Below are 115343 nucleotides of genomic sequence, written 5' to 3'. Positions count from 1 at the left end.
ACCGATCCAGGCACCCGGCTGGGTCCGTCGGCCTCGGCGGCGCAGCAACAGACCGTACTCGGCTTCATCGAGCGCGCGTCCGGCGAGGGTGCCCGACTGCTGACCGGCGGCGCGCAGAAGATCCGCGACGTGGGCTACTACGTGGCGCCGACGGTGTTCGCCGATGTCGACCCGAACTCCGAGTTGGGCCAGGAGGAGGTGTTCGGCCCGGTGCTGGCGGTCATCCCGTTCAGCGACACCGATGAGGCTCTCGAGATCGCCAACGGGACGCCCTACGGGCTGTCCGGCGCCGTCTGGGCCGCCGATGACGACACCGCGGTGGCGTTCGCCCGGCAGGTGCAGACCGGCCAGCTGGACATCAACGGCGGCAAGTACAACCCGGCCGCACCGTTCGGCGGCTACAAGAAGTCGGGCATCGGCCGCGAACTCGGCCGGATCGGGTTCGAGGAGTACCTGCAGATCAAGTCGCTGCAGCTGCCGTGAACCTGCCCCATCGAGAGCCTGGAGACCTGTCATGTCGGTAACCACCGAGCCGCTCCGCATCACCACCAACGGGTCGGTGCAGACCTGGACCATCAACCGCCCCGAGCAGGGCAACGCGATCACCGGCAAGGACGTCATCGCGGCGTTCGAGGCGGCGGCCGAACAGGCCAACGCCGACACCGCGCTGCGTGCGGTCATCCTCACCGCCGAGGGCAAGATCTTCTCCGCGGGCGGCAACGTCAAGGAGATGGCCGACGGCCAGGGCATGTTCGGCCTCGCGCCGATCGAACAGCGGTACGCCTATGTCGACGGCATCCAGCGGATTCCGCGCGCACTGGGCCGGCTCGAGGTCCCGTTGATCGCCGCCGTCAACGGTGCCGCCATCGGGGCGGGCTGCGACCTGGCCATGATGTGCGATATCCGGATCGCCTCCGAACGCGCGTCGTTCGCCGAGAGTTTCGTGCAGCTGGGCCTGATCCCAGGTGACGGCGGCAGCTGGTTCCTGCAGCGCGCCGTCGGTTACGAGCGGGCCGCCGAGATGACCTTCACCGGTGACCGCATCGACGCCGTGACCGCGCTGGATTGGGGTCTGGTGAGTCGCGTCGTCCCGCACGACGATCTGCTGACCGTCGCCAACGAGCTCGCCGACCGGATCGCCAAGAATCCGTCGCACTCGCTGCGGATGGCCAAGCGGCTGCTCCAGGAATCCCGCACCGGCTCACTGGAATCCACGTTGGCGATGGCCGCCGCCATGCAGCCGTTGGCGCACGCCGACACCGAGCATCGGCAGCGCATCGCACGTTGGCGGAGCGCCTGATGGCACGGTCCCGACTGGTTCCGCCGGCGAGCACCGACCTCGCCGGCACCGCGGCGTTGCGCGCCGAGGTCCGCGACTTCCTGGCCGAGCAGTTGGCCGCCGGGTCCTTCGTCCCGTCGGTCGACGCCTGGCTGTGCGCATGGGATGAGGCGTTCACCACGGCGCTGGCCGCCCACGGCTACCTGGGTATGACGGTCCCCGAAGAGTACGGCGGCCATGGCCGTTCGCACATCGAACGGTTCGTCGTCACCGAGGAACTGCTGGCCGCCGGCGCCCCGGTGGCCGCGCACTGGATCGCCGACCGCCAGATCGTGCCTGCACTGCTCAAGAACGGCACCGAAACCCAGAAACGGGAGTTCCTGCCGAAGATCGCCGCAGGCGAGTGCTTCTTCGGTATCGGGATGAGCGAACCGGACTCGGGATCCGACCTGGCCAGCGTGCGCACCAAGGCCACCCCGGTCGACGGCGGCTGGTCCCTGTCGGGCACCAAGGTGTGGACCTCGGGTGCCCATCGCGGCCACGCCTTCATCGTGTTGGCCCGCACCGCCCCCGTCGACCCCGCCCACCGGCACGCCGGGTTGAGCCAGTTCATCGTCCGCTTCGACGGGCCCGGCGTACAGGTGCGCCCCATCATCTCGATGAACGGTGGGCACCACTTCAACGAGGTGATCCTCGATGGGGCGTTCGTCGCCGAGGACATGGTGTTCGGTGAGATCGGCGACGGGTGGCGACAGGTCACCTCGGAGCTGGCCTTCGAACGCAGCGGACCCGAACGTGTGTTGTCCACCTTCCCGGTGCTGAGCGCTGTCGCTGAAAGCATGGCGCAGCACCAGCTCTCGCCGGACGCGGAACTGGGCCGGTTGGTGGCCCGGGTGGCGGGGCTGCATCAGATGTCGACCGCGGTGGCCGGGGCGCTGGAACGTCACGAGCCCGCCGATGTGCCCGCCGCGGTGGCCAAGCTGCTGGGCACCTGCACCGAGGGGGACATCGCCGATTTCGCCGATCTGTGCGTCGGCGACGACACGGCCGTCGATCCGCAATTGCGTCAATTGGTCGCCATGGCGGTCGATCAGCGGCCCGGCTTCACCCTGCGTGGCGGAACGACCGAGGTACTGCGCGGTGTGATCGCGCGTGGATTGGGGATGCGATGACGATCTCGGAGACCGGCTACCAGGCCAACCGCGTGGCCACCGCCGTCGACCCCGATCTGATCGAGATGATGGATGCGGTGTTTGCGGCCCACCGCAAGGGCCATGAGGCCACCGCCACGGTGGGTCATGACACCGAATTATGGTCCAGCCTGGACGAATTGGGGCTGGTGCGGCTGACCGGGTCGGCGGACCGCGGCGGCAGCGGTGCGGGCTGGGCGGAGGCCGCCGAGCTGGTCTCCGCGGCCGCCCGCCATGGTGTGCGCGTCCCCCTCGCCGAACACGACCTGCTGGCCTGCTGGCTGCTCGAGGCGGCCGGACTGCCTTCCGACGATGCGCTTCGCACGGTCTGCGTGCTCGACGCGGCCGGCATTGCCACCAGGGTGCCGTGGGCGCAGGCCGCCGGGCGCATCGTCGTGGTCTTCGGTGACGGAGACGGGCACCGGGTCGCCGATGTCGACGCGGCGACGCTGACCATCACCGCCGCGACCAACATGATCGGCGAACCGCGCGACACCGTCGCCGCCGATATCGCGGTGCTGGAGGCCGGCAGCCGTGCCATCGACGATGCGCTGGTCGAGCAACTGCGGTTGAAATCGGCTCTGGTGCGCTCGATTCAAGTCTGCGCCGCGCTGGACACCGCGCTGGATCTCACCATCGAACACACCTCCGCACGGGTGCAGTTCGGGCGTTCACTGTCGAAGTTCCAGGCGATCCAGCACATGGTCGCCGATATCGCCGCCGAGGCGGCGCTGGCGCGGGCGGCCACCGAGGCCGCCCTCAACGTCGCGATCACCAGTGACTGGACGGCCGCCAATCTCGCATTCCTGGTGGCGGTGGCACGGTCGTGCGCCGGGCACGCCGCGTCGGTGGTGGTGCGCAACGCCCATCAGGCGCACGGTGCCATCGGCACCACCGTCGAGCACCGGCTGCACGAATACACCAGGGCCGCCCTGGCATGGCGCTCGGAGTACGGCTCGGTGACGCACTGGGACGAGGCGGTGACCAGGGCCGCCGTGTCGGCCGGTGCCGCGGGACTGTGGCCGCTGATCGCTGACTGAGCCGGGAGTGTTTGGTGTTCCACTGACCGGTCACGGCCGTGTCGGCGGTCACCCGACAACGGTTGACTCGATGGCATGACCACCCAGATCACGCTGCCGGAAGTCCAAGAGTTCATCGCCAGTTTCTGGTACCACTACGACCAGGGCCAGTTCGATGTGCTCGCCACCTACATCGCCGACGATATGCAGTATCTGAGCCGGTCCGATTCCGGGCAGTGCCCGTTCGAGGAGTTGTTGGCCGCCGAACTGAAGGGCGGCACCGAGGTGCTCGCGTGGCTGACCCAGCACCGCGACGAGAACCCCTACCCGCTGCGGCATCACGCCACCAACATCTTCCGCACCGGCACCGACGGCGAGTCCACCCTGGTGCGCTTCTACCTCTACGTCAACCAGGTCACCAACAACGTGCCGTTCGACGTGTCCTCCGGCGTGGTGGATGTCGCCATTCGCCGGGCGGGTGACGCGCTGGTGCTCAGCTCGATGACGGTCGTACTCGATGCCGAGGATTCCATCCCGTTCGCCGAGCACCGGGCCAAGCTCGCCGCGACGAACGCCTGACCGTGGGTGCTGCTGACGCACGCGAAATCTTCGGTGGCGGGGTAGCCGTCATCACCGGGGCCGGCGCCGGTATCGGTGCCGGCCTGGCCCGGCACGCCCACCGCCTCGGCATGACCGTTGTGTTGGTCGACGTCGACGAGCGCTCGGCTACAGTGCTGTGCGACGAGTTGGTCGCCGACGGCGGGACGGCACACGTCAAGGTGTGCGATGTGCGCGACGCCGAGGCGATGGTCGAGTTGGCCGAACAGGTCTACCGCGATATCGGGCCGGTACGGCTACTGGTGAACAACGCGGGCGTCGAACAGTTCGGTTACCTGTGGGACACCCCGGTGGCCAACTGGAACCGGGTGATGGACATCAACGTCAGTGGCGTGTTCTACGGTGTGCGGGCGTTCCTGCCCAAGATGATCGCCGCCGCCACCCCCGCCTGGGTGTGGAACCTGTCGTCCATCGGCGGGGTCGCCAGCGTGCCGTTGCAGGCGCCCTACATCGTGAGCAAGCATGCGGTGCTGGCGATGACGGAGTGCCTGCGGCTGGAGGTCGAGTTGGCCGGGCACAGCGATGTCATCCGCGTGCAGGCGGTGCTGCCGGGCGCGGTGAAGTCGAACATCTTCGAAGCCGCCGGTGGGGTGGACTCCGCCGCGGCGGGCACCGCGGTGGCGGCGGCCGAGTCCCAGCGCGCGGCGATGCTGGACATCAAAGCCGCCGCAATGGATCCCGACGAGGCGGCCGAGGTGGTGTTCGATCAGTCCGCACAGGATGCGTTCTATCTGCTGACCCAGCCGGAATACGTCGGTTCGGCGATGGCCGAGCGCGCCAACACCTTGACCACTCTGGCCGCCCCGAAGCTGCGCACCACGCAACGCTTCGATCCGGCCCAGCACTGAAACGGCGCCGGATGCCCAGCTCGTACCGACCCACGCTCGACTCCGACGCCGCCGCCCGTGTGGCGGCGTTCGGACCACCGACGCCGATCCGGGAGCGCGGACTACAGGCGGTCCGCGACTCCCTGGAATCGGCGCCGCCACCGGCGGATATGCCGAAGATGGCCGACATCGCCGATACCGAGGTGACCGGACCGGGCGGCCCGATCCCGGTGCGGATCTACCGCCCCACCGCCGCCGATGACCCGCAGCCGGTGATCATTCATCTGCACGGCGGCGGCCTGGTGATGGGTTCGAACCACTCGTTCGAGCCAATGGCGCGGGCGTTGGCGGCGGCCAGCGGGGCCGTCGTCGTCGCCGTCGACTACCGGCTGGCACCCGAGAACCCCCCGCCCGCCCAGTTCGAGGACGCGCTGTCGGTTACCAATTGGGTTGCCGCCGAATCTGATTCGTTGGGGCTCGATCACGACAGGATCGTCGTGTGCGGCGACAGCGCCGGTGGCGGGGTCGCCGCGGCGGTGGCGCTGGCGGTGCGCGGCGACGGCGGACCCCAGTTGTTCGCCCAGGTGTTGCTGTATCCGGGAGTGGACCGCGACATGGCCGCTCCGTCGGTGGTGGGAAACCACGATGCGCCCATGCTGGTGCACGACGACATCGTCTTCCTGCACGAGCTCGCAGATCTCGGCGCGGGGTCGCCGCACGATATCCGTCGGGTGCCTGCCTACGCGGCCGACCTCACCGGTCTGCCGCAGGCGATCGTGGTCACCGCCGAACTCGATCCCATCTACGACTGGGGTGAACGCTATGCCGCGCGGCTGCGCGATGCCGGCGTGCAGACCACGCTCACCCGGTATCCGGGCATCTACCACGGTTTCCTGATGCGGTCGGAGGCCACCGCCCGCGGTCGGTTGGCGATGGCCGAGACCGGCGCACTGTTGCGCGCGAAGTTCGCCAACCCGTTGCCCAACACCGCGGCTACCCGGCGAACACAAGGGTGACCAACGTCCCGATGGCCGGACACTGTGGGTTCGAACATCGCTGACGCCACCCACAATTGGACTCAGCAACGGCGTGCAGTTCGCCGGATCTATCAAGAAGGAGTGCCTGTGATGCTCACCGATGAGCGGCGGATGGAGCTGTCCGACATCCTGCGGCCCGCATCGCCGCCCCGTGAGGTCGACAATGTGTACACCGACGATCAGCGGGACCGCCTGTTGAACGTCGTCCGCGAGAACGCGCCGTGGAATCTGATCATCGCGCAGCACTTCGCGTCGCCCGAGGAACTCATCGCGACGATGAGCGGCAAGTTCCCCGAGGGGGTCACCCCGACGCTTGACCTGTTCCTCACTCCCACCTTCCGCGGTTTCCTGGCCAACTACGGCACGGTGCTCTACCCGGAGCTGCACGACTGCTTCTACAACGCTGACTTCCTCGCGCAGGCCAAGTCGTATTGGGGTGCCGAGTACGCCAAACCGCAGATGATGCTGTTCAACATCAACGGGCCGTGCGCCAACCGCGATCCAGGCCACCTGGACTCCCCCAGCTTCCGCGGCGTCCGGTATGAGAACGCGCCGACCTGGCTGGTCAGCGTGATGGGCAAGTCCGGTCTGTTCGCCGACTACCTGATTAAGATGGCGCAGGTCATCACCTGGTTCTCGCATGACGAGACCAGCGGCTTCACCTACTGGCCCGACGGCCCACTCAAGCAGCCCGCCCGCATTCTCCCGCCGGTCTACAACCGTGGCGTCGTGGTGCAGAACGAGATGCTCGTACACCGCGGCGAGGCGAACGGCCCGCTGGATCAGCAGGTTCCGGCCGGTCTGGACTTCCACACCGTCTTCGCCGGTGACCCGGATTCCAACGAGCACTGGGTGCTGCGCACCGACGACAAGGTGATCGCCCGGCACCACACCGACGAGCTGCGCTTCCTGGTGCATTGGTCGGCCGAGGTGTTCGAGGATTACGACGAGCTCAAGAAGAACATGGACCATTCCGATGACCTGACGATCGACAAGGCCATCGACATGATGGTCGACGATCTGGGCAAGAAGGGGATCAAGCTCGACATCCCGAGCGCCCCTCTGCACGACGCCGCCTTCATCGGTGCGCTGAACGCCGCTTACGATCTCGGCGGCCCGGCGATCTACCCGGAAGAGGCGCTGCCCAGCGCGTTCCAGCTCAGCTGACATCGCGTCGAACACACTGGCCCCGGGATCCGCACGGAACCGGGGCCAGTCGCATCTTTCGAACCTGCGTGGTCAGATCCGCCGATCGGACGGCTCACCGACCGGAGGTGCCGTGTCACCTCCGATGATCGATTCAGCACGCCGAGCGAACTCGCATACTTGGTCGCCGACGGCACGTACCTCTTCTGGAGACAGCTCCCTATATGGTTGCGCCGACACCGTGAGCACGACCTTGCCGCTGTGGTCAAAAATGGGTGCCGAGATCGTGGCGAGCGGAACCTGCTCGATGCCTGCAAACTCGCCGGGAAGCACGTCGACGATCGTCAGGTCGCCGACAGCACCCGCCAGTCTGACGGCTACCGGGCCGGGCTCACCGCCGTCCTCCAGCGCGAGTAACGCCGTATAAACCTTGAGCAGCGGATCGCTGAGCCGCTCGATGCCATACCCCCGGTCCTGAATCTCATTGAGGACCTTCGGCATTCGCGCACGGTACACATCGTTGACGGGTCCGGCCGCTTCCATCCAGTCTGTGGTGGCGGCCGGCGGCGCCCATGCCACGAATTCACGTCCGAACGGTGCGACAAAGGGCAGCCGCTGGCCGGCTTGGACGTGCGGGCGTATCTCGCCGGGACTCGCCGCATCGATGACGGCGATGTGGCGGCCTCGCACCTCAGAAATACACGCGGCCATATTCAGTTCCGAGCACAACTCACGCAGTGGGCCGCGAAGCTTGGAAGTGATTGGTGTGGAGGAGAGTTGAAGCCTCGGAAAGCCGTTGCCAATCAGGAATGTCCCATTCAGTGGGTCACGCGTCGCCCAATCGCAGGCGCACAACGTGGCCATGATGGCGTGCCCTGTCGACCGACTGATCCGCAGTTGACGGCATATTTCGGCCAGGGACAACGGGGTGCCGACATGCTCGGCCAATAGCTCCACGACATCGACTACGCGTCGGGTCGGCGGAGACGGCTCTTGACCACGCGGCGCGTCCGGATCTACGTTGGTGTTCATATATTCGGAGCCTATAACGAATATTCGCCAATTCCTAAACCCGGGAGGGATCCATGCCGGCAAGCGCGCTGCTCATCGATGATCTGGTGAACCCGAAGCTGACAGTGGAACAACAGAACATCCTCAATCAGTTGGACAGCGTCACGGTCGATCTGGATCCCGAACTGCTGATGCGCGAAGCAGCGGGCAACACCGGCCTCACCGATTTCGGAGACGAAGGATTCCGGGAGCGCCTGAGTGCATATACCAGCGCCGCCGATTCGGACAGCGGGAACACCAACCTGAATCGCCTTATCCTGCGCAATCGCATCGTGCGACTGCTCTCACAGCGGTTGCTGCTCACCGACCTTCTTCGCCGGTACCCCGAGATCCACGACATCGAAATCGACAAACCCATTATCGTTGTCGGATTGCCACGTTCGGGCACAACCCATCTGGTGAACCTGATCGCAGCCGACACCAGGCGACGAGCATTGCCGTACTGGGAGAGTCAAGAACCCTTCCCACACCGAGGCGAAGGCCCGGACATCAACGGCATCGACCCCCGGTTCGCCCGCAGCGTCGCCGAACACGAAGCCGCGATGATGATGACACCGCTCGTCCAGGCCATGCATGACCGCTTCCCCCAGGCCATCGAAGAAGAAGTGGAACTCCTCGACCTGGACTTCGCCAGCTACGTCGTGGAATGGCACGCGCGGGTGCCGCGGTGGCGGGACTTCTACCTCACGCTCGACCAGCGTGCCCACTACGCCTACCTGAAGACGGTTCTAAAGGCGCTGACATTCCTTAGAGGCCCCCGGCAATGGGTACTGAAGTCCCCGCAACATTGTGAACAACTCGGGCCGCTGATGCATACCTTCCCGGATGCCACCGTCGCGTTCACGCATCGCGATCCGGTCGCCGTCATCCAGTCTGCAGTCACCATGCTGGCCTATGGAGATCGCATCCGCCGCAAAGAAATCGACCCGGACGGACTCGTCGACTACTGGATCGACCGCATTGAGCAGCTACTGCGGGCGTGCGTGCGCGACCGGGACTCTGTTCCGGCCGACCAGAGCATGGACATCTCGTTTCATCACCTCAACGGCAGTGAGATGGACATCCTGAGCAAGCTATATGCGATGAACGGCACCGAGCTGACCGCAGATGCGAAGGCTGCCTTTCACTCCTACCTCGACGACAACCCGCGAGGCAAGCACGGCAGTCTGCGCTACGACCTTCAGGGACATTTTCAACGATCTCCGGCGCAGGTTCGCGAGCGATTCGGCTTCTACTTCGACCGCTTCGATGTACGGGAGGAGGTGTGAGCGCCTACCAGCCCGTGTATCTCAGCCGCCCCGGCGCCGAGGACATCGTCGGCGCCGGCGCACCCGCGCAAGAGGTCAGCCCCGGCATCTGGATGTCACCGGGGTTGTCCAACTCGTTCATGCTGACCACCGACGCCGGACGGATCGTGCTGAACACCGGTATGGGCTTCGAAGGTCCGGTGCACCGCGCCAACTACGACGCCGTCGACCCCGCACCGATTCGCTACGTCATCCTGACGCAGGGACACGTCGACCACGTCGGGGGCCTCGATTCCGTGACCGACCCGGACAGTGAGATCGTCGCTCAAGCGAATTGGAAGACCTGGCGTCGCGACAATGACCTGCTGGCGGCGTTTCGCGCGCAGAACTCGTCCTTCGCCTGGCTCGACAAGGTGATGGCCACGGTCGAGCTCACGTCGTCGCGATTCGGAACAGTGCCGCCACAGAGTGTCCCGACCCCGACGATCACCTTTGACGACAACTTCGTCATCGAGTTGGGTGGCCGCGTCATCGAGCTGTACGCCACCCCCGGCGGCGAGACCACCGACAGCCTGGTGGTTTGGCTCCCCGACGAGGGTGTCTGCTTGTGCGGCAACGTTTTCGGGGCGCTCTTCGGCCACATTCCGAATCTCGTCACGATGCGGGGCGATCGCTACCGCGATGCGCTCACCGTCATCGAATCCATCGACCGGGTACGCGCGCTCGGTGCCGAAACGCTGCTCACCGGACACTTCGGCCCGATCACCGGCAAAGACCGCATCGAATGGGAGTTGACCCGGCTCCGGGATGCCGTGAGCTTCATCCATGATCGCACCGTCGAAGGCATGAACGCCGGCAAGGACGTCCACACCCTCATGCGTGAGGTGGTGCTCCCGCCGGATCTGCAGGTGGGCGAGGGCTACGGCATGGTCCGCTGGAACATCCGGGCAATCTGGGAGAACTATGCGGGCTGGTTCCACCATCAGTCCACCGCGGAACTGTATGCCGAGACTCCCCGCCGCACCGAATCTGACCTGCTGGAGATCGCCGGAACACCGGCCATTCTCGAGCGCGCCCGATCGCTGGTGAACGCGGGCGAACCCGTGCGAGCGATTCGGCTCGCCGACATCGTGCATCACGCCGAACCCGACAATGCGGAGGCCAGACGGGTGTTGATCACCGCACACGAGACACTGCTGCGCGATAGCGCCAACTTCTGGGAAACCGCATGGCTGCGCAAACGAATCGAGGAACTGACATGACCAACCGCATAAGTTTCGACTTCACCGGCGCCACAGCACTGGTCACCGGCGGCACGAGCGGCATCGGTCATGCGACGGCGTCGCTGCTCCGGGACAGCGGCGCGCACGTCACGATCACGGGAACCAGAGCCAAGCCCGAGGACTACGACGACGTCGACTTGTCGGGGCTGCAGTACCGCCGATTGTCATTGACGGACCCGGCCGGCATCGATGCACTCGCCGATTCATTTACCGAACTGGACGTCTTGGTCAACAACGCAGGCGCCAACTTTCCCGGCGGCCTCGACGAATCCACCGCGGAAGGGTTCACCGCATCGGTCGAAGTCAATCTGTTGGCGCCGTTCCGGTTGACCGAACGTTTGCACGGTGCGCTCGCGGCGTCGAACGCCGACGGTGGCGCGAGCGTGGTCATGTTCGCCTCGATGGCCGCGATTCGGGCCGTCCCCGTGGTTCCGGGATACGGGTCGGCGAAGGCCGGGATGCTGTCGCTCACCCGTAATCTGGCGGCGAAATGGGCGACCGACGGTATCCGGGTCAACGCCGTCGTTCCCGGACTCGTCGCCACCCGCATGACCGCGCCGATGGATTACGTGCCCGAGATCAAGCAGGAGCAGATCGAGCACATCCCGCTCGGCCGGTTCGCCACGCCGGCGGAGGTCGCCAGTCCGATCCTGTACCTGTGCAGTGCCAATGCGTCCTACACCACCGGATCGGCGCTTGTCGTCGACGGCGGTTACAGCGTGTTGTGAGTTCCCCTGGTAGTAGCTCCTGATCAGGCCATCGACGAGAAAGGAAGTATCACCGTGAGAGCCGCCATCATCACTGCACCCGAGAAGACCGAAATCTTGGAAATGCCCGACCCGACAGCAGGTCCCGACGACGTGCTGGTCAAGATCCGCGCTTGCGGCATCTGCGGATCGGACAGCCTCTACATCTCCATCGGCGGATTGCCGCCGCATCAGGGCAGCATGCCGATCGGTCACGAACCGGCGGGCGAGGTGGTCGAAGTCGGCGAGAATGTCCGCGACATCGTTGTCGGCGACCGCGTGGTCATCAATCCCATGGCCGTCCCTGACGACATCATCGGCAACGGCGGATCTACCGGTGCGCTTGCGGAGTTCTTGTTGATCAGGAACGCTGTCCGCGGGCACAGCCTCGAAGTCATTCCCGAGCACATCCCGTACGAGGTCGCCGCGCTCAACGAGCCGATGGCGGTGGCCCGGCACGCGGTGAATCAGGTGGCACCGCGACCCACCGACCGGGTGCTGGTCTTCGGCGCGGGCCCGATCGGTCTGGGCATTGTGATCTCGTTGAAATCGGCCGGCATCAAGCATGTCGTGGTCGCCGACATTCTGTCCGAGCGGCTGGACAAGGCGTTGCAAGTCGGTGCCGACGCCGTCATCAATTCCGCCGTCGAAGATCTGCCGGCGCGACTGATCGAGTTGCACGGGGCAGGTGATTCCATGTGGCCCGACCGGGCGGGAACGGACATCTACCTCGACGCCGCTGGTGTGCCGGCGGCGATCAACTCTGCCTTCGGTCTCTCTCAACGTGGCGCCAGGATCGGTGTGGTCGCGGTGCACAAGGAACCCGTCACCCTCGACCTGATGAACGTGATGAGCAACGAGCTGACTGTCGTCGGGTCGATGGGTTACCCCACCGAGATCTTCGAAGTGACCAAGGACATCGTCGAGAACTGGGAGACCTACCAGCTGATCATCAGCCACACCTTCGACTTCGACGATCTCGATGAGGCGTTGCGCTGTGTCTCCACTCCGGGCGCAGCCGACAAGGTCATCATCACGCTCGCTTGATCAGGCGGTCACCACAGGAAGGTCAAAGCACGTGTCGACACACGCGAACAACACGGCAGCCGACACCATCAAGAGGTACGTCGCGCTGCTTCAGTCGGGCAGCGCGGATGACCTCGTCGCGCTGTTCGCCGAGGATGCCACGGTGGAGGATCCCGTCGGAAGTGCCGTCCGCGCCGGCCGGAAGGCCATCCGTGAGTTTTTCACCACGTTGGAGAACCTCGAGCGGCGAACGGAACTGACCCACCTACGGGTCATCGGCGATGAAGCGGCCTTCGTTTTCACGATCACGTTCACGGTCGGAGACACTCCGATGTCTCTGCAACCGATCGACACCGTGGTGTTCGACGACAACGGCGCAATCGTCTCCCTGCGTAGCTATTTCGCGGCTTCGGATGTGATCACCGGCTGACCGGTGACGCTACCGGATCAGCATGCTCCCGGGCGCCTACGCGCGCCCGGGAGTCCGCCGGCGATCTGGATCGGTACCAGTTGTCCGCGCGGCGTCCGCTCCGGCACGCCGACCGCTGAACACGCAATCCGATATCGACAGGCCGCTGACGTAACTGTTGGAACAGACGCCGACGGCATTTCGGCCCGCGGCATACAGACCTGCCACGGTCCCGCCGTCACGGTGCACAACCGCGCCCGTGGTCTCGTCCACGACCAGCCCGCCGAGGGCCAGCCCGGGGATGGGGTAGAACATCGACGAGTCGGCCGAGATGTTGATCGAGTAGAACGGTCCTCGCTCCATCGGCGGGCACAGGGATACGTCCTTGTGCCCGGGATCCCCTGCCCCGCTATGGATCCCGCGATTATAAGCATCGACGGTGCGGCGCAGTCCGACGGCGTCGATACCGTTCTTGGTGGCGAGAGCCTCGACGGTGGCCGCCTTCTTGTGCCCGATCGTCAGCAGATACCACAACTGAAGTCGTTGGAATATCTGGGTTTGGTCCTTGATCTGCGTCCTGATCTTCCGCCAGGTGGCGGCATCGTAGATCGCCCACCCGGTACCGCCGAAGTCACGCATCAGCGCGTTGCCGTGCGTGGCGCCGTAGAGGTCCTCATTGGCGATGCGCCGCCCGTCCGCACCGACGGTGATGCCTTCCAGGAAGGCGCTGGGTGGGGACAGGAATCGCCATGCTGTGACGTTGCCCATCTTGTCGGTCACGCCACCGGCATCCAGCCCGAGTTGGATTCCGGTGCCGTCGTCGCCGACGGTGCCCAGCGGTGAGATCTTCAGGAAGTCCGGCGCATACGTGGACATCCACTGACGGTTGTGGACGAACCCGCCCGCCGCCAGGACCACGGCACCAGCACGAGCGTGCATGTCGACGCTGCACCGCTCGCGCAACCGTTCGGCGCGGTTGACGGCACCCTCGACCAGGCCCGGCATCCAGGTGCCCAGTTTCCCAGTGGCCTTGACGATCATCCGGTGTTGTCGCGCGCTGCGGTGGGCGGGGTCCAGCACCCGGTAACGGACTCCGGTGATCCGTCCGTCATCGGCCTGGACCAGGCTGTGCACCTGCGCGAGCGGGATGAAGTCCACGCCCTTCGCCAACGCCGAATCCCGCAAGCGCTCGAACAGAACTCGCCCAGAACTCATACCCGGAGCGAGCACCCGGTGACCGCGCGGGGCGGGTTGCGCCTGCGCTGCGTACGGAAAGGCCTTCTCGTTGCCCGAGTAGTACAGGTAGTGGCTGTCGGTTGGATACGAGGTCTTGTACGAGGGCACCTGACCGCCCCGGAACTCGACACCCTGCGCCTTGAGCCAATCGATCATCGCCGGGCTCTGTTCGCAGAACCGGGTCAGCGTTTCGGCTGAGACGGCACCGGCCACTTCCTGCGTGAGATAAGCCTGCATGTTCTCGGCGCTGTCCGGGTACCCGCCCGCCTGTTGTTCGGCGGTGCCGGCACCGGCATAGATGATCCCGCCCGAGTACGCCGTCGCTCCGCCCCCGTAGCCGCGGTCCAGTACCAGCACCCGTGCACCACGATCGGCGGCCTCGATCGCCGCCGCAGCGCCCGCGGCCCCGAAGCCGACCACGATGACGTCATACTCACGATCTGACGGCATCTGCTCTCCCACGGTTTGGAACTTGATGTACGCCGAAACTCACAACACGGATTCGTCGTCGAGAACCGGTAGTGTGCCCTGGCGAACTCCCGCCTCGATGGACTCGCGCAGGTCCGGACACAGCGCAAAGGGTGCGTCCCGCGCGATCACCGGCGTACCACGATCCCGTGGTGCATCGCGGCGCCGGGCACAGCGCGCCACGGACTCCGCATCCCATTGCACACTGGTTTGTTCCCAGCTGCTCTTGCGGGCCAGCACCCGCGCGCCGCATGACCCGCAAGTGACCGGGGTCATCGGTGCCTCGCGCAGCCGGTTGTCCGGCCGGACACTCACTTCGTGATACCCACCAACCTGGGCAGCCGGTTGGCGGCCAGGTTCTCCTCCACCTCTTTCATCCACGCCTCGCGCGGACGCGTCGTGTCGATCTCGAACTCGAAGCGGTCCACCATGTCCGGGGTGACATCGGCGACGTCCACGTAGAACTGCTCGTACCAACGTCGCAACTGGTAAACCGGACCGTCCTCCTCGCACAGCAGCGGATTATCGATGCGGGCCTTGCGACGCCAGATGTGCACGTCCTGTTCGAAGCCCATCTTGACGAAATCGCCTAGTGCGACTGCCATTTGGGTGGCAACGTCGTCCGGCACAGATTCTGACTTCTCAACCGTGATTCCGTACTGCAAGACGAACGAGTTCTCGTCGATCGGATAATGGCAGTTGAGCAAGACCGTCCGTTGATCGCCGTGCTCGTAGTGATAAGTCAGATCGTCGATCATGAAGGACGGTCCATGATACGAAGCGACGGAGGTCGTTCCGAGAATCTTGGCTCCCTCCCCCGACCCCAGGTCAGGCCTGCCGACACTTTCGTAGTACTGCGTCGCGGTATGGCCCTCAAAGATGTTCTTGAACCCGGTCGGCAGGCCACCGTGGATGTAGAAGAAGTGAGCCATATCGACGACGTTGTCGATGATCTCGCGGCAGTTGGTGTCGACAACTGTCGTGTACCAGTGCCAGTCGGTCCAGTTGTCGCTGCCTACACCCTCGATGCGGGGGATCGTCACATCGGCCGGCGGGGCCTTCTTCTCCGGATCGTTCCACACGAAGAGCATGCCGTCCTGCTCCATGGTCGGCCACGCCGCGGTGCGCGCCAGCTTCGGCACCCGGCGGCTGTACGGGATCTGCTTGCAGCGGCCGTCCCCGCCCCAGCGCCAGTCGTGAAACGGACACGCGATCTCGTTGCCCTTCACTTCGCCGTCGGACAGGTCGCCGCCCATGTGCCGGCAGTACGCGTCCAGGACGTTGATCTTGCCGTCCTCGCTGCGGAAGACGACGAGCTTGGTGCCGAAAGCGTTGATGGAGTGCGGGGTGCCGTCGCCGAGTTCACGGATGAGACCCAGGCAGTGCCACCCACGAGCGAACCTGGTGGGAGCCGCCTGCGCCTCGATCTGACGAACTTCTCCGGCACCGTCGGGCTGCAACGATGTCATTGCCGACCATCCTGTTCGTTGATTGCGTGGATGAATCCGTTGTAGCACCGGCACTCTCGGCCTGGCTGCATCGTGTTCCACTGACCGGTCACCGATGCGGCGGGGATGGCCGAGTAACCCCCAGAATCGAACGGTGACCGATCCCCAGAACATCACCGTCGATCTGCTCGTCATCGGCTCAGGTACCGGCATGGCCGCGGCGTTGGCCGCCCACGAGCTGGGCCTCTCGACACTCATCGTGGAGAAGACCCCGTACGTCGGCGGTTCGACGGCGCGATCGGGGGGCGCCTTCTGGCTGCCCGGCAGCTCCATCCTCACCGACGCCGGCTCCGCCGACACTCCCGCCAAAGCACGCACCTACCTCGAGACGCTGGTGGGTGAGGACGCTCCGGCCGAACGGACCCACGCGTTCGTGGACCACATCCCGGCCACCATCGACATGCTGCGCCGCACCACGCCGATGAAGTTCATGTGGGCCAAGGGGTATTCGGACTACCACCCGGAGAAGGCCGGCGGCAGCGCCGTGGGCCGCACCTGCGAGTGCCGACCGTTCGACACCGCGGTGCTGGGATCCGAACTCGCCCGGCTTCGTCCCGGGGTGATGAAGTCGTCGTTCCCGATGCCGGTCACCGGCGCCGACTACCGCTGGTTGAACCTGATGGTGCGCACACCGCGCAAGTCGTGGCCGCGCATATTGCGGCGCGCGGCCCAGGGCATCGGCGGGCTGGCGCTGCGGCGGCGTTATGCCGCCGGTGGGCAGGCGCTGGCGGCCGGGATGTTCGCCGGCGTGCTGCGAGCCGGGATCCCGGTGTGGACCGACTCAACGGTGACAGAACTGATCACCGACGGCCGACGGGTGACCGGCGCGCTGGTGCAACGCAATGGCGCGCCGGTGACCGTGACGGCCAGTCGCGGCGTCGTGCTGGCCACCGGTGGTTTCGACCACCAAATGAGCTGGCGACACAAGTTTCAGTCCGAGCGCCTCGGCGAACACCACAGCCTCGGATCGGAGGGCAACACCGGGGACGGAATCCGGTTGGCACAGGAGCTGGGTGCCAGTACCGGGTTGCTGGACCAGGCGTGGTGGTTTCCCGCTTTTGCGCCGTTGCCCGGCGGTGACCCGACGGTGATGCTGGCCGAGCGCTCGCTGCCGGGATGTCTGCTGGTCGACCAGAACGGTGAACGGTTCATCAACGAGGCCACCGACTACATGTCTTTCGGCCAGCAGCTGCTGGCGCGCGAGCAGGCGGGCAACCCGGTCGAAGCCATGTGGATGATTTTCGATCAGAAGTACCGCAACAGCTATCTGCTTGCCGCTGAACTGTTCCCGCGGATGCCCATCCCGCCGAGCTGGTACGAGTCCGGAATCGCCCATCGCGGTGCCGACTTCGAGACGCTGGCCGGACACCTCGGCTTCGAGCCCGCGACTTTCGTCGCGACAATGGAGCGTTTCAACGGACATGCCGACGCTGGTGTGGACGCCGATTTTCAGCGCGGTGCCAGCGCCTACGACCGCTACTACGGCGACCCGACCATCGTGCCCAACCCGAATCTGCGACCACTGGAGGCCGGGCCGTTCTACGCCGTCAAGGTGGTGCTCAGCGACTTGGGTACCTGCGGTGGCGTGCGCGCCGACGTCCGCGGACAGGTGCTTCGCGAGGATGGATCTGTGATCGACGGCCTCTACGCGATCGGCAACACGGCGGCCAACACCTTCGGCAAGACCTATCCGGGTGCAGGTGCCACCATCGCTCAGGGCCTCGTCTACGGTTACATCGCGGCGCAGCACGCCGCCGGCCGACTGTCCTGAGCCGACGTCGGCTCAGTCCTGCGGGTGTCCGCCGTCGGGGGCGCCACCGGCGTCTTCGGCGGCGATTCGGCGTTCGACCTCGTACCAGTACTCACGCACCGGGAACTGAACACCCTCAGGACCGTTCTCTCCGAACGTCTCCTCGACGTCATCGAGATCCTTGATCATCTGAAGTGCCAGTTCGCGCTCAGCCGCGTAGTACTGCTCGGACCACTTCAGCGCCAACCGGGCATACGCCCACGCCGGTTGCTCGCTGGTCCAACGGACCTCGGTCGCGGCAGCCTGCTGGAGTTGCTCCGCGTAGGCCGCGTGCTCGCTGAGGATCTCACGGAGCCGCCCCGGCTTCAGCAAGTGCCCGAGCATCACCCGCAGCATCGGGTTGTGCTTGAGGCTAGGCGGTTCGACCGGTTCGTCGTTGATCCAGCGGCCGACGGCGGCCTGGCCCGCGTCGGTGATCTTGTACATTCGCCGGCTTCGGATTCCGGCGTCGACCCGTGAACTCACCAGACCCAGCCGCTCCAGCCGCTTGAGTTCGGAGTAGATCTGGCTGTACGCAGGACTTGAATAGAAAAACCGAATCGCCCAGTTGATCCATTTCTTGATGTCATAACCCGACAGTTCCTCGCCGCTGGTCAACAACCCCAGCAAGGCCCACCCGGTGGGCGACACATTCAGCCCGTCAGGTGCACCCTCGGTGTGTTCTGTCACCGGCCAAGGCTAGCAATGTGAGCAGCTCATGACCCGTCCATCACCGCTCACCGGGAGGACGCGTTGCGTCAATGTGCACTCGGAGCGGAACGTATGAATCGACCCACGTTCAGCGCGAACGGCATAGGAGAGGCATGACCGCCCAATCCGGTGGCGACCTGATCACCCCCGCGGCCCCAGAAATGCGGCGCGTGCTGGGCCATTTCTGTACCGGTATTGCCGTCATCACCGCACACGACGGCGAACGTCCGATCGGCTTCACCTGCCAATCGGTCACCTCGGTGTCGCTGGATCCGCCCTACATCTCGTTCTGCCCGTCAAGGACATCGACGAGCTGGCCGATGATCCGTGAGGTCGGCACGCTGTGCGTCAACATCCTCGCGGCCGAGCAAAAAAGCGTCTGCGCACAGTTCGCCACCCGAGGCAACGACAAGTTCGCCGGCATCGGATGGAATCCCGGCGCGAACGGAGCGCCGACTCTCGATGGCGCCCTGGCCTCGGTGGAGGCCGATATCCAGTTCGAGTACGCGGCCGGCGATCACACTATTGTGGTGGCGCGCGTGACCGGACTGTGGGCGCACGAGGAGCGCCTTCCCCTGTTGTTCTATCGCGGTGGGTACGGTGCGTTCGAAGGGGCGTCTCATGTCTGAGTTCGAGTTCGATGTCGTTGTCGCGGGGTCCGGTGGCGGTATCGCCGGCGCGTATACCGCTGCCCGCGAGGGACTTTCGGTGCTGCTGGTGGAGGCGACCGACATGTTCGGCGGCACCACCGCCTACTCGGGCGGCGGGGGTGTGTGGTATCCCTGCAACCCGGTCCTCCGGCGCGCAGGCACCGACGACACCCTGGACAAAGCGCTCACCTATTTCCACGCAGTCGTCGGCGACCGCACTCCGCGCGAGTTGCAGGAAACCTACGTCCGCGGCGGCGCCGAGCTCATCGAGTATCTGGAGCAGGATCCGGCGTTCGAGTTCACAGTGCTGCCGTGGCCGGACTACTACGGCTCGGCGCCGGAATCCCGCAACGACGGGTACCGGCACATCATCCCGCTGCCGGTCCCCGACTCCGCCCTTGGCCGTTACGCCGGTCTGGTTCGCGGGCCACTGGACACCGACCGCCTCGGCGCCGAAGCGCCCGAGCTGCTGGTCGGCGGGCGCGCCCTGGTCGGCCGGTTCCTGTCCGCACTCGACAAGCTGCCGAACGTCACCTGCTGGCGCAACGCGCCGTTGGTGGACCTCATCACCGAGGACGGTGCGGTCGTGGGAGCGGTCATCGAGCACGACGGCACGACGGTCCGGGTCGGGACACGTCGCGGCGTCGTGCTGGCCAGTGGCGGATTCGAACAGAACGCGGCGATGCGCGGCGAGTATGGCGTACCTGGCAGCGCGACCGACACGATGGGCGGGCCGGGCAGCACCGGACATGCGCACCGCGCCGCTATCGCCGCCGGTGCCGATGTCGATCTGATGGACCAGGCCTGGTGGTCGCCCGGGATGACCCATCCCGACGGCCGCTCAGCGTTCGCGCTGTGGTTCACGGGTGGCATCTTCGTCAACCAGCAGGGCCGGCGGTTCGTCAACGAATCGGCCCCCTATGACCGCATCGGCCGCGACATCATCCGGCAGATGCAGGACGGCTCCACCACATTGCCGTTCTGGATGGTCTACGACGACAGGGACGGCGAGGTGCCCCCGGTCAAGGCCACCAACGTGTCGATGGTCGAGCCTGCCCGGTACCGGGAGGCCGGCCTGTGGCACAGCGCCGACACCCTGGCCGAACTCGCCGAGACCATCGGTGTGCCGGCTTCCGAGCTGGAGGCCACCGTCGAGCGGTACAACAAGCTGGTCGCCACCGGCGTCGACGACGACTTCGGCCGCGGCGGTGAAGCCTATGACCGGGCATTCAGCGGGGGTGAGTCCCCGATGGTTCCCATCGATACCCCGCCCTATCACGCGGCCGCGTTCGGGCTCTCCGATCTCGGCACCAAGGGCGGGCTGCGGACCGACACCCACGCACGGGTGCTGCACGTCGACGGTACGTCCATCCCGGGGCTATACGCGGCAGGTAACACGATGGCGGCGGTGTCGGGCACCACCTACCCCGGCGGCGGTAATCCGATCGGCGCCTCGATGCTGTTCAGCCACCTCGCCGCGCTGGACATAGCCGCGTCGGGCACCGTGCAGTGAGTGAGCCCATCATTGCCAAGGACGCCCGTCGGATCGAAGAACTCTACGGCCCGCTGACGCAGTCTCTGCGCAAGCTCATCGACGTCGTGATACGCAGCCAGGCCGATGACGACGACGTGAAGCAGGCACACAGTTTGATCGATCAAGCTGCGGCACTGCTGAGTTCACGGTTGGATCGCGAGCCGTTCGGGGTGCGAGCCACCACCGACGGCGGGGTCCTCACCTGGGGCAACGTCGCGATGGGTGTACGTAACGCGATCGCTTTCCCGCTGCAGATCGAACACGACGAAAACGGCAGGGCGAGTGCGGATCTGCTACTCGAAGCGCCATACGAGGGCCCGCCCGGACATGTGCATGGCGGAGTCTGCGCGCTCATCCTCGATCACCTGCTGAGTGCCACCGCGCACCGGCCGGGTAAGCCGGCCTACACCGGCACCCTGAACCTGCGCTACGTGGCGCCCACCCCGCTGGGGCCGTTGCGCGCCGAGGCCTGGATCGACAGCGAGACCGAGTCGAAAACCATTGCGCGAGGCCACATCATCGATGCCGATGGCGTTGTGACAGTGCAGGCCGAAGGCATCTTCATCAGACCGAAAGCGAGACCATGACAGTCGACACCAACACAGAACCCGCCGTTGAGGGGTGGTTCGCCACCGACGACGCCGGTGACACTCACCTCATCGGCGGCAAGTGCACCGTGTGCGCGACCTATGTCTTCCCGCCCCGGGAAAACAACTGCCCCAACCCCGGCTGCGACAGCGACGAACTGGCCCTGGTGCCACTGTCGCGGCGCGGCACGGTGTGGAGCTACACCGAAAACCACTACGCACCACCGCCGCCGTATCCCTCCCCGGACCCGTTCGAGCCGTTCGCCGTGGCCGCCGTCGAACTCGCCGACGAAGGCCTGATCGTGCTCGGCAAAGTCGTCGAAGGCACCCTGGCCGCCGACCTGAAGATCGGCATGCAGGTCGAACTGACCACCATGGCCCTGTATGTCGACGACGAGGGCGTCACCCGCACCACCCACGCCTGGAGGATCGCCGACTCATGAGTGAACCCGTCTACATCCTCGGCGCCGGCATGCACCCCTGGGGCAAATGGGGCCGCGACTTCACCGAATACGGCGTCGTCGCAGCACGAGCCGCCCTCGCCGAAGCAGGCCTGGACTGGAAACAAATCCAACTCGTCGCCGGCGCAGACACCATCCGCAACGGCTACCCCGGCTTCGTCGCCGGCGCCACCTTCGCCCAAAAACTCGGCTGGAACGGCATCCCCGTCACCAGCAGCTACGCCGCCTGCGCCAGCGGTTCACAAGCCCTGCAGTCCGCGCGCGCCCAAATCCTGGCCGGCTTCTGCGACGTCGCCCTGGTCATCGGCGCCGACACCACCCCCAAAGGCTTCTTCGCCCCCGTCGGCGGCGAACGCCGCAACGACCCCGACTGGCAACGCTTCCACCTCATCGGCGCCACCAACACCGTCTACTTCGCCCTGCTCGCCCGCCGGCGCATGGACCTCTACGGCGCCACCCTGCAAGACTTCGCGCAGGTGAAAGTCAAAAACGCCCGCCACGGCCTCAACAACCCGTACGCCCGCTACCGCAAAGAAGCCACCGTCGACGACGTCCTGGCCTCCCCCGTCGTCTCCGACCCCCTGCGCCTACTCGACATCTGCGCCACCTCCGACGGCGCGGCCGCGGTCATCGTCGCCTCCAAGGCCTTCACCGAAAAACACCTCGGATCCGTCGCCGGAGTCCCCAGCGTGCGCGCGGTCAGCCTGCAATCCCCCCAATACCCCCAACACCTACCCGAACTGCCCGATATCGCCACCGACTCCACCGCCGTCATCCCCGGCCCCGACCGAGTCTTCAAAGACCAGATCCTCGACGCCGCCTACACCGAAGCCGGCATCGGCCCCGAAGACCTGTCCCTGGCCGAGGTCTACGACCTGTCCACCGCCCTGGAACTCGACTGGTATGAACACCTCGGCCTCTGCCCCAAGGGCGAAGCCGAACACCTCCTGCGCTCCGGGGCCACCAGCATCGGCGGCCGCATCCCGGTCAACGCCTCCGGCGGGCTGGCCTCCTTCGGCGAAGCCATCCCCGCCCAAGCCATCGCCCAAGTCTGCGAACTCACCTGGCAACTCAAAGGCCAAGCCACCGGCCGCCAAGTCGAAGGCGCCACAGTCGGCGTCACCGCCAACCAAGGACTCTTCGGCCACGGCTCAAGCGTCATCGTCGCCCGGTAACCAATCCACGATGCCCCGGACCCGTCCCCGCCGCAGCAGGCACTGATCAGCGTTCGGCGGCTCGGGTGTGATCCGGACGCACGCTCGCTACGGTGACCAGACCCACGATCGCCAGGGCGATGACGAAAAATGCCGGGGCCAGGATGTTCCCGGTGCGCTCGACGAGCCACACCGCCGCGTAGGGGGCCGTACCGCCGGCAACGATCACCCCGAGGTTCCACCCCATGGCGACTCCGGTGTACCGAGCCTCCTGGTCGAACAGTTGGGGCAGCAGCGTGTACGCGCCCACCTGCGCGGCCACCGAGTTCATCATGATGACGATGTAGGCGAGCGTCGCGACGAACAGGCTCACGTGCATGGTGGCCATCAGCGGGTAGGTGAGCACGATAAAGCCGGTGAAACCCAGTGCGAGCAACCGGATCAGACCGATCCGGTCACCGAGCATGCCGGCCAGCGGCATCGCCAGTGCGGATAATCCCAGCGCGAGCGTGGTCACCCACAGCACCGACGACGCCTCGTACCCGAGCTGCTTACCGAGATGGATGGCCATATACGTCAAACCGATATAGGCCGTTCCGTTGACCGCCGCGCTGAAGCCCGACGCCTGCAACAACGCGCGCGGATGCTTGCGGAACAACAATCCCACGGGGAGGTGCTCCTTGACGTCGGCGCGCGGCGCCTCGTGGGTCTCCTCGACCCGCGTACGTGCCCACAGGCAGAACAGCGTCAACGGCAACGCCAGCAAGAACGGAATCCGCCAGCCCCACGATTCCAGTTGCGCGTCCGTGGTCAGCGCGGTCACCGCGCCGGCAACACCGGCGGCCAGGGCGAACCCTCCCGTGGAGCCCAGCGGGGTGAAAGCACCGTAGGTGGCCTTTCGGTGCGCAGGAGCCGACTCGGCGATGAACGTGGCCGATCCCCCTACCTCGCCGCCGGCCGAAAAGCCCTGCAGCAGACGGACGATCACCAGAAGCACGGTGGCCCAGACACCCACCTGCGCCGGCGTGGGCAACAGGCCCATTGCCGTGCTGCCGACCCCCATACAGATCAGGGTCGCCATCAGGGCTTTCTTGCGGCCATACCGGTCGCCGATGTGACCGAACACGATGCCGCCGAGCGGTCGGATCAGATACGCGGTACCGAAGACCGCCAGCGCCGACAGCAGCGAGGTCACTGGGTCGTCACTGGGGAAGAACATCGGTGCGATGACGACCGCCATGAACCCGTACAGGCTGAAGTCGTAGTACTCGATCAATGTCCCGACACCGCCGGCAAGGGCCGCCTTGCGCGCCCTCGCACGATCACCTGCCGGGTCGGCGGACGGCCGTGCATCGATCTCGGGCGTTGCCATGTGCTACTCCGAACTGTCGGGCCGATGATGTGACCCAGGTCTCGCAAGCGGGCCGCGCCCATCTTCTGAGCCGAACGAACGTTTGTCAAGGCTCCTTGCGGTCGACATTTGCTTTACCGGCTCTGCAAGGGTTTTAGAGATACCATCAGGTGGTTGACAAACGATCGTTCGGTTGCCAGCATGGCTCACACCCAGCCCATCACCGCGCTGGACGCGGCCGAACGAAGGGATCCGCAGTGCGTTCAGTAGCCGAAACTCCGTGGTCGGCGTACTACCCCGCCGGCGTGACTGCGCAGCCCGCGGCCCACTTCGCCACGATGATCGAGGCCTGGAACACGCACGTCGCCATCCGGCCGTTGTCGCCGGCCGTGCATTACTTCCATGCCACCCTGAATTTCGCCGAGATCGACGCGGCAGCCAGTGCGTTGGCAGCCACCTTGCAGCACCGCGGATTACAGACCGGCGACCGGGTGGCCATCTATCTACAGAACGATCCGCAATGGTTGGTCACGCTGCTTGCCGCCTGGAAGATCGGTGCGGTGCCGGTGGCCGTCAACCCGATGCTGCGCGCCGAAGAACTTCGGCACATCCTCGATGACTCCGGCGCACGAGCCATGGTCTGCCTGGATCATCTGTACCCGCAGGTTCAACAAGCACTGCACGACACCGCGCTCGACACCGTCATAACCACACATCCGCTGGATATGACGCCACAGAACACGCTTCCCGACTACATCGGCGAGTATGTCCCTGCGCGACAGTCATTCTCGACTGCACTCGATTGGCTGACGGTACTGGCCGAGCACGGGCAAACCACCCTTGCCACGGTGAAGGCGGCAGATGCCGATGACATCGGGGCGCTGGTCTACACATCCGGAACCACCGGACGGCAAAAGGGTGCGATGAATCTGCAACGCGCCATGGTGCACAACTCAGCGGTGTACTGCACGTGGTGGGACCTACGTGCCGACCGCGACGTCATCATCGGTCTTGCCCCGGTCTTCCACATCACCGGGCTCATCGCCGGATTGGGCGCCCACATCATCAGTGGCGCCCCGCTGGTGCTGATGCACCGATTCGACGCGGAACACACCTTGCGTGACATCGAGCGCCGAAAGGGCACCTTCATGATCGGTGCCAGCACCGCCTTCATCGCCCTGATCAACCATCCCGCTCTTCCCGAGGTCGACGTCTCCTCACTGCGCAAGACACCGTCGGGCGGCGCCCCCGTCAGCCCGGCGCTCATCGACCGTGTTCGAAGTGCCACAGGATGGACGCTGCGCGGTGCATACGGCCTGACCGAGACCACGTCACCGACGCACCTCGGTCCCCCGGCCATGGACCCGCCAACCGATCCCGAGACGGGTGCGACATCGGTCGGTGTCCCGGTCCCGGGGGCGCGGGTGCGCATCGTCGACGTGGACAGCGGTCATGATCTCGCGCCCGGCGGGACCGGCGAGATCGTGGTGTCCGGCCCCATGGTCGTGCCAGGTTACTGGCGACTGCCGGATGAGTCCGCGCACGCGATACGGGACGGCTGGCTGCACACCGGTGACATCGGCCGGATGACCTCGGACGGGTGGTTGTTCGTCATCGACCGGCTCAAGGACTTGATCAACGCCGGCGGCTACAAGGTGGTGCCCCGTGACGTCGAAGACGTTCTTTACGGACACCCTGCGGTGCTTGAGGCTGCAGTGATCGGAGTTCCCGACGAATACCGCGGCGAGACCGTGAAGGCATTCGTGTCGCTGATCGACGGCGCCGTCGCCTCGCCGGAGGAACTGATCGCCTATTGCCGGGATCGCATGGCGGCGTACAAGTACCCGCGGTCCCTGGTCATTCTCGACCAACTGCCGAAGAACCCGGCGGGTAAACTACTGAAACGGGAGTTGCGCAGTGTCTGACGCCGGAGTCGCCGAAACACGCACTGCGCCGGTGCGAGCCGTCCGTAACGCGAAGCAGACGAACGGCAACGGCAGCCAAACCATCATCGCCGCGGCGGTCGAGAACTTCCAGGCACGGGGATACCACGGCACATCGATGCGTGACATCGCCGCCACCGCCGGTATCACCCCGGCATCCATCTATCACCATTTCCCGTCCAAACAGCACATCCTGCAACACATCATGGAGTCGGTGATGAAGGACGTGCTGACGCTGACCAACGCCGCCCTCATCCGCGCCGGCAACTCACCGGCCGACCAACTCACGGCGTTGATGCGAGCCTGGGCGTTGTTCCACACCCGGCATCGCGCTGAGGCTCTCATCGGTGCGACGGAAATCCGCAGCCTCGACGAGACCGGCCACCGCATCGTCGTCGCGCTGCGCGATCAGCAGGAGCGGATGTTCCGCGAGATCATCGAACGCGGGGTTGCCGAACGTGTCTTCACGACCCAGTTTCCGCGCGAGGCCGCCCGAGCCATCATCAACATGGGCTCGACCCTGGCGAGCTGGTACCGCGAGGATGGCCCACTGACCCCGGAGCAGATGGCCGACCGCTATGCGGCGTTGGCGTTGGGCACCGTCGGCGCGGCTGGTGACGCCGGATGAGCCTGGCCCCGAAGCCACCGACACCACAGGCCTTCGACCCCCGTACCGCCGCGTCGATCCGTAACTGGCTGGCCGGCGCCGAGACACAGCCGATCGGAACGGAACTGAGCTCGCGCTTGATCGCGGGCGGCCGCTCCAATCCCACCTACGAGCTGACCGACGGGCATCGACACTGGATCCTGCGCCGGCCGCCCGTCGGGCATGTCCTGCCCACCGCACACGATATGGGCCGTGAATTCCGGGCGCTCACGGCACTGTACGGCAGTGCGGTGCCCGTGCCCCGGACGGTGGGACTGTGCGAGGACGCCTCGATACTCGGCGCACCGTTCTATGTGATGGACAAGCTCGAAGGGACGACACTGCGTACCGCGCAGGACACCGCCCGCCTGACTCCAGATCAGCGAAGCCTGCTTGCCGCCAACGCGGTTCGCGTCCTCGCCGCGCTTCACGCGATCGAACCCGACGCAGTCGGACTCGGCGACTGGGGCAGGCCCGACGGCTATCTGGACAGGCAGCTGCGTCGATGGCGCAGACAATGGGAATCGTCGGCGACGCAACCGCGCGCCGAGGTCGACGAGCTCCATTCGAGGCTGTCGGCCTCGGTGCCCGCTACCCATTACCCCGGGATCGTGCACGGTGACTTCAAGATCGACAACCTGATGGTGAGCGCCGATGACCCGACGCGCATAGTCGGTGTCCTGGACTGGGAGATGTCAACGCTCGGAGACACTTTGACCGATGTCGGGATTCTGTGTTCGTTCTGGGACCATCCCGGCGAGTTCCACAACCCGATCACGGCCGGGGCGACCGCACTACCGGGATTTCCCTCTCGCGACGAGTTGGTGCGGTCCTACCTGCAGGCACGCGGCATCGATGTCGCCGACATGGACTGGTATCTGGTGTTCGCGGACTTCAAGATCGCGATCATCCTGGAAGGTATCCACGCCCGGCATCTGGAAGGGCATACCGAAGGCGCCGACTTCGACAGCGTCGGGGGCATGGTGGGCCCCTTGCTGGAGCGTGCCATGGAGCGCGCCACACGATCGCGCGTCGCGGCGCTCGCGCGCTGATGAACCGGGAAGGAATCTGATGAACAACCTGACCATTCCCCTCGAAACCGATTGGGAAGGCCTGGACCTGCGCCCGTCGCGGCGGGCGCGCGCCCTTCGCAACGAGCTCGTGGACTTCATGCACACCCAGGTCTTTCCGGCCGAGCACGAATACGAACGGTACCGACGCGATGCAGGGCCACAGGACCATCGGGTGCCTCCGGTGGTCGAGGTCCTCAAAAAGGAAGCTCGAGCACGTGGCCTGTGGAATCTGTTCCTGCCGGCCGAGTCCGGGATAAGTCAGCTCGACTACGCCGGCCTGGCCGAGATCACCGGCTGGAGCCTGCATCTGGCACCGGAGGCTACCAACGGGCAGGCTCCCGACACCGGCAACATGGAGTTGCTGCACTTGTTCGGCACGCCGGACCAGAAGCAAAGATGGCTGCAGCCGCTACTGGACGGCGAGATCCGGTCGGCGTTCTCGATGACCGAACCGGCCGTCGCCAGCTCGGACGCCACCAACATCGAGACCCGTATCGAGCGCGACGGTGACCAGTACGTGATCAACGGACGCAAATGGTGGACCAGCGGGGCCGCGGACCCGCGGTGCAGCCTGCTGATCGTGATGGGCAAGACCGACCCCACCGCCGCGACGCACCAGCAGCAGTCCATGGTGCTCGTCCCCATCGACACACCGGGTGTCACCGTGGTGCGCGATGTCCCCGTTTTCGGCAGGCATGACCAACACGGTCACTGCGAAGTCAGCTACCAGGACGTCCGGGTCCCGGTAGCCAACATCCTCGGCGAGGAGGGCGCGGGCTTCGCCGTCGCGCAAGCTCGGCTCGGTCCGGGGCGTATCCACCACTGTATGCGCGCACTCGGCGCTGCCGAGCGCGCACTGACGCTGCTGACCACCCGGGCCCAGTCCCGGGTGGCGTTCGGCAAGCCGTTGTCCGACCAGGGCAGCGTGCAGCAGCAGATTGCCGAATCCCGGATAGCGATCGATCAGGCCCGCCTGCTCTGTCAATTCGCGGCGAAGACCATCGATCGGCATGGCAATCGCGCAGCGGCGCAGTATATTTCCGCGGCCAAGGTCTCGGTACCCCGCGTCGCCCTGGATATCATCGACCGGGCCATCCAGGTATACGGCGGCGCCGGCGTCAGCGACGACGTGCCGCTGGCGGCAATGTATGGCTGGCACCGCTCGATGCGAATCTTCGACGGACCAGATGAGGTGCACCTGCGTTCCATCGCCAAGGCCGAACTGCGCAAGCACGCCCCGAGCAAAGACTGACGATGACCGCACTGCACACCACCGTCGCCGAACTCGGGCGAGCCGGTCCCCGCGAACTCGGGTCCGGCGAATGGATGACCATCGAGCAGTCCCGCGTGAATCTCTTCGCCGATGCCACCGACGACCATCAGTGGATTCACGTCGACCCCCAACGCGCGGCCTCCGGCCCGTTCGGCACCACCATCGCCCACGGGTACCTGACGCTGTCGCTGGTGCCGCGGATGCTCGACGAACTGCTGGTGGTAACCGATCAGGTCCGGGGCACCAACTACGGCATCGATCGGCTCCGGTTCACCGATCCCGTTCCCGTCGGTTCCCGCATCCGGCTGGAGGCCAGGATCGCCGAGGCCAAGCCACGCGACGACGGCGGGGTTCAGTACAAGATCGCCTTCCAGGTGCAGGTGCAGGGACGGGACCGGCCCGCCGTTGTCGGCGAATCGATCTACCTGGCGTACTCCGATCCCGGATCCTGAGTCGCCCGAGGCCTTCCGAGGAGATGCATGCGTGCCTTCCAGCTCACCGAGTACAGCGGGCCCAGCGGCCTGGTTCTGACCGACATCGATGCGCCCGTCCCGGTGGGCGGTGAAATCCTGCTGCAGGTGCGCGCACTCGGGGTGAACTTCCCCGACTTGTTGATGACCAAGGGCCAATACCAGAACAAGCCGGATCTACCCGCCACCCCCGGATGCGAGGTCGCCGGCCTTGTGGTCAGCGCCCCGCCAGGCTCCCCCTGGCAGCCCGGAGACCGCGCCGCGGCCTTCGTCTGGGACGGCGGTTTCGCCGAATACGTGGCAGTTGGCCCGAACTCGATTGTGCCCTTGCCGGACTCGGTGGACTTCGAATTCGCCGCGGCAATGGTCGTCAACTATCACACCGTCCACTTCGCGCTTGCCCGCCGGGGCGCCGTGCAGCCAGGTGAAACGGTCCTGGTACTGGGCGCCGCCGGCGGGATCGGCACCGCAGCGGTTCAGGTCGCCACCGGGTTGGGCGCGAAGGTGATTGCCGGTGTCGCCGATTCGCGCCAGGCCCAGACTGCCACGGCCGCCGGTGCGGCCCAGACGGTGATGCTGGACCGGGGCTTCGCACCGATGGTCCGCCAACTGAATGGGGGCGTCGGAGTGGACGTGATACTCGACCCGTTGGGCGACTGGCTTTTCGATGAAGCGATCCGGGCACTGGCACCCGAAGGGCGCCTGCTGGTCGTCGGATTCGCCGCCGGGAGAATCCCACAGCTCGGGGTGAACCGCTTGTTGCTTCGCAATGTCGGCGTCCTCGGTGTGGCATTCGGCGCGTTCCTGGATCTCGATCACAACCTGATGGCACAACAGGGGGCGTCGCTGGACCGGATGGTCGTCGACGGGATCGTCCGACCCCAGATCGGCGCGCGGTTCGGCTTCGATCAGATTCCTGAGGCGTTGTTCCGACTGGACAAGGGAGAGATTCGCGGTAAGGGCGTCGTCGTCGTGGATTGATCCCAGCGCGAACACGGACTCTCGGCCGCCGACGCTCAGCGCGCCGGCGGCCATTTCGTCAAGACTGCCTTTCGCTGCTCACACCGGGTCCAGCGCCGAGATCAACCAGGTGCCATCCGATTTGGTCAAACTGACCACCACACTGCTGGCGGTCAGAGCCGGCTCCGGACGGTCGCGGCTGGTGGTTTCCTGGTTCAGGAAGAGCAACACCTTGGCCGAATCCGGGTGCATCTCCATCAAGGCGGCATCGAGCACGTGCGCGCTGGCCTTGATGCCGCGCTCCCGCACGGCGGGCGCGACCACCTCGTTGCTGAACTTGCCGTAGTAGGTGAGGAATTCACCGGCCATCAACGCCTGCGCCCGCTGCAGGTCGCGATCCAGCGTGTCCGGCGCGTACGACAGCAGGGTCACCGTCGCCGTCGACGCCGAGTCGATGGCGACCTGTTCGGCCGCCGCATCGGTCTGCTGGCTCGGCCGGAAACTGGTGAAGTACAGCACCGAAGCGAACGCCGCGGCGGCCAGCAGCAACGCCGTGAGCGTGAGGCCCTTCCACCGGGTAGCCACAAACGATCGGGCCCGCACGGCCACCCCGGGCGATCCGGGTGCCGGTGCGACCTCCGATTCCTCGACCGCTGTGTGCTCGCTCATCTCATCAACACTCACGGGACGAACTCCACCTTCGCCATCTTGATCCGGTCACCGTCGCGCTTGAGGTCCACCATCAGGCGCCAGTTCCGCGGCGCCTCCTCGGCGCCTCCGGCGTTGGTGACCGTCGACGATGCTGCGACCAGCACGGAGGCCGTATCGGCCGTCATCGACTCCACCGCCGCGGCGTTCACCGTCGCCTTCGTGGTGACCTTGGCGTCCTGGGAGACCTTGATGAAATCCTCGGCGGCGCCCTGGAACTCCTGCCGGAACGGATCCACCGAGTTGTCGACGATGCGCTGCACGCTGTCCTGCGGGTTCTTGAAGTCGATCGACATCAGGGTGACCACCACCTGCCGGGCGGCCGCCGCGAACTCGGCCCGGGCACGGTCGTGGGCCCGCACATCCTGCTGGTGCATGATCATCAACCCGCCCGCTGCCAGCAGGACGATGGTGGCGATCAGTGCCGCGACGGCGGCCAGGCGCGTCCAGCGCGGCCTGCGGAGTCGCTTGCCCTCCGGCGCGGCATCGCGTTCGGCGCTCAGGCGGTCGGCGAGCGCCCTGGCCTCGACCGCCTTCTGCTCGGCCGCCGCCGCATCGGCCGCGGCCTGATCGAACAGCTCGGCCATTTCCTCCGGTGAGAGCTCGGCGCCGTGGTCCGGTTCGGCACGTTCCGCCTCGATATCGGGCGGGGCGTCAGTTCTCGACATACCGGCACGCTACGGCCGTCGACCGACGCTGCGAGGACACGTTCCCATCCAGTGGGCCCCGTCACACGATGCGGTTGCTCACCAATGCCGTAGCGAGCACAGCGCGCCCTTGGGCCCGTCACCGGTGGCAACGACGACACCGTCGACCGCCAGTTGGCAGTGGAACACGGGTTCACCGGGGGTACGGCCACTGGTGGCCGACACCATCGCCCAGCGATTGGGGTCGACCAGCGTGGCGTGCAGCACCCAGGGCCGGTCCGCGCCCACCTCGACCTGGACCTTGGGGCTGAAGACATACGGATTGTGGCTGTAATCGGCCCAATTCGGCGGATCCACCTCACGGAAGTAGATATCCGCGGTCACCGGGGACTCCGCGGTCACCGTATACGTGACGTGATGCCCGCCCGGCGGATCGGCGTGGGCAGGACCCGTCGTCACTGTCGCGGCGAAACCGGTGAGGGCCGTGCACACGACCACCGGAAGACGTCCCCTAGACATCATCGCCTCGACTCCACAGCGGACCGCCGTCCTTGGACTGGCACGCCAGGAACAGACCGTCGGGGGCCTGTGCCACCCAATTCTCGTAGCCGGCACAACTGGTACCGAACTCCTTCACGCCGGCCATCGACGGCGAGCGGAAGTACCGGGGTTCATACCGGCGCGGAGAGCCGCAGAAGACCATGCGCCCCCAGGACGTGGTGCCGAAAACGTAGTAGGCGGTGTTCGAACACGGCGCGCCGAGCACGACACCCGGCTTGATGCCCGGTGCGCAGTCCGGACCGTCGCAGAAGGCCGGTTCCGCGTGCGCAGGAGGCGCCGTCAGCAGCGCAGCGGCCAGCGTTGCCGCCGCTATCACCACACTCATCTTCATGCTCGGCACTTTGTCAGCCCGTGGACCTTGTTGGTTGTTTCCGGTCCACTCAGTGGACACGATGGTGGCGGACGGCAGCCACGAGGTATTAACTGCTCTCGCCGCTGATTTCCGTGCAGCCGGCCAGTCCGAGGAGCAGGCAATGCTGCGTGTACCCGCGTTCGTCACCTTCACCGCCGTCACCTGCACGGCACTGACGGCCCCCGTCGTGCACGCCGAGAACCCCGAGTGGGGCATCAACGGCACCTACGCCGCGACGTCCAACGGCGAGTGGGCGCGCAAGAACGAGGTCTTCTACGACCAGGCGAGCCTGCGCAGCACCTGGACGGTCAGCACTCAATGCAGCTACCCCGGTGAGTGCACCGGCACAGTGCAGAGCGACTTCGGCTGGACGGCCCCCATCTATCAGCGCAGCGGAGTCTGGTACGTCAAGCACACGGTCGAGAACTGGATCCCGTGCCCCGACGGCAGCACCGCACCGGGCCTGCAGACCTTCCGGTTCAAGCCGATGACCCCCGACGGCGCCAATTTCGACATCACGTCGGACACGCTGGTGGGCGAGGACGTCACGGTCGGTCCCAGCGGCGCCTGCGGCGTCAACAAGCCGGTGTTCATCAACATGCCGTTCAAGCTCGTCAAGGTCGGCTGAGTTCCAAGCCGGTCCCTCCGGGGGTGCTGCCGACAACGATCCGCAGCGCCCCGCCAGATCACTTCGGCATCAGGTCTTCCCAACTGTGCGCCGGCGCGACCAGGTTCGTCTGGCTGTACACATTGCCGTCGGGTGCGGCGTACTGCCCGGTCTGCGGATTGTAGGTGGCGAAGGCCACCGACGGGCCGCCGGCATCAGACTCATGCGCGCTCGGCGCGGCAGGCAACGCACCGCCGGCCGGCATCGGTGCGGCAGGTGGCACCGGGGGTGCCGGGGGCGGCATCGGCGTTCCGCCGACGGGCCCGAAGATCTGATCCTGGAACGTGATTCGGTCGTCCACCGGCACGCCCTGCGCGATCAGGTTCGGGTCGATGGGGTACGGCCCGGTGACGTGCTGGCGCATCGCCAGTGGCTCGAACTGCCGGTCGCTCTCACAGATCTCCACGGTGGGTGCCCGCTTGCCGGGCTGACCCATGCACGGGAAGTTGCGCGCGCCACGCACGCCGATCGGGGAATCCTGCGGCAGCTTGCAGTACAACCCCTCGGGGGTGTCGACATCGCTCTCATCGGCCGGTGACCGCCATGACGACGGCGGCAGGAACCCGACCGAGCAGGCCGGCGGATCACCGAGGGTCAGGCTGAACTCCGACAACGCCATACCGGTCGGATTGTTCAGCGACGAACCATAGGACTGGGTCGCGGCCAAATACGGCGGCAGCAGAACCAGCAGCTGCTCCAGCGACGCGTTGTAGGTGATGCCGATCTGCCCCACCGTCGACAGGTTGGCCAGCAACACCGGCAGGGTCGGTTTGATCTGATTGAGCAGCCGCGAAGCCTCATCGGCCGTGCCCGAGCCGGTCCGCAGGATGGTGCGCACCTCCTGGTCCCGCGCGGCCACGGTGTCGGTGATTCCGGCCAGGCCGGCGGCCCAGGTCCGGATGGAATCGGCCTTCTCTGCCTGACCGTCCAGCAGTGGACGTCCGTCCTCGATCAACGCACGTGTGTTGTCCGCCGACTCGTTGAAACCGGCCGCCAACCGACCGGACGCATCGAACAGTGCACCCAGATCGTCACCGGTTCCGTTGAGCGCCTTGAACGATTCGTCGAGCAGTCCGCTGAGCTTGCCCGTCGGGATGCTGTCGACCAACGCACTCATCTGGTCGAGCATCGGCCCGACCGGCTGCGGCAGCGTGGCGTTGTCGGCCGTGATGACCGACCCGTCCTCCAGATAGGGCGCGCCGTCACTGCGCGGAACCAGATCGACGTACTGCTCACCGACCGCCGACACACTTCGCACATTCGCCTGCAGGTCGGAGGGGATCTTCGGTGACCGCTGCAGCGACATCGTCACCTCGGCGCCGTCGCGGGTCGGCCGGATCTCGGTGACCTTGCCAACCTCGATACCGCGGTAGGTGACATTCGAGAACTGATAGAGACCACCGGTGGACGGCACCTGCAGCGTGACCCCGATGCGGCCGATACCGAGCAGGACGGGCGCCTGCAGGTAGACGAGAATCATCGTGCCGACACCGACGACCGAAGCGATGGAGAAGATGATGAGCTGGGTGCGGACGAAGCGCGTCAACATCAGTTGCCCCCTGTGGCAGGCGGAGTCGCGGCATCGGGTTGGCCGGCCGGCGTCATGTCAGCGCCGGCCACGTCCGCGCCGGGAACCGGGGCCGCGTTCTCGATGAGCGGTGGAATCGGTGCGATCTCAGCGGGGACCGGCGTCACCGGTGCCAGCAGCGGATCCCGAGTGTAGGTGTTGTACCAGGGGTCGCCCGGTGCGGGAACCATGGTCGCGTTCGGCTCACCCCACCGGGTGCCCAGTAGGATTCCGCTCTTCAGTCGCGGGATCGTGAAGTCGAAGACGATGAACTGGTTCATGTAATCGCCGCGGATACCTCGGTCGATGAACTCCTGCGTGTAGGGGTAGGTGGGCAAAAACGCCAAGGCGGTGGCGAGATCCGGGCCGACATCGGCCAGCGCACGCACCGTGGGTTCCAGGTTCTGCAGGTTGCGCACGATGTCGTCCTGCGATTCATTGATCAGTTGGGTTGCGGTGTCGCTGAATCCGCCAAGCTTGGTCAGCGCGGTGGTGATGCGGGGCCGCTGCTGGTTGAGCACGTCGAGTGCTGGCGGGATGCGCTCCAGCGCACGACTGAGCACCTCGCGTTGACCGGCGAACGTCCCGGCCAGCCGGTTCAACGCCTCGATGGACCCGATGATGTTGTCCTGCTGCGTGTCCAGCATCCCGACGACCTTGCTCATTCGCGTCAGCAGATCGCGAATCTGGCCTTGGCGCCCGTCGAGGGCGGCATTGAAGTTGTGCACGATATCACCGATATGGGTCAAACCGCCGCCGTTGACCACCACCGATAGCGAGGACAGCGTCTGTTCCGTCGAGGGGTAGGTCGACGTCTTCGTCAGCGGGATGGTGGCCCCCGGCTTGAGCCTACCGGACGGGTTCTCCCCTACCGGCGGGTCCAAAGCAAGGTGCATCGACCCGAGCAGGCTGGTCTGACCGACGGTGGCGACAGCGTTCGCGGGCACCACCGTATCGGGCGTCACCGATACCTCGACGTTGGCAGTCCAGTCGTCCACCGTCATACGACGGACCGCTCCGACCACCACATCACCGACCATCACGGGTGAATTCGATTCCAGGGTGCCGACATTGACAAGCTGCACACGGTATGTCGTGGCGTCCCCGCCGGTGCCGACGGTCCCGGGCAGCGGCAACGAGTTGATGCCGTCGAACGAACAGCCGGAGGTCACCAGCACGGTGCAGCAGGCCACCGCAGCCCAGCTGCGCGCTGACTTGGGCGTCATCACGGGGTACCTCCCTGCGCGGGTGCAGCAGGTGCGGCCGGCGGCGCGGGCGGTGCCTCAGCCGGCAACAACAGTTCGGTCAGATTCGTCGCGGCGTTCGCCGGGGCCGGCAGTCCGGGGGGAATGGGCGCACCCGGATAGAGCGCCGGTGTTCGGGCGGCGGGCAGTCCGGTCGGCGCATAAGCACCGGGTGGTTGTGGTGGGTCGGTCCATCCCGGCGGAGGTGGCACATCGCCGGCTCCGGTGTAGGCCGATACCGCGGGCGGGATCTCGCCGGGTTCGGGCGTACCGCCACCCCCGGGTGCCAACGCCGGATCGGAGTAGATGACATTCTTCGGGGCCGGTCCCAGATACGCGTTGAACGGGATGGGCAGGTGATTGAAGTTCATCAGCCGCAGTGCCGGCCCGAGGTACTGGGCGCAGGCCCGCCCGGACTCCTCGGCGGTGACGTTTTCCACCGCCGAGATCGCCGAGCAGATGGTCGCGACGGGGTTGGCGAAGTTGTTCATCGCGAAGGATCCACGCGGACCACCGGTGTCCGGGTTGTAGATGTTGTAGCCATTGACCAGGGCATTTGGTGCGGCGTGCAGCACGTTCTTGACCACCATGTTGTTATCGGCGAGCACCTGGGTGACGTTGGCCAGCCGCTCGATCTGCTCAGCGGTCTGGTCCCGCGACCCGGCGATGAAACTCTGCACCTTGCCGACCGCCGCCGACAGCTCGGTGATCGCCGAGTCGAGGTCGTCGCGGCTACCGTCGACCACGCCGGTCACATCGGCGAGCCGGTCCTGGAACTGCACGATCTGGGCGTTGCTGTCACGTAGCGCGGTCACGAAGACCTGCAGGTTCTTGATCACCTCGACGATGTCGCCGCTGCCTTCGCCGAGGACCCTGCCGACATCGGACAGTTGGGTGATGGTCTCGCGCAGGCGATCTCCGTTACCTGCCATGGCATCGGCGGTGCTGTTGATGAAGCGGCCTAGCGACGTCTCGGAGATACCGCTGTCCGGGCCCAATTCGGTGGCCAGCCGGGTGAGCTGATCCTTGATCTCGTCCCATTCGACCGGGATCGCGGTGCGATCCTCGCCGATCTCGGCGCCGTCGGCCATGGTGGCGCCGCTGGTCTCCGGGGTCGCGCCGTAGGCCGGAGTCAGCTGCACATAGCGCGCCGACACCAGGTTGGGCGCGACGATGATCGCCTTGGCATCGGCGGGTACGGGAACGTCACGATCCACTCGCAGCGTGACCTTGGTGCGGGTGCCCAGCGGCTCGATCGCGTCGATGGTGCCGACCCGGACGCCGACCACCCGGACCTCATCGCCCGGATAGATGGCGGTAGCCGATGTGAAGTAGGCGATGATGGTCTTGGGGCTCAGCAGGTTCTGGTAGACAGCGAAACCGGCACCGGCCAGCACCGCCACCACCGCGGCGATGACGGTGAGCTTCTTGGCCCGGGGCCCGAACGCGGTCATCGGGAACCTCCGGGAATGCCGTTGTACGGGAACGGGAATTCGGCGCGCGGGCCGGCGGTGTCGGGCGGCTGCCCGGCGTTGACGCCGCGCCGGTATCCGAGCGCGTAATCCAGGAACGGCTGAATGGCCGGTCCCGGCAACAGGTTGGACGCAAATCCGTAGTAGTAGAACCCGTTGTTGACCGCTTCACCCTGGGTGAGCTGGTACTTGGCCAGCCCGGTCAGGGTCTTGGTGAGGTTGTCCCGGTTGCGTTCCAGCATCTCCGACACCCGGTTGAGCTGCTCGAGTGTCGGGGCGAGTTCGGCCTCGTTCTCGTCGACCAGTGTCGAGAGTTGTTGCGCCACGGCCGTGGTGTTGGCGAGCAGGTTGACGATCGCGTAACGGCGATCCTGCAGCACGCCGAGCAGGTCGTTGGCGTTGAGGATGAGGCTGTTCACCTGTTGGCTGCGTTCGGACAAGATGCCGGTGACGTCGGCGGCTGTGGTCAGCAGGTTGCTCAGCGACTCGTTGCGGCTGTTCAGCGATTTCGACAGTCGGCTCACCCCATCGAAGGTGGGAGCCAACTGCGGCGCCAGCCGTTCGATGGTCTCCGACAGGACATCGAGGGACTGGTTGATGGCCGCGGTGTCGGTTTCTGCCGTGTTGGAGGTGAACTCGTTGAGGGCATCGGTCAGCGAGTACGGTGACGATGTCCTCGTCAGCGGAATGACGTCGAGCGCCCTCATCCGGTCGCTGCCGCGCGGCTCGACCACCAGAACCCGTTCACCGAGCAATGTGCCGATCCCGATCTGGGCGATGGTGTCCGCGCCGAGCCGAACCTTGCTGTCGACGGCGAAGGTCACCAATGCCTTGCCTTGGTCGAGCTCCACATCCGAGACGGTGCCGACGGTGACGCCGGAGACCTTGACGTTGTTGCCCGCGGACAATCCGCCTGCCTCGGCGAAGACGGCCTGGTAACGGATCGACGTCGCCATTGCCACCAACTGCTGCGGCTGCAAACCGACGGCGATGATCAACGCCATCAGTACCAAGCCCATGAATCCCGAACGGACCAGCTTTGATTGACGGTATTTCTGCATCAGGGTTCACCGCACCTTCCGGTGTTCTGGATGACCCAGGGGAAGTGGGCGGTACGGCCCTGCAGGTCGGACACCCGGATCGAGACGCCGCAGATGTAAAGATTGAGCCAGCTCCCGTAGGAACCCAGCCGCACCAGTTTGCGGTAGTTCTGCGGCGTCTTCTGCATAAGCAGATCGAGCCGGGCCAGATCCGTGTCGTTGGACAGCAGGGGCGCCATCCGGGTCAGTTGATCCACCGTGCCCGACAGCGCCGGGCGTGCGTCGGTGAGCAAGCCGGCCAGCGACGCGGTGCCGTTGTCGAGGGCGCTGATGGCCTCGCCGATCGGGTCCCGCTCGGCGGCCAGGCCCGTCACCAGACGCTCCAGCCCGTCCACCGCCCCGGAGAACTTCTCGCCGTCCTCGGACAGCACGGCCAGCGTGGCGTTGAGGTTGTCGATCAGGCTTTCGACGGTCTTTCCGTTGTCGGCGATCGCGTTGGTGAACGACGATGTCCGGGCGAACAGCGACTCCAGATCGGCACCGCCCTGTCCCTGGAAAACCTGGATCAGTGAGTTGGTCAGCGCATTGACATCATCGGGGTTCAGTCCCTGGATTACCGGCTTGAGTCCGCCCAACAACAGGTCGAGGTTCAGGGCGGGCTCGGTCTGCTCGGCACCGAAACGTGTTCCCGGCGGGCGGATCCTGGTCGATCCGGGCTGATCGATGAGCTCGAGATAGCGGTCTCCGACGAGGTTGAGGTAGCGCACCGCGACCTTGGTGTTCTCGGTCATCCGGATGGTGTCGTTGGCGTCGAACTCGACGAGCACCGTGTTGTCCGGCTGCAACGCCACATCCCGCACGGTGCCCACTCGGATTCCGGAAACCCGCACCGAGTCACCGGATTTGAGGCTCGACGAATCCTTGAACACCGCCGAGTAAGCGGCCGTCGACCCGGATCGATACTGGCTGAAGATCGCGAACAGACCGGCGGTCAGGACGACCATCGTCAGTCCGAACGCACCGAACTTCAGCGCCGTTTTGCTGAAATTGCTCATCCGGGCTGACCGATCTGTGCGGTGTTTCGTGGTGGTCCGCCGATGGGACCGAACAGTGCCTGCTTGAGGCCGTCGGAGTTCAACAGGATCCCCTCGTTGCCGTACTGGGCGGGGTTGGCGTTGACGTCGGTGATCACGAACGGTGGGTGCTTCTGGAAGGGCACCTTGGGCAGATCGGTGCATTGCGGACCACCGGTGGCGGCCACCTTCGGCAGGTTCTGTGGATAGCGATACCGCTCCTGGCCGAGCACGACTGTCTGCAGCAGCAGACCGCCGGGCAGCGGCGTGCCGGGCGCCTTGGCCAGCTCCACGGCTCCACCGAGACCGCAGGTCAAGGCCGCGTTGTACTCGTTGGTCAAATCGGTGGTCGGGACCAGCAGGCGCATGGTGTCGGAAATCGCCTGACGGTTGCCGCCGATGACGTCGGTACCGGTGTCAGCCAACCCGATCACGCTGATCAGCAAAGCATCGAGGTTGTGCTGTTCGTCGACCAGCGTCTCACTCATACTCGTCGACGCATCGAGGGTGGCCACCAGGTCCGGCGCCGCGTCGGCATAGGCGTTGAACACCTGCGGTGCCACCGTGATCTCGTGCTCCATGGTCGGCAGGCTCGGGTCGATCTTGGCCAGGAGGCCATCGAAGTCCGAGAGCATCTGTCCTATCTGGTCTCCGCGGCCGTCCATGGCGGTGGCCAGCGCCCCCAGCGTCTCGTTCAGCTTGGTGGGTTCGATCTTCTGCAGCACCGTCGACAGCTGTTCGAACACCGTGTTGATCTCGACGGTCACGTGACCGGCGTCGAGCACCTGCCCGGCCGCCAGCGCCTGTGCCGACGGGTTCTCCGGGGGAATCAGTTCGACGAACTTGGAGCCGAACACCGTGGTAGATGCGATGTCCACGCGGACGTTGGCCGGGATGAGTTCCAGGTAGGACGGGTACATGGCCAGGTGCAGCTTGGCCCGGCCGTCGGGCAGCGATTCGATCGATTCGACCGAACCGACCTGCGCTCCGTGCAATTTGACCTTCGCGTCGGCGTTCATGACCAGGCCGGCGCGCTCCGAGACGACGGTCACCGGAACGGTTTTGGTGAAACTTCCGCGGAAGAATCCGATCGATATCGCGACGATCGCCAACAGCACGCCTACCGTCGCCAGCCCGATCAGGGGCGGTTTGACATTCGAACTCATCGCCATGTGCGCTCCCCTATCCCGACAGGTTGAAGTTGCCGTTGGAGCCGTAGATCGACAGCGACACCAGCAACGTCACGGAGATCACGACAATGAGCGAGGTGCGGACGGCATTGCCGACCGCGACGCCGACGCCGGACGGTCCGCCGCTGGCGAAGTAGCCGAAGTAGGTGTGTACCAACAGCACCGTGATCGCCATCAAGATGGCCTGCAGGAACGACCACAGCAGATCCATGGGGTTGAGGAAGGTGGAGAAGTAGTGGTTGTACAGGCCGGCTGACTGCCCGAACAGTCCCACGGTGGTGAGCTTGCTCGCCGCGAAGGACAGGATCACCGCGATCGAGTACAGCGGCGTGATGGCGATCATCCCGGCGACAATGCGGGTGCTCACCAGGTACTCGACGGGACGGATGGCCATGGCGTCGAGCGCGTCGATCTCCTCGTTGATGCGCATGGCGCCCAGCTGCGCGGTGACGCCCGCACCGAAAGTCGCCGCCAGACCGATGCCGGCGACCACCGGCGCCGATATCCGGACGTTGATGAACGCGGCAAGAAACCCGGTGAGCGCCTCGATGCCGATGTCACCGAGCGAACTGTAACCCTGCACGGCGAGCGTGCCGCCGGCGGCGAGCGTCAGAAAACCGACGATCACGACGGTGCCGCCGATCATCGCCAAAGTGCCTGCCCCCATGCTGATCTCGGCGATCAATCGGATGATCTCGCGGCGGTAGTGCACAAAGGCGTGGGGCATACCGGCCAGGGCGCGGCCGTAGAACATGGTGTGATCACCGATGTTGCCGAGCGCACCGACCGGCCGGTTCAGTTCACGGGTCAGATGCGGGCGAAGGGAACGCGTCACAGTCACGGGTTAATCCGCCGTCATCTGGATGCCGATGGCGGTGACCAGGACGTTGACCACGAACAGCGCCATGAATGCGTACACCACGGTCTCGTTGACTGCGTTGCCGACCGCCTTGGCACCGCCGCCGCTGATCATCAGCCCGCGGTAGCACGCGACGAGTCCGGCGATCAGGCCGAACAGCCCGGCCTTCACGCACGAAATGATGACCTCGGGAACACCGGTGAGCAGGGTGATGCCGGCCGCGAAGGCACCCGGATTGACGCCCTGGATGAAGATCGAGAAGACGTATCCGCCAAGGATTCCGATGATGACGACCAGGCTGTTGAGCAGCAACGCGACCAGACCCGAGGCCAGCATGCGGGGGGTCACCAGGCGCTGCACGGGATTGATGCCCAACACCTCCATGGCGTCGATCTCCTCGCGGACCGTGCGGGAACCGAGGTCGGCGCACATCGCCGTCGCACCGGCGCCGGCCACGATGAGCACGGTGACCATCGGGCCGACCTGGGTGACCGCCCCGAAGGCGGCCCCCGCCCCGGACAGGTCGGCCGCACCCAGCTCGCGCAGCAGGATGTTGAGTGTGAAGCTGACCAGTACGGTGAAGGGCACCGCGACCAGAATCGTCGGCATCAGCGACACCCGAGCCACGAACCAGGACTGCTCGATGAATTCGCGGCCCTGAAACGGACGCTGGAACAGGAATTTGAACGCATCCGCGGACATGGCCAACAGACCGCCGATGGCCCGCATCGGGCCCGGGCCACCCGACCGGAAGATCGGGATACCCGAGGACCAGCGGTCTTGGGCCTTGCTGACCATGTACCGATGACCTCCACGACTGGTTCTGCCGAACCTCACAACCGGCCTGCCGGCACGCTGACCAGAAGACGGTGACAGCCGGACGTGACCTGCGGCACATCGCGTCCCATCCACCGGGAATCATCAACCGGCCGCGGGTCTGCGGGCCGCAACGTAGCGTGCGGACCGGAAGAGTGAGCGTTCATCCATCGAAGAAGGAGCCCCATCGTGACCGAAGCCGACCTCTCGCGCTATCGCGGCCGTCGGGTACTGATCACCGGCGCAGGTTCGGGCATCGGTCAGGCCTGCGCCCTGCGGATCCTGGCCGAGGGCGGCCGGGTCGTGGCCGCCGACGTCAGCCCGGACGGGTTGGCCGACACCGTCGGCAAGGCGGGTACCGACTTGCTCTCGACGGTGGTGGTCGATGTCGGCGACGAAGAGTCGGTTCGGTCCGGGGTCGCCGAGGCGGTCTCGACGCTGGGCGGACTGGACACCCTGGTCAACGCTGCCGGGATCCTGCGATCCGCACACCTGGCCGCGACGACACTCGCCGACTTCGAGCAGGTGCTGCGGATCAACCTGGTCGGGACGTTCCTGGTCACCCGCGAGGCCATCGCGGCGCTGCACGACGGTGACGGCCCGGCGGTGGTGAACTTCAGCTCGACCTCGGCGCACTTCGCGCACCCGTACATGGCCGCCTACGCGGCCTCCAAGGGTGGTGTGTTGTCGATGACGCACGCCTGGGCCTCGGAGTTCGCCAAGGCCGGGATCCGGTTCAATTGTGTTCAGCCCGGATCGATCTCGTCCGGTATGACCGACGGCACCGGTGCGGCCCGGCAGAGCATCGGGCCCGGGCTGCCCGAGGACGCCGACTACGCCCTGTTCGGCAAGGTCGCCCCGATGCTGCCGCTGGACGGCGGGGCCATCTTCGCCCGGCCGGACGCGGTGGCCGGTGTCGTGGCGATGTTGGGCAGCAAGGACGCCTACTTCATCACCGGAACCGAGGTCCGGATCGACGGCGGCGCCCACATGTAGTGAGACGCACGGGGTTTCACGGAATCGATGAGAAAGGTTTCCTCAATGAGGATGGTGCCGCTGCTGGGTGCGCTGATGATCGCGAGCGTGCCGCTGGCGCCGGTGGGCCGGGCCGAGCCCTTCTTCGCCAACTACCAGTTGGTGATCCCGGCCCGCTACGACTTCCACACTTGGGCCTGGTCGGTGTCGCACTGCATCCCGGCCGCCGAGGACTGCCGGAGCATCACCGGCATCCCGATGCCGGTGGCCAAGGCGTTCGATTACGTCGGGCAGGCCCACCTCGCCGACGGGCGGTACACCATGACCGTCGACGTGCCGGACGGGCTGCGCTGCGGCAACGTCTACTACGGGCCGGTCGTGGCCACCCGGGACGTCTACTCCTGGGATGCGGTGACGATGCAGGGCACCCTGACGTCCTCCTTCGCCGCCGGGTGTGACGGCGCACCGGGGACGCTGGTGTATCCGTTCTCTCTGGTCAGGTTGTGAATCCCGTCAGGAGTGCACGGTTCTGTATATGTTCACCCCGTCCGGCAGGTCAGTGCTTGGTTAGGCCCGCCCTATGTCGTGCGACCTTGTGAACATTGCCGCATGTCTTCATGCTGCACCAGCGCCGACGCCGGCCCCGGGATGTGTCGATGAACAGCCACCCGCACCCGTCACACGCACGGACCTTGGGTTCGGGCGGATGCAAGAGAAGTTGCAGTGCGGCAACGGCCAATGCCGATGTCGCGCCCGCGAGGTGGGTGGCCGTGACCGTGCCGTGCTGGTCGACGTCGACGTACTCGGAATGCCGGTAGGCGTGCGACAGAACGCCGGTGAGCACACCGTGGGGCACGCGTTCGCCGGCGCGCTGCGCATCGAACGCATGCCACAGCCCAGAACGTAGTCTTCGGGCGTCGTCGAGCGCGGCTTTGTCGACCAGTCCTGCGCTTTCCGGTGCCAGTGCCACTCTGTCGAGCCACTGAGTGAAAGCAGCAGGGCTGTCCAGCAGTTCTGCGCCCAGTACCGGAGTCCGTCGGTAGACGGTGTTGCAGAAGTCGAGTGCGACATGTCCTCCGACGAAATGGTCATCGACCCATACCGTGCCGCTCTCACCCATGGAGTGCGTGATCCTGGTGAATGTCATGCACGAACGTGTTGATGGTGTAAGCCATTTCGACAGCGTGCGTCTCGGTGAGGAAATGACCGCCGTCATAGATGTGGGCTTCCACCTTCTCCAATGCGGCGTGATATGCGAGCACTTCTGCAATGTCGAATGCGAAGTCGTGGCGACCCCAGAACAGCAGACAGGGCGGCTGGTGGGCACGGTGGAACTCGGCGATCACCGGGAATCGGTCGACGTGCCGACGGTAGTCGAGAAAGAGCCGCTCGTGAATGTCTATGTTGCCCGGCCGGGAGAGCCGCTCCCAATCCAGATGCCAGGATTCGCGGGGGTGCCACGGCACCAGCCGGTCGGGCAGTCCGCGTAGGTAGGTGTCCCGAGTGCCTTCGAAGTTGAACCAATCCCCCATGTCAGCATGGGATTCCGGTGTCGGATCGGCCCAGTAACGGCGAACCGGATCCCACACCTCCCCGAGCCCCGCCTCATGCGCGTTGCCGTTCTGCAGCACGATCCCGAGCAGTCGATCAGGGTGTCTCGTGGCGAGGTAGTAGCCCACCGGCGTACTGAAATCCGTGAGGTAGAGGACATAACTCGTCAGGTCGAGGGCCTCCAGCAGACCCTCGACGATGACGGCCAGGTGCTCGAAGGTGTAGTCGAACTGCGCCAGGTCGGGAGCGTCGGAGAATCCGAAACCGATCAGGTCAGGAGCAATGACATAGTGTTCGGCGCCCAGGATGGGCAGCATCTCCCGGAACGAGTGCGACGAGCTCGGCGATCCGTGCAGCAGCACGATGCCCGTCGATGACGGGAGGCCGGTCTCCCGATAGTGGACGGTGAGTCCGTCGACCATCCGATCGTGATGTCGAGTCCTGGTGGCGTTTCGCATGACTGGAACCCCGTAACCGTTATATTGGGTTTATTTAGTTACAGAGTGCCACGCATCAGTCCGGACCGGCAAGGTCGTGTTCGCCCACAGCGCATCACCGGCATGCCGGGAACAACCACACCGGCGCGGTAGTTGAGTGCATCAGAATCAACTTTGGAGGATTGATGCCTGAAGCCATCGCAGTCCCGGTCTTGTTTGTCAGTGAACCCATCCTGCTGCCCGGCATGGTGGTGCCCATCGAGCTCGATGACGCCGCCCGTGTCGCCGTCGAAGCCGCCCAGGCCGCGGCCCCGGAGGGCCAGGACGGCCGGCTGCTGATCGCCGCGCGCCTGGACGACCGCTACCCCACCTACGGTGTGCTGGCCTCGATCGTGCAGGTCGGACGCGTTCCGGGTGGTGGCGTTGCGGCCGTGGTCAAGGGTGAGCGCCGCGCCCACATCGGTACCGGCACCACCGGTCCGGGCGCCGCACTGTGGGTCGAGGTGACCGAGGTTGCCGATACCGAGGCCACCGCCGAGATCAAGGCGTTGGCCGCCGAGTACAAGAAGCTGCTCCTGGCCATGTTGCAGCGCCGCGAGGCCTGGCAGATCGTGGACGTGGTGAACAAGATCAGCGACCCGTCCGCACTGGCCGACACCGCGGGGTACGCGTCGTATCTGACCGGCGAACAGAAGCGTGACCTGCTGGAGACCGAGGACACCGCGGACCGCCTGAGCAAGCTCATCCAATGGACCGGTGAGCACCTGGCCGAGGTCGAGGTCAACGACAAGATCGCCGAGGATGTCCGGGCCGGGATGGACAAGCAGCAGAAGGAATTCCTGCTGCGCCAGCAGCTGGCCGCGATCCGTAAGGAACTGGGCGAACTGGGTCCTGATGGCCAGGAAGGTGAAGCTGACTACCGCGCCCGCGTCGAGGCCGCCGACCTGCCCGACAACGTGCGCGAGGCCGCCCTGCGCGAGGTCGGCAAGCTGGAACGCACCAGTGACCAGAGCCCGGAGGGCGGCTGGATCCGCACCTGGCTGGACACCGTGCTGGACCTACCGTGGAACTCGCGCACCGCGGACTCCGCCGACCTGAAGGCGGCCAGGGAGATCCTGGACGCCGATCACCACGGCCTGGAGGACGTGAAGGACCGGATCGTCGACTACCTGGCGGTGCGGGCCCGGCGCGCCCAACGCAACATGGCCGTCGTCGGCGGCCGCGGTTCGGGTGCGGTGATGGTGCTGGCCGGCCCTCCCGGTGTCGGCAAGACCTCACTGGGCGAATCCGTGGCACGAGCCTTGGGCCGCAAGTTCGTTCGCGTTGCCCTCGGCGGCGTGCGTGACGAGGCCGAGATCCGCGGGCACCGGCGTACCTACGTCGGAGCGCTGCCCGGCCGCATCGTGCGCGCCATCGGCGAGGCGGGATCAATGAACCCCGTCGTGCTGCTCGACGAGATCGACAAGGTCGGCTCGGACTACCGCGGCGACCCGTCCTCGGCACTGCTGGAGGTGCTGGACCCGGCGCAGAACCACACGTTCCGCGACCACTACCTGGAGCTGGATCTGGACCTGTCCGACGTGGTGTTCCTGGCGACGGCCAACGTCATCGAGAACATCCCGTCCGCGTTGCTGGACCGCATGGAGCTGATCCAGATCGACGGTTACACCGAGGACGACAAGGTGGCCATCGCGCGGGACTACCTGCTGCCCCGCCAGGCCGAACGGGCCGCGCTGACCCCCGAGGAGGTCGAGCTCACCGATGCGGCGCTGCGCAAGATCGCCGCGGACTACACCCGCGAACCCGGTGTGCGGCAGTTCGAGCGGTTGCTGGCCAAGGCGTTGCGCAAGGTGACCACCAAGCTCGCCTCCGGTGATGCCAAGATCACGGTCGATGAGCCGGATCTCGTTGAGTACCTGGGCCGTCCGCGGTTCACCCCGGACTCCGACGAGCGCACCGCGGTGCCCGGCGTGGCGACCGGTCTGGCCGTCACCGGTCTGGGCGGCGACGTGCTCTACATCGAGGCCGGATCGACCGACGGTGAGCCGGGTCTCAAGCTCACCGGCCAACTCGGTGACGTCATGAAGGAGTCCGCGCAGATCGCGCTGTCCTACGTGCGCGCACACGCCGAGCAATTGGGCGTCGACCCGAAGGCGCTGGACCGCCAGATCCACGTGCACGTGCCCGCGGGTGCGGTGCCCAAGGACGGTCCGTCGGCCGGTGTCACCATGGTGACCGCCCTGGTCTCGATGGCCACCGGACGTCAGGTCCGCGGGGACGTCGGGATGACCGGCGAGGTGACGCTGAACGGACGGGTGCTGCCGATCGGCGGCGTCAAGCAGAAACTGCTTGCCGCCCAACGGGCCGGGCTCAAGACGGTGTTCATCCCGCAGCGCAACGAGCCCGATCTGGACGAGGTCCCGGCCGAGGTCCTGGAGGCGCTCGACGTGCGGCCGATGACCGACGTGGCCGAGATCGTCACGCTGGCCCTCGAGCTGGCGATGGAGGCGGCGACCGTCGCGGCATAACCTGACGAGCGTGCGTGTTTGTAGGTCCTGACACGGTGTGTCGACCAGCAGACACGCACGCTCGGCAGAAAGAGGGAGCGCATGACGGGCAAGACGCACCACTACGAACTCGACATCAGCTGGACGGGCAACACCGGGACCGGCACCAGCGGGTACCGGGCCTATGAGCGGTCCCACGACGTGAGTGCGCCGGGCAAGCCCACGGTCATCGCGGGCAGTGCCGACCCGGCATTCCGAGGCGACCCGCAGCGCTGGAATCCCGAGGAACTGCTGGTGGCCTCGCTGTCGCAGTGCCACATGCTCTGGGTCTTGGCCCTGTGTGCGCAGGCCGGCGTCACGGTGACCGGCTACGTCGACCACCCGTCGGGCACCATGGCGGAGACCACCGACGGCGGAGGTCATTTCACCGAGGTGGTGCTGCGCCCGACCGTGCACCTCGCCGACCCGGACCAGGCCGCGGCGCTCACCGACATCCACGAGCGGGCCCACCGACTGTGCTTCATCGCCAACTCGGTCAACTTCGAGGTCCGTTGCCAACCGAACGTGGCCGTCGCGACTTAAAATCCGACTGTCATGGCCTACGACGAAGACCTCGCGGAACGCATTCGTGAACTTCTCGCCACCACCGCCGGTGTCGACGAGAAGCGCATGTTCGGCGGGTTGGCGTTCCTGGTCCACGGTCACATGGCGGTATGTGCGTCGGGTCAGGGCGGACTGATGGTGCGGGTCGCGGCCGAGGACACCGCCAAACTTCTCACCCGGGCACACGTCGAGCCGATGGTGATGGCCGGGCGCGAGGTTCTGGGCTGGATCCGGGTGTCCCGCGCCGGTCTGGACGGACGCCGGCAGCTGGCGCCCTGGGTGACCCGCGGCGTGGCCTACGCATCGAGCCTGCCGCCGAAGTGACCCGTCGGCGCCCGGTTTGTCGCCCGGGCACCCGGGTATGCCTGCAGGATGGCTGCAACCACCTCCATGGCGCAGCGACTGCTGCACCGGGCGGGCACCACCTACGCCGACGAGGCCGGGATCACCCTGCGCAACAAACCCAAACCGCTGTTCCAGCTGCTGAGTTTCGCCATGCTGGCCAGCAAGCCGATCGGCGCGTCGGTGGCGGCCGCCGCGGCCCGCGAGATCTTCCGGGCCGGATTGCGTACCCCGGCCTCGGTGCTGCATGCCGACCGCCGGGTGATGATCGCGGCATTCGGGCGGGCCGGATATGCCCGCTACGACGAGAGCTCGGCGACCCGGCTCACCGAGCTGGCCACCGCGGTGCGCGACCGTTACGCCGGGGATCTGCGTAATCTCGCCGAGGAATCCGGCCATGACGTCCGCGCGACCGCACGGTCGCTGCAACAGTTCAACGGAATCGGGCCCACCGGCGCGGACATCTTCCTGCGCGAGGCGCAGAACGTATGGCAGTGGGCGCAGCCATATTTCGACGACCGCACGCTGGCCACGGCGCGCGAACTCGGGTTACCCGCCGAACCCGACGCGCTGCTGTCGGCGTCCGACGGTCGCCCGGCCGAGTTGGCTGCCGCGCTGGTGCGGGTCTCGCTCGACGACGAGCTACGCCGTCGCGTGACGGCCGATCGATCAGCCTAGGAACGGAGAACCTCATGCCCACCGTCGTCATCGTCGGAGCCGGCCTGGCCGGCGCCAAAGCCGCTGAAGCGTTGCGGGAAAACAATTTCAGGGGGCGGATCATCCTGTTCGGCAACGAGCCGCAGCTGCCCTACGAGCGGCCACCGCTGTCCAAGGACTTCCTCGCGGACAAGAAGACGCTCGCCGATTTCACCGTCCAACCCGAGGGCTGGTACGGCGACAACGAGATCGATCTGTGCCTGGGCACCGAGGTGCAGAGCCTCGACCCGGGTGGGCACTCGGTCGGTTTCGACGACGGGCGCCACGAGCATTACGACAAACTGATACTCGCCACCGGGTCACGGGCCCGCCGGCTCGACCTCCCGGGCGCCGACGCGGACGGGGTGCACACCTTGCGCACGGTCGACGATGCGTCCGCCCTGCTGTCGGTGCTCAACCCGGGCAGCAAGCTGGCCATCATCGGAGCCGGCTGGATCGGGCTGGAGGTGGCCGCGGAGGCACGGGAACGCGGCGCCGACGTCACCGTCGTGGAGTCCGCCGAGCTTCCGTTGCTGGCCGCTCTGGGTCCCGAGGTGGCCCGGGTGTTCGCCGACCTGCACACCGCGCACGGCGTGGACCTGCGGCTGAACACCGGTGTGGAGGGGATCACCACCGCGGCCGGCGGCGGGGTCACCGGTCTGCGGTTGGCCGACGGATCGACCGTTGCCGCCGACAACGTCCTGATCGCGGTCGGCGCGCAGCCCAATATCGCGCTGGCCGAGAAGGCCGGCCTGGAATTGTCCGACGGTGGCGTCGCGGTCGATGAGTCACTGCAGACCAGCGACCCCGACATCTACGCCGTGGGCGACATCGCCGCAGCCCGCCATCCCCTGTTCGGCGACCGGATCCGTACCGAGCACTGGGCCAACGCGCTCAAACAGCCGGCCGTCGCCGCGGCCGGTGTGCTGGGCAACCCGGGCAGCTACGACGAGTTGCCGTACTTCTTCACCGATCAGTACGACCTCGGCATGGAGTATGTCGGCCACGCCCCCACCTACGACTCGGTGGTGTTCCGCGGTGACGCCGGCACGCGCGAGTTCACCGCGTTCTGGCTGGACGAGCAGGCCCGGGTACTGGCCGGGATGAACGTCAACGTCTGGGACGGTCTCGACGACATCAAGACCCTCATCCGGTCCGGCCCTACGGTGGACGCGGCGCGGCTGGCGGACCCGGAAGTGCCACTGGCCGAACTGACCTGATTCAGCCCAGCGTCGCGGTCCCGTCGCCGCGCACGGTGATCTTGGTGCCGGCGATGTCCTCGGAGACGCTGGCCGCAGCCTCCGAACGGTCGGTGAGCACCGCCAGGGTCCGGGTGTCCGCCGGGGTACGGACCGCGACGAACGCCTTCTCCGGTACGCCCTCCCGGTCGAACGGCGTGGTCCACGTCTCGACGGTGCCGGTGCCCTCCCACTCGGTTTCAGCGGCCCGCGTGGGCTCGGCGTCGACCGTGGATTGCACGTCCTCCCAGCGGAATCCGGTGCTCGGCGGCGTGGTGCTGTACACACCGAAGCTGTGCTTGGTGAGGTAGCCGCCGTTGGCGGTGATCAGACCCACCGCGCCGGGGCGGGCCGTGAGCTGCTCGGCCATGGTGGCGATGGAGTGCGTGACGTAGTTGTTCCACGGGCCACCCGCGAAGGTCAGCCCGCCGGTGACGGTCAGCGGGCGCTGCGGGTCGTCCAGCGGCAGGCCGAGTTCGTTGGCCGCCACCTGAACCGCCGACGGGAAACACGAGTAGACGTCGATCAGATCGATATCGTCCACCCCGAGCCCGGCCAGCTCCAGCACCCGGGTGCCGCCGATACGGATGGCCGGCGAGCCGTGGAACTCGGCGCGGTGGCTGATCTCGTAGGTGTCGTGGGCGTCGGTCCCGGCGTACGGGAAAACCCAGCGCTCCTGCGGAATCTGAAGATAGGTCGCCTTCTCCGCAGACATCACGATCAAGGTGGCCCCCTGGTCGACCATGTTGTTGGAGTTCATCAGCTTGGTGTACGGCGCGCTTATCATCCGGTTCTTCGGACCCGGCTGCGCGATCTCTTCGGCGGTGAGCGCCTGCTGATTCCAGGCATGCGGGTTGCCGGCGGCCACGGCGCTGAATCGGGCCCACAGTTCGCCGATACGCTGCTGGTGCTCGGCCGGGGTGGCGCCGGCCTTGATCCGCAGCGCCTGCTCGAACATCGGGTACACGAAGGCCGGGCGGTCCAGGCCGATGCGCAACTCACCGGGCCCGGCCAGTGCGAACTCATCCTCGGACCCCGGCGCCAGGGCCACCGACTCGTCCTGTTTCGTGCCCGACATCTTCTCGCCGCGACCCCGGACCCGGGTGCGCGACCGCCAGGTCTCCCCACCGGTGATCAGCACCACGTCGTTGCGGCCGGCCTGGATGTCCAGGCAGGCCTGGTTGACCAGGGACTGCGGCACATTGCCGCCGATCGGGGTGTACCGCGTCGCCGCACCGTCGGCGCCGATGCGCTGGGCCAGCAGCCGGCCCGCATCGCGGTAACGCCAGGACAGCAGGTTGACCACCCGGGTCGAGTCGACCGCGGCGAGTACCCGCGGGTCGGCGGCGGCCCGCGCCGCGGCCTCCATCAGGTCGACAGGTTCGGTCGTCGCGCTCTCCTCGCGCTGGTTGACCTGGCCGTACCCGACGAGCACCGGGGTTCTGGGGTCGATGGTCACTGCTTGTTCCTCTCGATGTGTCCGAAAATGACTGCGGCGCAGCTGGGCTCAGGCCGGCCCGACGCGGTAGATGGATTTGAGCACCTGGTAGGCAGCCAGGCCCTCGGGGCCAAGTTCACGGCCCAGTCCGCTGGACTTCACGCCACCGAACGGGGCGTTGACGTCGAGTTGGTACTCGTTGACGCCGATGGTCCCGGTGCGCACCGCCCGGGCGATATCGGTGGCGCGCTCGACATCCGGTGACCACACCGTCCCGCCGAGCCCGAACTCACTGTCGTTGGCGATATCGATGGCCTCCTGGTCGGTGCCGTACGGGATCACCGTGAGCACCGGTCCGAAGATCTCCTCCTGGGCGATGCGTGCCGAATTGTCCACATCGGCGAACACCGTCGGAGACACGAACCAGCCGCGCGGTTGATCTGCCGGAATAGAGCCGCCCGCAACGAGTTTGGCCTCGGTCCTACCGATGTCGATGTACTCGAGCACCCGCTGCTGCTGGCGCCGGCTGACCAGTGGGCCGATGTCGGTGGACTTCTGCAGCGGGTCACCCACCACCAGGCCGTCGGCCAGCGCGGCCACCGCGTCGACGACCTCGGCATACCGTGAGCGCGGGGCCAGGATCCGCGAACTCAGGTGGCAGGTCTGCCCGTTGTTGACGAATGAGGCCGACCGCAGTCCCTTGACGGTGGCGTCGAGATCCGCGTCCTCGAGGATGATCGCCGCGGACTTCCCACCGAGTTCCAGGGTGACCGGGCGCAGCAGCCGGCCGCAGGCCTCGGCGATGATGCGTCCGGCGGCGGTGGACCCGGTGAAGGCCACCTTGTCCACTCCGGGGTGTGACACCAGATGCGCACCGGCGGTCGGGCCGCCGGCGACGATGTTGAGCACACCGGCGGGCAGCCCGGCCTCCTCGGCCGCTTCGGCGAACACCAGTGCGTCCAAGGCGGTTTCGGGTGCGGCCTTGAGCACCATGGTGGCTCCGGCGGCGAGCGCCGGGGCGATCTTCATGATGGCCAGCGCCTGCGGGTAGTTCCACGGGGTGATGGCGGCGACGACGCCGACGGCTTCCCGGCGCACGATGGTGTGCCCGATCGCGGCGGGGCGCGTCTCCTCGTCGGCGGCGCGCTCGATCAGGTCGGCGTAGTAGCGCAGCAGGACCGCGGGGAACATGCCGTTGGCGCCCTTGGACAGCCGGATGGGCATCCCGTTCTCCCGCGAGCACAGCTCGAAGGTGCCGGCGGCGCGTTTCTGCAGCGCGTCGGCGAACAGTCGCAGCACCGCCGCCCGCTCCTGCGCCGGGGCCGAAGACCAGCCCGGCAGGGCCGAGCGCGCCGCGGCAACAGCGTCGTCGATCTCTGCTTCGGTTGCGGCGGAACCGAATCCGAGCTGTTCCTCGGTGGCCGCCTCGATGACGGGGGTGGACTCGGATGCGGTACGGAACTGTCCGGCGATGAAGACGGATGCGGTGGTCACGGTGTGGTCCTCTGGTCGCTGGTGCTGTCGATCAGCACGCTGTTCTCGAATAAAACACCGTCGGCGACGAGGCGGTCGATCTCGGTGTGGTCCAGGCCCAGGGCCCGGTGCGCGATGTCGCGGGTGTCCTGCCCGGCCGTCGGCGCCGGACGCAGTTCGCTGCGCGGAATCCGCCGGTACGGCGCGGGCCCGGTCTCGCTCGGCATCGGCTCCTCGAACAACGGGTGCTCCAGATCGCTGTAGAGCGAACGGAACTGCAACTGGACGTCGTCGAGTACATCGGCCGGCCGGTTCATCGGTCCGGCCGCGATGCCGGCCTTCTGCAGTTCCTCGGTGACCTCGTGTTTGTCCCGGCTGCTGGTGTACGCGCCGAGAATGGCCGTCAATGCGCCGGCTCCCTCGGGCAGGTCGATGCCGATCAGGCCGGCCAGGGCGTCCCGGTCCGTCTGGTTGCGCACCGAGATGACGCACCATTCGTCGTCACCGGCACACGGGCAGACCGCGTGGACCGCGGGGTCCCCGGTGATCGGCAGGCCCGCCTGCGCGGCCGCCTCGGCGACGTACTCCACCGCAAGCTGGTTGACCGCCACCTCGGCCTGCGAGATGTGCACGTGCGCACCGGTTGCGGTGCGCTCCCGATGGATCAGGGCCGCCAGCGCGCCGATCGCGGTGATCCGCGCCGCCACATGGTCGGGGAAGACGGTGGTGGCATCAAAGAATTTGTCCTTGTCGGCTCCCAAGCCGCGCCAGAGCCGCGTCACACCGGTGCTGGCGCGCACCAGCGGGCCGTAACCCATCCGGGCGCTCCACGGGCCGGTGGCACCGAAGGCGCTGCTTTCGGCCAGTACCACGGTGGGATTCAGCTTCTGCAGCGCCTCGTAGGAGAACCCCAGCGCAGCAAGCGTTCCCGGCTTGAAGTTGGCGAACACCGCGTCGGCGCGGCCGACCAGCGACTTGAAGATCTGCGCGCCGTCCGGGTTGCGCAGGTCCACTCCGAAGCTGAGTTCGTTGCGGTGCGTGAGCGCCCAGGACGCGCTCATGGCCTGCCCGGGCGCGGTCTGGCGCAATCCGTCCGGGTAGGCCGCGCTCTCGACCTTGACCACCCGGGCGCCCAGATCGGCGAACAGCCGGCCGAGTTCCCCGCCGGCCACGATCACGCCCAGATCCAGGATCCGCAATCCCTCGAACGGCCGTTGCCCGTTCTTGCGGGGTCGGCCCGGTGTGTTCCGCTCGCCTCGCCATTGTGGTGCGGCATCCTCCCGGGCAGGTGCAATGAGGCCGCGGTGGATGCCGTCGACGACGAACGGCCCGACCGGAACGGTGACGGTGTCCCCTCCGGCGGTCGGCATGGGCGCCAGCGCGCCGACGGCGCGGAAGTGTTCGGAGGCCAGCGCCTCGGCCGGGGTCTGCACCGCGGCGATCGGCACGCCGCGGGACTGTCCCTGCTCCACCAGATCCGCCATCGTCCGGTCGGCGAACAGTTCCCCGATGGCTGCGTTCAGTTGCTTGGATGCGGCGAATCGTGCTGCGATGGAATCGAATTCGGGACCGGCAAACTCCTCGGGTTCACCGAGCCAGGCCCGCATCCCGCGCCACTGACGTGCCGAGAGCAGGCAGATGCGCACGAAGCCGTCGCGGCAACTGAACGTGGGATAGATCTGCTGGTTGCGGGGACGTCCGCGCCAGCCGCCGGAACGTTTGAGCCCGGACGCCGCCTGGCCCTGCGAACCGAACGGCGGGTCGAGCGCCTGCACCACGGCCTCGAAGCGGGAGAAGTCGATGTAGTCGCCACTTCCGTGCCGGAGCTGGTGGTAGTAGGCGGCCAGCACCGCCCACGCCGCCTGTGCCGCGGCGGTCGCGGTCGCGATGCCCGTCGGCGGCAGGACCGGGGTCCCGGTTGCCGGGCCGGACCGCGACAGTGCGGTGGACATCGCGTAGAACACCGCATCGGTGCCCTGCCAGGACCGGTACGGCCCGTCGGTCCCGAAGTCGGTGACCGACATCGCCACCAGTTCGGGGTGCCGGTCGGCCAGCTCTGCACAGGAGGTGCCGAAGGCATTGGTCAGCACGCCGTCGTCGACGACGATGTCCGCGTCGGCGGCCAGTTCGTCGAAGCGCTGCCGGTCGGCGTCGACCCCCGGATCGAGGGTGGTGATGCGTTTGTTGGCATTGCCGAGGGCGAAGGGCACGCTCGTGCCGCCGACGAGCGGGGCGGCGTTGCGGTCTGCCCGCTGGCCGGGCAGCTCGATCTTGAGCACGTCGGCACCGAGGTCGGCCAGCAGTCTGGTGATGCCCGCGGCGGCCTCGCCGGCGAGGTCGAGAACCCGAACGCCCTCCAGGAGGGGCTGCGCGGCCGTCACGGCGTCTTCCTCAGCACGCTGGACACCCTATCGCGTCAGTTCGCTAACTTAGGTAGACAACCACGGCACGTACAATTGCAGGCGATGTCTGATGCCGGCGCGGTGGTCTCACCGATCGAACTTCCTGCCCACCCGCTGGTGGGGCAGCTTTCTGCGCTGCATCATTTCCGGATCTACGTCGACGTGGCCGTGGTCGTCGTGGTGCTCGCCCTCACCAACCTGGTGGCGCATTTCACCACGCCGTGGGCCAATGTCGTGATCGTGCCCGCCGCCGCGGTCGGCCTGGTGGCGCTGGTGCGCTCCCGCGGGCTGGGCTGGGCGGAACTGGGTCTGGGCCGCGAGCACTGGCGCTCGGGCGCCGGGTATGCCGCCGCCGTCGTCGGCCTGGTGCTGGTGGTCATCGCCGTCGGCGCCTTACTGCCGTGGACACGTCCGATGTTCATGAACGACCACTACGCCACGCTGTCCGGGGCGCTGATCGCCTCGATGGTGATCATCCCGCTGCAGACCGTGATTCCCGAGGAACTCGCGTTCCGCGGCGTCCTGCACGGCACCCTCGATCGCGCGTGGGGTTTCCGCGGTGTCGCGGCCGCCGGATCGCTGCTGTTCGGCCTCTGGCACATCGCCAGCTCGTTCGGCCTGACCAGTGGCAACGTCGGTTTCTCCCGCATCCTCGGCGGCGGGGTGTTCGGCATGGTCGCCGGTGTGGTGGGCGCGGTCATCGCGACCGCCGCCGCCGGTTTCGTCTTCACCTGGCTGCGCCGGCGCAGTGGCAGCCTGATCGCGCCCATTGCCCTGCACTGGTCGCTCAACGGCATGGGCGCGCTGGCCGCCGCCCTGGTCTGGCACGTTTCCACCTGACCGCGACAGACCGATTCGGCGGGGCCAGCGCTCCTGCCGGGGCTAGGTCCTCTTCGTCACCAGCCCGACGATCCACAGCAGGATGACCGAGCCCAGGACCGCGGTGAACAGCGTGAACCACCAGCCGCCGCCCGCGGTGTCGACGAAGAAGCTGAGCAGAAAACCACCGATGAGGGCGCCGACGATGCCGATGACGATGTTCATCAGGATGCCCGAACCGCTGCCCTTGACGATCTTTCCGGCGATCCAGCCGGCAATGGCACCGATGATGATGTAGCCGATCCAGCCGACGCTCGTCTGGGTGGTCGAGCGAGCAAGAAACTCCGTTGCGGCCATCATGTCCATGAGCGAACTCCTGCCTGTGTAAACCCTTGTCGGGCGACACCCGGCCCCGATGCCGGGCTACCTTCCGGTTTACCCGGGCCCGGTAACGATCGTGCCCGCCAAACGGGCACGATCGTTCAACGCCGCAGGGTTAGGCCGGCAGCATTCCGGGCGCGGTGTTCGGGTCGACCGGCACCGGCACCCCGACACCGGGCCGCGCAGGAGGCGCATTCGGATCCGGCGGCGGCGCGTTCGGGTCCGGAGGTGTGTTCGGATCGGCCGGCGGCGGCGGGGGCGGGGCCGCCGGCGGGGTCCACGGCCGGATCGACTGGGCCAACGCCGCGGCGGCGTCCCGGTCGACCGGGTTGTTGGCGGTACCGAGCCACACCACGAACCAGCGTTCCGGCGCCCGGTTGCCCCGCTGCGTACCGGCGGTCGGCGCACCGACCACACCGGCCCAGATCTGGCCGGTCGGCTTGTTGGTGTCGGTGAACTTCACCTCGTAGTAGGAGGCGGACCCGGTGAGATCACCGGCGGTCAGCGGGGTGGTCTGCTGGCCGATCCGGGTCCCCGGGAAGGGCATGAAGAACTCGCCCATGTCGGATGCCAGCCGAGCCGCGGCCTTGGCGTTGTCGGCCTCGGATCCGGCGAACAACTTGAGGTCCAGACGGCCCAGCAGCACGCTGGTGTCGTTGGGCGACTGTTCGGTACCGGGCGGCGGGATCTTGGTCAGCAGTGCCTGACCGTAGGACAGCTGGGTGGCGTCGGCGACCTTCCATCCCTCGGGCAGCAGATAGCTGAACCCACCGGGGGCGTTGTTGACCCGGCCGGGCTCCGGCTCGGGTGCCGGCGGTTCGGCGGGGGCGTTCGGATCGACCGGCGGTGCGTTGGGGTCCGGCGGCGGCGCGTTCGGGTCCGCGGGCGGTGGCGGCGGAACACCTGGCGGCAACGGCGCGGCCGGCGGCGCGGGTTCGACAGGCGGAGCCGGCGGGACGGGCTCACCCGGAGGCACCGGAGCGGGCGGGGCCGGCTCGACGGGCGCGGGCGCCGGGGGCACCGGTTCGGCATTCGACACCGCGACCGGCATCGTCAGGGCCGCCCCGGAGGCAACCGCGGCAGCCGCCGCTACCGCCGCAAGCCTCGTCGAGAGTCGCCTGCGGTGTGAGTCATTCACGTCCGACTGATCCATGGGGAAGAAAATACCGTGTTACAGCCGTGACGCAAGTGTGAGTTGCTCTTAAAGTGCACTTTGAAGACGTTGCTGGGCAACGCAAAAGGCAACGCAGTTCGCTGTGAACGCGATTGCTGGATTCCGGCGCCCACGACGCGGCCCACCGGTGGCGTTCGGGTGTGCCGCGCAGACCGCCGGTGGGGTCTGCCCTGCACGTCGCTGCGGGCGTTCCAGACGTTACGAGGACAGCCGCGACGGGTCGGCCGTTCAGGCGCGTCGAATTTCCCCCACGTAGCTACCGTCCAGTAACATAATCGCAACGCGCTGGCTTCAGCGTCGACCAAGGAGGTTCCATGGAGATGCTCGTCACCGGTGGCGATACCGAACTCGGCCGCGTCATCGCGCGGGGTTTCCGGGACGCGGGCCACAACGTGGTGATCGCTGGGTCCCAGCGCGCCGAGCTCGAAGTGGCCGCCAAGGAACTCGATGTCCAACACGTGGTCTTCGACACCAACGACACCGCCGGCCTCGACACGGCACGCAGTGCGTTCCCACAGCACCTCGACGGCATCGTCAACGTGCCGGCTCCGCGCTGGGACGCCGGCGATCCGCGCACCCACACGTTGGCCGACCGGGCCGCGGCGTGGCGGCACGCACTCGACACCACCGTGCTGGCGGCGGTGCTGACGACCTCGGTTCTCGGCGACCAGCTGAGCTCGGGCGGGTCGATCATCAACGTCGTGCCGACCAATCCCGTCGAGGGCAGCGCCGAGGCCGCCATCAAGGCCGCACTGGCCAGCTGGACCGCCGGGCAGGCCGCCCACTTCGGCATCCGCGGCATCACCATCAACCTCGTCGCGGCAGGCCGCAGCGCCGATTCCGGGTACGACGGCCTCGACCGCGGACCTGCCTCCACCGCCGACGAAATCACCCGTCTCGCACTGTTTCTCACCACGCCGGCCGCCCGGCACATCACCGGTGAGACGCTGCACGTCAGCCAGGGTGCGCTCGCCAGCTTCGGCTGAGATATTCCATCGTTCGCCCCGAGCTGAAACGGGGTCGGCGCGGCACCCGATTGTGGTTTCGTGAAACCGTGATCAAACTCGGACTCCAGATCCCGAACTTCTCCTACGGCACCGGCGTCGCCGACCTCTTCCCGACCGTGATCGCGCAGGCGCAGGAAGCCGAACGCGCCGGCTTCGATTCGGTGTTCCTGATGGACCACTTCTACCAACTGCCCGGTCTCGGCGCGCCCGAAGAACCCATGCTGGAGGCCTACACCGCGCTCGGTGCACTGGCCGCCGCCACCGAGCGGGTCCAGCTGGGCACGCTCGTCACCGGCAACACCTACCGGAACCCCACCGTGTTGGCGAAATCCATCACCACCCTCGATGTGATCAGCCAAGGCCGCGCGATCCTGGGCATCGGCACCGGCTGGTTCGAACTCGAACACGACAGCCTCGGCTTCGAATTCGGCACCTTCACCGAGCGGTTCAAGAAGCTCGACGAGGCCCTGCAGATCATCGTGCCGATGCTCAAGGGTGAACGTGTCACCGTGGACGGCGCCTATTACCGCACCCGCGAGGCCTTCGCCAATCCCCGCTTCCGCGAACATGTTCCGTTGATGATCGGCGGCAGCGGCGAGAAGAAGACCATTCCACTGGCCGCGCGGCACTTCGACCACCTCAACATCATCGCCGGGTTCGACGAGCTGCCCCGCAAACTCGAGGTGGTGCGCCGGAGCTGCGAGGAGATCGACCGCGACCCCGCGACGCTGGAGACCAGCATGCTGGTGGTGGCGATGATCGGTGAGCAGTTCACCGCGGACATGATTCCCGAGGACTTCAAGCAGCAGGCCGTGTTCGGCACTCCCGACCAGGTCGCCGAACAGCTCAAGGAGAGGGTCTACGACGTCGGCGTCGACGGCGTGATACTCAGTCCGGTGACCATCGGCGGGTACGTGCCCGGCGGGGTCACCGCGGTGGCGGAGGCGTTGAAACCGGTGATCTCGGGGTAACCCCCGGCCCAGGAGTGCTTTCGGGTTCGGTGCGCCATCTCACTGCGCTGGTGGGATGGCCACCGACTACCCTAGGGTTGTATTAACAAAGTTATTGCTGGCCCTCGCTAGGAGCAGAAATGAGCCACCCCGGAGCTACGGCATCGGATCGGCACAAGGTAGTCATCATCGGTTCGGGTTTCGGTGGCCTGAACGCCGCACAGGCGCTCAAGCGTGCCGATGTCGACATCAAGTTGATCGCCCGCACCACCCATCACCTGTTCCAGCCACTGCTCTACCAAGTGGCCACCGGCATCATCTCCGAGGGTGAGATCGCGCCGCCGACCCGGCTGATCCTGCGCAAGCAACGCAACGCGCAGGTGCTGCTGGGCGACGTCACCCACATCGACCTGGAAAACCAGACGGTCGACTCGATCCTGCTGGGGCACACCTACAGCACCCCGTACGACACGTTGATCCTGGCCGCCGGTGCCGGTCAGTCCTACTTCGGCAACGACCACTTCGCGGAGTGGGCGCCGGGCATGAAGACCATCGACGACGCCCTGGAACTGCGTGGCCGCATCCTCGGCGCGTTCGAGCAGGCCGAGCGCTCCAGCGATCCCGTGCGCCGCAAGAAGCTGCTGACCTTCGTCGTCGTCGGCGCCGGCCCCACCGGTGTCGAGATGGCCGGCCAGATCCAGGAACTGTCCGACCAGACCCTCAAGGGCAGCTTCCGGCACATCGACCCGACCGAGGCGCACGTCATCCTGCTCGACGCCGCCCCCGCGGTTCTGCCGCCGATGGGCGAGAAGCTCGGCCGCAAGGCCCAGGAGCGGCTGGAGAAGATGGGCGTGGAGATCCAGCTGAACGCCATGGTCACCGACGTCGACCGCAACGGCATCACCGTCAAGGACAAGGACGGCAGCCTGCGCCGTATCGAGTCGGCCTGCAAGGTGTGGTCGGCCGGTGTGCAGGCCAGCCCGCTGGGCAAGGACCTGGCCGCCCAGTCGGAGACCCAGATCGACCGGGCGGGTCGCGTCATCGTCAACCCCGACCTGTCGATCCCCGGTCATTCGAACGTCTTCGTGGTCGGCGACATGGCCTTCGTCGAAGGTGTGCCGGGCATGGCGCAGGGCGCCATCCAGGGCGGCAAGTACGTCGCCGCGATCGTCAAGAACGAGGCGGCCGCCCGTGCGCACGGCACCAAGCCCAAGCCGCGGGTCCCGTTCAAGTACTTCGACAAGGGCTCGATGGCCACCGTGTCCAAGTGGAACGCGGTCGCCAAGGTGGGCAAGCTGGAGTTCGGCGGCTTCATCGCCTGGCTGGCCTGGCTGGGGCTGCACCTGATCTATCTGGTCGGATTCAAGACGAAGATCGCCACGCTGCTGTCGTGGGCGGTGACGTTCCTGAGCCGTCAGCGCGGTCAGCTCACCATCACCGAGCAGCAGGCGTACGCCCGGACCAGGATCGAGGAACTCCAGGAGATCGCGGCGGCGGCGCAGGAAGGCGAGAAGGCGGCGAGTTAGCCGCCCAATCGCTGTCCCTGCCAGGTCGACAGACTGCCGCCGCCGGCCAGTTCGAGCAGGGTTCCGGCCCCGGCGAAAGTGGTTTCGGGGTACCGCAGTTCACTGACGCATGCCATCGGTGTGCCCAGTTCGTCGTCGGCGACCGATCCGGTACCCAGCTCGACCCGGTGCCGCAACAACGGTCTGCCTGCGACGTCGGCGTGCAGTGCCGAGGTCCAGAAGCCTTGGTGCTCACCGGTTCTGCCGATCTGCGCGCTTTCGCGTATCCGCGCGGTGCCGGACTCCCCTACCTGGATCCGGGTGTGGGTGTGGTGGCGGGCATCGGCGGCGACGACGGTGGGCTGCGGATCGACGTCGAGTTCGCCGTCCACCTCCAGAGCCCAGCAGCTGTGCGATTCCCTGCAGCTCGCGCCCGGGAGCGCCAAGGTCGCCGCTGCGCTGCGGACCCTCAGCCGGGCTCCGGCCTCGACGATGATCCGCACCGAGATGACGTCGCCGCCGAGCGGGGTGGCCGCCGCGGAGAGCAGATGCACCGTGTCGGACTCCGTTCGGCGCACGGCCAATCCGCCCGCGCACTCGATGTGCGGGCCGCGGCCGGGCCGGGCCACCAGCAGGACGTCCGAACGCATCTAGGGGTTACCCATTCCCCGTCGCTGCGCTCGCCTGGCTGGGCACCCGCAGTTGTTCACGGACCCACTGCAGCACCGGTGTGGCGGCGGGGTCATCGGTCAGCGAGATCAGGACGAACGGCCGGTCCCCGCGCACCACGGTGGAGTCCCTGCGCATGACGTCGAGGTCCGCACCGACGAGCGGGGCGAGATCGGTCTTGTTGATCACCAACAGATCCGAGAAGGTGACGCCCGGGCCGCCTTTGCGCGGCACCTTGTCGCCGCCGGCCACGTCGACCACGAAGATCTGGACGTCGATCAGACCCGAGGAGAACGTCGCGGTCAGATTGTCCCCGCCGGACTCGACCAGGATGAGGTCGAGTCCGGGGTTGGCCGCGATCAGATCGTCGATGGCGTCCAGGTTGGCGGTGATGTCGTCGCGGATGGCCGTATGCGGACACCCACCGGTCTGCACCGCGGCGATGCGTTCGTCGGGCAGCACCGCGTGCCGGCGCAGGAAGTCGGCGTCCTCGGTGGTGTAGATGTCGTTGGTGAGCACCGCCAGCGAGATGTCGTCCCGCAACTGACGGCACAGCGCGGCCACCAACGCGGTCTTGCCCGAACCGACCGGCCCGCCCACACCGATGCGCAGCGGCTCCCCCGGCTGACGTACCCGCTTGGGCCGGTCGTGGTGGGTGTGCGGCTCACCGTCTGTGAAATGTGGTGGCATGTCAGGACCTTTCGTTCAGGAGACGGCAATTCACGATACGAACAGTGGTCGCTCGCGGGCGGCGTGCTGTTCGGCCAGGACGTCGAGCAGCGGGTCGGACAGATCGGCGAGTTCGTTGACCGCGACCGCCGCGGTCTGCTCGCACAGCGGTGCCAGTTCGAAAGTGAGCGCCGCGACATCGGCCGGGTCGAGCGCCAGCAGCCGTTGCGCCGCAGTGGCCGAGCCGGTCATGGTGGTGTAGACCAGCGAGAGCGCGGTGTGCTCGGGCGCCACCGCGCCGGCGATCCCGACCACACCGGCGGCCACCGCGAGATGGGGTCTGGCGCCGAGCGCGCTCCATGGGTGATCCGGCCATACCCGCTTCGCCAGCCGCAACAGTCCGCGTCCCTGCGCGCGGGAGGCCGCACGGGCGGCCGGTGACGGTGTGCGGGCATCGGTTTCGGCATCGGCTGCCTCGACCGCCAGACTGCCGGTTTGCACCGCCGCGGCGATCGAGGCCGTCACCAGGCCCTGGCTGCGGATGCGCCTGCGCAGGTAGGCCCGCAGGGTGGGAACGTCGACGACCCGCCCGCTGGTGATGGCCTCCTCGACACCGCCGGAATGCACGTGCCCACCGGTGGGTAGCCGGGAGTCGGCCAAGGTGAGCAGGGTGGCCAGTGAATGAGCAGCCATCAGAACAAGAAGTAGCGCTGCGCCATCGGCAGTTCAGCGGCGGGCCGTTCGGTCCACACGTCACCGTCGATCCGCACGGTGAACGTGTCCGGATCCACCTCGATGCGCGGCATCGCATCGTTGAGCGGCATCTGTGCCTTTCCGATCTGACGGACGTTGCGGACCGGCACCAGCTTTCGGCGCAGATCCAGGCGTTGGGCCAATCCGTCCTCGATCGCGGCCGGCGCCACGAAGTGCACCGACGTCGCGGCGGCCGCGGCGGGCGCGGCACCGAACATCGGGCGCGGTAGCACCGGCTGCGGAGTCGGGATGGAGGCGTTGGCGTCGCCCATGGCCGCCCAGGCGATCATGCCGCCCTTGACCACCGCGTGCGGGCGCACCCCGAAAAACGCGGGCTCCCACAGCACCAGGTCGGCGAGCTTGCCCACTTCCACCGAACCGATCTCACCGTCCAGGCCGTGCGCCACCGCGGGGCAGATGGTGTACTTCGCGACGTAGCGCCGGGCCCGGTTGTTGTCGGCTGCGCCGTCGCCGGGTAGCGCACCGCGCCGGCGTTTCATGACGTGCGCGGTCTGCCAGGTGCGCAGCACCACCTCCCCGATGCGCCCCATCGCCTGGGCATCACTGCCGATCATCGAGATCGCACCGATGTCGTGCAGCAGATCCTCGGCGGCGATCGTCGAGGGCCGGATCCGGCTCTCGGCGAATGCGAGGTCCTCGGGGATGCGCGGGTTGAGGTGGTGGCACACCATCAGCATGTCGAGGTGTTCGTCGAGGGTGTTGACGGTGTGCGGACGGGTCGGGTTGGTGGAACTCGGCAGCACGTTCGGCTCCCCGGCGACCGTGATGATGTCGGGTGCGTGACCGCCGCCGGCGCCCTCGGTGTGATAGGCGTGGATGGACCGGCCCTTCACCGCGGCCAGGGTGTCCTCCACGAACCCCATCTCGTTGAGGGTGTCGGTGTGGATGTTGGCCTGCACGCCCGCGGCGTCGGCGACCGTCAGGCAGGCGTCGATCGCCGCCGGGGTGGTGCCCCAGTCTTCGTGCAGTTTGAAACCCGCTGCCCCACCACGTAACTGCTCCCACATCGCCTCGGCGCTGACCGTATTTCCCTTGCCCAGCAGCGCCACGTTCAGTGGCCAGGAATCCAGAGCTTCCAGCATGCGCGCCAGATGCCAGGAACCCGGTGTCACCGTGGTGGCCTTGCTGCCCTCGGCGGGGCCGGTGCCGCCGGCGATGATGGTGGTGATGCCGCCGCTGAGCGCCTCCTCCATGATCTGCGGGCAGATCAGGTGCACGTGGCAGTCGATGGCGCCCGCGGTGACGATGCGCCCGTTGCCGGCGATGATCTCGGTGGAAGGCCCGACCACCAGGTCCGGATGCACGCCGGACATGATGTCGGGATTGCCGGCCTTGCCGATGGCCACGATGCGGCCGTCGCGGATCCCGATATCGGCCTTGACGATTCCCCAGTAGTCGATGATCACCGCACCGGTGATCACGGTGTCCGGAGCGCCGTCGGCCCGGGTCGCCCGGGACTGCCCCATGGACTCCCGGAGCACCTTGCCGCCACCGAACACCGCTTCGTCGCCCGCCAATCCCGGCCCGCCGCTGCGATCCTCGGTGATCTCGACGAACAGATCGGTGTCGGCCAGCCTGATCCGGTCACCGGTGGTAGGACCGTACAGAGCGGCGTAGCGGTCACGGGAGAGCGATGTCACCGGGCGCGGTCCTGTCGAGTCTTCGCGGGAGCGCTCATCACAAATCCAATCTGCCGGGCGGGTTCAGGGACAACCCGTGGACCTCACGTGCCCCGCCGAGCGGGACCAGCGAAACCTGCTGGGCGATGCCGGGTTCGAAGCGCACGGCCGTACCGGCAGGGATGTCGAGCCGGTACCCGCGGGCGGCGTCCCGGTCGAAATCCAGCGCGGAATTGGCCTGCGGCAGGTGTACGTGGCTGCCTACCTGCACCGGCCGGTCGCCGGTGTTGATCACCGACACGGTCACCGCCGGGGCGCCGCCGTTGAGCACGATCTCACCGTCGCCGAAAACCACTTCTCCCGGAATCATCGGCACGTCCTCACGGGATCGGGTGGTGCACGGTCACGAGTTTGGTGCCGTCCGGGAACGTCGCCTCGACCTGGACGTCGTGCAGCATCTCCGGGATGCCCGGCATCACCTGCTCGCGGGTCAGCACCTCTCGCCCACTCACCATCAGCTCGGCGACACTGCGCCCGTCCCGGGCGCCTTCGAGGATGTGGTCGGTGATCAGCGCGACCGCCTCCGGATGGTTCAGCGTGAGGCCGCGTGCCTGCCGACGGCGCGCCAGTTCGGCAGCATAGGAAATGAGTAACCGCTCTTGTTCATGCGGCGTCAATCGCATAGTGCGCGATCCTGCCACGCCGTGGGCGAGTCAGCAGCGCTCGGCGACTGTCGGCGAGGTCACGCCGCGATGTTCTGCAACCGCACCTGGCCGCGGGCCACCGTGCGACCGTCCTCGTCGCTGATGGTGATCAGCCAGAGCTGCTGGCGGCGACCGCGGTGGATCGGCGTCGACACCGCGGTCACCACACCGGATTTGATCGCGCGCAGGAAGTCGGTGTTGTTGTTCACCCCGACGACGGTGCCGCCGCCGTTCTCCATCAGCCAGGCGTGGCCGGAGACGCTGGCCAGGCTTTCCACGATGGAGCAGTAGACCCCGCCGTGCACGATGCCGAACGGCTGCTTGACCTTGTCGGTGATGATCAGCTGGGCGCGTCCCCCGTCCGGAGTCACATCCAGGTACTGCAGTCCCAGTTCTCTGTCGAAGCCGGCGCCGAGGCCGGGCGGCACGGAAGAAGTCACGAGTTCAGTGTCTACACCTTCCCGCGCCGGTGGTGGTGTCCGGGAATGCGGAAGGGCCCCACGCGTAACGCGTGGGGCCCTTCCTTCGAGTGGACCGGGGGTCTCTGCAGCCCTCAGGACTCCGGCTCGGTCCGTTAGTCTCGCCCATTCAGCATAGGCAAGGCTTGCCTAATTTAGCAAGGCCTTTCCGGCGCCAATTCTGGTCGCGCCGCGAACCGGCAGGCCGAAACCCACCAATGCGTCGAGGATCGCCTGCCCGCGGCACATGCTCGTCAGCTCGCTGGAACCGGCCAGCAGTGGCACCTGCGTCGACGCGCCGACAACCGCCGCACCGACGATGTTCCACATGGCGGCGATGGAGATGGCGCCATCGCTGACTTGGTAGAGCTTGGCGAACAGCGGGGCCAGCGCCCGGTGACTGCGATGCGCGACCCAGGTGGCCAGCGCCGCCTCGCTCGGCAGCGCCACGATCCCGTCGCGCCGGGTGCGCACCGCGCCGACGGTGGAACGCGGCACCAGGTGCGGGTCGTCGGGCAGCGCGCGCAGGGTCGGATCCACGACGCCCACCCAGTCGATCGCCCCTTCGGAGTCCACGTGCACCCAGAGGTTCTCCAGGCCGGTGTCCCATGCGCGCCCCTCCAGCGCGACCAGCGGCACCACCCGACCGATCACCACGTGCGCCAGCGTCGCCGCCAGCTGCTGGGCGACCGCGGCATGACTGTCGGTCTCGGCCACGCCGGCATCGAACATCACCTGCAGCCGGTCGGTGGTCATCACCTCCATCAGCGGCCACCAGCGCCGCCGGGACAGATCCCCCATCACCGCCACGCCGTACACCCGCGGGCATTCCGGATAGAGCTCGCGCAGACGCCGGCTCGAATCGTGCAGCGGCAGCGCCCGCCTAATCGACATGCGTGCGATCAGCGGATCGTCGATCACGACCGTCATCAGCACCTCCTCCTCGGTTAGGTTAGCCTTACTATAGTCACACGAGTCGCGGGGGCCAGTTCCTGTGACTGGACTCACAGACACCGACGAAAAAGCCCGTGACCGGCACGGGAAGGCAGGAGACCGGGCAATCGCCCGGAACCGCAGGTGGGATACGACGCACGGTAGTAACCGCGTAGTACCCTGAATCCATTGCTCAGGGGAGTGAACGGAACATGGCCAAATTGACGCGGCTCGGAGAACTCGAGCGCGAAGTGATGGAGCACCTCTGGACCTCGCGCGAACCGCAAACGGTTCGGCAGGTTCACGAGGCCCTCGCTGCGCGCCGCGACCTCGCCTACACGACGATCATGACGGTCCTGCAGCGGCTGGCGAAGAAGAATCTGGTGGTCCAGCACCGCGACGACCGCGCACATCGCTACGCACCCACCCACGGCCGCGACGAGCTGGTCGCCGGCCTGATGGTGGACGCCCTCGACCAGGCGGCGGACTCCGGTAGCCGGGAAGCCGCACTGGTGCATTTCGTCGAGCGAGTCGGTGCCGACGAGGCCGATGCACTGCGTCGCGCGCTGGCCGAATTGGAGTCCAAGCACCGCGTGACCCCACCGGCTGGTAATTCAGGTACTCACTGAGGGAGACTAGCGGCGTGTCCGCGCTGGCGTTCTGCATCGTGGCGCTGGTGCTGGTCGGCCCGGTACCCGCGCTCCTTGCTCGCGCGTCGTGGCCGCTCCGCGCGCCGCGCGCGGCCATCGTGCTCTGGCAGGCCATCGCGTCGGCAGCCGTGCTCTCCGCGTTCTCCGCGGGCCTCGCCATCGCCAGCCGGCTGTTCGTACCGGGCCCGGACGGCCGCCCTACGGCCACCCTGACCAGCGAAATCGCCGTCCTCGGCTGGCCGCTGTGGACGCTGTACGTCATCGTCTTCGCACTCACACTGGTGATCGGCGTCCGGCTGATCGTCGCGGTCCTGCAGGTCGCCGTGGCCACCCGGCGCCGACGTGCCCGCCACCGCATGGTGGTCGACCTGGTCGGCATGTCGCGCGACGGGGTCCCGACCCCGGTCCGGCGCCCCAGCGGTCTTCGCATCCTGGGCGTGGCCCAACCGATGGCCTACTGCCTGCCCGGTGTCCGCAGCAGCCGGGTGGTGGTCAGCGAGGGGGCACTCACCACGCTGTCGGAGGCCGAGATCGCGGCCATCCTCAGCCATGAGCGCGCCCACCTGCGGGCTCGGCACGACCTGGTGCTGGAGATGTTCACCGCCGTGCACGCCGCGTTCCCCCGGTTCGTCCGGAGCGGCAGCGCGCTGGACGCGGTGCGACTGCTGATCGAGCTGCTCGCCGACGATGCGGCGGTCCGGGTGGCCGGCCCGACACCGCTGGCCCGAGCCCTGGTTGCCTGCGCCGGCGGGCGCACTCCGTCGGGTGCCCTGGCCGCGGGCGGACCGACAACCGTGGTGCGGGTGCAACGCCTGTGTGGCGAGGGCAATAGTCTTTCCCTGGCAGCGGCGGCCTACATCGCCGCCGCCGCGATCTTGGTAGTCCCCACGGTGGCCCTGGCTGTTCCCTGGCTCACCGAGTTGCACCGCCTGTTCAGTCACTAGGGCTGACGCCCTGAGCCGGCGGCGATTTACCCGACGTCTGACGATTCGAAAGGCTCCCGCATGACCAATTCGGGCAATACCGGCAAGGCACAGATCGGGGTCACCGGCCTCGCGGTCATGGGGTCGAACATCGCCCGCAACTTCGCCCGGCACGGCTACACCGTTGCGCTGCACAACCGCTCGATCGCCAAGACCGACGCGCTGCTGGCCGAGCACGGCGCCGACGGCAACTTCATCCGCAGCGAGACCATCGCCGAGTTCCTGGATGCGCTGGAGAAGCCGCGCCGGGTCCTGATCATGGTGAAGGCCGGAGACCCGACCGACGCCGTCATCAACGAACTCGCCGACGCGATGGAAGAAGGCGACATCATCATCGACGGCGGCAACGCCCTCTACACGGACACCATCCGGCGGGAGAAGGCGATCCGCGAACGCGGCCTGCACTTCGTCGGCGCCGGCATCTCCGGCGGTGAGGAGGGCGCGCTCAACGGCCCGTCGATCATGCCCGGCGGCCCCGCCGAGTCCTACGTCTCGCTCGGCCCGCTGCTCGAAGAGATCTCCGCGCACGTCGACGGCGTGCCGTGCTGCACGCACATCGGCCCCGACGGCGCCGGACACTTCGTCAAGATGGTGCACAACGGCATCGAGTACTCCGATATGCAGCTCATCGGCGAGGCCTACCAGCTGTTGCGCGACGCGCTGGGCCTGGACGCCGGCCAGATCGCCGACGTGTTCACCGAGTGGAACGCCGGGGACCTGGACAGCTACCTGGTCGAGATCACTGCCGAGGTGCTGCGCCAGGTCGACGCCAAGACCGGTAAGCCGCTGGTCGACGTCATCGTCGACGAGGCCGAGCAGAAGGGCACCGGCCGCTGGACGGTCAAGTCCGCACTCGACCTAGGTGTCCCGGTGACCGGCATCGCCGAGGCGGTGTTCGCCCGCGCGCTGTCCGGCTCGGTCGCCCAGCGCAAGGCCACCACCGGCCTGGCCTCCGGCCGGCTCGGCGAAAAGCCCTCGGATGCAAAGGCTTTCATCGAGGACGTGCGCAAGGCGCTGTACGCCTCGAAGATAATCGCCTACGCGCAGGGCTTCAACCAGATCCAGGCCGGCTCGGCCGAATACGGCTGGAACGTCACCCCCGGTGACCTGGCCACCATCTGGCGCGGCGGCTGCATCATCCGGGCCAAGTTCCTCAACCGGATCAAGGAGGCCTTCGACGCGGAACCCGATCTGGCCACTCTGATCGCCGCGCCCTACTTCCGCGACGCGGTCGAGTCCGGCGTCGACGGCTGGCGCCGGGTCGTGGTGACCGCCACCGAACTCGGCATCCCGGTGCCCGGGTTCGCCTCCTCGCTGTCCTACTACGACGCGCTGCGCACCGAGCGGCTGCCCGCCGCCCTCACCCAGGGCCTGCGTGACTACTTCGGCGCGCACACCTACGGCCGCATCGACACCCCCGGCGGACAGAAGTTCCACACCCTGTGGAGCGGCGACCGCAGCGAGGTCGAGGCCTAGGCTTCCTGCGCGAGCAGACACAAAACTGCCCTTTTTCCTCGGGAATGGGGCGGTTTTGTGTCTGCTCGCCGGGAAAAGAGGGCGCACTAGACTCGGTCCCATGCGCTTTCTGCAAGGTCACACCCCGCCGTACGACCTGACCTACAACGACGTCTTCGTCGTGCCGGGGCGATCCGATGTGGCGTCCCGGTTCGATGTCGACCTGTCCACGGTCGATGGTTCGGGCACCACCATCCCGGTGGTCGTGGCCAACATGACCGCCGTCGCCGGGCGGCGGATGGCCGAGACGGTGGCCCGCCGCGGCGGCCTCGTGGTGCTGCCGCAGGATCTGCCGCTGTCGGTGGTGGCGCACACCGTCGACTTCGTGAAGAGCCGCGACCTGGTGGTCGACACCCCGGTCATGCTGGGGCCCGACGATTCGGTGTCCGACGCGATGGCGCTGATCCACAAGCGCGCCCACGGTGCGGCGGTGGTGGTCTTCGAGGGACGCCCGATCGGCGTCGTCACGGAGGCCTCCTGCACCGGGGTGGACCGCTTCGCCCGGGTCCGCGACATCGCCATCACCGATTTCGTCACCGCGCCGGTCGGCACCGATCCGCGCAAGGTGTTCGATCTGCTCGAGCACGCACCGGTCGACATCGCGGTGCTGACCGACGGCAAGGGCGAACTGGCCGGTGTGCTCACCCGCACCGGGGCGATCCGGACCGGCATCTACACCCCGGCGGTGGACACCTCCGGCAAGCTGCGGATCGCCGCCGCCGTCGGCATCAACGGCGACGTCGGCGCCAAGGCCCGCGGCCTGGCCGAGGCCGGGGCCGATCTGCTCGTCATCGACACCGCGCACGGCCACCAGCCCAAGATGCTCGACGCCATCGCCACGGTGGCCTCCCTGGACTTGGGCCTGCCCATCGCCGCGGGCAACGTGGTCTCGGCCGAGGGCACCCGCGACCTGATCGGCGCGGGCGCGTCCATCGTCAAGGTCGGTGTCGGGCCCGGCGCCATGTGCACCACCCGGATGATGACCGGCGTGGGCCGGCCCCAGTTCTCCGCTGTCGTCGAATGCGCCGCTGCGGCAAAGGAACTCGGTGGTCACGTGTGGGCCGACGGCGGAGTGCGCCATCCCCGCGACGTGGCGCTGGCGCTGGCCGCCGGAGCGTCGAACGTGATGATCGGCTCCTGGTTCGCCGGCACCTACGAGTCCCCCGGCGACCTGCTGCGCGACCGTGACGGAGCGCCCTTCAAAGAGAGTTACGGGATGGCCTCCAAACGCGCGGTGGCCGCCCGCACCGCCGGGGACAGCGCCTTCGACCGGGCCCGCAAAGCGCTGTTCGAGGAGGGCATCTCCAGCTCACGGATGAGTCTCGACGCGGCGCGCGGAGGTGTGGAGGACCTGATCGACCACATCACCTCCGGGGTGCGCAGCACCTGCACCTACGTGGGTGCGGCCACCCTGCCCGAACTGCACGAGAAGGTGGTGCTGGGCGTGCAGTCGGCCGCCGGTTTCGCCGAGGGACATCCGCTGCCGACGGGTTGGTGACGGTCACACCCCGCACAAAGCCGCTACATCACCCTGCGGCGGAGCCGCTACGATATAGCGCATCAGTGACGCATCGCGTCGCCCGAACAGGAAGGAATCCCGTGCCACAGGCACCCGTGGAAGCCCACGGTTCAACGTCGGGCTTCGGGATTCCGCCCGGGTCCCCCAGTTCAGAACCCTCCGACGCCGAGCCGTCCAGTAGGCGGCCGGGCACCCGGCCCGGCAGCCATCCGGTGAGGTGGCGATGAGCCTCACCATGACCATCCTCAGCCTGCTCGCGTTCGTCCTACTGACCGCGGGAACCGCACTGTTCGTGGCGGCCGAGTTCTCCTTGACCGCGCTGGAGCGCAGCACCGTCGAGGCCAATGCCCGGGCCGGCGGGCGGCGCGACCAGTTCGTGAGCAAGGCGCACCGCTCGTTGTCGTTCCAGCTGTCCGGAGCGCAGATCGGCATCTCGATCACCACCCTGGCCACCGGTTACCTGGCCGAACCCGTGGTGGCCCGGTTGCTGTACGCCCCGCTGACGGCGCTGGCCATCCCGGAGGACTGGGTCAGCCCGATCGCGTTGGCGCTGGCGCTGCTGATCGCCACCTCGGTGTCGATGATCTTCGGCGAACTGGTGCCCAAGAACCTGGCCGTCGCCCGGCCGTTGCCGACCGCCCGGGCCGCCGCCGCCCCGCAGTGGTACTTCTCCAAACTGTTCACCCCGGTCATCAAGGCCACCAACGGCACCGCCAACTGGATCCTGCGCCGGATGGGCATCGAACCTGCCGAGGAGTTGCGCTCGGCGCGCTCACCGCAGGAACTGGTGTCGCTGGTGCGGGCCTCCGGGCGCAGCGGGTCGCTGGACGCCGACACCGCGGTACTGGTGGACCGCTCCCTGCAGTTCGGTGACCGCTCCGCCGAGGAGTTGATGACCCCGCGCTCCAAGATCGAATCGCTGGAGATCGAGGACACGGTCGCCGATCTGATGGCCGCCGCCATGCGCACCGGCCACTCCCGCTTTCCGATCGTCGATGGCGATCTCGACCAGACCGTCGGCATGGTGCACGTCAAGCAGGTGTTCGAGGTGCCCGCGGAGCGCCGCGCCACCACCAAACTGTCCCGGCTGGCCGTCCCGGTGCCGACCGTGCCGTCCACCCTCGACGGCGACGCGGTGATGACCCAGATCCGCGGCAACGGCATCCAGACCGCCATGGTGGTCGACGAGTACGGCGGCACCGCGGGCATGGTCACCTTCGAGGATCTGATCGAGGAGATCGTCGGCGATGTGCGCGACGAGCATGACGACGCCACCCCCGATGTGGTGCAGAGCCGCGCCGGTTGGCAGGTGTCGGGCCTGCTGCGCATCGACGAGGTCGACTCCGAGACACCGTTCCGCGCCCCCGAAGGGGACTACGAGACCATCGGCGGGCTGGTCCTGGAGAAGCTCGGGCACATCCCCGAAGAAGGCGAGACGGTGGAACTGACCGAGTTCGACCCGGACCGGCCCGGCGACAAACCGGTGCACTGGCAGGCCCGCATCCTGAAGATGGACGGCCGCCGCATCGATCTGCTGGAACTGGTCAAGACCGACGGACGCACCGAATTCGAGGGTCCCGATGGGCGGTGATCTGCTGGCGGTCGCCCTGACCGTCCTGCTGCTCGGGGCCAATGCGTTCTTCGTCGGCGCGGAGTTCGCGCTGATCTCGGCCCGCCGGGACCGCCTCGAGGCGCTGGCTGAACAGGGCAAGAAACGCGCGGTCACGGTCATGCGTGCCGCCGAGCACCTGTCACTGATGCTGGCCGGCGCCCAGTTGGGCATCACCATCTGTTCGATCCTGCTGGGCCGGGTCGGCGAGCCCGCCGTCGCGCACCTGCTGGAGAAACCGTTCGCGCTGATCGGCGTCGGCGACGCGGTGCTGCACACCGTGTCGTTCATCGTCGCGCTGGCGGTCGTGGTGACCCTGCACGTCCTGTTGGGCGAGATGGTGCCCAAGAACATCGCCATCGCCGGCCCGGAGACCACCGCGATGCTGCTGGTCCCGCCGTACCTGGTGTACATCCGCGCGGTCCGCCCGCTCATCGCCTTCTACAACTGGGCCGCCAACACCACCCTGCGGGCGTTGCGGGTGGAGCCCAAGGACGAACTCGACGTCACGGTGTCGACCGTGGAACTGTCCGAGATGATCGCCGAATCCCTCTCGGAGGGCCTGCTCGACCGCGAGGAGCACACCCGGCTGACCCGGGCCCTGCAGGTCCGCGATCGTACGGTGGCCGACCTGGCCATCCCGCTGGACCAGATCCGCGCCGTCCCAGCCTCGGTGGACGGAGCCGGCCCGACCCTGGCGGCGGTGGAGCAGGCACTGTCCGAGACCGGGTATTCGCGCTTCCCGGTGACCGACGCCGGCGGTGGCTACCTCGGTTACCTCCACATCAAGGATGTCCTGGAGGTGATCGACGAATCGCCGACCGTGCTGGACGCGTCCATGGTGCGTCCGCTGATCCGGATACCGTCCACCCTTCCGCTGCCCGACGCGTTGACCCGGCTGCGGCGCAACAAGAGTCACCTCGCCCTGGTCACCGACGGCGGGGCGGTCACCGCGATGGTGACCCTGGAGGATCTGGTGGAGGATCTGGTCGGCACGGTGCGCGACGGGACGCACCGGATCTGATGACGGCGCCGTCCCCACCGGTGCTCGGGCAGGCGCAGTGGTCGGCCCGGGAGTCCGCCCACCAGCAGCGGGTGGCCGATTTCGTCACACCGCACCTGCAGCGGGCCCAGCGCGGTCAGGCCCATCCGGTATGGGATTTCCTGTTCACCTACTACAGCCTGCGCCCGCGCCAGCTGCGTCGCTGGCACCCGGGCTTCGGAGTCCGCCTGCACGGCCCGGACGCCGACCGCTTCCTCACCCGCACCGGTTATCGGCGCTGCGGGGACACCGTGACGGTGTCGGCCGAACTGCTGGAGTCGCGCGGTGACACGGTGGCGTTCGTCGCCCACCTGCTGGCCCGGACCGCGGACCGGCCCGCCCGCTTCAACTGTTTCGGGTTGCACGAGTGGGCGATGGTGTACCGGGCACCGGAGGTGCGCCACGGGCAGGTGCCGCTGCGACTCGGGTCCGCCGGCACCGACGCCGTCGTCGACTCGATGCCGCTGCGGTGCAGCCACTTCGACGCGTTCCGGTTCTTCACGCCGCCGGCCGCCCCGCTCAACGCCGACCAGCTTCGCCGCGACACCCAGGTGCAGCACGAGCAGCCGGGCTGTATTCATGCCGGGATGGATCTCTACAAATGGGCCTACAAATTGGGCCCACTGATGCCCTCCGAGCTGGTGATGGACTGCCTGGAATTGGCCGCCGACGCCCGCGCCGTCGACATGTGCGCCAGCCCATACGACCTCACCGACTATGGTTTCGAGCCGATTGCCATCGAAACCGCTGCCGGCCGTGCCGAATACGTCAAGGCTCAGCAGGGCATCACCGAACGCGCGGCACCGCTGCGCGCGGAACTGGTCCGCAGGTGCGAGTTGCTGCTGACCGCCCCGTCGGTGGTAGTTACCGGTGGGTAAACTGGGTCGACAGCTATGGGAGGAAACATGACCGAGCGCGTGACGGTGGGCAACCTGCGGGTCGCCAAGGTGCTGCACGACTTCATCACGTCCGAAGCGTTGCCCGGCACCGGCCTGGACCCCGACAGCTTCTGGGCGGGTGTGGACAAGGTCGTCACCGACCTCACCCCACAGAATCAGGAACTGCTGGCCCGCCGCGACGAGCTGCAGGCCCAGATCGACCGCTGGCACCGGGCGCGGGTCATCGGCCCCCTCGATGCCGACGAGTACCGGCAGTTCCTCACCGACATCGGCTACCTGGCTCCCGAGCCCGCCGACTTCACCATCACCACCTCCGGCGTCGATGACGAGATCACCAGCACCGCAGGCCCGCAGCTGGTGGTGCCGATCCTCAACGCCCGCTTCGCGCTGAACGCGGCCAACGCGCGCTGGGGCTCGCTGTATGACGCGCTGTACGGCACCGACGTCATCTCCGACGAGGGCGGCGCCGAGGCCGGCAGTTCTTACAACAAGGTGCGCGGCGACAAGGTCATCGCCTACGCCCGCAACTTCCTCGACGAGGCCGTGCCGCTGGCGCAGGGCTCGTGGGCCGACGTCACCGAGATCAAGATCGAGGACGGTGTGCTCTCCCCCGGGCTGGCCGATCCGACTGCCTTCGTCGGTTACACCGGTGAGCTCGGTGCCCCGGCGTGGTCGGTGTTGCTCAAGCACAACGGGCTGCACATCGAAATCCTCATCGACCCCGAATCGCCCGTCGGCTCGACCGACAAGGCCGGGGTCAAGGACGTCGTGCTGGAGTCGGCGATCACCACGATCATGGACTTCGAGGATTCGGTGGCTGCGGTGGACGCCGAGGACAAGGTGCTCGGTTACCGCAACTGGCTCGGCCTCAACCGCGGCGATCTGTCCGAAGAGGTTGCCAAGGGCGGCAAGTCGTTCACCCGGGTGCTCAGCCCGGACCGTATTTTCACCGCCCCCGACGGCGAGGGTGAGTTGACGCTGCCCGGCCGTAGCCTGCTGTTCGTCCGCAACGTCGGTCACCTGATGACCAACGACGCCATCGTCGATGCCGAGGGTAACGAGGTGCCCGAGGGCATCCAGGACGCCCTGTTCACCTCGCTGATCGCGATGCACGGCCTCAAGGAGGACGAGCAGAACGGGCCGTACCGCAACTCGCGCACCGGCTCGGTCTACATCGTCAAGCCCAAGATGCACGGCCCCGACGAGGTCGCGTTCACCTGCGAATTGTTCAGCCGGGTCGAGGACGTCCTCGGGCTGCCCCAGGGCACCCTCAAGGTCGGCATCATGGACGAGGAGCGACGCACCACGCTCAACCTCAAGGCCTGCATCAAGGCCGCCGCCGACCGCGTCGTGTTCATCAACACCGGCTTCCTGGACCGCACCGGCGACGAGATCCACACCTCGATGGAGGCCGGCCCGATGATCCGCAAGGGTGCGATGAAGAGCCAGCCCTGGATCAAGGCCTACGAGGACGCCAACGTCGACATCGGCCTGGCCACCGGCCTGTCCGGGCGCGCCCAGATCGGTAAGGGTATGTGGGCGATGACCGACCTGATGGCGGATATGGTCGCCCAGAAGATCGGCCAGCCCCGCGCCGGGGCCACCACCGCCTGGGTGCCCTCGCCGACCGCGGCCACCCTGCACGCCATGCACTACCACCAGGTCGACGTGCACGCGGTGCAGACCGAGCTGGCCGGTAAGCAGCGCTACCGCATCGAGGATCTGCTGACCATTCCGCTGGCCGGGGAGTTGGCCTGGTCCCCCGACGAGATCCACGAAGAGGTGGACAACAACTGCCAGTCCATCCTCGGTTACGTGGTGCGTTGGGTCGACGCCGGAGTCGGCTGCTCGAAGGTGCCCGACATCCACAACGTCGCGCTGATGGAGGACCGCGCCACGCTGCGTATCTCCAGCCAGCTGCTCGCCAACTGGCTGCGCCACGGCGTCATCACCGAGGGTGACGTCAAGGCCAGCCTGCGCCGGATGGCCGCGATCGTCGACCAGCAGAATGCCGGCGACGCCGATTACCTGCCGATGGCCACCGACCCCGAGGCCAGCATCGCCTTCCAGGCCGCCCAGGAGCTCATCCTGTCGGGCGCTCAGCAGCCCAGCGGTTACACCGAGCCGATCCTGCACCGGCGCCGACGGGAGTTCAAGGCGCGCGCTGCAGGCCAGTGACTAGACTTCGGCGGGGCATTCGACACGACGAGCTAAGAGGGTAGGGATGGGCAGGCACAGCATTCCCGACCCGGACGACGCCGACGATCGGGGCGGGAGCGGAGCCGAGCCGTACCGGCCCGAGCCCGATCGAGAGTCCGACGCCGACTACGGGTCCGGACGCGGCGATACCCCGGCCGGGGACAGCGCTCCCGAGTTCGGTGACTTCGGTTACGAGACCGACGATTACCGTTCCGACGACGACTACCGCGCCGAGGACTACCGCGACGGCGAGTACCGAGCCGATGACTACCGCGCCGACGAGTACGACGAGCCGGCGCCGGCGCCGCGCGGGTTCCCGGCCGTGGCCGACGAGGATCAGCCGACCCAGGCGTTCTCGGTCACCGGCCGTCAGCGCGCCTTCGACAACGGCGAGTGGACCGGTTCGCACCGCGCGGTGACGACCGGTCGCCGCAAGGTCAGCCCACTGGTCATCGCCGCGTTGGTCACCGTGGTCGTCGTGGTCGGCGCCGTGATCCTGTGGCGCTTCTTCGGCGATGCGCTGTCCAACCGCAGCCAGGCCTCCGCCGATCGCTGTGTCGAGGGCGAGATGACCGTCTCGGTGATCGCCGACCCGGCGATCTCCGATCAGGTCAATGCACTGGCCGAGCAGTACAGCAAGGACGCCGATCCGGTCGGCGACCGCTGTGTGAAGGTCGCGGTCACCGCAGCCGACTCCGGTGCGGTGATCAACGGTTTCACCGACACCTGGCCGGCGGATCTCGGTGAGCGGCCGGCGATGTGGATCCCGGCCAGCTCGATCTCCGAGGCCCGGCTGGACTCCGTCGACGACAAGGCCGTCATCGACAGCCGGCCGCTGGTCAGCACCCCGGTGGTGGTGGCCGTCCGGCCCGAGCTCAAAGAGGCGCTGGCCCAGCAGAACTGGTCGACGTTGCCGGGGCTGCAGAGCAATCCTGCCGGCCTGGACGGGCTGAACCTGCCGGGCTGGGGCGGACTGCGACTGTCGCTGCCGCTCACCGGCGACTCCGACGCCGGTTTCCTGGCCGCCGAGGCGGTGGCCGCGGCCTCCGCACCGGCCGGAGCCCCGCCGTCCGACGGTGCCGGCGCGGCGCAACGACTGTTCGGTGGCCAGCCCGAATTGGCCGACACTGCGGCCGATACCGCACTCGACGCCCTGATCAACGCCGCCGATCCGGCGACCGCCCCGGTGCACGCCGTCGTCACCACCGAGCAGAAGCTGGTGCAGCGGGCCGCCGACGTGCCGGACGCCGGCGCGAAGCTCGGCGCGTGGATCCCGCCGGGCCCGGCCGCGGTCGCCGACTTCCCCGGCGTGCTGCTCAGCGGCGACTGGCTGTCCAAGGAACAGATCAGCGCGGCCAGCGAGTTCGACCGCTTCCTGCGCAAGCCCGAGCAGCTCGCGAAGTTCGCCGAGGCCGGTTTCCGGGCCGAGGGCACGACCCCGCCGAGCAGCCCGGTCACCGACTTCCCGGAACTGGCGCAACGGCTGTCGTTCGGTGATGCCGCTGCCCGGGCCGCCCTGGCGACCCGGTTGACGACTCCTGCCCGGGACGGTGCCGTCACCGTGGTGCTGAACCAGTCGATGCCCGTCGACGAGGGTGGCCGCAGCCGGTTGACCAATGTGACCACGGCACTCAACGATCGACTGCAGGTACTGCCGCCGTCCACCGCGGTGGGGCTGTGGACATTCGACGGGGTGGCCGGCCGCTCGGTGACACCGACCGGGCCGCTCGGCGACGACGTCGGCGGCGGGCCGCGTTCGGCGGCGCTCAGTTCCAACCTGCAGGCGCAGACCGCGTCCAACGGCGGGGCGGTGTCGTTCACCACGCTGCGGCTGGTCTACGGCGAGGCGCTGACGAACTTCCGCGAGGGCGTACCGAATTCGGTGCTGGTGATCACCTCCGGCCCGCACACCGACCGCAGCCTGGACGGCCCGGGGTTGGTGTCCTACATCCAGGGCGCGGCGGATGCGCAGCGCCCGGTAGCGGTGAACGTCATCAATCTCGGTGACGATCCGGACCGTGCGACGTGGGAAGCGGTGGCCCAGGCCAGTGGCGGCGAGTACCGCAGTGTGCCGAATTCGGCCGACCCCGCGCTCGCCGACGCGGTGGCACAGTTGCTGGGTTAGTCGCACTTGCTTGGAGGTCTTCCGAACTAGGCGGTCACGGCGGCGCACTGCTGCGGGGCGCGCCAGGCTCGGGGCAGCGCCACAGCGACGCCGACCACGCCGAGGGCCAGCGGAACCACCAACGCCGCCCGGTACGAGTCGAGTTGAGAGGCGCCGGCCGCCGTCGCTGCGACCTGGACCGCGGTGGTGACGGCCAGCCCGATCGCGGCGCCGAACTGGAAGGTCGTGTAGAGCAGACCGCTGGTGAGTCCTTGCGCGGAGGCCTCGACACCGTCGGTGGCGGCGATCGTCAACGGCCCGTAGGCCAGGGTGAACGCGATGCCCAGCGCCAGCAGGCTGGGCAGCATGCTCAGGTACGCCCAGTCCCGTTCCACGCCGAGGAACAGCAGGAAGGACAGCGCCGCGCAGGCCATCCCGGCCGCGATGACGCGCCACAAACCGAAACGGCGCACCAGGACCGGAGTGAGGGTCGGCGCCAGGACCGCGTCGATCGCGACGACCAGCAGGGCCACTGCGGTGGACAGCGCCGACCAGCCACGCAGTTCCTGCAGGTAGAGCACGACGATGAACTGGAAGCCCATGAAGCCGGCGGCCAGGCAGCCGGCCCCGAGGTAGGCGTTGACCTGTGGGCCCGGCCGCAGCAGAGCCGGCGGCACCAACGGGTCCTTGGCGACGCGCTGCCGGGCTCCGAACCCGACGAACAACGCCAGCGCGGTCAACGCGAGCCCTATCGAGCCGAGAACCGTTCCGTGGGCGGCATTTTCGACTGCCGTGACGGTGAATACGACCGCCCCGGTGACGAGTAACGCACCGGGCAGGTCGAGCGATCGGCGGGCGGCGACCTCGTCGCGCGGGATCAGCGGGAAGGCCAGCAGCAGCACGGTCGAGGCCAGCACGACCGGCGCGAAGAACACCCACCGCCAGCCGAGGGAGGTCAGCAGGCCGCCCGCGACGAGACCCAGCGAGAATCCCGCCGCACCGATACCGGCGTAGATGAGCACGGCCCGGTCTCGTTGCGGCCCTTCGGGAAAGCTCGTGGTGATGATCGCGAGTCCGGCCGGCATCAGGAAGGCCGCGGCGATACCGGTGATGACCCGGACCGCGATGACCGTCGCACCGTTGGCGGCGATGCCACCCAGCGCGGACACCCCGATGAAGATGACCAGTGCGGTGAGAAAAACACGCCGCCGCCCGTAGACGTCGGCGGTGCGGCCACCGAGCAGCATGAATCCGCCGTAGCCGATCACGTATCCGCTGACGATCCACTGCAGTTCGACGGTCGGCAGGTCGAGTGCGTGCCGGATGGTGGGCAATGCGATGTTGAACATCGCAATGTCGATGCCTTCCAGGAACGCCGCCCCACACAGCGCCGCGAGCAGCAACGCCCCGCGGAGTCCAGAGGTCATCTTCACATCGGTCACGGCCATCTGCCCACCTTCGGTTCCTATTGGTAACTGACCACATCATCAGGCACCATGGAGCCGTGGCGGAAGAAGGCACTTTGAAGTCAGTCGGTTCCTCGCAGGGAACCGACTGCTGCCCGGAGGCCTTCCAATGGGACCGGCGTGAGGATTGTGAGGTCCGGCAGATCCTCGACCGCATCGCCGACAAATGGTCGCTGCTCATCATCGCCCTGCTCGACGACGGTTCCCTGCGGTTCACCGAGCTCAAGCGGCTGATCGACGGGGTCAGCCAGCGCATGCTGACCGTTACGCTGCGCCAGCTCGAACGCGACGGCCTGGTCACGCGGACCGTGCACCCGGTTGTCCCGCCCCGGGTCGACTACGAGCTGACCGACCTGGGCCGCACCCTGCACCAGACCGTACAGTCACTGGTCCGCTGGACCGAGGAGCACCAAGGCGATATCGCCGCGGCGCGCCGGCGCTTCGACGAAGCGAACGCGGCGTCGGACCGGAGCTGACCCGCCGCGCCGGCAGGCCGGCGAACCTAGGCGAATGCCTCCACGGGCGGGCAGGAACACACCAGATTGCGGTCCCCGTAGGCGGCGTCGATCCGGCGGACCGGCGGCCATACCTTCGCCCGGAACCCCTTGCCCAGCGGGTAGGCGGCCTGCTCACGGGTGTACGGGTGCGGCCAGTCGGCCACCAACAGCGATTCCGCGGTGTGCGGGGCGCCGCGCAGCGGATTGTCGTCGGCCGGCCACTCCCCCGACCCCACCTTGTCGATCTCCGCACGGATGGCGATCATGGCGTCGCAGAACGCATCGACCTCGGCCAGGTTCTCGCTCTCGGTCGGCTCCACCATCAAGGTGCCGGCGACCGGGAAGCTCATGGTCGGTGCGTGGAAACCGAAGTCCGCCAGTCGTTTCGCGACATCGTCGACGGTGACACCGGTGGCCTTGGTGATGCCGTTGAGGTCGAGGATGCACTCGTGGGCAACCATGCCGTTCTCGCCGGTGTAGAGCACCGGGAAGTACTCGTCGAGCCGGCGGGCCACATAGTTGGCCGAGGCGATCGCGGTCAGCGAGGCCGCCCGCAGGCCCTGCCCGCCCATCATCCGGATATAGGTCCAGGTGATCGGCAGGATCGACGCCGAACCGTACGGCGCGGCGGACACGGTGTACTTGTCACCGAGTTCGTCGGCCAGCGGATGCCCGGGGAGGTACGGCGCCAGATGGCTGCGCACCGCGACCGGACCGACGCCGGGGCCACCGCCGCCGTGCGGGATGCAGAACGTCTTGTGCAGGTTCAGGTGGCTGACGTCGCCGCCGAACCGGCCGGGCCGGGCCAACCCGACCAGCGCGTTGAGGTTGGCGCCGTCGACATAGACCTGACCACCCGCATCGTGCACGGCCGCACAGATATCGGCCACATCGTGTTCGTACACCCCGTGCGTGGACGGGTAGGTGATCATCAGCGCGGCCAGCCGGTCGGCGTGCTCGGCCACCTTGGCGCGCAGGTCGTCGAGGTCCACGTCGCCGTTGGCGCGGCAGCCGACCACCACCACCCGCATCCCCACCAGCGCCGCGGATGCCGCGTTGGTGCCATGCGCGCTGGACGGGATGAGGCACACGTCCCGGTTCGTCTCACCGTTGGCACGGTGATAGGCCTCGATGGCCAACAGCCCGGCGTACTCACCCTGCGATCCGGCGTTGGGCTGCAACGAAATCTCGTCATAGCCGGTGATGGCGGTCAGCCAGGTCTGCAGGTCGGCGATCAGCCGGCGCAGCCCCGGATTGTCCGAAGCCGGGGCGAACGGGTGCTGCTTGGCGAACTCGGGCCAGGTGATCGGCTCCATCTCGGCGGCCGCGTTGAGCTTCATCGTGCACGAACCCAGCGGGATCATGCTGCGGTCGAGGGCAATATCCTTGTCCGCCAAAGCCCGAAGGTAACGCATCATAGAGGTCTCGGTGCGGTACAGATGGAAGGCGGGATGGGTCAGGAATTCCGAGGTGCGGGTGGCGATGTCCACACCGACCTGCCCCACCGCCCGGACGCCGAAGGCTTCCAGCACGGCCTCGACGTGCGCGTCGGTGGTGGCCTCGTCGCAGGACACCGACACATGGTCGGCGTCGACGCGCCACAGGTTGATGCCGGTGGACTTCGCGGCGGCGACGACCTCGTCGGCGCGGCCGGGAACATGGGCCAGCACGGTGTCGAAGAACGCCTGGTGCACCAGTGAATCGCCAAGGGCCGCAGCGATCGTCGCGGCGTGGGTGTGCACGCGGCGGGCGATGGCGGTCAACCCGGTGGCGCCGTGGTAGCTGGCGTACATGGCGGCGATGACGGCCAGCAGCACCTGCGCGGTGCAGATGTTGCTGGTCGCCTTGTCCCGGCGGATGTGCTGCTCGCGGGTCTGCAGGCTCAGACGGAAGGCCGGCGAACCGTCCGCGTCGAGTGAGACACCGACCAGCCGGCCCGGCAGCTGCCGGGCGTGTTTGGTGTGCACCGCCAGGTATCCGGCATGTGGTCCGCCGAATCCCATTGGCACACCGAAGCGTTGGGTGGTACCGAAGGCCACGTCGGCACCGAACTCGCCGGGCGGGGTGACCAGCGTCGCGGCCAGCAGGTCGGCGCCGACGGCGACCAGCGCGCCGCGTTCGTGGGCCTGGGCCACCAGTTCCGACCAGTCGGTGACGCGGCCACTGGCGCCCGGCAGCTGGACGATGACGCCGAAGAGGTCACCGTCGGGCAGCCCGTCGCGCAGGTCGGCGGTGACGACCTCGATGCCGAGGGGTTCGGCACGGGTCGCGATGACGGCAGCGGTCTGGGGGTAGACATCGATGTCCACGGCCAGCCGCTTCGACGGGCCCTTGACCGCGCGGTGCATCAGCGTCATGGCCTCGGCGGCGGCGGTGCCCTCGTCGAGCATCGAGGCGTTGGCGACGTCCATTCCGGTCAGGTCGCTCACCATGGTCTGGAAGTTCAGCAGCGCCTCCAGGCGCCCCTGGCTGATCTCGGGCTGGTACGGCGTGTAGGCGGTGTACCAGGCCGGGTTCTCCAGGATGTTGCGCTTGAGCACCGGCGGGGTCAGCGTGTCGAAGTAGCCCTGCCCGATCATCGACACCGCCACGGTGTTGGAGTCGGCCAGTGCACGCAGCTCCGCGAGCGCCTGCTCCTCGGTAGCCGCCGGGGGCAGCTGGTCCAGGCCGGGTGCCAGGCCGTCGGCGCCCACTGCGTCGAGGATGCCGGTCGGCAGCGCCTTGACGGCCAGTTCATCGAGGGAGTCGACCCCGATGACGCCGAGCATGGTGGCGATGGCATCGGCGTCCAGCCCGATGTGGCGGTCCGCGAAGCGCGACGGTAACTGGTCGGACACATGAACTCCCGGGTCGAGGCGATCTGTCGTGTGCGCGGTGCGCACGCACACGTCGGTGCCCTCTCCCTCTGTCGGGGGTGCCTGAGAGATTCAGTCCGCGGTGGACCTTTCCCCATGGGCGGGTGCGCTGAGCACCGCTTTCCAGAGGCATCGTGGCCGTGCGCGGTCCGGGGGCCTGAGAGGTTGACGGAGAGGTATTGCTCCTTCGGCGCCCGTGACTGGCCGTCACGGAACTCTCCCGCACAAGGGCGATGCGCAGCCGATTCTACCGCCCGGCCAGATCCAGCGCCGTCCACGCCAGCGCAGTCGCGCCGTCCCGCAGCGCGGCCTCGGCCTGCGGGCCCACCGCGGCGTCGGCGAACTCTCGCTGATGGTTCACCGCCGGCAGCGATCCGATGCCGATATACGGGTGGATGGCCCGCACCACCTGGGACACATTGCCCATGTCGGTCGACGCGGTGCGCATCGCCGCCGCGCCCTCGGCCGGCTCGGCCAGCATGTCCCGCCCCAGCCGCGCGGTGTTGGCGATGAACAGGTCCAACAGGTCCTCGTCGGTGCGGAACTCCGCGTACGGCGGGGACTCCAGCTCGATCTCCAGTTCGCAGCCCGTGCCCAGGGCCCCGGCGGCGAAGCAGTCGCGGATGCGGCGTTCGATGCCGGTGAGCTCGGCCAGGGTGCGGGCCCGCACGTACCAGCGGCCGGTGGCCGAGTCCGGGATGGCGTTCGGGGCCGTTCCGGCCTCGGTCACCACACCGTGCACCCGGGTGGTGGGTGGCAACTGCTGGCGCAGCAGACCGATGGCGACCTGGGCGACGGTGAACGCGTCGGCGGCGTTGACCCCCAGGTGCGGGTACGCACCGGCGTGGGCGCTGACCCCACGGTAGGAGATCCGCCAGTGCGCGACCGCCAACGGTTCGGCGCGCGGGGCGTCCACCGGGCCGGGGTGCATCATCAGGGCCGCGTCCAGGCCGTCGAACTCGCCGGCATCCAGCATGCTGATCTTGCCGCCGCCGCCCTCCTCGGCCGGGGTACCGATGACGTGCACGGTGATGCCGGTGTCGCCGGCGGCGCGCACCATCAGTGCCGCGCCCACCGAGGACGCGGCGATCAGGTTGTGCCCGCAAGCGTGACCGAGCCCGGGCAGCGCGTCGTACTCGGCGATGAAGGCGATGTGCAGCGGTCCGTCGCCGGCCCGGGCGTGGAACGCCGTCGCCAACCCGGCGGCTCGGCGGTCGACGCTGAACCCGTGCCCGTCGAGCAGGTCGGTCAGCATCCGGTGGGCCCGCACCTCCTGCCACGCGGTCTCCGGATCGGCGTGCAGCCGGGTGCTGATGCCGCGCACCAACTCCCAGTTGCCCACCAGACACTCCCGGGCCAGTTCCTTAAAGGTCACCCGGGACCCCGAAGCTCGGCGCGGCCGACGGGTCCAGGGCGCGCCGGACGTAGTCGTCGCGCTGGGGCTCCCAGACCGTCCACAGCTCGGCCAGCCGCGTGTACGGGTCCTCGGCCCAGTCCACCCGCAGCGTCGTCTCGGGCCATTCGACCTCGCGGTAGACCAGCAGCCCGGCGGCGTGGATCGGGCCCTCCTCGCCGCCGGCGGCCAGCGCGGCGGCCAGCCCGTCCAGCAAGCGGCGTTCGAACTGCCCGGCCGTCGAGGTCTCGTAGCCGCGGACCAGTTCGGTGATGGTGGCCGCCGAGGCCAGCATGTTGCCGGCCCCGACAACCCCGTCTCCGGCGAGGTGGTGGTGGTTGCCCAGGGCGCCGGTACCGCTGAACGCGGCGCTGCGGCCCGCCCGGTCCAGCACGGTCAGCTGCCGATAGTCGCGCAGGTCATGGGCCGCGACGACGGTGTCCAGGGCGGTCCGGGCATCCGCGCCGGCGGCGAGCTGATCCAGCAGGAGCGGGCCCAGCCGGGGGTCGGTGACGTTCTGGCTGGCGGCTGCCCCGAGCCCGGGCCGGATGTTCAGGCAGCGCGAGGCCACCGCGGGCGAGGACGAGGCAATGATCATGCCGAAGGCCCCGGAATCGCGGTCCAGCGCGGCGAGCGAGAACGTCATGACGCCGCCTGTCGCACCGCGATGACGTCCACCTCGACCAGCCACTCGGGCCGGGCCAGGGCACTGACCACCAGCCCGGTGGACACCGGGTGCACCCCCTTGAGCCAGCGCCCGACCACCCGGTACACGATCTCGCGGTAGCGCGGATCCACAAGGTAGATGGTCACTTTGACGATGTCGTCCAGGGTGGCGTCGGCCTCGGCGAGCAGGGTCGCGATATTGGACATCGCCTGCTCGGTCTGGGCGGCCACATCGCCGACGCCGATGTTCTCCGCCGTGTCGAGGTCCTGACCGATCTGGCCGCGCAGGTAGATGGTGTCCCCGGCGACCACGGCCTGGCACAGATCGTTGTCCAGATTCTGCTCCGGGTAGGTGTCGCGGGTGTTGAACGGGCGGATTCTGGTGTGTGTCACGGGGTCTCCCCGCCCTGCACCCGATCGGACAGTTCGGCGGCGGCCTTGACCAGCCCCAGCGGGCCGTCGAAGTCGAAGTTGCGGTAGACGGCCTGATAGTGCGCGAACGGCGGTGCCTGGGCGAACAATTGGAAGGTCAACCGGTGGCCGGCATAGTCGCTGTTGAGCAGGTCGCGGGCGAAGGCCAGTAGCTTGCGGCGGTCGTCGGCCTGCCACTCGTCGGTGATCGAGTAGTACTTATCCAGCCATTCCGAGGCGCCCGGGACACCGAAGGTGGCCGAGTCCGGGGTGATGCAGATCTGGCCGCCGCACAGTTCACGGGCGTAGTGCATCATCTGCGGCAGCTGAGTCTGCGCCCACACCCGGCCGGCGTACAGCAGCGACTGGTTCGGCATCAGCAGCCCACCCGGGCTGGTCTCGGCGGTGGCGATCGCGGCGGTCAGGTGCGCGTCTATCCCCTCCCGGTAACACGCCAGCATCGCCAGCTTCTCCTGCACGGCCGGGTTGTTGTCCAGGCCGGTCTGGCGCACGTTGTGCAGGGCCGCGCCGATCATCAGATCCGCGAACCGGATCGAGCGGTGCACGTACGGCAGCGCGCTGTAGCGGTGCAGGCAGCTGCGCACGAAGGTGGCAGCCCGGGTGTGCCGGTAGAACAGCACGTCGTCCCACGGGATCAGCACGTTGTCGAAGATCACCAGCGATTCGACCTCGTCGACCCGGTTGGACAGCGGATAGTCCGCGGCGTCGCGCCGGCCGGCGAAACCGGTGCGGCAGATGAACTTCAGGTTCGGCGCGTTAAGGTCGGCAATGAATCCCACCGCGTAGTCGGAGAGCTTGGAGTCACCCCAATTGGCGATGGTCGGCTTGGTGTAGGCCTGGGTGGCGTACGGCGCGGCGGTCTCGTACTTTGCCCCGCGCACGATGATGCCGTCGTCGGTTTCCCTGACCACGTGCAGCAGCATGTCCGGGTCCTGGTCCTGGGGCCGCTTGGACCGGTCACCCTTGGGGTCGGTGTTGGCCGAGATGTGGAACGGATCACCGGTGGCAGCCTTCTTCACGTGCCGGCGGATGTTCTCGGCGAACCGCGGGTCGACCTCGTTGAGAACGTCCTGCCCGTCGTAGAGGGCCCACATCTCGCCGATGGTCTCGTCCCCGACCCGGGTGACCACACCGCGCGCCTCGTCCAGGACGAGGTCGATGGCCTTGCGCTTGTCCTGCCAATCCTGTTGCGTCAACGGCATCTTGTTGGCGATCGCGTTGCGTTCGCCGTTCTCGTCGACATAACTCATCACGTCCCGGGTGGCCGCCTCGTGCGCCAGATCGTAGATCCGGGACCGGATGTCGATGATGGGCGCGAACATCGGGTGCTTGGTGACGTCGTGCACCTGTTCGCCGTCGATGTAGATCTCACGCCCGGTGTTGATGGACTCCCGGTATTCGTCTCCGGTCTTGATCATGCGATTTGTCCTTCCGTGTTGTGTGCCGAGAGCGTGCGATACGTGCCGCGCAGATGCAGCAGCGGTTCGGCATCGGTGTGCACGACGTGGCGCACCTCGCCGAGGTAGAGGTGGTGGGACCCGACGTCGGTGACGTCGTGCAGGACGCATTCGAAGGCGGCCACACTGCCCGCGTACACCGGCAGACCGTTGCGTCCGTCGGCCCACTCGCCCTCGGCGAAGGTGAACGGCGGCCTACCCTCGCGCGAGCGCCCGGCGAAGGTGTCTGCCGCACAACGATGCTCGGGGCCCAGCAGGGAAACATTGAACGCACCGGAGTTCTGGATGGCGGCGTTGATGGGGCTGCGGCGGTTGATGCAGACGCCCAGGATCGCCGGTTCGTCGGACACCCGACTCACCGCAGACACGGTCTGCCCCCAGCGCAGGTTGTCGGTGCCGGTGGTGACGATGGTGACCGGTGTCGCAGCACAGCTGATGGCTCGGATGTAGTCGCGCGTGCCTATCGGCGTCAAGGTGGATTTCATTGTCATCCCTTGCATTTCGGATTGGGGATCGGTACCACGGATGGCAGCGTTGGTGTCCGTGGTCATGATGCTGCCCGAATCAGGATCATCTGACAAAGAGCTGGATCCGTTGTTCTGCATCTATTTTGGCGATGTCACCGGTAACGGTGACCAGGACTTTGCCGACCCGGTCCGGTTCGCCGAACCGGCGGTGCGCATCGGCAATGCGGTCGAGGGTGAACGTGGCGTCGTGTACGAGGCGCGACCGCCCGGCCACCAGGGCGGGCAGCACCTCGGCCGCCAACTCGCGGCACAGCGCGGCCCGCACCTCGTCGGGCAGCCGGCCCAGGCTCGACGAGGAGACCTCCGCACCGGTGGCCATCAGCGCACCGAGGTCGAGCTGCGCATCGCCGCCGCCGGCCACCCCGACGATCACCAGCCGCCCGAGCGGGGCCAGTAACCCGACGTTGGCGCCCAGGGTCGGCGCGCCCTGATTGTCCAGGATGACGTCGTAGCCCTCGGGCACCAGCCGGCGGGCCTCGGCGAACTCATCGGTGCCGCCGTAGTCGATCACCGTGTGCGCCCCGAGCTCGGCGCACAACGCGGACTTCTCCGGTCCCCGGGCAGTACCGGTGACCACGGCGCCCTGTGCACGGGCCAACTGGACGGCCATCGAGCCAACTCCCCCGGCCGCACCATGGATGAGCACCCGGTCGCCGGCGCGAATACGCCCGCGGTGCAGCAGATTCCACCACGCCGTGGCCGCGACCTCGGGAAAGGCGCCGGCGAGCCTCAGATCCATTTCTTCGGGGAGCACCATGCACGCACCGGCGGGCACCGCCACATATTCGGCATAGGCCCCGGCCCGGCTGAGGGCGGCAACTCGGTCCCCCACTCTCGGTGTGGTCACCTCGTCGCCGGCGGCCACCACTGTGCCCGCGCATTCCAGACCCGGGATGCCGGCCGGTGGCACTGGCATCGCACCGCGGCACTGCAGGACCTCGGCGTTGTTGATACCGAAGGCCGCGACCGCGACCAGGACATCCCCGGGCCCCGGCGCCGGGACGGGCACCCGCTCGATCCGCAGTGGTTCCGGGCCGCCCGGGTCGGCGAGCACGGCGGCCGACATCGTGGTCACCGCAACGCCACCTGCGCGTGGAAATCCAGGATGGCCCGCGTGAATTCGACGGGGCAGGTCTCCGGGCTGGCGATGTCCCCGTCGACCAGGAGGTGTTCGCGGGCCTGCGGGAAGGCCGCCATGACCCGGCCGTGACGCGGGTACGCCCGCTTGTCCCGGGCCGACGCCACGCACAGCACCGGGCCCGGGTAGCGGCCCAGTCGGTCCTCGGAACGGTAGGCGCCCACGGCGGCATGACCGCGGTCGGGGTCCGGGTGGGCCAGCACATCGCGCACGTAGCGGGACTGCACCGCGGGATGTGGGTGAGCCAGATACTCGGCGCGGCGTCGCCACAGCTGCGCGAGATGATCACCGTCGCGCTGGGCCGGGATGGCGTTGAAGGCGGGCGCCCCGCGACGGCGTTCCCGTTCCTCGGCGTCGATGTACGGAGTGGACGACAACACCAGGGAGAGCACTCGTTCGGGTGCCTCGGCGGCCAGCTGGTAGGCAACCAGGCCGCCGTAGTGGTGACCGACCAGGTGGGCCGACGGCACCCGCAGTTCGTCCAGGAGATCCCAGACCGCAGTCGCCGCTGCCTCGATCGTGTTGACGGCAGGCGCCTCGGATGCCCCGTAGCCGGGCAGGTCCGGGATCACGATGCGGTACCCGTCGATCAGTTCGGCAACGGCCCGGAATTCGTCCCAGCTGCGTGGGGTCTGGTGCAGCAGCACCACACAGGGTCCGTCGATGTCGGCACCTCTGGTGGCAACATGCATTCGCCCCGAGCGGGTCTGGACGTACATGGGTTCCGGCGCGATGCCGCTCACGTGGCCTCCAAGTCAGTGGACGATGATTCCATCCAAAGCCGCCGTGATCATCTTGGCAAACACTGAATAGTGTTGCACCGCATCGCATCTACAGATGCAAGGCATCGCCTTGAGCGATGTGGGGCGAACCCGGTTCAGCGGTCCCGGCCGACCACTGCCCGGCAGCGATCGGCGAATGCGGTGGCGCGTCTGCTCATCCGCATCGACTGCAGCGAGGCAACCACAACCCGCAACGGGCGGACCTCGTCGAGGATCGGCACCGCCACCACCCGGCCGCCGGCATAGGTGCTGTCAGTGGCCGGAAGTTGGTGCAGCAGGCTGTATCCGTGGTCCTGGGCCACCATCGCCCGCACCGTCTCGTAGCTGCTGGAGCGGTACTGCACATTGGGCGTCAACCCGCGTTCGGTGAACACACCGATGAAGTAGTCCCGGCTGAACGGCAGATCGACCAGGATCATCGGTTCGTCCACCAGGTCGGCGAGCTTGACGCCGGCCGCGTCGGCCAGCCGATGCGCGGCCGGAAGCGCTGCGTAGGGCCTAATCTCGGCCAACACGTCCCGATCGATACCCTCGCCGAGGGCCAGGTCGTAGGTCAAGGCCACCTCTGCGCGACCCGACTCCAGGTATTCACCGACCTCGCCGGCCACCGCCTCGGTGACGCGCACCTCCAGGCCCGGGTGGTCACGCTTGAGGCCGGCCAGGATGGACGGCAGGTAGAACGGCGCCAGCGGGCTGAAGCACACCACCTGCAGCGGTCCCCAGAACGCCTGCGTCTCACCGGCTATCGATTCCAGCGATTCGGCCAGCGCGGCGAGCGTCTGACGGGACCGCAACAGAAGTTCCTTACCGGCGGCGGTGAGAATGAGCCCCTTGGCATGCCGGCGGATGAACAACTGGACGCCGAGCTCTTTTTCCAGATGTGCGACGGCCGAGGACACTGCCGACTGTGCGACGAAGAGGTCCTCGGCCGCCCGGGTCATGCTCTCCCGCTCAGCGACCCGGATGAAGTAGCGCAGTTGGGTCAGCGAAATCCCGCGCAACTGGTCGACGCCGGTCACGGCCCACCCAGCACCGAGGGCAGCCAGGTGGCCAGCGCCGGGAACAGGATCACCAGCAGCAGTACACCGATGGTGGCCAACAGGAACGGGGTGTTCGCACGCAGTACGCTCCAGGCGTCCACCCTGGCGATCTTGGCCGCGACCACGAGTGACATGGCCACCGGCGGAGTGACCTGGCCGATGATCACGGTCAGCACGATGATCACGCCGAAGTACACCGGATCGATGCCGACGGCCAGCATGGTCGGCAGCATCACCGGCATGATCACCGGGATGAGCGGGTCGAACAACATGCCGGCCAGGATCGCGGTGACGGCCAGAACCACCACGTAGCCCAATTGGGCGTCGCCCGGCACGATCATCGTCGCGAAATCGGTGAGGGCCTTGGGCAATCCGGCCATCGCCAGTACCGCGCCCAGCGCCACCGACACTCCGACGATGAGCATCACCTCGCCGGTGAGCACCGCGGCCTCCACCAGGCACCGGTAGAGCCGGCGGATCCCGAGAGACCGGAATACCACCGCCGAGATTCCGATGGCGTACACGACGGCGAAGGCACCCGACTCGGTGGGCGTGAACACTCCCAAGGTCAGACCGAGCAGCACCAGGATCGGGACACCGAACGCCAGGATCGCCCCACGTCCGGTCCGCCACACCTCGCGCCAGCTGAAATCGATCCGCTCACCCCAGTTGTTGCGGCGGGCCTGGACCGCGACGACCACCATCAGCACCCCGGTCAGGATGAGGCCGGGGATGATGCCGGCCAGGAACAGTGCGCCCAGCGAGGTGCCGGTGGCGGCCGCATACAAGATCATCGGCGACGACGGCGGGATCAGCGGTCCGATACCCGAGGACGATGCGGTCACCGCTGCGGCATATGCGCCCGGGTAGCCGTGCTTTCGCATCTGCGGAATCAGGGTGGATCCGGTGCCCGCCAGGTCGGCGACCGAGGTGCCGACCATGCCCCCGAAGAACAGGCTGGTGGACACGTCGACCTGGGCCAGGCCGCCCGGCAACGGCCCGAAAAGGGACCTGGCGAAGGCGAATACCCGTTCGGCGATGCCGCCGGCATTCATCACCACGCCGGCCAGGATGAACAGCGGCATGGCCAGCAGCACGAAGCTGCTCATCCCGTCGGTCACCTGCTGCGGGTACTGCAGCATCCAGGAGCCGCCCACCGTCGCGTACAGCGCGACGCCGCCCGCCATCGCGATGATCAGCGGGGTGCCCAGCAGCAACAACCCGACGATGACGACCAGGGTGATGGCCAGTACCACGACTACTCCTGTTCTATCTGGCGCAGGATCGCAGCCCGGCAGCCCGGCAACTGGAACAGCACGATCAACGCGGCGGCCAGCGCCCCGACCGGTAACGCCGCGGTGAAGAAGCCGGAGGGCAGCCGCAGGTACGGCACCGGATCGTCACCGAACTTCGTCACGTACAGGTAGGCGAACCAGGCCAAGTGCAACAGCACCGCCGCGGTGAGCAGATCGGTGAACAGCCGCAGCCACACCTGTACCCGGACCGACAGCCTGCCGACGAAGGCCCGGATGGCGATCGACTCGCGGCGACGCACACCGAGCGTGAAGCCCAGCATGGTCAGCCAGAGCATCAGGCCGGTGACGAGCTCCTCGGTCCAGCCCAGCGGGGAGTCGAACCCGGCCCGCAGCACCGCATTGGCGAACAGGATCAGGGTGATGGCGGCCAGCGTCGATGCCGACAGCAGCTCCAGCACCCGGTCGATCAACTTGTGGGTGGCCGGGTCGGGATCCATCCCGGCGGTGGAATCGAGCACCATGGCGACCTCACCGGGCTCGGCGAGCGGCGGGTGCGGGTCCACGGCGGTCATCGCCCCGCCCCAGAAGGGTCCAGCCGGTCGTCGAGCAGCCGGCCGAATCCCAGCCGCGCCGCGCGCACGCCGGCGATCTCCAAGGCGTACCAGAAGGAGGCCTGCACAGCGCTGATCACCGGCTTACCGAGCTCAGCCTCCAGTGCCGCGATGGCGCCGACACTGGCGAAGTTGGTACAGCTGATGAACACCGCGGAGGCCTCATCGATGTCGGTCTCGACCGCGAGATCGTAGACACGTTCCAGCGGCACCTCGGCCAGTTCCTTGTCGCTGGTGATCCCCAGGCCGACACTGGCCACCACAGGGTGTCCGTTCTCGCCGAAAAACCGTGTCGCGCGGTCGATCACTTCCTGCCGGTAGGGGGTGATCAGGCTGATCGGTCCGGCCTCGACGGCCTTCAGCGCGGCGATGCCGGCGGTCGAGGTGGTGGTGCACCGGCCGATCAGCCCGCTCCATTGTTCGAAATGCCCGACCAGCATCCGGTCCCACGCCGTGCCGTGCAGGAACGAGGCGCTGGTGCCGCCGAAGACCAGCACATCGAGCGGGGCCTGGGCCACCAGTTCGACGGCCGTGCGCAGTTCCGGCGAGCGCATCATCGCGTCGATCCCGTCCACCGTGACACTGGGCAGCGTCACGCGGCTGGTGTGCACGGTGGCCGACGGGGTGGCCATGGCGTACATCTCGGCTTCCATCAGCGTGCTGGAGGCCATGTACACCAGACCGATCCGGGTCGCGGTGTTCAGTGCGCCGAGCGGCAGGTGCGGCCGGGACAAGGGCGCGGCGGCGTTCACTGGTTGTACTCGGCGAGCACGCGGTCGGCGAAGTCCCCGGGGATGCCCGCGGCGATCTCGTCGCGCACTCCGCCGACCGCCGCGCTGAGCTGGTTCACATCGGCCTCGTTGACCTGCACGCCGGCCGCCTCGAACTTGGACAGCAGCTGTTCGTCGGCTTCGGCGCCCGCGGTGCGGCTGGTGACCGCGGCGGCGGCCGCCGCCTTCTCCAGACCCTGCTGGACCTCGGGTGAGAGTTCCTGCCAGGTGTCCTCGTTGATCGTCAGGTAGACGGGACTGTAGATGTGTGAGGTCAGCGACAGGTAGGGCTGCTTCTCGTAGAAGGAGAAGGCGTCGATCACCTTCAGCGGGTTCTCCTGCCCGTCCAGCACACCCTGGTCCAGGGCCAGGTAGGCCTCGCCGATGTCGATCTGGGTAGGGGCGGCGCCGAGCGCCTCGAACAGCGCGACGCGGGCCGGGTTGCCCGGCACCCGGATCTTCAGGCCGGCCAGATCGGCGGAGGTGACGATCGGGCGCTTGCTGTTGGTGATCTGCCGAAAACCGTTCTCGCCGAAGCTCAGGACGCGGGCACCGACGGTCTCGACCAGGGATCCGCTCAGCTCATCACCGTAGGGCCCGTCCAGGAACTCCGAGACGGTGTCGCGGTCGGTGAACAGGAACGGCATGTCCATGATGGTGAAGGTCGGGTCCAGGTTGGCCACCGAACCGCTGACCGCGGCGACGTCGATGGCGCCGGCCCGCAGCCCCTGCAGCACCGCCTCCTCGTCACCGATCGCCCCGCCGGTCTGCACGGTGAGGTCGACCGAGTCACCCAGTTCGTTCTCGACCTCCTCGGCGAAGGCCAGCAGCATGTCGGCAAGCGGATCGCCTGCGCTGGTCTCCACCGCGAGCATGAGTGGTGTTGTACCGGAGTTCTTTTCGCCCGAATCGGAGCAGCCGGACAACACCAGCGCGGCGGCCGCGCCACACACCGTGATCGCCCTCGTCAGTGACTTCATCGTTTCCTCTCATGGCCCAACGGTTTTCGGGTGGAACTTGGATCCGCCGCCGGCGCCGATGCCAACGCGATGGATCAAGAGTCCGAGACCAACTGGACCGCGTCAAACAGTCAAAAGCGAGCGTCTGCATCTGTCAAACAGATGCTGCGTAACACGAATTTAACTGCAGCAGAAGACACTTCGTCGTGACACGGACGTAACGCGGCTACGTTTGACTACTGGGTTGGCAACGGCGTAACCGGCCCCGATTCGAGGAGAAAACCGGTGGCCGCCCCAGGGGTCGGGACCGACGGCGCGGCGTGGACAGCCCGCAATCGGCCGCTTGTGACAAAGATCATCGGCGCCGCGGCGCCGGGAGTGTGTCCAATGCAATGGTCTTTGCGCACGAAAAAAGCCGCCCGTAGGCGGCCTCTTCGAAGTGCTGTCCGTGCGAACTCAGCCGATCTTGCGGTCGCGGGTCTTGCGCCGCGACGCCAGCTCGTCCTCCGGGGCGGCGATCGACTCGCCACCGTCGGCGCGCTCGCCCGGGAAGTCGGCGATCGCACCGGTCAGCTCACGCATGGCACCCGACACCGCGATGCCGAACACGCCCTGACCGCCCTGCAGCAGGTCGACGACCTCTTCGGCGGAAGTGCACTCGTAGACGGTGGTGCCGTCGGAGAACAGGGTGATGTTGGCGAGGTCCTGCACACCGCGCTGGCGCAGGTGATCGACCGCGACGCGGATGTTGTGCAGCGAGATACCGGTGTCCAGCAGCCGCTTCACGATCTTGAGGACCAGGATGTCCTTGAAGGAGTACAGCCGCTGGCTGCCGGATCCGGCGGCGCCGCGGATCGACGGGACCACCAGCGACGTCCGCGCCCAGTAGTCGAGCTGGCGGTAGGTGATACCGGCGATCTGGCAGGCGCTGGGCCCGCGGTACCCGACGAGTTCGTCCGGCACCGAATCATCCGGGAAGAGCCCGCCCTGCACGGGCTCGCTGGGGGCACTGTTCACCGGCTGTCTGGCGCCGCTGGAAGACAAGTCCAACTCCCCCTGATGTGGCGTGTCGCCCACAGTCCATCCTCTCGCCGTCGACCCCGCACCGTGACCGATACCGCGTCAGATCCGGGTTCGAATGTGTCGAGCATACGCTCAACACATTGCCGCTACTGCTCGTCGTCGATCAAAATTATGGCTGCCCGTTTCTCACGCCGCTCACACTCGACCCGCGTGTCGAGCTCACGAGACGCATCCGTGACGTTCCCTTGATCAGGTGGCTTTGAAGTCGTCCGGGGACACGCTGTCGAGGAACTCCTTGAATTTCTCCACCTCGTCCTCGCGCACCGGTCCGTCCGACTCGTCCTCGGTCTCGTCCGGGATCAGCAACCCCGCCTCGGCCAGCACGGCTTCCTCGACATAGATCGGTACCCCGACCCGCAGCGCGATGGCCACCGAATCCGAGGGCCGCGCGGACACCTTGATGTCGCGGTCGAAGATCAGGTCGGCGTAGAAGGTGCCTTCCTGCAGGTCGACGATGCGTACCTCTTTGAGCGAATGCCCCAGCGCGGCAATCAGATCGCGAATCAGGTCGTGCGTCAGCGGCCGGGGCGTCTCGATACCCTGCTGTTCCTGCGCGATCGCCTGAGCCTCGGACTGGCCGATCCAGATCGGCAGATAACGGTCACCGTCGGACTCCCGCAGGAGCAGCACCGGCTGGTTCTGGGGTTGCTCCACGCGTATACCGACTACCCGAACCTCACCCATCAGCGCCTGCCCTTCGCGAATCAGCCGTCGAGGGAAAGTCTAGTCCTCAACGATCGAGAACGTCTCGCACCGCGGACTTGATCAACGACGTGTGCAGAGTGATGGCCAGCGCCGCGACTTCCCGTGCCAGATCGTCGGCACGGTCCCGCGCACCGGCCTTACCTGCGGCGGCCACCGGACCGGCGATCTGGGCGATCAGGTCGGACTGGCGGTCCGCCGCGGACCGGAACGCCCGCAGATGCCGGGGCTCGACGCCGTAGTCGGCCAGCGCCCGCGCGCACTGGGCGATCGTCACCGAGTGCTCGTCGAAGAATCCCGCCGGGCCCGGTTTGATGACACCCGCGGTGACCAGCGCGCCCAGCAGGGCGTTGTCGACACCGGACCGGGACAGCAGGTCCTCCCTGCTGAGCCGGACCTGGGCCGGGGCCACCGCGTCGGTGGCGTCGGCGGAGTCCCCGGTCACCTGCACCAGGCGCGGCGCGGTGTACGCCGTGCCCAGCGGTGGCAACTCGCCGTCCGGCTGGGCGTCCAGCTGTGCCTTGATGACCTTCAGGGGCAGGTACTGGTCGCGCTGCGCGGTGAGCACGAATCGCAGCCGCGCACAGTCGTAGGCGGTGAACCGGCGGTAGCCCGCGGCCGAACGCTGCGGTGTGACCAGTCCCTCGGCCTCCAGAAACCGGATCTTCGAGATGGTCACATCCGGGAAGTCCGGACGCAGCAGGTCCAGCACCGCTCCGATGGACATCCCGGCCGGTGCCGGTTCGGGCTGGGTCATCTGGTCCTGGCCTGTCAGTTGCCGGCCATTCAGCTGCCGGCGGCGTCGTCCGTCTTCGGCCCGGTCAGGAACACCAGGCGGAACTTGCCGATCTGCACTTCGTCACCGTTGGCGAGCACGGCCGAATCGACCGGCTCCCGGTTGACGTAGGTGCCGTTGAGGCTGCCCACGTCGACGACCTGGAACTCACCGGATTCCAGCCGGAACTCGGCGTGGCGCCGGCTCACCGTGACGTCGTCGAGAAAGATGTCGCTGTCGGGATGGCGGCCCGCCGACGTGGTCGCCTGGTCGAGCAGGAATCGCGACCCGGCGTTGGGGCCACGCTTGACGACCAGGAGTGCCGATCCTGCAGGCAGTCCTTCCACGCCGGACACCGAGCTTTCAGCCCCGGTTGCCGGCGGGGCATCCAATTCGTTGAGGAAATCAGCGCGGAAAACCGATGTCGTCTCCACTGTGACTTCGTCGGACGTCTGGTCGGCTTGAAAGTTGCTGTTTTCCGTCACCCGCTGCTCCTCTACTGGCTGCTGTGGCGTGTCTGTCCCGCGGCCGTCAGGGGTCATGCAGCGACCCCTTCGGACTCCTGGATGCGTCTTACGTCGACCGTACCGCGCCGGGCAGCCCATTGGGTCCACCACCGCCGGATCTGGTCACGCAGACTCGCGCACGCTTGTCGCTGATCAACCGATCCGCAAAACCCTAACAACTGCTACTCGGGAAGAATCCCGCGGTAGCCGTCCGCGTCCAACAGGCCAGGCAGCGGGCCCGCCGCAGGGGCGTCCTCGATCTGCAGTTCGACCAGCCAACCCTCGCCGTACGGATCGGAGTTGACCAGCTCGGGGCTGCCTTCCAGCTCGCCGTTGACGGCAACGACTTTGGCGGTGACCGGGGCGTACAGGTCCGACAGCGATTTGGTGGATTCCACCTCACCGAACGAGTCGCCGGCGGTGACGGCGGCGCCGATATCGGGCAGCTGCACGAACACCACATCGCCGAGGGCCGCCTGCGCGTAATCGGTGATGCCGACCCGCACGGTGTCCTCGCCGGTGCGTCGCACCCACTCGTGTTCGGCGGTGTACTGCAGATCGGACGGGATCTCGCTCACGGGGCTCCTTCTGGCTGCGGACTCCAGCGACTGGCGCTATTTGACTGGCTGAGCGTATTGGCGAGGTTTCGGTTGCCGCAAGGCGGTCACCTCGACGGTCTCCGACTGTGTCACCGCCATCACTCCGCCGACCCGTTTGACGCTGTCCATGGCGCCACCGGGAATGTTCATCGCGGCCGCGAGTGTCGGCGGGTCACCAATGGCCAGAACCGAATACGGCGAGCCCACGGTCACTCCGTCGATGATCAGCGCGCCGGGGACGCCGGCCACCCAGGTGTCCACTCCCACCCGGACCCCGGGCGTCGGCACATTCCCCGTGTCGCTGCGAACTCCCCCGCCGACGGCACGGATCTCCATCGCCTCCGCGCCGGCGGCCCGCAACTCGTTGATCACGTCCAGCATGGTCTCCGGCGACACGCCGCGGGCGCTGTCCTGGATGTCGATGGTGACCCCCGGCCCGACGGCGGCCACGGTGCCGATCAGGATGGACAGCGCGGCCAGCCGCGCCTGCGCGTTCTCGATGGCGGCCTGATCGCTGCTGCCGGAGGCCTGCAGCGCGTTCAGCGTCTGCTGCAGATCGGCGACCTCGGTGTTGAGTGTGGCCTCGCGCTGTTGCAGGGAATCCAGCAGCACAAGCAGATCGGCCGGGCGGGCCGTCTCCAGCGAGTCCCCGGATCCGGTCTGGCGCACCTGGGTGACGATGGCGACGCCGAGCAGCACGCACAGCAGCACACCGAGCGCACCGAATACCCATTGAGACCTGCTGCGGCGGTTGGGTGCGACGGCATCGCCGGGCAGTTCGTGCCGTCCGTGCTCGGGTTCGGTGTGCTCTGGTTCGGTGTGCTCGGGTTCGGTGTGCTCAGCCATCGCTCACGCCCCGAACAGTCTGCGGCGCAACGCGGCGGCGTTACCGAAGATGCGGATGCCGAGTACGACGATGATGGCGGTCGACAGCTGGGTGCCGACCCCGAGTTGGTCACCGACATAGACGATCAGCGCGGCCACCGACACGTTGAACACGAACGACACGACGAAGACCTTGGAGTCGAAGATCCGCTCCAGGTAGGCCCGCAGACCACCGAACACCGCGTCCAGCGCCGCCACCACGGCGATCGGCAGGTACGGCTGGATCCCCTCGGGCACGCTGGGATGGAAGACCAGCCCGATCACGATGCCGACGACGAGTGCGGCGATTCCGATCATGTCGCGGTCACCTTCGTCGCCCGATCAGTCATGTCCCATGCCTAGCGTCCAATCTCCTTGGCAAAGCGAATCTCTCGCACCGAGGCGCCCGGCACGTTGAGCGCCTCGCCGGTACTGACCGTAACCCCGACGCCGTAGGACTGCTGCAGCAACGTCAGCCGCTGCATACCCGGGCTGCGGTTGAACACATCCTGCATGGCGTGCGGCGGCCCCAGGGCGACGATCGCGTACGGACTGGTGATCGGCCGGTTGTCGACCAGGATGCCGCCGCCGGCCTGCCGGATCGTGACGTTGGGCCCGATCCGCGCGCCGCCGACCGAGACCGCTTCGGCGCCGCCCACCCACAGCGAGTTGACCACCAACTGCAGATCGCGGTCGAGGATCACCTGCTGGCTGCCCTCGACCCGCTGCTTGGACACGTCCGACAGGTCCGGGGACATCCCGGGATCGGTGACGGTGACGGTGAGCCCGGGACCGATCGCGGGGGTGGCGGCGGCGGAGAACTCCGCGTCCTCCAGGGCGACCAGCAATGCCCGGCCCTGCTCGTCGCCGGCGAGCCTGCTGCGCCGCTCGGCCTCTACCTCGGTGGCCAGGGCGTCGCGGTTGGCTTCCACGGCGTCGGTGCGGGTCTCCCCCGCCCGGACGCTGTCGGCCAGCACCTGCTGGGTGTGCCGGTTCACCGGGGCCACCGACTGCGCCTGCGAGGCCGCGGCGGCGAACACCGCCGCGACGGTGAGCCCGCCCAGCAACGCCCAGCCCCCGGCCCGCAGCCGGCCCGACAGTCCCTCGCCGGGCGGGTCCGGGCGCTTGGCGGCGGCCGCCGCGTAACCGGGGTCGAGATGGTCGGTGAGCAACGACCTGAGCAGCGATGGCACCGGAAGGCGCTGGGGTGCACCCGCTTCGTGGTGGTTGAGGCCGGCATCCGGCCGGAAGCCGCCGAGCGAACTCGAGGGATCAACCATTCCCGGACGTCCTCTGCGGCAGCTGTCTGACCACCATCCCCACCTGCAGCAGGTAGAGCACCGCCGACCACAGGTACAGCGCCATCCCCCAGATCAGGAAAGCCCAGCCACCGGCCAGGACGACCCGGCTCCACTGGGCGTCGAACTGGCCCAGCAGCACCAGCGGCAGCCCGGACATCAACGCGAAGGTGGCCGCCTTGCCCACATAGGTGACCGGCAGAGCGGTCAGCCCGCGGCTGCGCAGCACCGGCAGGGTCGCGGCCAGCACCAGGTCGCGGCCGATCAGCACCGCCACGAACCACCAGGGCACGATGCCCGCGGCGGCCAGCGCCACCGGGATGACCACCATGTAGATCCGGTCGGCGGCGGGGTCGAGCAGTTCACCCAGACGCGAGGACTGGTCGGCGACCAGCCGGGCGATCTTGCCGTCGGCCCAGTCGGAGAAGCCGCTGAACATCAGCACCGCGACGGCCCACCCGGTCGCGCCGGTGAACAGCAGATACAGGAACACCGGCAGCAGCAGCAGCCGCAGCACGCTGAGCGCGTTGGGAATGGTGAGAACCCTGTCCCGGAGATTCTCGGACCCGCCCATGACGGTCAACCTAGCGGAACACACCCGGCAGGCTCAGCGCCGACATCACGTTGTCGGCCAGCGGGTCGTCGTGGATCATGTACGTCCACGTCGAGGTCGGCCGCGCGAGACGGGTGAGGTCCAATCCGGTGTCACCGCCGACGATGTCGGCGGTGTCGAAGGTCTGCTGCGCGGCTTCGATGGCGTCGGCGGCCAGCGAGGCGAAGGCGTCGACCGCCATCCGGTGGAATTCGTCGAGCGGGCTCTGATTGCCCAGCGCGCGCAGGCTGATGCTCTCCCGGATGTCGGCCAGGTAGGCCAGATGATCGGCCCAGGCACGGTCCAGGTGGTACAGCATGATCATCCGGCAGATCTCGTCGAGTCGTTCCTCGGACACCGCTTCGGCGATCTGCTCGTAGCGCTTCGGGGAGCGCTCGGCCAGTTCGTCGCGGGCCGCGGAGGTCCGCAGCAGCGTGTCCCGGCGGTCGACCAGAATGGCGCGCTGCTGGGCGGTGAGCTGGTTGTAGCGCCAGGTGTTGGCGTGCAGGTCCAGCGTCTTGCCCTCGGCGATGCGCTGGGCATGGTCGAGCAGGGCGGCTGCCTTGTTGCTGGTGATCTTGCCGTCCCCGTCGGTCTGCAGCGGCAGCTTGTTGGGCTCCAGGTGGGCGACGACGACGTCGTCCTCCCAGCTTGCGAAGAACACCGAGGACCCCGGATCGCCCTGGCGGCCGGCGCGGCCACGCAATTGGTTGTCCAGACGCTCGGTGTAGTGCCGTCCGGTGCCGATGACGTGCAGGCCGCCCAATTCGGCGACCTCGTCCTTTTCGGCGGCGTGATCGCCGATATCCGAGCCGCCGAGGCGGATGTCGGTACCGCGGCCGGCCATCTGGGTGGACACCGTGACCCGGCCCCGGGCGCCCGCCTCGGCGATGACGGCGGCTTCCTCGGCGTCGTTCTTCGCGTTCAGCACCACGGCGGGGACGCCCGCCTTGAGCAGCCGCTCGTGCAGTTCCTCGGATTCGGCGACATCGCGGGTACCGACCAGGATCGGCTGGGAGGTGGCGTGCACCTCGGCGATGTGTTCGACGATGGCGTCGTTCTTGGCGGCGACGGTGATGTAGACCCGGTCGGCCTCGTCCTCGCGGACGTTGGGCTTGTTCGGCGGGATCGGCGAGACGCCGAGCTTGTAGAACTGCCGCAGCTGCTCACCGGCGGCCAGCGCGGTGCCGGTCATGCCGCACACCCGCGGGTACCGGTTGATCAGGGCCTGCACCGTGATGGTGTCGAGCACCTCGCCGGTCTCGGTGATGTCGATGCCCTCCTTGGCCTCCACCGCGGCCTGCAGGCCGTCCGGCCAGCGCTGCAGGGAGGCGATCCGGCCGCGCGAGGCGTTGATCAGGTGCACCGCCTGGTCCCGGACGATGTAGTGCACATCGCGTTCCAGCAGCACATGGGCGTGCAGGGCGACGTTGATCTCGGTCAGCGTCGACCCGACATGCTCCTCGGAGTACAGGTCGATGCCGCCCAGCGCCGCTTCCAGCCGACGCGCACCCGCATCGGTGAGCTGCACGTTGCGCCGGTCGGCGTCGGTCTCGAACTCGGCGCCCTCACGCAGTTCCCCGACCAGCCGGATGATCTCCAGGCGCGGGGTCTCCCGGTGTGAGGTACCGGCCAGCACCAGCGGCACCAGCGCCTCGTCCACCAGCACCGAGTCGGCCTCGTCGATCAGGGCCACATCCGGGACCGGGGACACCAGGTCGTCGACCGAGGTCACCAGCTGGTCGCGCAGCACGTCGAATCCGATCTCGTTGACCGAGCCGTAGGTGACGTCGCAGGCGTAGGCCGCGCGGCGCTCGTCGCGGGTCGAGTCGGCGGTGATCCAGCCGACGGTCAGGCCGAGGGCCTCCAGCAGCGGACCCATCCACTCCGCGTCGCGGCGGGCCAGGTAGTCGTTGACGGAGATGACGTGCACGCTGCGGCCGCCGATGGCGTAGCCGGCCGCCGCGATCGCCCCGGCCAGGGTCTTGCCCTCACCGGTCGCCATCTCGACCACGTCGCCGGCGAGCATCCGCAGGGCGCCGAGCAGCTGGACATCGAACGGCCGAAGCGCGATCGAGCGGTCGGCGGCCTCCCGCACGAGGGCCAGGAACTGTGGGACATCGGAGGACTCGGCCAAGTCCTGCAGATTCAGCAAGCCGGCGGCCTTGCGCAGCTGCTCGTCGTCGAGTCCGGCAGCCTTCTCGTCGAACTTCGCCGCGGCACGCACCTGCGTCATCGAGCGCGCCTGGTCCTTGTCGGTGCTCGCACCGAGCAGCTTCCAGAATCGGTTGCTCAACCCGCCGGATTTCGCACCGGACTTGGACGCCTTCGAGGTCTTGGAACTCACAGCCACAGTCATACGGTACGCGGGCGCTCGCCGGGGTCCGGCGCTCCGGATCGTCTCGGCGTTCGATGGCACCGCGCGCGGTCTGCGACGCGACCCTCTGGCCCCCTCGGTACAGCTCCGCGCGGTACCTTGCCCGCATGGAAATGTTCACCACGTCCCTGGACTGGGGCAGTGAGCTCGTCACCTCGCTGCTGTGGATCGCCAAGGCGTGGGCCATGGCGGCCGTCGGCACGCTGGTGGTGCTGGTTCTGCTCGGCCGCTTCACCAGCTGGGGACGGCAGTTCTGGCGCATCACCAGCGGATATTTCACCGGCCCCGGGTGCCTGAAGGTGTGGTTGTGGCTGGGCGCCATCCTGCTGTCGGTGATCTCCGGTGTCCGGCTGAACGTGCTGTTCAGTTACCAGGGCAACGACATGATGACCGGCGCGCAGGTTGCGGTGCAGGGTCTGTCCAGTGGTGACGAGGCGGTACGCCAGTCCGGGGTGGACGGATTCTGGGCCGCACTGTGGATGTTCGCGCTGCTGGCCACCATTCACGTCGCGCGGGTGATGCTCGACCTGTTCATGATGCAGCGGTTTATGCTGGCCTGGCGGACCTGGCTGACCGCCCGGCTGACCGGCGACTGGCTCGACGGCAAGGCCTACTACCGCAGCCGGTTCATCGACGACACCATCGACAACCCGGATCAGCGTATCCAGGCCGACATCGACATCTTCACCACCAACGTCGGCCCGCTACCGAACACCCCGAACAACACCAGTGGCGCCACCCTGTTGTTCGGCGCCATCGACGCCATCGTGTCGGTGATTTCGTTCGCCATGATTCTGTGGAATCTGTCCGGCGATCTGACCGTCTTCGGTATCACGGTGCCGCGGGCGATGTTCGTGATCGCCTTTGTCTACGTGTTCGTCGCGACGATCATCGCGTTCTGGATCGGCCGCCCGATCATCCGGCTGAGCTTCGACAACGAGAAGTACAACGCCGCGTTCCGGTACGCGCTGGTGCGTCTGCGGGATGCGTCGGAATCGGTGGCCTTCTACCGCGGCGAACTCGCCGAGCGGGTGCAGTTGCGCAGGCGCTTCGAGCCGATCGTCGCGAACTATCAGCGCTTCATCAACCGGTCCGTCGGGTTCTACGGCTGGAACTTGACCATCAGCCAGATCATCAACCCGCTGCCGTGGGTGATCCAGGCACCGCGCCTGTTCTCCGGCGACATCCAGCTCGGCGATGTGTCGCAGACCTCGTCGGCGTTCGGCAACATCCACGACTCGCTGTCGTTCTTCCGGAACTCCTACGATGCGTTCGCCGGGTGGCGGGCATCGATCATCCGTCTGCACGGTCTGGTGGTCGCCAATGAGGAAGGCCGCGCCCTGCCGGAGCTGACCGTGGAGCCGTGCCGGCACTGCACCGTCGAAATGAAGGACATCGACGTGCACACGCCGGCGGGCGAACTGCTGATCGATGATCTGAACCTGGAGTTGCAGCCCGGCGACACGCTGATCATCACCGGCCGGTCCGGCGCCGGCAAGACCACCTTGCTGCGCAGCCTCGCCCAGTTGTGGCCGTACACCACCGGTACGCTGCGCTGCCCGGACGGCATCAACGAGACGATGTTCCTGTCCCAGATGCCGTATGTGCCGCTGGGGGATCTGCGCGGGGTGGTCTCCTACCCCAAGGGCCCCGATGTGCTCTCCGACGACGAGTTGAAGGCGGCACTGGACAAGGTGTCCCTACCGCAGTGCTCGAAACGCCTTGCCGAAGTGGCAGATTGGGCGAAGGTGCTCTCCCCCGGCGAGCAGCAGCGCATCGCGTTCGCCCGGGTGCTGCTGACCAAGCCGCGGGTGGTGTTCTTCGACGAGGCCACCTCGGCGCTGGACGAGGGCCTGGAGTACAGCATGTACGACCTTGTGCGCCGCGAACTTCCGGACACCATCCTGGTCAGCGTCACCCACCGCAGCACGGTCGGCCAGCATCACGAGCAGCATCTGCATCTGCTCGGCGGTGGCCAGTGGATACTCGGCGAGGTGGACGACGATATCGCCAAGGACGACAGGGACCGCGCGCCGGAGCCGAGTTAGCCGAGCCCTCTACCCGCGAGAGTGCAGAAGATCGCGAGATCTCGTTGAAATTCGGGGATCTTCTTCACTCTCGGCGCGTCAGCCGGCCCGGCCGGCGGCGTGCTTACCTGCCCGCCGGCCGAAGAACGACCCTTCACCCAGCTGCACCCCGCTGGCGTAACCCTTGCCGTCGCGGGCGATGTTGGACGCGCAGGCCCCGGCCGCGTAGAGCCCCGCGATCGGGGCGCCGTCGGCGTCGAGCACCTCACCGTCGATGGACACCCTCAACCCACCCATGGTGAAGCCGGAGTACATGGCCACCCCGAGGGTCAGGTCGAAGGCCGCCCACGGACCGGTGTCCTGTGCCGCGACGTAGTCGGGCTGCTTGTGGAAGTCGGGATCGGTTCCGGCGGCGGCGTTCTCGTTGTAGCGATCCAGCGTCGCGGCCAGCTTGCCCTCCGGGATGCCTAGCGCCGACTCCATCTCGGCGACGGTCTCCCAGCCGTCGATGAACTTGATCAGCGGCATCTCCGGCATCTGCATGTGTGCCTCGTCGACGATGAGGTACGCGCTCTGATCGGGTTGCTCGAGGACGAACGCCGAGGTGCGCGAGTGGTAGGAATCCTCGGCGACGAAGCGCTCGCCGTTCTTGTTCACGATGACGCCGGTGAGCAGGATCTCCGGCGGGTAGGCGGCGGCGGTGATGAACAACTGGTCCAGGTTCTTGGCGACGCCGCCGGCCGAGACGCCCAGCTTGATGCCCAGCCCGTCGTCGTGCGGGTTGCCCAGGATGTAGGGCGCCACCGTGCCGTGGTGCTTGGTCTTGCGCTCCTGTCCGAGCGCGGGGGTGTACTCGGCCACCATATCCGGATTCATCGCGAATCCACCGGCCGCGATGATCACCGATTTCGCCTTTACCGCACCGGTTTCGGTGAAGTGCTTCCAGTTGACGCCGACCACGGCGCCGTCGGAGACGACGAGGTTGGTGGCGCCGGTCTCGTAGCGGAACTGGACCCCGAGCTGCTCGGCACGCTTGAGCAGCAGATCGATCACCATCGCTGCTCCACCCAGTTCGCCCGGGACCGGGACCGAATGACCACGCGGGGCGGGTTTGGCCTGCTCGCAGAACGGCCACACCTTCTCGTTGCCGGTGTAGGACAGCCCCTCGGTGCCCGGGGGCACCACCACCTTGCCCGGGTAGTAGCTGCGCTCGAACTGAAAGCCCAGGGATTCCAGCCAATCGAAGTGCTCGACGCTGCCGTCGCAGTAGGCGCGGATCTTGTCCAGTTCGGGATCCTCGGTCACCGCGACCAGGTACTTGTACATCTCGTCGGCGGTGTCGGCATGGCCGGTCGCTTCCTGCACGGCGGTGCCACCGCCTAGGTAGAAATGTCCGCCGGCCATCGCGCTGGTGCCGCCGGCGGCCGCGGCGCGTTCCAGCACCAGCACCCGGGCGCCGGATTCGGCGGCGGTGACCGCCGCGCAGCCGCCCGAGATGCCGAACCCGACGACCACCACGTCGACCTCGTCGGACCACGCCGCCTCGGCGTCTGCCGCGTTTACGGTGGCCGGGATGTCTTTGAGGGTCGACGTCACTGCTGCTCCTGTTTGATGTGGTCGAACATTGCCTGGATATCGGAGGGTATGTAGGCGATCTCGATGAACGGGACACCGGAATGCTCGGCGCCGACGTAGGCGAACCGCATGCCGCCCGGCATGACGCCGGCCGCGACGACGTGGGCCCCGGCTGCCTCGGCGTCGCCCACCCGCGCCTCGAACTCGGCTTCGTCGGCGGCGGGCACGCAGATGTGATGCAGCCCGGGTCCCGCGCTGTCGAGGAACTCCTGGTAGATGCTCGTGCCACGGACCGGCGCGATGATCTCGAGCTGGGTGTCGCCGGCGTAGCTCAAGGCGATGTCCGCGACGAAGTCGGCGGGCCGACCACGGTGGGTGCAGGTCTCGGGACCGAAGTGGATGCCGGCCATGCGGGTCCATTTCTTCGCGCCGAGCAGCGCGCCGAGCATGCGCTCGGTGGACCCGAGGTCGCGCGTCACCCAGGCGATCTGGACAGGTGTCTGGTCAAGCATCGCTGTGAGGATATAACCACCGGCCCGGCATGGCTAGAACGTGTTCTAGTTATGCCCGGTGGGTGGCCAGGGTCCGCCGGCGGGTGCGGTGAGCGCCTGCAGCATCAAGCGCATCTGGGCGTCGAACACCGCCGCCGGCATCGAGAGCGTGTCGGGGCCGTACTGGCCGAACACCTCAAGGCTGATCGCCCCCACCATGGTCGCCCACAGCAGCACGCACCGCAGCAGCGCCGGATCCCCGCCGCCGAAGTCGAACTCCTCCCGGATTCGGTCGAAGTCCTTTGATACCGGCTGCGGCGCAGCGCCTTTCGGATCGGGTACCGACCCTTGCCGGATTCCGTCCCCGACCGCCGCGAACAACGAGGCGATCACCCGGGTACCGGGCCCGACCGTCAGCTCGGCCGGTGCCCGGTACCCGGGTACCGGGCTGCCGTAGAGCAGCGCCCAGCGAGCCGGTTGGTCGACGGCCCATCCCCGGGCGGCGTGCGCCATCGCGAGCAGCCGCTCGGCCCAGTCACCGGAGGCCACGCCCGCATCGGCGGCGTCGACGGCGTCGGCCAGCTCGGCGTAGGCGTCCACCAGCAACAGGGTCAGCAGATCGTCGCGGCTGGCCACGTAGCGGTACACCGCCGAGGACACCAAACCGATCTCCCGGGCGATCGCCCGCAGCGACAACCCCGCGGCGCCGTCGCTCACCAGGTGGCGCCGGCCCACCTCGATGATCTGCGCCTCGATCCGGTCCCGCGACTCCTGCCGTTTACCCACCGGGCCAGTCTGCCAGAAACGAGATCAGTGCTCTTGAATTTCGGCGACACGGGTGTCATGGTTGATAAAAGAGCACTGCTCTCCCAAGAGAGGATTCAAAATGACCGAGCGTTATGACCAACCGAACCGCGCCGCCCGCACGTTCAACGCGGCCGTGCGGCATCTGGCGGAACTGGGAATCGGCATCGCCGGCAGCCGGGCACTGCGGGTGCGCGGCCGGACCACCGGCCGGTGGCGCTCGGTGGTGGTCAATGTGCTGACCGTGGACGGCCACGACTATGTCGTCTCCCCGCGCGGAAACACCCAGTGGGTGCGCAACGCGCGGGCCGCGGGCGGGGTGCAGACCGGGCCGCGGTGGCGTCGACGCGATGTGCGTATCCGGGAGATCGCCGATGCCGACAAGCCCGAACTGATCAGCCGGTACCTGGACAGGTGGTACTGGCAGGTCAAGGGTCACGCAGGCGGGTTGACGCCCTCCTCCACCGAGTCCGAGGTGAAACGGATCGCCGCCTCGATACCGGTGTTCGAGCTGGCCGGCTGAGTCGCGACCGCCTCGCGGATGCGCTGGCCGGTGGACTGCCAGGACACCGCGGTCGGGGCGCCGCCCCAGGTGCTGTTGAACAGGCCGACGATGGCCGCCCGCCCGTCCGGGGTCAGCGTGTAGACCGGGCCACCGGAGTCACCCTTCTGGCTGACCACTCCGTTGCCCATGGTGAACCAGCCGTTGTTGACCGCCGCGACGGTGCCGCAGCTCTCGCCGGTGATGACGCCGAAATGGCACACCTGCTGGCCGGGTTCGTGCACGGCGTGCGCCGCATCGATCACCAGGGTGCGCCCGCCGGGCAGCACCGGGTTGATGGCGACGTCGTCGGCCAGGGTGATCGCGCCCCAGTCGGCGAGCTGATGATCCCCGGTGACGGTTGCGCCATTGGGAGTGTTGTCGTCGAACAGCGCCATCGCACCGATCACGTTGCCGGCCTTGTCGGTCACCGGGCCATCGCCGCGGCAGTGACCGGCGGTGAACGCCGCGCGGGCCGCCGGGTCGACGAAGCCAAGTGTGCACAGGGTGCTGCCCTGGCGGATCTCCATGCCCGGATAGACGGTCACGGCCGGCTCGGCCGCCGCCGCCGGGGCGGTCAGCAGGGCGAAGGCCGCCGCCGGCCCCGCCGCCAGCAAGCCCAGGAACTGACGTGCACGCATCGACCCCTCCGATCCTCCACCCCTCAGGAATCGACGCTACCGGGGTGCTGTGAAGTCAATCGGATAACGAACAGATCTCGTTACACCACAAGTCTCGTAACGACCCGCGTGTCACATGGGCCACATTTCCCGGCCCGAAGTCGACGGCCGGGCCCCCGTTATCCGGAGGCCCGGCCGTCGTCGCTGCGGACTACGGGATCGTCAGCACCTGACCGGGGTGGATCAGATCCGGGTTGGCCACACCGCTGGCATCGGCGATCCGCTGGTACTGATTGCCGTCCCCGTAGAACCGTTCCGCGATCGCCCACAGGGTGTCGCCGGAGACCACGGTGTAGGTGCGCGGCGCCGGGGGTGGCGGGGGCGCGGCGGCTTCGGGAGCCGGTGGGGGCGCCGGTTCCGCGGGCGCCTGCGGCGGCTCGGCGGCGGCCGGTTCGACCTCCGGCGCGGCCGGGCCCGGCGGGGCTGCCGGGGCCGGCGGCGCCTCGGTGGTGTCGGTGCCCGACGCCCAGGCCACCCCGTCGAACCCGTACAGCACCAGGTTGCGGTCATCCTGCAGGATCAGCCGCACATCCTTGGCCCCCTTGGTGTCGGTGTGCCACACCGGTTTGTCGGGGGTGTAGAGCACGAAGTTCCCGTCCGCCTGCACCTCGGCGCGGACCACGTTCTGGCCGTTGGTGCCGGTCGACCACACCGCGCTGTCACCGCTGTAGAGCACCAGGTTGCCGTCACCCTGGAGGACCAGTCGGTAGGCCCCGTTGTTGGATGTCAGCGACTCCCCCTGCGTGAGCTTCTCACCCTTCTGCAGTCTGTCCGTCATGTCGCACTCCCCTTTCGACAGTTCTCGCGCGGCTCAGCCTAGTGATCCGGGAACCCGGATTTACCGGTTCTGATCACCGGAAATGGAAACTCTCGGAGAACTCTGCGGGCCGGGGTGGCCGAACCGGATCAGGAGTCGAATCCCAGTCCCATCGCGTCGAGCGTCCGCAGCAACACGTTGCGCCTGCCCGCCGCATGGTCGGCACGGTTGAGCGACCACCGGGTGGCCTGAATACCCGCGCTCGCAACCGGTTCCGGCGGAAACGGCAGCGGCCGCTTGCGCACCATCTCCAATTGCGTGCGCGGCGTGGGCACCCCGTCGAGCAGATCCAGGCAGACGTCGGCGGCGAACCGGGTGGCGCCCACCCCGAGTCCGGTGAAGCCGTTCACGTAGGCGACCCGGCCACCGCGGGCGGTCCCCCAGTGCGCGCAGAACCGGGTGTTGGTGTCGATCGCCCCGGCCCAGCGATGACTGAACCTGACGTCGCTCAACTGCGGGAAGGTGATGAAGAAGTGTTGGGCCAGCATCCGGTACGTCTGCTGCCGGTCTTCGTAGACCGCATCCACGCGGCGACCGAAGTGGTAGATCGCGTCATAGCCGCCCCACACGATCCGGTTGTCGGCGGTCAGCCGGTAGTAGTGGAACTGGTTCGCGCAGTCCCCGACACCCTGCCGGTTACGCCAGCCGATCCGGTCGAGCTGTTCAGCGGACAGCGGCTCGGTGGCCAACACGTAGTCGTACACCGGCACTGTGTACCAACGGTTTCGGCGGATCAGGCTGGGATACACATTGGTGGCCAGCACCGCGCGCTCGGCGTTGACCACGGCATTGTCGGCGCCGATCCGCAGGCCCCCGCCCGCCGAGGACACCGACACCGCCCGGGTGTGCTCGTGGATCTGCACTCCGGCCTCGTGGCAGGCCCGGGCCAGTTCGACGGCCAGCTTCGCCGGATGCACGATGGCGCAGGTGTCCGGCTCGTAGAGGCCCGCCCGGTAGGTCGGTGACGCGACCTCCTCGCGCACCCGGGCCGGGCCGAAATACTCCCCTTCTCCGGCTTCGGCGGCCTCGGCCAGCCAGTCGACCTGGTGCGGCTCGGTCGCCACGGTCAGCATGCCGGTACGCTGCCACTCCGCGTCGAGGTTCAGCCGTTCGATATCGGCGGCCATGCCGTCCAGATTCTGGCGCCCCATTGCCTGCAGGGTGTCGAATTCCGTTGGCCAGCGCGACTTCCCGTTCTCCACACCGTGGGTCAGGCTGGCGTCGACGAACCCGCCGTTGCGCCCCGAGGCCGCCCAGCCGATCCGGTTCGCCTCGATCAGGACGATCTTCTGCCCCGGATTCCGCTCGGCGGCGTGCAGCGCCGCCCACAACCCGGTGTACCCGCCGCCGACCACCAGCAGATCGCAGTCCAGCACCCCGGTCAGCGGCGCGTAATCGGGGCGCAGGATGTCCAGCCACATCGGCGCGAATGTGCTTGCCGCCAGCGACCGATCCACCAACGCCGGATCGACGGTGGCGTCGAAAACTGTTTTCACATCGCGAGACTACGGGGTGCGCGCCTCGGCGGCCATGGTTGCGCCCGCGCCGCTCGACACCGGCTGCTGCACTTGTCGCGGCCTCCACCCCGGCGGGCCGAAGATGTAGCCGAGCTTGTCCCGCCACCTGCGCGCGGCGCGGACGTCCCGGCCGATGGCGACGTACTCATGGGTCTGCAGTTTCCAGATGTTGAACGTGTCGACCTGCTTGGTCAAACCGTAATGCGGCCGGAACAATTCCTCTTGATATGTGCCGAACAGCCTGTCCCACAGGATGAAAATGCCGCCGTAGTTCTTGTCCAGATACTCCGGATCCATCCCGTGATGCACCCGGTGGTGCGACGGGGTATTGAAGACGAACTCGATCGGTCGCCACAACCGGTCGATGCGCTCGGTGTGCACCCAGAATTGGTAGATCAGGTTCAGCGAGAACGCGAAGAACACCATCCACGGCGGAACACCCAAGAGCGGCAACGGAGTCCACATCAGGATCTCGCCACTGTTGTTCCACTTCTGCCGCAGTGCGGTGGCGAAGTTGAAGTACTGACTGGAATGGTGCGCCTGGTGCGTGGCCCAGATGAGCCGGATCCGATGTGCGATCCGGTGATAGAAGTACCACAGCAGATCGATGCCCACGATCGCGATGACCCACGTGTACCACTTCGAGGGCGACAGCTGCCAGGGCGCGACGTAGGCGTACAGCGCGACATATCCGAGAAGTGCCAGGAACTTCCACCCCGCGGTGGTGACCACCGACACCAGGCCCATCGACAGACTCGTCCAGGCGTCCCGACCGTGATACGACCCGGCCGGGGCACGATCGGGCTCCAGACCCTCAAGCTTGCGCGCCGCCGTCCACTCCAGCACCAGCAGCAGCAGGAAGAACGGGATAGCGAACATCACCGGGTCGCGCATCTGCGACGGCAGCGCGTCCAGCAAACCCAGGAACGGTTCCATGAAAATGAGCCTATCCGTTGTGACCGGCCGCCGGAGCCGAGGTGCCGATAACCATCAGCGGAAGCTGAGCACGTCGGTGCCCCACGTCGCGCGCTGCACGTGATCGGGGTCGTCGACGACGGTGTCGTGGGCGCCGATCAACAGCGTTGCCCGGTCCTCGGCACGGTACGGTCGCCAGTGCGCCTCCCCCGGGCCCGCCGTGGGTTCCCCGCCCGCGGCGAAGCTGCACCACCGGGCCCGCATCCGGCGCGACACCGCCTTGCCGGTCGCCAGACCACCCAACTTGAACGTCGGATCTTTGGGGCCGGCCACCAGATTGCCCCAGACATAGGGCAATTCGGTGGCGTGCGCACCACCGAGGCGCAGCGCCCGCAGCATCGGGGTGGCCCAGTCGAACCGGTACATGTACACCGGCGCCACCTGACTGTGCCCCTCGGCAAACCAGATCGACGGCATCCGGAAGCCGACATCGCGCGCCACACCCATGCCCGGCTTCTTCCCGCGGCCGCGATACACCTCGCCGATCTGCTCCGGGGTGGGGATCTGCAGACCCGGCTG

114 protein-coding genes and 2 riboswitches (2 of these 116 running past the window's edge) are annotated in these 115343 nt (G+C 67.5%); of the genes, 49 read left to right on the top strand and 65 right to left on the bottom strand.

Annotated features, from left to right (window positions below):
- From V4U86_RS12265 to V4U86_RS12230, 8 genes are all read left to right on the top strand, one after another.
- Positions 1–483, top strand: partial view of an aldehyde dehydrogenase family protein gene (locus V4U86_RS12265; RefSeq protein WP_395311468.1) — the 3' portion only. 939 nt of this gene lie to the left of the window's left edge; the window shows 483 of its 1422 coding nt (coding positions 940–1422); the start codon falls outside the window, past its left edge; the stop codon is at positions 481–483.
- A gap of 31 nt (positions 484–514) precedes the next feature.
- Complete coding sequence (locus V4U86_RS12260) at positions 515–1300, top strand: crotonase/enoyl-CoA hydratase family protein (protein ID WP_395311467.1); 786 nt, start codon at positions 515–517, stop codon at positions 1298–1300.
- Positions 1300–2451 carry an acyl-CoA dehydrogenase family protein gene (locus tag V4U86_RS12255; RefSeq protein ID WP_395311466.1) on the top strand — a complete coding sequence of 384 codons (1152 nt, stop codon included), beginning with the start codon at positions 1300–1302 and terminating at the stop codon, positions 2449–2451. The genes V4U86_RS12260 and V4U86_RS12255 overlap by 1 nt, the downstream gene beginning before the upstream one ends.
- Complete coding sequence (locus tag V4U86_RS12250) at positions 2448–3509, top strand: acyl-CoA dehydrogenase family protein (protein ID WP_395311465.1); 1062 nt, start codon at positions 2448–2450, stop codon at positions 3507–3509. The genes V4U86_RS12255 and V4U86_RS12250 overlap by 4 nt, the downstream gene beginning before the upstream one ends.
- A 75-nt stretch (positions 3510–3584) precedes the next feature.
- Entirely contained in the window at positions 3585–4067 is a 483-nt protein-coding gene (locus V4U86_RS12245; RefSeq protein WP_395311464.1) for a polyketide cyclase, read from the top strand.
- A gap of 2 nt (positions 4068–4069) precedes the next feature.
- Complete coding sequence (locus tag V4U86_RS12240) at positions 4070–4954, top strand: SDR family oxidoreductase (RefSeq protein WP_395311463.1); 885 nt, start codon at positions 4070–4072, stop codon at positions 4952–4954.
- A gap of 11 nt (positions 4955–4965) precedes the next feature.
- Positions 4966–5949: an alpha/beta hydrolase gene (locus V4U86_RS12235; protein WP_395311462.1), complete on the top strand. Its 984-nt coding sequence runs from the start codon at positions 4966–4968 to the stop codon at positions 5947–5949.
- Between the two features lie 111 nt (positions 5950–6060).
- Positions 6061–7137 carry a hypothetical protein gene (locus V4U86_RS12230; RefSeq protein ID WP_395312020.1) on the top strand — a complete coding sequence of 359 codons (1077 nt, stop codon included), beginning with the start codon at positions 6061–6063 and terminating at the stop codon, positions 7135–7137.
- A gap of 72 nt (positions 7138–7209) precedes the next feature.
- Here the strand turns inward: V4U86_RS12230 and V4U86_RS12225 are convergent, their stop codons facing one another.
- Positions 7210–8148 carry an IclR family transcriptional regulator gene (locus V4U86_RS12225; RefSeq protein WP_395311461.1) on the bottom strand — a complete coding sequence of 313 codons (939 nt, stop codon included), beginning with the start codon at positions 8146–8148 and terminating at the stop codon, positions 7210–7212.
- Positions 8149–8201: 53 nt separating this feature from the next.
- Here V4U86_RS12225 and V4U86_RS12220 point away from each other — a divergent pair, with 53 nt between their 5' ends.
- From V4U86_RS12220 to V4U86_RS12200, 5 genes are all read left to right on the top strand, one after another.
- Positions 8202–9455 (top strand): sulfotransferase family protein, encoded by a 1254-nt coding sequence (locus tag V4U86_RS12220; protein WP_395311460.1) that lies wholly within the window; start codon positions 8202–8204, stop codon positions 9453–9455.
- Positions 9452–10696 (top strand): alkyl sulfatase dimerization domain-containing protein, encoded by a 1245-nt coding sequence (locus tag V4U86_RS12215; protein ID WP_395311459.1) that lies wholly within the window; start codon positions 9452–9454, stop codon positions 10694–10696. The genes V4U86_RS12220 and V4U86_RS12215 overlap by 4 nt, the downstream gene beginning before the upstream one ends.
- Entirely contained in the window at positions 10693–11445 is a 753-nt protein-coding gene (locus tag V4U86_RS12210) for an SDR family NAD(P)-dependent oxidoreductase (protein WP_395311458.1), read from the top strand. The genes V4U86_RS12215 and V4U86_RS12210 overlap by 4 nt, the downstream gene beginning before the upstream one ends.
- Positions 11446–11547: 102 nt before the next feature.
- On the top strand, positions 11548–12510 hold the full coding sequence (locus tag V4U86_RS12205; protein ID WP_395312019.1) for a zinc-dependent alcohol dehydrogenase: 963 nt from the start codon (positions 11548–11550) through the stop codon (positions 12508–12510).
- 31 nt (positions 12511–12541) lie between these two features.
- The gene (locus tag V4U86_RS12200; RefSeq protein ID WP_395311457.1) at positions 12542–12919 is read left to right on the top strand and encodes a nuclear transport factor 2 family protein; all 378 of its coding nucleotides are present in this window, start codon (positions 12542–12544) and stop codon (positions 12917–12919) included.
- Between the two features lie 36 nt (positions 12920–12955).
- Here the strand turns inward: V4U86_RS12200 and V4U86_RS12195 are convergent, their stop codons facing one another.
- From V4U86_RS12195 to V4U86_RS12185, 3 genes are read right to left on the bottom strand one after another with little or no spacing between them, the layout of a single operon-like run.
- Positions 12956–14584: an FAD-binding protein gene (locus V4U86_RS12195; protein WP_395311456.1), complete on the bottom strand. Its 1629-nt coding sequence runs from the start codon at positions 14582–14584 to the stop codon at positions 12956–12958.
- A 39-nt stretch (positions 14585–14623) separates the two neighbouring features.
- The gene (locus V4U86_RS12190) at positions 14624–14917 is read right to left on the bottom strand and encodes a hypothetical protein (RefSeq protein WP_395311455.1); all 294 of its coding nucleotides are present in this window, start codon (positions 14915–14917) and stop codon (positions 14624–14626) included.
- Entirely contained in the window at positions 14914–16071 is a 1158-nt protein-coding gene (locus V4U86_RS12185) for a Rieske 2Fe-2S domain-containing protein (RefSeq protein ID WP_395312018.1), read from the bottom strand. Before V4U86_RS12185 ends, V4U86_RS12190 begins: the two co-directional genes overlap by 4 nt.
- Before the next feature lie 133 nt (positions 16072–16204).
- On the opposite strand from V4U86_RS12185, the gene V4U86_RS12180 reads away from it, so the two are divergent.
- Positions 16205–17881, top strand: a complete 1677-nt coding sequence (locus tag V4U86_RS12180) for a 3-ketosteroid-delta-1-dehydrogenase (RefSeq protein ID WP_395311454.1) — start codon at positions 16205–16207, stop codon at positions 17879–17881.
- A 12-nt stretch (positions 17882–17893) separates the two neighbouring features.
- Here V4U86_RS12180 and V4U86_RS12175 read toward each other — a convergent pair whose 3' ends face one another.
- A complete protein-coding gene (locus tag V4U86_RS12175; RefSeq protein ID WP_395311453.1) occupies positions 17894–18589 on the bottom strand; it encodes a PadR family transcriptional regulator in 696 nt (231 codons plus the stop codon).
- Between the two features lie 134 nt (positions 18590–18723).
- Between V4U86_RS12175 and V4U86_RS12170 the strand changes: the two genes are divergently transcribed.
- The 5 genes from V4U86_RS12170 to V4U86_RS12150 are packed head-to-tail and all read left to right on the top strand — an operon-like array spanning position 18724 to position 23017.
- Positions 18724–19239, top strand: coding sequence for a flavin reductase family protein (locus V4U86_RS12170; protein ID WP_395311452.1), 516 nt, complete (start codon positions 18724–18726; stop codon positions 19237–19239).
- Positions 19232–20773, top strand: coding sequence for an FAD-binding protein (locus tag V4U86_RS12165; RefSeq protein ID WP_395311451.1), 1542 nt, complete (start codon positions 19232–19234; stop codon positions 20771–20773). Before V4U86_RS12170 ends, V4U86_RS12165 begins: the two co-directional genes overlap by 8 nt.
- Positions 20770–21381 carry a PaaI family thioesterase gene (locus tag V4U86_RS12160; protein WP_395311450.1) on the top strand — a complete coding sequence of 204 codons (612 nt, stop codon included), beginning with the start codon at positions 20770–20772 and terminating at the stop codon, positions 21379–21381. Before V4U86_RS12165 ends, V4U86_RS12160 begins: the two co-directional genes overlap by 4 nt.
- Positions 21378–21824, top strand: coding sequence for a Zn-ribbon domain-containing OB-fold protein (locus V4U86_RS12155; RefSeq protein WP_395311449.1), 447 nt, complete (start codon positions 21378–21380; stop codon positions 21822–21824). Before V4U86_RS12160 ends, V4U86_RS12155 begins: the two co-directional genes overlap by 4 nt.
- A complete protein-coding gene (locus tag V4U86_RS12150; RefSeq protein ID WP_395311448.1) occupies positions 21821–23017 on the top strand; it encodes a lipid-transfer protein in 1197 nt (398 codons plus the stop codon). The genes V4U86_RS12155 and V4U86_RS12150 overlap by 4 nt, the downstream gene beginning before the upstream one ends.
- 46 nt (positions 23018–23063) lie before the next feature.
- Here V4U86_RS12150 and V4U86_RS12145 read toward each other — a convergent pair whose 3' ends face one another.
- The gene (locus V4U86_RS12145; RefSeq protein ID WP_395311447.1) at positions 23064–24368 is read right to left on the bottom strand and encodes an MFS transporter; all 1305 of its coding nucleotides are present in this window, start codon (positions 24366–24368) and stop codon (positions 23064–23066) included.
- A gap of 284 nt (positions 24369–24652) precedes the next feature.
- Between V4U86_RS12145 and V4U86_RS12140 the strand changes: the two genes are divergently transcribed.
- Genes V4U86_RS12140 through V4U86_RS12115 form a run of 6 tightly spaced genes read left to right on the top strand, consistent with a single transcriptional unit; the run spans position 24653 to position 30733 of the window.
- Positions 24653–26272: a class I adenylate-forming enzyme family protein gene (locus tag V4U86_RS12140; protein ID WP_395311446.1), complete on the top strand. Its 1620-nt coding sequence runs from the start codon at positions 24653–24655 to the stop codon at positions 26270–26272.
- Between the two features lie 31 nt (positions 26273–26303).
- Positions 26304–26918: a TetR/AcrR family transcriptional regulator gene (locus tag V4U86_RS12135; protein ID WP_395312017.1), complete on the top strand. Its 615-nt coding sequence runs from the start codon at positions 26304–26306 to the stop codon at positions 26916–26918.
- On the top strand, positions 26915–27988 hold the full coding sequence (locus V4U86_RS12130; RefSeq protein ID WP_395311445.1) for a phosphotransferase family protein: 1074 nt from the start codon (positions 26915–26917) through the stop codon (positions 27986–27988). Before V4U86_RS12135 ends, V4U86_RS12130 begins: the two co-directional genes overlap by 4 nt.
- Positions 27989–28007: 19 nt before the next feature.
- The gene (locus tag V4U86_RS12125) at positions 28008–29261 is read left to right on the top strand and encodes an acyl-CoA dehydrogenase family protein (protein ID WP_395311444.1); all 1254 of its coding nucleotides are present in this window, start codon (positions 28008–28010) and stop codon (positions 29259–29261) included.
- 2 nt (positions 29262–29263) lie between these two features.
- Positions 29264–29734 (top strand): MaoC family dehydratase, encoded by a 471-nt coding sequence (locus V4U86_RS12120; protein WP_395311443.1) that lies wholly within the window; start codon positions 29264–29266, stop codon positions 29732–29734.
- A 27-nt stretch (positions 29735–29761) separates the two neighbouring features.
- Complete coding sequence (locus V4U86_RS12115) at positions 29762–30733, top strand: NADPH:quinone oxidoreductase family protein (protein ID WP_395311442.1); 972 nt, start codon at positions 29762–29764, stop codon at positions 30731–30733.
- Positions 30734–30811: 78 nt separating this feature from the next.
- On the opposite strand, the gene V4U86_RS12110 is transcribed toward V4U86_RS12115, so the two are convergent.
- The 4 genes from V4U86_RS12110 to V4U86_RS12095 form a co-directional block, all read right to left on the bottom strand.
- Positions 30812–31381, bottom strand: a complete 570-nt coding sequence (locus V4U86_RS12110; RefSeq protein ID WP_395311441.1) for a hypothetical protein — start codon at positions 31379–31381, stop codon at positions 30812–30814.
- Positions 31382–31392: 11 nt separating this feature from the next.
- Positions 31393–32088: a hypothetical protein gene (locus V4U86_RS12105; protein ID WP_395311440.1), complete on the bottom strand. Its 696-nt coding sequence runs from the start codon at positions 32086–32088 to the stop codon at positions 31393–31395.
- 78 nt (positions 32089–32166) lie between these two features.
- Positions 32167–32586, bottom strand: coding sequence for a hypothetical protein (locus V4U86_RS12100; RefSeq protein WP_395311439.1), 420 nt, complete (start codon positions 32584–32586; stop codon positions 32167–32169).
- The gene (locus V4U86_RS12095) at positions 32579–32959 is read right to left on the bottom strand and encodes a hypothetical protein (protein WP_395311438.1); all 381 of its coding nucleotides are present in this window, start codon (positions 32957–32959) and stop codon (positions 32579–32581) included. Before V4U86_RS12095 ends, V4U86_RS12100 begins: the two co-directional genes overlap by 8 nt.
- Before the next feature lie 142 nt (positions 32960–33101).
- Between V4U86_RS12095 and V4U86_RS12090 the strand changes: the two genes are divergently transcribed.
- Complete coding sequence (locus V4U86_RS12090) at positions 33102–33608, top strand: hypothetical protein (protein ID WP_395311437.1); 507 nt, start codon at positions 33102–33104, stop codon at positions 33606–33608.
- Positions 33609–33666: 58 nt separating this feature from the next.
- Here the strand turns inward: V4U86_RS12090 and V4U86_RS12085 are convergent, their stop codons facing one another.
- The 8 genes from V4U86_RS12085 to V4U86_RS12050 are packed head-to-tail and all read right to left on the bottom strand — an operon-like array spanning position 33667 to position 42890.
- On the bottom strand, positions 33667–35196 hold the full coding sequence (locus V4U86_RS12085; protein ID WP_395311436.1) for an MCE family protein: 1530 nt from the start codon (positions 35194–35196) through the stop codon (positions 33667–33669).
- Positions 35196–36440, bottom strand: coding sequence for an MCE family protein (locus V4U86_RS12080; protein WP_395311435.1), 1245 nt, complete (start codon positions 36438–36440; stop codon positions 35196–35198). Before V4U86_RS12080 ends, V4U86_RS12085 begins: the two co-directional genes overlap by 1 nt.
- Positions 36440–37912, bottom strand: a complete 1473-nt coding sequence (locus V4U86_RS12075; RefSeq protein WP_395311434.1) for an MCE family protein — start codon at positions 37910–37912, stop codon at positions 36440–36442. Before V4U86_RS12075 ends, V4U86_RS12080 begins: the two co-directional genes overlap by 1 nt.
- A complete protein-coding gene (locus V4U86_RS12070; RefSeq protein ID WP_395311433.1) occupies positions 37909–38991 on the bottom strand; it encodes an MCE family protein in 1083 nt (360 codons plus the stop codon). The genes V4U86_RS12075 and V4U86_RS12070 overlap by 4 nt, the downstream gene beginning before the upstream one ends.
- The gene (locus V4U86_RS12065) at positions 38991–40025 is read right to left on the bottom strand and encodes an MCE family protein (RefSeq protein ID WP_395311432.1); all 1035 of its coding nucleotides are present in this window, start codon (positions 40023–40025) and stop codon (positions 38991–38993) included. The genes V4U86_RS12070 and V4U86_RS12065 overlap by 1 nt, the downstream gene beginning before the upstream one ends.
- Positions 40022–41215, bottom strand: coding sequence for an MCE family protein (locus tag V4U86_RS12060; protein WP_395311431.1), 1194 nt, complete (start codon positions 41213–41215; stop codon positions 40022–40024). The genes V4U86_RS12065 and V4U86_RS12060 overlap by 4 nt, the downstream gene beginning before the upstream one ends.
- 10 nt (positions 41216–41225) lie before the next feature.
- The gene (locus V4U86_RS12055; protein WP_395311430.1) at positions 41226–42068 is read right to left on the bottom strand and encodes an MlaE family ABC transporter permease; all 843 of its coding nucleotides are present in this window, start codon (positions 42066–42068) and stop codon (positions 41226–41228) included.
- A 9-nt stretch (positions 42069–42077) separates the two neighbouring features.
- Complete coding sequence (locus V4U86_RS12050; RefSeq protein WP_395311429.1) at positions 42078–42890, bottom strand: MlaE family ABC transporter permease; 813 nt, start codon at positions 42888–42890, stop codon at positions 42078–42080.
- A gap of 207 nt (positions 42891–43097) precedes the next feature.
- Between V4U86_RS12050 and V4U86_RS12045 the strand changes: the two genes are divergently transcribed.
- Both V4U86_RS12045 and V4U86_RS12040 read left to right on the top strand, forming a co-directional pair.
- Complete coding sequence (locus V4U86_RS12045) at positions 43098–43904, top strand: SDR family NAD(P)-dependent oxidoreductase (protein ID WP_395311428.1); 807 nt, start codon at positions 43098–43100, stop codon at positions 43902–43904.
- A gap of 51 nt (positions 43905–43955) precedes the next feature.
- Positions 43956–44390, top strand: coding sequence for a hypothetical protein (locus V4U86_RS12040; protein ID WP_395312016.1), 435 nt, complete (start codon positions 43956–43958; stop codon positions 44388–44390).
- Between the two features lie 49 nt (positions 44391–44439).
- Here the strand turns inward: V4U86_RS12040 and V4U86_RS12035 are convergent, their stop codons facing one another.
- Together V4U86_RS12035 and V4U86_RS12030 are read right to left on the bottom strand one after the other, a co-directional pair.
- Entirely contained in the window at positions 44440–45003 is a 564-nt protein-coding gene (locus tag V4U86_RS12035; protein ID WP_395311427.1) for a CGNR zinc finger domain-containing protein, read from the bottom strand.
- The gene (locus V4U86_RS12030; protein WP_395311426.1) at positions 44996–45856 is read right to left on the bottom strand and encodes an alpha/beta fold hydrolase; all 861 of its coding nucleotides are present in this window, start codon (positions 45854–45856) and stop codon (positions 44996–44998) included. The genes V4U86_RS12035 and V4U86_RS12030 overlap by 8 nt, the downstream gene beginning before the upstream one ends.
- A 200-nt stretch (positions 45857–46056) precedes the next feature.
- Here V4U86_RS12030 and lon point away from each other — a divergent pair, with 200 nt between their 5' ends.
- The 5 genes from lon (at position 46057) to V4U86_RS12005 (ending at position 51239) form a co-directional block, all read left to right on the top strand.
- Positions 46057–48399, top strand: a complete 2343-nt coding sequence (gene lon / locus V4U86_RS12025; protein WP_395311425.1) for an endopeptidase La — start codon at positions 46057–46059, stop codon at positions 48397–48399.
- An 81-nt stretch (positions 48400–48480) separates the two neighbouring features.
- On the top strand, positions 48481–48960 hold the full coding sequence (locus tag V4U86_RS12020) for an OsmC family protein (protein ID WP_395311424.1): 480 nt from the start codon (positions 48481–48483) through the stop codon (positions 48958–48960).
- A gap of 12 nt (positions 48961–48972) precedes the next feature.
- Complete coding sequence (locus V4U86_RS12015; protein WP_395311423.1) at positions 48973–49305, top strand: TfoX/Sxy family protein; 333 nt, start codon at positions 48973–48975, stop codon at positions 49303–49305.
- 48 nt (positions 49306–49353) lie between these two features.
- On the top strand, positions 49354–50001 hold the full coding sequence (locus V4U86_RS12010) for an endonuclease (protein WP_395311422.1): 648 nt from the start codon (positions 49354–49356) through the stop codon (positions 49999–50001).
- A 14-nt stretch (positions 50002–50015) separates the two neighbouring features.
- Positions 50016–51239, top strand: coding sequence for an NAD(P)/FAD-dependent oxidoreductase (locus V4U86_RS12005; RefSeq protein WP_395311421.1), 1224 nt, complete (start codon positions 50016–50018; stop codon positions 51237–51239).
- A gap of 1 nt (position 51240) precedes the next feature.
- Here the strand turns inward: V4U86_RS12005 and V4U86_RS12000 are convergent, their stop codons facing one another.
- The 3 genes from V4U86_RS12000 to V4U86_RS11990 are packed head-to-tail and all read right to left on the bottom strand — an operon-like array spanning position 51241 to position 56549.
- Positions 51241–52716: an acetyl-CoA acetyltransferase gene (locus tag V4U86_RS12000; RefSeq protein WP_395311420.1), complete on the bottom strand. Its 1476-nt coding sequence runs from the start codon at positions 52714–52716 to the stop codon at positions 51241–51243.
- Positions 52717–52764: 48 nt separating this feature from the next.
- A complete protein-coding gene (locus V4U86_RS11995) occupies positions 52765–54189 on the bottom strand; it encodes an aldehyde dehydrogenase (RefSeq protein ID WP_395311419.1) in 1425 nt (474 codons plus the stop codon).
- Positions 54186–56549: a CaiB/BaiF CoA-transferase family protein gene (locus tag V4U86_RS11990; protein ID WP_395311418.1), complete on the bottom strand. Its 2364-nt coding sequence runs from the start codon at positions 56547–56549 to the stop codon at positions 54186–54188. Before V4U86_RS11990 ends, V4U86_RS11995 begins: the two co-directional genes overlap by 4 nt.
- 84 nt (positions 56550–56633) lie before the next feature.
- Between V4U86_RS11990 and V4U86_RS11985 the strand changes: the two genes are divergently transcribed.
- On the top strand, positions 56634–57410 hold the full coding sequence (locus V4U86_RS11985; protein WP_395311417.1) for a CPBP family intramembrane glutamic endopeptidase: 777 nt from the start codon (positions 56634–56636) through the stop codon (positions 57408–57410).
- Positions 57411–57452: 42 nt separating this feature from the next.
- Here V4U86_RS11985 and V4U86_RS11980 read toward each other — a convergent pair whose 3' ends face one another.
- On the bottom strand, positions 57453–57755 hold the full coding sequence (locus tag V4U86_RS11980; protein WP_395311416.1) for a GlsB/YeaQ/YmgE family stress response membrane protein: 303 nt from the start codon (positions 57753–57755) through the stop codon (positions 57453–57455).
- 130 nt (positions 57756–57885) lie between these two features.
- A complete protein-coding gene (locus V4U86_RS11975; RefSeq protein WP_395311415.1) occupies positions 57886–58923 on the bottom strand; it encodes an APA family fibronectin-binding glycoprotein in 1038 nt (345 codons plus the stop codon).
- A gap of 335 nt (positions 58924–59258) precedes the next feature.
- Here V4U86_RS11975 and V4U86_RS11970 point away from each other — a divergent pair, with 335 nt between their 5' ends.
- From V4U86_RS11970 to V4U86_RS11960, 3 genes are all read left to right on the top strand, one after another.
- Positions 59259–59930, top strand: a complete 672-nt coding sequence (locus tag V4U86_RS11970; RefSeq protein WP_395311414.1) for an SDR family oxidoreductase — start codon at positions 59259–59261, stop codon at positions 59928–59930.
- Positions 59931–59998: 68 nt separating this feature from the next.
- Positions 59999–60922, top strand: coding sequence for an LLM class F420-dependent oxidoreductase (locus V4U86_RS11965; protein WP_395311413.1), 924 nt, complete (start codon positions 59999–60001; stop codon positions 60920–60922).
- Positions 60923–61041: 119 nt separating this feature from the next.
- Complete coding sequence (locus V4U86_RS11960) at positions 61042–62427, top strand: NAD(P)/FAD-dependent oxidoreductase (RefSeq protein WP_395311412.1); 1386 nt, start codon at positions 61042–61044, stop codon at positions 62425–62427.
- Here the strand turns inward: V4U86_RS11960 and V4U86_RS11955 are convergent.
- The 8 genes from V4U86_RS11955 to V4U86_RS11920 form a co-directional block, all read right to left on the bottom strand.
- Positions 62424–63056: an urease accessory protein UreD gene (locus V4U86_RS11955; RefSeq protein ID WP_395311411.1), complete on the bottom strand. Its 633-nt coding sequence runs from the start codon at positions 63054–63056 to the stop codon at positions 62424–62426. The two genes, V4U86_RS11960 and V4U86_RS11955, sit on opposite strands and share 4 nt — an antisense overlap.
- A gap of 7 nt (positions 63057–63063) precedes the next feature.
- A complete protein-coding gene (gene ureG / locus V4U86_RS11950) occupies positions 63064–63765 on the bottom strand; it encodes an urease accessory protein UreG (RefSeq protein WP_395311410.1) in 702 nt (233 codons plus the stop codon).
- A 30-nt stretch (positions 63766–63795) separates the two neighbouring features.
- On the bottom strand, positions 63796–64437 hold the full coding sequence (locus V4U86_RS11945) for an urease accessory protein UreF (RefSeq protein ID WP_395311409.1): 642 nt from the start codon (positions 64435–64437) through the stop codon (positions 63796–63798).
- Complete coding sequence (locus V4U86_RS11940; protein WP_395311408.1) at positions 64437–66158, bottom strand: urease subunit alpha; 1722 nt, start codon at positions 66156–66158, stop codon at positions 64437–64439. Before V4U86_RS11940 ends, V4U86_RS11945 begins: the two co-directional genes overlap by 1 nt.
- A 37-nt stretch (positions 66159–66195) precedes the next feature.
- Positions 66196–66507, bottom strand: a complete 312-nt coding sequence (locus tag V4U86_RS11935; RefSeq protein WP_395311407.1) for an urease subunit beta — start codon at positions 66505–66507, stop codon at positions 66196–66198.
- Between the two features lie 10 nt (positions 66508–66517).
- Positions 66518–66820: an urease subunit gamma gene (locus V4U86_RS11930; RefSeq protein WP_395311406.1), complete on the bottom strand. Its 303-nt coding sequence runs from the start codon at positions 66818–66820 to the stop codon at positions 66518–66520.
- A 59-nt stretch (positions 66821–66879) separates the two neighbouring features.
- Positions 66880–67281, bottom strand: a complete 402-nt coding sequence (locus V4U86_RS11925; protein WP_395311405.1) for a PaaI family thioesterase — start codon at positions 67279–67281, stop codon at positions 66880–66882.
- Positions 67282–67449: 168 nt separating this feature from the next.
- The gene (locus V4U86_RS11920; protein WP_395311404.1) at positions 67450–68229 is read right to left on the bottom strand and encodes an iron reductase; all 780 of its coding nucleotides are present in this window, start codon (positions 68227–68229) and stop codon (positions 67450–67452) included.
- A gap of 215 nt (positions 68230–68444) precedes the next feature.
- Between V4U86_RS11920 and V4U86_RS11915 the strand changes: the two genes are divergently transcribed.
- The 9 genes from V4U86_RS11915 to V4U86_RS11875 all read left to right on the top strand — a co-directional run bounded on the left by V4U86_RS11915 (position 68445) and on the right by V4U86_RS11875 (position 80773).
- The gene (locus V4U86_RS11915) at positions 68445–68861 is read left to right on the top strand and encodes a BlaI/MecI/CopY family transcriptional regulator (RefSeq protein ID WP_395311403.1); all 417 of its coding nucleotides are present in this window, start codon (positions 68445–68447) and stop codon (positions 68859–68861) included.
- Between the two features lie 14 nt (positions 68862–68875).
- Entirely contained in the window at positions 68876–69826 is a 951-nt protein-coding gene (locus V4U86_RS11910; protein WP_395311402.1) for a M56 family metallopeptidase, read from the top strand.
- Between the two features lie 60 nt (positions 69827–69886).
- Positions 69887–71341 (top strand): NADP-dependent phosphogluconate dehydrogenase, encoded by a 1455-nt coding sequence (gene gndA / locus V4U86_RS11905; RefSeq protein ID WP_395311401.1) that lies wholly within the window; start codon positions 69887–69889, stop codon positions 71339–71341.
- 100 nt (positions 71342–71441) lie between these two features.
- A complete protein-coding gene (locus V4U86_RS11900; protein ID WP_395311400.1) occupies positions 71442–72878 on the top strand; it encodes a GuaB1 family IMP dehydrogenase-related protein in 1437 nt (478 codons plus the stop codon).
- A 244-nt stretch (positions 72879–73122) separates the two neighbouring features.
- Complete coding sequence (locus V4U86_RS11895) at positions 73123–74490, top strand: hemolysin family protein (protein ID WP_395311399.1); 1368 nt, start codon at positions 73123–73125, stop codon at positions 74488–74490.
- Positions 74480–75532, top strand: coding sequence for a hemolysin family protein (locus V4U86_RS11890; RefSeq protein ID WP_395311398.1), 1053 nt, complete (start codon positions 74480–74482; stop codon positions 75530–75532). The genes V4U86_RS11895 and V4U86_RS11890 overlap by 11 nt, the downstream gene beginning before the upstream one ends.
- Complete coding sequence (locus tag V4U86_RS11885; RefSeq protein ID WP_395311397.1) at positions 75532–76428, top strand: 3-methyladenine DNA glycosylase; 897 nt, start codon at positions 75532–75534, stop codon at positions 76426–76428. Before V4U86_RS11890 ends, V4U86_RS11885 begins: the two co-directional genes overlap by 1 nt.
- 27 nt (positions 76429–76455) lie before the next feature.
- Entirely contained in the window at positions 76456–78627 is a 2172-nt protein-coding gene (locus V4U86_RS11880; protein ID WP_395311396.1) for a malate synthase G, read from the top strand.
- 46 nt (positions 78628–78673) lie between these two features.
- Positions 78674–80773, top strand: coding sequence for a hypothetical protein (locus V4U86_RS11875; protein WP_395311395.1), 2100 nt, complete (start codon positions 78674–78676; stop codon positions 80771–80773).
- 26 nt (positions 80774–80799) lie between these two features.
- On the opposite strand, the gene V4U86_RS11870 is transcribed toward V4U86_RS11875, so the two are convergent.
- Positions 80800–82200 carry an MFS transporter gene (locus V4U86_RS11870; protein ID WP_395311394.1) on the bottom strand — a complete coding sequence of 467 codons (1401 nt, stop codon included), beginning with the start codon at positions 82198–82200 and terminating at the stop codon, positions 80800–80802.
- A gap of 74 nt (positions 82201–82274) precedes the next feature.
- On the opposite strand from V4U86_RS11870, the gene V4U86_RS11865 reads away from it, so the two are divergent.
- Complete coding sequence (locus tag V4U86_RS11865; protein ID WP_395311393.1) at positions 82275–82694, top strand: winged helix-turn-helix transcriptional regulator; 420 nt, start codon at positions 82275–82277, stop codon at positions 82692–82694.
- A 26-nt stretch (positions 82695–82720) separates the two neighbouring features.
- Here V4U86_RS11865 and gcvP read toward each other — a convergent pair whose 3' ends face one another.
- The 23 genes from gcvP to secA2 form a co-directional block, all read right to left on the bottom strand.
- Positions 82721–85552 carry an aminomethyl-transferring glycine dehydrogenase gene (gcvP, locus tag V4U86_RS11860; protein WP_395311392.1) on the bottom strand — a complete coding sequence of 944 codons (2832 nt, stop codon included), beginning with the start codon at positions 85550–85552 and terminating at the stop codon, positions 82721–82723.
- A gap of 58 nt (positions 85553–85610) precedes the next feature.
- Positions 85611–85705: riboswitch (glycine riboswitch) on the bottom strand.
- Positions 85706–85803, bottom strand: a riboswitch (glycine riboswitch).
- Between the two features lie 14 nt (positions 85804–85817).
- Positions 85818–86945 carry a M20 family metallopeptidase gene (locus V4U86_RS11855; protein WP_395311391.1) on the bottom strand — a complete coding sequence of 376 codons (1128 nt, stop codon included), beginning with the start codon at positions 86943–86945 and terminating at the stop codon, positions 85818–85820.
- Positions 86935–87609, bottom strand: coding sequence for a DUF1028 domain-containing protein (locus V4U86_RS11850; RefSeq protein WP_395311390.1), 675 nt, complete (start codon positions 87607–87609; stop codon positions 86935–86937). The genes V4U86_RS11855 and V4U86_RS11850 overlap by 11 nt, the downstream gene beginning before the upstream one ends.
- On the bottom strand, positions 87606–88022 hold the full coding sequence (locus tag V4U86_RS11845) for a RidA family protein (RefSeq protein ID WP_395311389.1): 417 nt from the start codon (positions 88020–88022) through the stop codon (positions 87606–87608). Before V4U86_RS11845 ends, V4U86_RS11850 begins: the two co-directional genes overlap by 4 nt.
- Positions 88019–89479 carry a 4-hydroxyphenylacetate 3-hydroxylase family protein gene (locus V4U86_RS11840; RefSeq protein ID WP_395311388.1) on the bottom strand — a complete coding sequence of 487 codons (1461 nt, stop codon included), beginning with the start codon at positions 89477–89479 and terminating at the stop codon, positions 88019–88021. The genes V4U86_RS11845 and V4U86_RS11840 overlap by 4 nt, the downstream gene beginning before the upstream one ends.
- Positions 89476–90003 (bottom strand): flavin reductase family protein, encoded by a 528-nt coding sequence (locus V4U86_RS11835; RefSeq protein WP_395311387.1) that lies wholly within the window; start codon positions 90001–90003, stop codon positions 89476–89478. The genes V4U86_RS11840 and V4U86_RS11835 overlap by 4 nt, the downstream gene beginning before the upstream one ends.
- Before the next feature lie 85 nt (positions 90004–90088).
- Positions 90089–91111 carry a zinc-binding dehydrogenase gene (locus V4U86_RS11830; protein WP_395312015.1) on the bottom strand — a complete coding sequence of 341 codons (1023 nt, stop codon included), beginning with the start codon at positions 91109–91111 and terminating at the stop codon, positions 90089–90091.
- A gap of 5 nt (positions 91112–91116) precedes the next feature.
- Entirely contained in the window at positions 91117–91926 is an 810-nt protein-coding gene (locus V4U86_RS11825; protein ID WP_395311386.1) for an alpha/beta fold hydrolase, read from the bottom strand.
- Positions 91927–92060: 134 nt separating this feature from the next.
- On the bottom strand, positions 92061–92984 hold the full coding sequence (locus V4U86_RS11820) for a LysR family transcriptional regulator (protein WP_395311385.1): 924 nt from the start codon (positions 92982–92984) through the stop codon (positions 92061–92063).
- Positions 92981–94261, bottom strand: a complete 1281-nt coding sequence (locus V4U86_RS11815) for a TRAP transporter large permease (protein ID WP_395311384.1) — start codon at positions 94259–94261, stop codon at positions 92981–92983. The genes V4U86_RS11820 and V4U86_RS11815 overlap by 4 nt, the downstream gene beginning before the upstream one ends.
- 2 nt (positions 94262–94263) lie before the next feature.
- A complete protein-coding gene (locus V4U86_RS11810) occupies positions 94264–94833 on the bottom strand; it encodes a TRAP transporter small permease (RefSeq protein WP_395311383.1) in 570 nt (189 codons plus the stop codon).
- Entirely contained in the window at positions 94830–95624 is a 795-nt protein-coding gene (locus V4U86_RS11805) for a maleate cis-trans isomerase family protein (protein ID WP_395311382.1), read from the bottom strand. Before V4U86_RS11805 ends, V4U86_RS11810 begins: the two co-directional genes overlap by 4 nt.
- Positions 95621–96622: a TRAP transporter substrate-binding protein gene (locus V4U86_RS11800; protein WP_395311381.1), complete on the bottom strand. Its 1002-nt coding sequence runs from the start codon at positions 96620–96622 to the stop codon at positions 95621–95623. Before V4U86_RS11800 ends, V4U86_RS11805 begins: the two co-directional genes overlap by 4 nt.
- A 435-nt stretch (positions 96623–97057) precedes the next feature.
- A complete protein-coding gene (locus V4U86_RS11795; RefSeq protein WP_395311380.1) occupies positions 97058–97678 on the bottom strand; it encodes a MerR family transcriptional regulator in 621 nt (206 codons plus the stop codon).
- A 195-nt stretch (positions 97679–97873) separates the two neighbouring features.
- Positions 97874–98368, bottom strand: a complete 495-nt coding sequence (locus tag V4U86_RS11790; protein WP_395311379.1) for a bifunctional nuclease family protein — start codon at positions 98366–98368, stop codon at positions 97874–97876.
- A 46-nt stretch (positions 98369–98414) separates the two neighbouring features.
- Positions 98415–99143 carry a MerR family transcriptional regulator gene (locus tag V4U86_RS11785; protein WP_395311378.1) on the bottom strand — a complete coding sequence of 243 codons (729 nt, stop codon included), beginning with the start codon at positions 99141–99143 and terminating at the stop codon, positions 98415–98417.
- 29 nt (positions 99144–99172) lie between these two features.
- Complete coding sequence (gene odhI / locus V4U86_RS11780) at positions 99173–99703, bottom strand: oxoglutarate dehydrogenase inhibitor Odhl (RefSeq protein ID WP_395311377.1); 531 nt, start codon at positions 99701–99703, stop codon at positions 99173–99175.
- 146 nt (positions 99704–99849) lie between these two features.
- Complete coding sequence (gene gcvH / locus V4U86_RS11775) at positions 99850–100245, bottom strand: glycine cleavage system protein GcvH (RefSeq protein WP_395311376.1); 396 nt, start codon at positions 100243–100245, stop codon at positions 99850–99852.
- A gap of 36 nt (positions 100246–100281) precedes the next feature.
- Positions 100282–101112 carry a DUF881 domain-containing protein gene (locus V4U86_RS11770; protein ID WP_395311375.1) on the bottom strand — a complete coding sequence of 277 codons (831 nt, stop codon included), beginning with the start codon at positions 101110–101112 and terminating at the stop codon, positions 100282–100284.
- Positions 101113–101115: 3 nt separating this feature from the next.
- On the bottom strand, positions 101116–101448 hold the full coding sequence (locus V4U86_RS11765) for a small basic family protein (protein WP_395311374.1): 333 nt from the start codon (positions 101446–101448) through the stop codon (positions 101116–101118).
- Between the two features lie 41 nt (positions 101449–101489).
- Complete coding sequence (locus V4U86_RS11760) at positions 101490–102410, bottom strand: DUF881 domain-containing protein (protein ID WP_395311373.1); 921 nt, start codon at positions 102408–102410, stop codon at positions 101490–101492.
- Complete coding sequence (locus tag V4U86_RS11755) at positions 102403–103002, bottom strand: CDP-alcohol phosphatidyltransferase family protein (RefSeq protein WP_395311372.1); 600 nt, start codon at positions 103000–103002, stop codon at positions 102403–102405. Before V4U86_RS11755 ends, V4U86_RS11760 begins: the two co-directional genes overlap by 8 nt.
- Before the next feature lie 10 nt (positions 103003–103012).
- Entirely contained in the window at positions 103013–105379 is a 2367-nt protein-coding gene (gene secA2, locus V4U86_RS11750) for an accessory Sec system translocase SecA2 (RefSeq protein WP_395311371.1), read from the bottom strand.
- A gap of 125 nt (positions 105380–105504) precedes the next feature.
- On the opposite strand from secA2, the gene V4U86_RS11745 reads away from it, so the two are divergent.
- Positions 105505–107445 (top strand): ABC transporter ATP-binding protein/permease, encoded by a 1941-nt coding sequence (locus V4U86_RS11745; protein ID WP_395311370.1) that lies wholly within the window; start codon positions 105505–105507, stop codon positions 107443–107445.
- Positions 107446–107523: 78 nt separating this feature from the next.
- Here the strand turns inward: V4U86_RS11745 and V4U86_RS11740 are convergent, their stop codons facing one another.
- The 3 genes from V4U86_RS11740 to V4U86_RS11730 are packed head-to-tail and all read right to left on the bottom strand — an operon-like array spanning position 107524 to position 110276.
- Positions 107524–109020, bottom strand: a complete 1497-nt coding sequence (locus tag V4U86_RS11740) for an FAD-binding protein (protein WP_395311369.1) — start codon at positions 109018–109020, stop codon at positions 107524–107526.
- Positions 109017–109511: a VOC family protein gene (locus V4U86_RS11735; RefSeq protein ID WP_395311368.1), complete on the bottom strand. Its 495-nt coding sequence runs from the start codon at positions 109509–109511 to the stop codon at positions 109017–109019. The genes V4U86_RS11740 and V4U86_RS11735 overlap by 4 nt, the downstream gene beginning before the upstream one ends.
- Before the next feature lie 45 nt (positions 109512–109556).
- Entirely contained in the window at positions 109557–110276 is a 720-nt protein-coding gene (locus V4U86_RS11730) for a TetR/AcrR family transcriptional regulator (RefSeq protein ID WP_395311367.1), read from the bottom strand.
- A 100-nt stretch (positions 110277–110376) separates the two neighbouring features.
- On the opposite strand from V4U86_RS11730, the gene V4U86_RS11725 reads away from it, so the two are divergent.
- Positions 110377–110817, top strand: a complete 441-nt coding sequence (locus V4U86_RS11725) for a nitroreductase/quinone reductase family protein (RefSeq protein ID WP_395311366.1) — start codon at positions 110377–110379, stop codon at positions 110815–110817.
- Here the strand turns inward: V4U86_RS11725 and V4U86_RS11720 are convergent.
- The 5 genes from V4U86_RS11720 to V4U86_RS11700 form a co-directional block, all read right to left on the bottom strand.
- The gene (locus V4U86_RS11720) at positions 110730–111476 is read right to left on the bottom strand and encodes a hypothetical protein (protein ID WP_395311365.1); all 747 of its coding nucleotides are present in this window, start codon (positions 111474–111476) and stop codon (positions 110730–110732) included. The genes V4U86_RS11725 and V4U86_RS11720 overlap by 88 nt on opposite strands.
- A 190-nt stretch (positions 111477–111666) precedes the next feature.
- The gene (locus tag V4U86_RS11715) at positions 111667–112293 is read right to left on the bottom strand and encodes a LysM peptidoglycan-binding domain-containing protein (RefSeq protein WP_395311364.1); all 627 of its coding nucleotides are present in this window, start codon (positions 112291–112293) and stop codon (positions 111667–111669) included.
- Between the two features lie 128 nt (positions 112294–112421).
- Positions 112422–113828, bottom strand: coding sequence for an NAD(P)/FAD-dependent oxidoreductase (locus V4U86_RS11710; RefSeq protein ID WP_395311363.1), 1407 nt, complete (start codon positions 113826–113828; stop codon positions 112422–112424).
- Between the two features lie 9 nt (positions 113829–113837).
- On the bottom strand, positions 113838–114785 hold the full coding sequence (locus tag V4U86_RS11705) for a sterol desaturase family protein (RefSeq protein ID WP_395311362.1): 948 nt from the start codon (positions 114783–114785) through the stop codon (positions 113838–113840).
- Between the two features lie 54 nt (positions 114786–114839).
- Positions 114840–115343 carry the final stretch of a carboxylesterase/lipase family protein gene (locus V4U86_RS11700; RefSeq protein ID WP_395311361.1) on the bottom strand. Its footprint extends 1050 nt past the window's final position, so 504 of the gene's 1554 nt are visible here — the last part of the coding sequence; the start codon falls outside the window, past its right edge; its stop codon occupies positions 114840–114842.

This window comes from Mycobacterium sp. AMU20-3851 (assembly GCF_043974665.1).
In the GTDB taxonomy this organism is placed as follows: Bacteria; Actinomycetota; Actinomycetes; order Mycobacteriales; family Mycobacteriaceae; genus Mycobacterium.
This window is presented reverse-complemented; position numbering and strand designations above follow the sequence as displayed.

Bases quoted from the DNA above. Each gene is read 5' to 3' on its own strand.
- V4U86_RS12260 (WP_395311467.1), top strand. From the start codon at position 515: ATGTCGGTAACCACCGAGCCGCTCCGCATCACCACCAACGGGTCGGTG.
- V4U86_RS12255 (WP_395311466.1), top strand. From the start codon at position 1,300: ATGGCACGGTCCCGACTGGTTCCGCCGGCGAGCACCGACCTCGCCGGC.
- V4U86_RS12250 (WP_395311465.1), top strand. From the start codon at position 2,448: ATGACGATCTCGGAGACCGGCTACCAGGCCAACCGCGTGGCCACCGCC.
- V4U86_RS12245 (WP_395311464.1), top strand. From the start codon at position 3,585: ATGACCACCCAGATCACGCTGCCGGAAGTCCAAGAGTTCATCGCCAGT.
- V4U86_RS12235 (WP_395311462.1), top strand. From the start codon at position 4,966: ATGCCCAGCTCGTACCGACCCACGCTCGACTCCGACGCCGCCGCCCGT.
- V4U86_RS12230 (WP_395312020.1), top strand. From the start codon at position 6,061: ATGCTCACCGATGAGCGGCGGATGGAGCTGTCCGACATCCTGCGGCCC.
- V4U86_RS12225 (WP_395311461.1), bottom strand. From the start codon at position 8,148: ATGAACACCAACGTAGATCCGGACGCGCCGCGTGGTCAAGAGCCGTCT.
- V4U86_RS12220 (WP_395311460.1), top strand. From the start codon at position 8,202: ATGCCGGCAAGCGCGCTGCTCATCGATGATCTGGTGAACCCGAAGCTG.
- V4U86_RS12210 (WP_395311458.1), top strand. From the start codon at position 10,693: ATGACCAACCGCATAAGTTTCGACTTCACCGGCGCCACAGCACTGGTC.
- V4U86_RS12205 (WP_395312019.1), top strand. From the start codon at position 11,548: ATGCCCGACCCGACAGCAGGTCCCGACGACGTGCTGGTCAAGATCCGC.
- V4U86_RS12195 (WP_395311456.1), bottom strand. From the start codon at position 14,584: ATGCCGTCAGATCGTGAGTATGACGTCATCGTGGTCGGCTTCGGGGCC.
- V4U86_RS12185 (WP_395312018.1), bottom strand. From the start codon at position 16,071: ATGACATCGTTGCAGCCCGACGGTGCCGGAGAAGTTCGTCAGATCGAG.
- V4U86_RS12170 (WP_395311452.1), top strand. From the start codon at position 18,724: ATGACCGCCCAATCCGGTGGCGACCTGATCACCCCCGCGGCCCCAGAA.
- V4U86_RS12165 (WP_395311451.1), top strand. From the start codon at position 19,232: ATGTCTGAGTTCGAGTTCGATGTCGTTGTCGCGGGGTCCGGTGGCGGT.
- V4U86_RS12155 (WP_395311449.1), top strand. From the start codon at position 21,378: ATGACAGTCGACACCAACACAGAACCCGCCGTTGAGGGGTGGTTCGCC.
- V4U86_RS12150 (WP_395311448.1), top strand. From the start codon at position 21,821: ATGAGTGAACCCGTCTACATCCTCGGCGCCGGCATGCACCCCTGGGGC.
- V4U86_RS12145 (WP_395311447.1), bottom strand. From the start codon at position 24,368: ATGGCAACGCCCGAGATCGATGCACGGCCGTCCGCCGACCCGGCAGGT.
- V4U86_RS12130 (WP_395311445.1), top strand. From the start codon at position 26,915: ATGAGCCTGGCCCCGAAGCCACCGACACCACAGGCCTTCGACCCCCGT.
- V4U86_RS12125 (WP_395311444.1), top strand. From the start codon at position 28,008: ATGAACAACCTGACCATTCCCCTCGAAACCGATTGGGAAGGCCTGGAC.
- V4U86_RS12120 (WP_395311443.1), top strand. From the start codon at position 29,264: ATGACCGCACTGCACACCACCGTCGCCGAACTCGGGCGAGCCGGTCCC.
- V4U86_RS12115 (WP_395311442.1), top strand. From the start codon at position 29,762: ATGCGTGCCTTCCAGCTCACCGAGTACAGCGGGCCCAGCGGCCTGGTT.
- V4U86_RS12110 (WP_395311441.1), bottom strand. From the start codon at position 31,381: ATGAGCGAGCACACAGCGGTCGAGGAATCGGAGGTCGCACCGGCACCC.
- V4U86_RS12105 (WP_395311440.1), bottom strand. From the start codon at position 32,088: ATGTCGAGAACTGACGCCCCGCCCGATATCGAGGCGGAACGTGCCGAA.
- V4U86_RS12100 (WP_395311439.1), bottom strand. From the start codon at position 32,586: ATGTCTAGGGGACGTCTTCCGGTGGTCGTGTGCACGGCCCTCACCGGT.
- V4U86_RS12095 (WP_395311438.1), bottom strand. From the start codon at position 32,959: ATGAAGATGAGTGTGGTGATAGCGGCGGCAACGCTGGCCGCTGCGCTG.
- V4U86_RS12090 (WP_395311437.1), top strand. From the start codon at position 33,102: ATGCTGCGTGTACCCGCGTTCGTCACCTTCACCGCCGTCACCTGCACG.
- V4U86_RS12085 (WP_395311436.1), bottom strand. From the start codon at position 35,196: ATGTTGACGCGCTTCGTCCGCACCCAGCTCATCATCTTCTCCATCGCT.
- V4U86_RS12080 (WP_395311435.1), bottom strand. From the start codon at position 36,440: ATGACGCCCAAGTCAGCGCGCAGCTGGGCTGCGGTGGCCTGCTGCACC.
- V4U86_RS12075 (WP_395311434.1), bottom strand. From the start codon at position 37,912: ATGACCGCGTTCGGGCCCCGGGCCAAGAAGCTCACCGTCATCGCCGCG.
- V4U86_RS12070 (WP_395311433.1), bottom strand. From the start codon at position 38,991: ATGCAGAAATACCGTCAATCAAAGCTGGTCCGTTCGGGATTCATGGGC.
- V4U86_RS12065 (WP_395311432.1), bottom strand. From the start codon at position 40,025: ATGAGCAATTTCAGCAAAACGGCGCTGAAGTTCGGTGCGTTCGGACTG.
- V4U86_RS12060 (WP_395311431.1), bottom strand. From the start codon at position 41,215: ATGGCGATGAGTTCGAATGTCAAACCGCCCCTGATCGGGCTGGCGACG.
- V4U86_RS12050 (WP_395311429.1), bottom strand. From the start codon at position 42,890: ATGGTCAGCAAGGCCCAAGACCGCTGGTCCTCGGGTATCCCGATCTTC.
- V4U86_RS12040 (WP_395312016.1), top strand. From the start codon at position 43,956: ATGGTGCCGCTGCTGGGTGCGCTGATGATCGCGAGCGTGCCGCTGGCG.
- V4U86_RS12035 (WP_395311427.1), bottom strand. From the start codon at position 45,003: ATGGGTGAGAGCGGCACGGTATGGGTCGATGACCATTTCGTCGGAGGA.
- V4U86_RS12030 (WP_395311426.1), bottom strand. From the start codon at position 45,856: ATGGTCGACGGACTCACCGTCCACTATCGGGAGACCGGCCTCCCGTCA.
- lon (WP_395311425.1), top strand. From the start codon at position 46,057: ATGCCTGAAGCCATCGCAGTCCCGGTCTTGTTTGTCAGTGAACCCATC.
- V4U86_RS12020 (WP_395311424.1), top strand. From the start codon at position 48,481: ATGACGGGCAAGACGCACCACTACGAACTCGACATCAGCTGGACGGGC.
- V4U86_RS12015 (WP_395311423.1), top strand. From the start codon at position 48,973: ATGGCCTACGACGAAGACCTCGCGGAACGCATTCGTGAACTTCTCGCC.
- V4U86_RS12010 (WP_395311422.1), top strand. From the start codon at position 49,354: ATGGCTGCAACCACCTCCATGGCGCAGCGACTGCTGCACCGGGCGGGC.
- V4U86_RS12005 (WP_395311421.1), top strand. From the start codon at position 50,016: ATGCCCACCGTCGTCATCGTCGGAGCCGGCCTGGCCGGCGCCAAAGCC.
- V4U86_RS11985 (WP_395311417.1), top strand. From the start codon at position 56,634: ATGTCTGATGCCGGCGCGGTGGTCTCACCGATCGAACTTCCTGCCCAC.
- V4U86_RS11980 (WP_395311416.1), bottom strand. From the start codon at position 57,755: ATGGACATGATGGCCGCAACGGAGTTTCTTGCTCGCTCGACCACCCAG.
- V4U86_RS11975 (WP_395311415.1), bottom strand. From the start codon at position 58,923: ATGGATCAGTCGGACGTGAATGACTCACACCGCAGGCGACTCTCGACG.
- V4U86_RS11970 (WP_395311414.1), top strand. From the start codon at position 59,259: ATGGAGATGCTCGTCACCGGTGGCGATACCGAACTCGGCCGCGTCATC.
- V4U86_RS11960 (WP_395311412.1), top strand. From the start codon at position 61,042: ATGAGCCACCCCGGAGCTACGGCATCGGATCGGCACAAGGTAGTCATC.
- V4U86_RS11955 (WP_395311411.1), bottom strand. From the start codon at position 63,056: ATGCGTTCGGACGTCCTGCTGGTGGCCCGGCCCGGCCGCGGCCCGCAC.
- ureG (WP_395311410.1), bottom strand. From the start codon at position 63,765: ATGCCACCACATTTCACAGACGGTGAGCCGCACACCCACCACGACCGG.
- V4U86_RS11945 (WP_395311409.1), bottom strand. From the start codon at position 64,437: ATGGCTGCTCATTCACTGGCCACCCTGCTCACCTTGGCCGACTCCCGG.
- V4U86_RS11935 (WP_395311407.1), bottom strand. From the start codon at position 66,507: ATGATTCCGGGAGAAGTGGTTTTCGGCGACGGTGAGATCGTGCTCAAC.
- V4U86_RS11930 (WP_395311406.1), bottom strand. From the start codon at position 66,820: ATGCGATTGACGCCGCATGAACAAGAGCGGTTACTCATTTCCTATGCT.
- V4U86_RS11920 (WP_395311404.1), bottom strand. From the start codon at position 68,229: ATGACGGTCGTGATCGACGATCCGCTGATCGCACGCATGTCGATTAGG.
- V4U86_RS11915 (WP_395311403.1), top strand. From the start codon at position 68,445: ATGGCCAAATTGACGCGGCTCGGAGAACTCGAGCGCGAAGTGATGGAG.
- gndA (WP_395311401.1), top strand. From the start codon at position 69,887: ATGACCAATTCGGGCAATACCGGCAAGGCACAGATCGGGGTCACCGGC.
- V4U86_RS11900 (WP_395311400.1), top strand. From the start codon at position 71,442: ATGCGCTTTCTGCAAGGTCACACCCCGCCGTACGACCTGACCTACAAC.
- V4U86_RS11895 (WP_395311399.1), top strand. From the start codon at position 73,123: ATGAGCCTCACCATGACCATCCTCAGCCTGCTCGCGTTCGTCCTACTG.
- V4U86_RS11890 (WP_395311398.1), top strand. From the start codon at position 74,480: ATGGGCGGTGATCTGCTGGCGGTCGCCCTGACCGTCCTGCTGCTCGGG.
- V4U86_RS11885 (WP_395311397.1), top strand. From the start codon at position 75,532: ATGACGGCGCCGTCCCCACCGGTGCTCGGGCAGGCGCAGTGGTCGGCC.
- V4U86_RS11880 (WP_395311396.1), top strand. From the start codon at position 76,456: ATGACCGAGCGCGTGACGGTGGGCAACCTGCGGGTCGCCAAGGTGCTG.
- V4U86_RS11875 (WP_395311395.1), top strand. From the start codon at position 78,674: ATGGGCAGGCACAGCATTCCCGACCCGGACGACGCCGACGATCGGGGC.
- V4U86_RS11870 (WP_395311394.1), bottom strand. From the start codon at position 82,200: ATGGCCGTGACCGATGTGAAGATGACCTCTGGACTCCGCGGGGCGTTG.
- V4U86_RS11850 (WP_395311390.1), bottom strand. From the start codon at position 87,609: ATGACGTTCTCGCTCGCCGCGCTGGACCGCGATTCCGGGGCCTTCGGC.
- V4U86_RS11840 (WP_395311388.1), bottom strand. From the start codon at position 89,479: ATGATCAAGACCGGAGACGAATACCGGGAGTCCATCAACACCGGGCGT.
- V4U86_RS11835 (WP_395311387.1), bottom strand. From the start codon at position 90,003: ATGAAATCCACCTTGACGCCGATAGGCACGCGCGACTACATCCGAGCC.
- V4U86_RS11830 (WP_395312015.1), bottom strand. From the start codon at position 91,111: ATGTCGGCCGCCGTGCTCGCCGACCCGGGCGGCCCGGAACCACTGCGG.
- V4U86_RS11810 (WP_395311383.1), bottom strand. From the start codon at position 94,833: ATGACCGCCGTGGACCCGCACCCGCCGCTCGCCGAGCCCGGTGAGGTC.
- V4U86_RS11800 (WP_395311381.1), bottom strand. From the start codon at position 96,622: ATGAAGTCACTGACGAGGGCGATCACGGTGTGTGGCGCGGCCGCCGCG.
- V4U86_RS11790 (WP_395311379.1), bottom strand. From the start codon at position 98,368: ATGGGTGAGGTTCGGGTAGTCGGTATACGCGTGGAGCAACCCCAGAAC.
- V4U86_RS11785 (WP_395311378.1), bottom strand. From the start codon at position 99,143: ATGACCCAGCCCGAACCGGCACCGGCCGGGATGTCCATCGGAGCGGTG.
- odhI (WP_395311377.1), bottom strand. From the start codon at position 99,703: ATGACCCCTGACGGCCGCGGGACAGACACGCCACAGCAGCCAGTAGAG.
- V4U86_RS11770 (WP_395311375.1), bottom strand. From the start codon at position 101,112: ATGGCTGAGCACACCGAACCCGAGCACACCGAACCAGAGCACACCGAA.
- V4U86_RS11765 (WP_395311374.1), bottom strand. From the start codon at position 101,448: ATGATCGGAATCGCCGCACTCGTCGTCGGCATCGTGATCGGGCTGGTC.
- V4U86_RS11760 (WP_395311373.1), bottom strand. From the start codon at position 102,410: ATGGTTGATCCCTCGAGTTCGCTCGGCGGCTTCCGGCCGGATGCCGGC.
- V4U86_RS11755 (WP_395311372.1), bottom strand. From the start codon at position 103,002: ATGGGCGGGTCCGAGAATCTCCGGGACAGGGTTCTCACCATTCCCAAC.
- secA2 (WP_395311371.1), bottom strand. From the start codon at position 105,379: ATGACTGTGGCTGTGAGTTCCAAGACCTCGAAGGCGTCCAAGTCCGGT.
- V4U86_RS11745 (WP_395311370.1), top strand. From the start codon at position 105,505: ATGGAAATGTTCACCACGTCCCTGGACTGGGGCAGTGAGCTCGTCACC.
- V4U86_RS11735 (WP_395311368.1), bottom strand. From the start codon at position 109,511: ATGCTTGACCAGACACCTGTCCAGATCGCCTGGGTGACGCGCGACCTC.
- V4U86_RS11725 (WP_395311366.1), top strand. From the start codon at position 110,377: ATGACCGAGCGTTATGACCAACCGAACCGCGCCGCCCGCACGTTCAAC.
- V4U86_RS11720 (WP_395311365.1), bottom strand. From the start codon at position 111,476: ATGCGTGCACGTCAGTTCCTGGGCTTGCTGGCGGCGGGGCCGGCGGCG.
- V4U86_RS11715 (WP_395311364.1), bottom strand. From the start codon at position 112,293: ATGACGGACAGACTGCAGAAGGGTGAGAAGCTCACGCAGGGGGAGTCG.
- V4U86_RS11705 (WP_395311362.1), bottom strand. From the start codon at position 114,785: ATGGAACCGTTCCTGGGTTTGCTGGACGCGCTGCCGTCGCAGATGCGC.